We start from the raw sequence: 115,343 nt of genomic DNA, 5'->3' as shown, positions 1-115,343 counted from the left end.
AGATAAGCAATTTTTATGCTAATATGAATCTCCTCGAAAATATCCGCGAAGGCATTCGATCCATTATTTCCAACCGTTTGCGAACGATTCTGACGTCGCTGATCATCGCCATCGGGATCACGTCACTGGTCGGAATTTTAACGGCGATCGACGGATTGCAGAGCTCGGTCGACAACAGTTTTGCCGGTCTGGGGGCGAATACGTTTGATATTCAGGGACCGCAGATGTACCGGCGGTTTGGAGGTCGATCCGAAAAGCGGGTGCCACCCATCGACTACCACCAGGCGATGACTTTCAAACGGCGTTTTCAGCAGGGTGCCAATATTGCGGTTTACGCTTCCGTGACCGGGGCGGCTCAGGTAAAATACGCGTCCAAAAAAACCAACCCCAACGTTCAACTGATTGGCGTGGACGATAATTACCTGGAAATTAAAGCCATAAAATTGCAGTCGGGCCGGAATTTCTCCCAAACCGACCTGGAAAATTCACTGAATGTCACCATTATCGGCAGCGAGATAGCCACTACTTTGTTTGAACGCAACATCAATCCGCTGAACAAGGAAATTAACATTCTGGGCGGAAAATTTAAAGTCATTGGCGTGCTGGAAAAGAAGGGCGGTTTTTCGGGTGGGGGAGACGATCGCCAGGCCCTGGTTCCGCTGGAGAATGCCCGGGCGATGGCCGCCAACCGAACGCTGACGTTTGACATTACCGGTTCGGTTCCCAATATGGGAGATGCCGAAATGGCGGTAGCCGAAGCGCGGGGGTTGATGCGCCAGATCCGCCGTGATCCCCTCGGTCGACCCGACTCGTTTGAAATCAAACGGGCGGATGAGCTCGCCAAAGATTTTGAAAACATTACGGGTTACCTCCGGATCGGCGGTTTTGGCATCGGTTTTATCACCTTGCTGGGCGCATCCATCGCCCTGATGAACATCATGCTGGTGTCGGTCACGGAACGAACCCGGGAAATTGGCATCCGGAAATCCCTGGGTGCTACCCCAAAACGCATTCGCGAGCAGTTCCTGATTGAAGCCATCGTGATCTGCATCATGGGCGGTTTAGGCGGAATTGTGCTGGGAATCGGAATCGGCAATCTGATCTCAACGATTGTCAGTCAGGGCAACGGCCAGTTTGTCGTTCCCTGGTTCTGGATGGCGATCGGCATTCTGGTTTGCGTAACGGTGGGTTTATTTTCCGGCATTTATCCGGCCTTTAAAGCTTCCCGCCTGGATCCAATCGAAGCACTGCGGTACGAATAAGTGATTAGTAATGAGTCGAAAAACCGGTGGATAACGCTTTTAAAGGCGGTAAATCTGTGTAAGACGACAAAAAAATATTCATTATTCATTGTTCATTATTCATTTATAACGCTACTTTTGCACCCACGTTCGCTTGAGCGATACGCGCCGTTTGTATGCCGGGATGGCGGAATCGGTAGACGCGTTGGTCTCAAACACCAATGTCTGCAAGGGCATGCCGGTTCGAGTCCGGCTCCCGGTACAAAACAAAACAGGTCGCCCAATCGGGTGGCCTGTTTTGTTTTAACAGCCTCTCGGATTCCGGTTAGGGTAAAATTCAACTTGCCATGCGCTGACGTTCTCAAAAAATTATAAATAACTCAGCCACCAGTGTTCCTTATGACGCTGCTTATAAAGGTCGAAACGTTTACAGATTGGGTATAATAACAGAATAATCCCGATCCAAATTAAATAGACGATTTCGAGGTTAAACCCGAAATCTTTCAGGTCAATGTCAAAGGAAGTCTGGACCATCAGCTCCCAGCCATAACCGGTCAATTCGGCGGTGAGCAGCGCCAGAACGCGGATCAGGTAGAGATGTAAAATGTAATAAAAGAAAGGAACCCGACCGAACACGCAAAAGAAATCAACCACTCGGCCCCGCCATTTTTCCGAATTTGCCAAAAAGAGAAAGGCGCCGGACAGGGTTACCAATAAATACAAAAAGGAGGGTGGATATTTGGTGACATTAAGGAAAGACATAATCGTCTGACTGGCGGTTTCGTACGGTTTCCAGGGAGCGAGGTCGCCGTATACATTCGTCGAACGGATCAGCACAAACAGCACCAGAGCCGAAATTCCGATTGCGTTGAATAGTTTCTTTCGATTAATTGAGGCATTATAAAAATTGCCAAAATAATACCCCAGCGCCATCACGCCAATCCAGGGAACAATCGGATAAACGATGTTTAAAGTATGCGTTTCGGAGAGTTTGACGGAAGAAAGTTCGTGGACGATACTCCACCAGGCATTGCCTTCAAAATGAACAGTGTCCAGCAAATTGTGACCACAAATCATTAGGCACGAAAGAATCAGAATAAGATTTTTAGGAAGGTAAACGAACGCGGCTAAAAAAATCATGCTGATCCCCAGGCACCAGATGACGGCCAAATCAATGTTTCGAAACTGAACGTCGAAATACCAGGCAAATGCTATAACTGTGACCTCAAGAAAAACCAGCCAGAGTCCGCGTTTGAGCAGGAAGCCGGAAAGCTCCGATTTCGTTTTTCGTCTGCCCGAAAAATAGGCCGAAAGCCCTGCTAAAAAGCTGAACGTCGGCGCGCAGAAATGCGTGATCCACCGGGTTAAATAAACCGGCCAGGTGGCGTGTGCGGGGTCGGTGATATCCAAAACACTGCTGGACTGGTGAAAATAATCCCGCGTGTGATCGAGCGCCATCAAAACCATTACGAGCCCTTTCAACAGGTCGATGGACGCAATCCGGTTTTTCGTCAGCGAAGTCGGCATCGGTTGGCGGTTAATGATCATCGGTAACACTTTTTTTAGTCGGTTGGAGGCTATAATTCGGAAAACCAAAAGTATCGATATTCGCAAAGGGCAGGCAAACCGCAATTGCCAGTGAGCGGAATCCGGTGTATAAAGCGGGCCTATGACGCACTAACCGCCAGTGAAATCAGCGGACGTTTATTCAAGTTGCGACAGGCCCTTGACCTTCCGGTACGGTTTTTTGAAAAATTCCCCGACTTCCTGATTGAACTGATCCTTGTACCGTATCAGCGTCGAATGCCCGGAATTGGGTAAAATCCAGAGATACGATTTCGGCAGCGCTTCCGCAATCTCCAGCGTGTGCCGGGGCAGAATGACGTCGTTGTCGCCCCCGATGACCAGCGTCGGACAGCTTACCTTTTTCAAATCGGCCGTTGAAATATGCGGATTGAACACCATCAGGTTCAGGAGTTTTTTCTGCGCTTTGACATCCGGCGTTTGGGCCACGGTCGCCAGACTGTCATTGTTGGACACGATCCAATGAAAAAGCTTCGGTTCTAGGGCCGTGGTATCGGGCCATAAATTTGCACCTGTGATGGCCAGTTTCTTCACTTTTTCGGGGTGCCGCATTGCGAGCAATAATCCGTTGATACCGCCGTCGCTCCAGCCAATGACGTAACAGGAATCAATCCGCAGCGTATTCAGCAGGGCATTGAAGTCGTCGGCCATCATTTCGTACGTGAGCGAGTCGCCCGGGTCGACTGATTTTCCCTGGGCCCGGCTATCGGCCAGAATCACCCGGTAGTTTTTGGCGAAATACGGAATCTGGTTTTTGAAGTCTTTGATGGAACCGCCATTGCCGTGGATAATGAGCAGCGGTTTTCCTACGCCATACTCTTCGTAATACATCCTGAAACCGCGGATATTGGCGTATTTCCCCACTTTGGCATTGTTGCCGTAAACCGTGCTTCCGGTCGAAGCAACGGGCAATGTCGACTGAGCTGAAACCGATAGCGTCGACACGCCAATGATTAAAGTCAGGAGAACCAGTTTCAATCTGTTCATGGCTGCGGTTTTAATAAGGGTGAGCGCAAGGTGATCGTTAGCGTGAATGGAAATTTAATCGATCAAATATCTGGAATTCAGGATGAAAAGGCTTCTGCTAGTGTGCCAAAAATTTCGTCTGTTGTTGCCAGACGGAATGTTTTTGGAATTCAAATGCCGCCGTGACGGTCCAGGCGATATTGCAAATAAGGAATCTTTTGTAATTTGGAAAGCAGATGAATTGAATACCTGCAAAAGTCCTAAAGACCCTGAACCGCATGTCGCACACGAATTTCTCAAGGCGGGAGTTTCTCCGGCGAAACTCGCTGACCGGCCTGGGGGCGGTTTTGTCGCCCTCCCTGTTGGCTAACGGAAAAAGCCTTTTAACGCCTGAAACAATTCCTCAATCCATTAAAGCCCCCTCAATTTCCATCGCAGAAGCTCCGGCTTTGCTCGGCGGAAAACCCGTTCGGGCGAAAGCCTGGCCGACCTGGCCGTTGTGGAAACCCGAAACGGACGAAAAACAATTGCTGGAAGTCATTCGCAGCGGTATTTGGTCGCGGGCCAATGTGGTGAATGAGTTTGAAGCCAAATGGGCGGCCGCACTCGGCGTTAAACGCGCGCTGACCGTGGTCAATGGCACCAACGCGATCATGGCCGCACTGGCGCAATTCGACATTCGGGGTGGTGATGAGGTGCTGGTACCGCCTTACACTTTTATCGGAACCGTGGCACCCATCCTGATGGTTGGCGCCATGCCGGTTTTTGTGGACGTCGATCCCGAAACGTTCCAGATCGATCCCGCCAAAATCGAAGCAAAGATTACCCCCCGAACCCGGGCAATTATTCCGGTCCATATTCTGGGGTTACCCGCCAACATGACCCAGATTCTGCCCATTGCCAAAAAGCATAATCTGGTGGTAATTGAAGATGCCTGTCAGGCCCATTTTGCCGAAATAAACCACCGGAAAGTCGGTACGCTCGGCAACGCGGGCTGCTTCAGCTTCCAGAACTCCAAAAACCTGGCGATTGGCGAGGGCGGAGCCATTGTCAGTAACGACGATGTGTTTATGGACCGCTGTTTTTCCTACCAGAATTACGGCAATCCGTACGGTTTGGTCTCGGGAGTCATCGGCGCAGGCACGCTGATTCAGGGAACCAAACTGCGGTTAACGGAGTACCAGGCCGCCATCGGTCTGGCGCAGCTCCAGCGACTCGATGCCCAAACCACGCTCCGCAACGAGAATGCGGCTTACCTGAAATCGAAGATCAAAGACATTCCCGGCATTGTGCCGTATAAACTGTACGACGATGTGACCCGGGCGGCTTTCCACCTTTTTCCGTTTCGGTTCAAAAAGGAAAACTTCAAGGGGCTTTCCCGGGATGTGTTTGTGAAAGCCCTGACGGCGGAAGGAATTCCGTGCTCGAAAGGCTACGCAACACTGAACACGATGCCTTACCTGAACGATACGTTCCAGACCAAAAATTACCAGAAAATGTATCCGAAATCGATGCTGGACTTTAACAGTTACATCGAGCGAAACCGCTGTCCGCAGAACGACCGGCTTTGTAACGAAGAAGCCGTCTGGCTTACCCAGAACATGTTGCTCGGCACCCGAACCGATATGGACGAAATTGCCAGCGCCATCGAAAAAGTATACGCCCACGCCGATAAACTGCTTACTCAAAAATGAAAAAGCGGTTTTTAGGCTTCTGGAGCAGTTTTTTAGTGGTTTTATTGACCCAATCCGGTTTTGCCGGTGGCTGGAAAGCGGGCGTGGCCAGCGTCGTGATCACGCCCAAAGAGTCGCAATGGATGGCGGGCTATGCCGCGCGGACGCGTGCCGCCGAAGGAAAACTCCACGATTTGTGGGCCAAGGCCCTGGCGCTGGAAGACGAAAAAGGAAACCGGGTAGTACTGGTCACGTCCGATTTGCTGGGGTTTCCGAAAGTTCTTTCGGATCGCATCCGCGAACGGCTGCAGAAGCAACTTGGCTTGTCGAAAGCGCAGATTATCCTGAATAGTTCGCACACGCATTCCGGCCCGGTTCTGGGCCAGGCGTTGTTGGATATTTATCCGATCGATGCCGCTGAACGGACCAAAATCGAACGGTATTCGCAGCAACTGGAAGACCAGATTGTGACGCTGGTTGGTCAGGCATTCCGGAAACTGGAGCCTGCCGAACTCTTCGCGCAGAATGGCGTAACCCGGTTTCAGGTGAACCGACGCAACAACAAGGAAGGCAGCCTGCGGGAACAGACCGATCTCAACGGGCCGAACGATTACGCGGTGCCGGTCATTAAAGTGCTCAATACCAGTGGAAAACTGATTGCGGTTGCGTTTGGCTACGCCTGCCATCCCACGGTTTTGGATCAGTACCAATGGTCGGGCGACTATGTCGGTTTTGCGCAGTTGGAGCTGGAAAAAGCGCATCCCGGTGCCAGGGCCTTATTTTTTCAGGGCGCAGCCGGTGATCAGAATCCGATGCCCCGCCGAACGGTTCCGCTCGCCCGGCAATTCGGTCGGGAGCTGGCTGCGGCTGTCGACCGGGTGCTCGAAGAACCCATGCGCAACCTGCCTGCTCAGGTACGGACGGCCTATTCGGAAATCGAACTACCGCTGGCGGCCCCGCCAACCGAGGCTGAACTGACGACAACCGCTCAGGAAAACGAGGGTTACATGAAACGCTGGGCCATCCGGATGCTGGCCGAAAAAAAACAGGGGAAACCGTTTGTGACCAGTTATCCGTATCCCCTGCAGATCTGGCAGTTGGGCGGGCAACCGGTTTTCACGTTCGGCGGAGAGCTGGTCGTCGATTACGCGATTGCGTGTAAAAAACGCTTCGGTCCGGATGTTTTCGTGATGGGGTATTCCAACGATGTGATGGCTTATATTCCGTCAGCAACAATTTTGAAGGAAGGCGGTTATGAGGGTGCGACCTCCCAAATGGTCTACGGTTTGCCGACTATCTGGGCACCGGAAGTTCCCGAGCTGATTATTCGGGAAATGAGTCGCCTGGCGGGTCAGCTCGGCATTCCTTCCGCGAAATAAGGAAAGGTCAAGCCTGAAAACCGGCGGTTTTGGAAAGGAGGTAGAAGCTTTTAGTCTAAAAACCGCCAGTTTTCAGGCTTTTTATCGGGCAATTTTTCCGGCGTTTACGGGTTAGCGTAAGAAGCGATTCAATCTAAAACAGAACCCTGTCTGAACGGATTGAGCTGGTCTTATTAATCGTTGTATTGGTCTGATAATGAGTTGATAGAATCTTGTATCTTTGTGGTTAATCACGGTCAGAGCGCCGTATGCATCAGCGTGTGAATCAGAGACTTGCTTAAACATGTTTTCTGCCATGCCAACGAATTTGCCAGGTAATCAATTTCAGACATTCTCACACTTCGCACCGGACACCTTGTTCCACATTGCACGTCTGGAGGAGCATGTGCCGCAGTTGAACCACAGTCACAAACCGCACGCCCATCCATTTTATTCCGTAACCTGGGTTCAGGAAGGCAGCGGAATCCATGTCAACAACGGTAAAGCCTACGAAGTTGCGCCCAACCAGTTGTTTTTTCTGGCCCCGGGCAAGATGCATAGCTGGCAATTGTCGGCCGATACGAAAGGCTACAATTTGTTTTTTGATTCGGATTTTTGCCGGGGAACCTCCGGTCACCTTTTGTACCGATACCCATTTTTTCATGCCAACAAAGAGCACCCATTGCTGCAGGTAACCGACCCGGATGCGCTTTTTGCCGATATTTTTGACTTTATCTTCTCAGAATACCAAAGCAAGCAGGCCAATCGCTTTGAGGTCATTCTGTCGGCGCTTCATATTGTTCTGGAACTGTCTGATCGGTTGTACCATGAGCAGTGGAACGGCAACGGAACGTACCTGTACGACCGAATCCGGCAATATGAGCAGTTGATCGAACATCAGTTTCTGACCGTTCGGATGGTGAGCGACTATGCCGCCCAGATGAACGTAACACCCCATTACCTCAATCAGCTCTGCAAAAAAGTAGTCGGCAAAACCGCCAGTCAATTGTATCACGAGCGAATTGTACTTGAGGCTCGGTTTCTGCTGGCCTACACCAGCGATTCGGTTAAGGAAATCGGATTTCGCCTGGGCTTCCAGGACCCGTCTTATTTTGTCCGTTTCTTCCGGAAGAATACCGGCGAAACGCCTGCGGATTTCCGCCAACGCAAAAATCACCAACGCTGATTTGTACCACAGAAAATACGATTTGTCTTTTTACCAAAATTTCCGATGAATTAGTTTTGTCGTGTCTGATAATTCGTTCTTTTTTCGGAAACTAATTCGTTCCGTTTCCGTCAATTACTTCCTGTAGTATCCGTTCGTGAGTGTGAGGTTGTGGCGTTCTGAAGTTAGTAAGTCAAATACATCTTCCAGTCAAGTGCATTTTCGGCAGTGCTGAGCTGTCGGCATTTTTCGCTTTCTGCACGATCTGATTCGGTATTTAACCGGAAGAGATGGGAGACTGTATTGGCAGACAACTTACTCAACGTTATTTTTTAACTCACCGTAATGAAAAACCGTAACTTTACTGTTATGCGTTTAATCCTGCTTTTTGGATTAAATGCACTCTCGCTTGGGGGAAATTGTGCAACAACTTCTCCGTCTTTTTGTCGGATAATTGCTCCTTCTTCCGAACCGGCTCCGATCAACCGGCAACGCTACATTGGGATTACCATCTTCAATTTTGAAACCGATCCCCGCATCGACGATGAACGCATCGAACACTCGGCCGCAGCGGGTTGTAATGCCGTCGAAATCACGATCAACTGGGACCGCGTTTACCCGACCCGGCAAAGTACCGCCAACTGGAAAGTTGTTGATTCCCACGTTCAAACGGCGATTCGGCTCGGGTTAAAAATTGCCCTCCGCATCCATGTAGGACGAGAAATTGCCAATCTGGGCAGTTTTTGGGGGACGAGTGAAACGATGCAGGCTGCCGACGGGTTGCGAATGAACGGCGGAGGAATCACCCAGTTCAGTTATGCGCACCAGCCGACGGTTGAACTGGCTAAGAATTTCGTGAAAGAGACCACGCAGCGTTATCGGTATTTGCAGCAGCAAAACCGACTGCTGTTTATCTCCGTCGTGGCCTCTCCGGCGTTGGAATCGGAGTTCTCGCCCGTCCACAACAAACCCGATGGTACAAAATATTCGGCGGCTTTCGACTACGGCGGTCCGATGAAACTGGCGTTTCGGCAGTGGTTGCAGGGGCGGTTTTCCCTGGCCGACCTGAATAAACGCTGGAACACTGGTTTTGGCGACTGGAACGCCGTGGTTCCGCCGACCGGAAGCATTAGCGATCCGCAAAAACTGTTCAGCCTGAATCGTCAGGGCCAGGACTGGTACGTGTTCCGTCACCGCCTGCTCGAACGGTTTTTGAATGACATGACCAACACGCTGAAAGGCGTTGATGGCTCGATCCGGGTTGTCAATCAGCACGGCGCCGTCTGGGATCGGTTAAGCGGATTACGGGCGACCTACGCCTTTAAAAGTCTGAATCAGAACGCCGATGGCCTGAAGTTCAACGATGGCCCGACCTACAACCACCGGTTTTCGATGGATGTGGTGCGCAGTAATTTAAAACCGGGTGCCTTCATGATCAACGCGGTAGACGGCATGTTTTTCAACTCCGTTTCGATCGATACCTATTTTAATCAGGTCAAGGAATGCTTCCAGCACGGGGCATCCATGATTACATTGGCCAATTTTGGCGGCACCGACGCCCGCGCTACCCTGAGCCAGCTGATCCAAACGGTTCTGGATGCGGGTTTGCTGAATCAATCCGTCACGGATGTCCAGACCGGCGGGACGATTAGCTACAAACTGTCTGAAATTCTGCGGGATACGTATTCGCCAATCAGCACCCGCTGGACGGATCAATATAATAAGTCTGGGAAAAAACCGATCCAGGTCAATTTGATTGAAGATTTATTTGACGAAACGGACAACGCGGACGAACCCGCGCAGCCGGAAAAACCCGTTGAAGATCCGAAACCGAGCCCCACGGTTAGTGCTAATTACGATGGCTATCTGGATAAAGTGGAGTGCGGAACCATGCGTGGCTGGGTCTGGGACCGCAACGATCCGGATGGGTCGGTAACGGTGGAGTTTTCGGCCGACGGAAAGGTAATCGGCACGACCGAAGCCGACATTTACCGCTCGGATCTGGAGAACGCTGGCAAGGGGAATGGCAAACATGCCTACAGTTTTACGACGCCAGCGAGTTTGAAAGACAACAAAACCCACCAGATTTCGGCCAAAGTTTGCAACAGTTCGTTCACACTGAAATACGCGCCCAAGTCGCTGACCTGTGCGCCTTCGGCCCGGCTATCGGCCGGGTCCGCAGAAAGCAAATTGGAGGTAACGATTTTGGGAAATCCGGTGCAGGAACAGTTGAGTGTCGAAGTTCGGGGTGCGGAAGGAAAACCGCTGAGGTTTCAGATCAGCGACCTCGGCGGGCGCATTGTAAGCGAGCGAATAGTTGAAATCGCCCTTGGGGTGGAAAACCAGCAATTCCGGCTCGGCAGTGAAGTGACCGGGCTGTTGATCCTGCGGGTAATCGGCGGTCAGCAGGCCGTCACGGTAAAATTATTGAAATACTAACAAATCCGGAAAAGCCGCCCGAACGCGCCGTTCGGGCGGCTTTTTATCTTTTGCCAAAAAAGCAGTTCAGATTTGCCAGACATTCTAAAATTTATAATTTCCATTTCTTCGGTTAGCCCCCAACCCCCTAAAGGGGGCTTTAATCAGCATTTCAAAGCCCCCTTTAGGGGGTTGGGGGCTAACCGAAGAAAGGGCAAATCTGAATTTTAGACTGTCTCTTAGCGATTTTGAAGCGGATCATTGCGATTTGCCAGACTTTTCAGCGCTTAAACTTGCTTCCTTTAAACTCAGTTCTGTACTTTTGCAACTCTGAACCGGACTGAAAGCCCGGTTTTCAGCCTTCATCGACTTCTCTTTCTTCTACCGGCCTGCCATGATTGGGGACGGTTTTTTTGTGGATTAAAAGTTCAATAATTGCCATTTCTATTCCATCAGTAATCAGTAAAAAAGTTTGAGGTTTAAAGTTTATAGTCTTTAGATAATCGTCTGACAATAAGGTTTTTGTCGGTTTTTTAGAGTTATAAATGATAAACTCTAAACGAATTAACTACGTAGCATGACTAATTTATCGCAACAGCTGGAAATTTTATTTCCGGCAGAAGATCAGATTCCGGAAGAATTTCGGATCGAAGCCCTGCACCAGCGGGAGTACCTCGTCGATGGCGAAATCCGGGTGTGGGATGGCTCGACGCAGGAAGTTTTGTCACCGGTTTATGTGCAGACCCCAACCGGTCTGGTTCGGAAGGTCATCGGCAGTTACCCGCTCCCGATGGACGATAACGAAGCTCTTGACGCACTCAATGCAGCCGTGCGGGCTTTCGACAATGGCCGGGGCGAATGGCCGACGATGTCGGTGACCGACCGAATCCAGTGCATGGAGCGGTTTGTTGGCAAAATGATGGAGCAGAAAAAAGCCGTCGTAAACCTCCTGATGTGGGAAATTGGCAAAACCCTGGCCGATTCGACCAAGGAGTTCGACCGGACGGTGCAGTATATTTACGACACGATCGATGCGTTCAAGGACATCGACCGCGCCGGTTCCCGGTTTCGGATCGAAGAGGGAATTATTGGTCAAATCCGGCGCTCGCCCCTCGGTGTGGTGTTATGTATGGGGCCGTTCAACTACCCGCTCAACGAAACCTACACGACCCTGATTCCGGCCATTTTAATGGGCAATACGGTTTTGTTCAAACCGCCGAAACACGGAACCCTGCTGCACCACCCGCTGCTGGAAGCGTTCCGGACTTCGTTTCCGAAAGGCGTGGTCAACACGGTGTATGGCCGGGGCGCTACGGTGGTTCCGACCTTGATGAAGTCGGGAAAAATCAACGTTCTGGCGCTGATCGGGTCGAGCCGGGTGGCCGATAGCCTGAAAAAAATGCACCCGAAAAGCAATCGCTTGCGAGCGATTTTGAGTCTGGACGCCAAGAATGCGGCCATCATTTTGCCGGATGCGGACATCGAACTGACGGTGAAGGAGTGTATGCTCGGATCGATGTCGTTCAACGGTCAGCGCTGTACGGCATTGAAAATTCTCTGGGTTCATCGCTCCATTGCCGACAAATTTCTGGCGCGTTTTGGCGAAGAACTGAATAAGCTGAAACCGGGTATGCCGTGGAGCAAAGGCGCGCAGGTGACTCCGCTGCCCGAACCCGGAAAACCGGCGTATCTCGATGAGTGTCTGCGCGATGCGGAAGCGCAGGGTGCCAAAATTCTGAACGATGGAGGTGGGACCACCGTGGAATCGTTCGTGTTTCCGGCGTTGGTGTATCCGGTGAAAGACGGGATGAAACTGTACCGCGAGGAGCAATTCGGGCCGGTTGTTCCGGTGGTTCCGTTCGACGACATCGAAGAACCGATCGAATATGTGATCAACTCCGACCACGGCCAGCAGGTCAGTATTTTCGGCAGCGAAACCGGTCAGATTGCGCAACTGATCGATCCGCTGGTGAATCAGGTTAGCCGGGTGAATATCAACGCGCAGTGTCAGCGCGGGCCGGACACGTTTCCGTTCACGGGTCGGAAGGACTCGGCGGAGGGTACTCTGTCGGTCGAAGATGCGTTGCGGTCGTTCTCGATTCGGACCGTCGTGGCCACCAAAGATACGGAGCAGAATAAGAGCATTTTAAACGATATCGTCGAACAACACAAGTCCGAATTTTTGTCAACGAAATTCATTTTCTGATCAATCGTCAATCACTCTTGGCCGTGCCCTTTCCCCGGAGATTCTGGTTTTTATCAGAGCGCACCGGTGGAAGGGCACAGTTATTTTTTGCCAATACGGTTTTTTGGATAAAATTAATGCAATTTTAATTGGCATCCACCCTGATTTTTGGTCGGTTTGGTGAACTCATTGGTGAAAAACTTGTTAGAACCAGTAAATTTATTGGTTGTACTTTGACTATATCCCCAGTATGGCACTTGAACTATTACCAATCGATCGCGTTAGCAAGGAAGATAAGGCACTTTTTCAGCAATCATACTTCAAAAAACACCAACCGGCTATTATTCAGGATTTTTGTCACGATTGGCCCGCTTATAAAAACTGGTCATTTGAGAAACTGAAAGAACGCGCCGGGCATTTAACCGTAGATTTGTACAATAACAAGCCAGCTGAGCCCGATAAAAGCACCATGTTCGTCGATGAGCGAATGAATTTCGGTGAATATCTGGACAAGATTTCTTCCAATGAGCAGGTCGAATTGCGGATTTTCCTTTTCAATATTTTCAAACACATTCCCTCACTCAAGAAAGACATTCTGAAACCGGACATTGTCGACGGTTTTGCCATGAGTCTGCCGTTCATGTTCTACGGCGGAGCCGGTTCGGTGGTTCACATGCACTACGACATTGACCTGTCGCACGTTTTTCTGACCCAGTTTGTGGGTCGCAAGCGGGTGGTTTTGTTTTCACCCGAGAATACGCCCCTGCTGTACCGGCTGCCGTTTTCGGTCATTTCGTACATGAATGTTAACAATCCTGACTACGAAAAGTACCCCGGTTTGCAGCATGTGAAAGGGTATGAATGTACGCTGGATTACGGCGAAACACTTTACATACCAGCCGGTTACTGGCACTACATCGAATACATCGATGGCGGTTATGCGCTGGCCCTTCGCGTGTTGAACGAGTCCTGGATGAAACGGATCGAAGGCGCGTGGAATTTGTTTGGAGAAATGCGGATTGATAATTTCATGAAGAAATACTTCACCAAACCGTGGTTTGAATACAAAAACCGGAAGGCATTTGAGAATGCCAATGAAGCCATGAAGGACTTCCGCAACCTGGAAAAAATCGCAGCCTGATACCTGATTGAACCGGTTTTTTGCGACCGGATTTCCCTTTAAATCGCTTTTCATTCGCTGATTACCAGTAAAAACCAGCGTTTATTTCGTCGGAATTACCGGGAAATAAACGCTGGTTTTCCTGTTCTTGGATTTCTGAGGCAAATGCTTTAGGTTCGTCGCATGACGAAAATCGGTTTTAGTGGCTTTATTTTAAGCTTCTTTTTTTGCCTGGATGCGGTTTTGGGTTTTGCCCAAAAAGCAAAACCGGGATCTTCACCCAACATCATTATCATTCTGGCTGACGATCTAGGCTGGAGTGAGCTGGGTTGTTACGGCAATCGCTTCAATGAAACCCCGCATCTGGATCGCCTGGCGGCCGGTGGGATGCGGTTTACGCAGGCCTACGCCACTGCCCCGGTTTGTACGCCAACCCGCATTGCGCTGATGACCGGCCAGCACCCGGCCCGCGTGGGCATTACGGATTATCTGGACGCCAGAGACGAAAAATTTCTGTCGCCCAACTACCTCACGATCAACGAACAATTGAAAACGAAGGGCTATCATACCGGTTTGATTGGCAAATGGCACCTGACGGGCGATTATACGAAGAAAAAAGGCGAGCCCGCCAAACACGGCTGGGATGAGGTGATTTGTTCGGAAACCGGTTACATCGCGAACGGCGACTATTTTCACCCGTATTTCTTCATGCCCGACGTTCCGGCCAAAACCGAAAATGAATACCTGACCGACCGCCTGAATCAGGAAGCGGTAGATTTCATCAAACGAAGCTCCGCAAAACCGTTTTTTCTGTACCTGTCGCACTACGCCGTGCATACGAAACTGGCCGGAAAACCGGATATATCGGCCAAATATCAGCAGAAAACCGGCGCAGGCACAAAACTAAATAACCCGCAGTTGGCGGCCATGCTCGAAAGCATCGACGATGGCGTGGGCCGGATAGTTCAAACCCTGGAAGACCTCGGGCTGCGGGAAAATACCCTGATTCTTTTCACATCGGACAACGGGGGTGAACTTAATGTTACCACCAATGCGCCGTTGCGGGGTGGAAAATCGGAGCTGTACGAGGGTGGCATTCGGGAAGCTTTTATCGCCAACTGGCCCGCTCAAATCAAGGCGGGATCGGTTTCCTCACAGGTGATCAATACCCTGGATATTTACCCGACTCTGCTGGAAATTATTGCCATCAAACCGCCCAAAAATCAGGTACTGGACGGCCTTAGTTTTGCCGCAGTTTTGAAAGGAACCGCAATACCGCAGGCCCGAACGCTTTACTGGCATTATCCGTTGCCGAAACCGCATTTTCTGGGTGGCCGCTCCGCTGGAGCTATTCGAAGTGGCGACTTTAAACTGATCGAATATTTCGATACGGGCCAGATTGAGCTTTTTAACCTCTCCGACGATCTGAGTGAAAAAAACGATCTGTCGACATCCGTACCGGAAAAGCGGGCTGAAATGCTGACGCAACTGCGAAACTGGCGAACAAAAACGGTGGCCGATTCCAGCCAATTAAAAGAGCGCTTTAAATAAATGAACTACAGAACCCGGTTTGCCCGATTGACAGACGAAGCCGCCATTTTCGATTTATACCGGGAGGTGGCAAAAATTCCCGGCGGAATCGCGCGGGAAGCCGATGAGATTTCACCGGCCTATGTGGCTGCCAATCTGCAAAAATCCCTCAAAAACGGAGTTTCGCTGGTCGTTGAAGACCCAAACGACAACAGGATTTTGATTGCGGAAGCGCATTGTTATTTGTTGGAACCCCGGGTTTTTAAGCACGTGTTGTCGGAGTTGACGATCGTGGTTCACCCCGGTTTTCAGGGTCAGGGATTGGGGAGGTTGCTTTTTGTCGATCTGTTAAAACACGTTGAAGAGTTCCGAACGGACATTTTACGTATTGAACTGATTGCGCGCGAAAGCAATAAAAAAGCCATTGATTTTTATCTGAAGATCGGTTTTACGATTGAAGGACGGTTTGAAAAGCGGATCGACACCAAAACCGGGGCGTTTGAAGCCGACATTCCGATGGCCTGGTTTAACCCCCGTTTCAACGTCTGAAAATACGATCGAAGGCCCGTCGTCAGAAGGGGCGGACACCGTCGTTACCGGAATACGTACTTCTGGACTAATTTTTCAACCGTTTAAAAATACGATTTCGCGCAGGTTCGTATTTTTTGCGTAGAATTGGGCGGGTAATTCTTCACTACACCGAAACCCGACGGCACAGGCTGTCGAAGACTAAACATGGGACTTTTTGACTTCATCCGAAATGAGTTTATCGAGGTTATCGACTGGGTCGACAACTCGAACGATACGGTTATCTGGAAGTTTCCGGACAACGGCAACAACATCAAGTACGGGGCGCAACTGACCGTTCGCGAGTCGCAGGTGGCGGTTTTTATGAACGAAGGCCGGATTGCCGATGTGTATCAGCCGGGTCGCTACGAACTGACTACCCAGAACATGCCGATTATGACCACATTGCGGTCGTGGAAGATGGGTTTTGAGTCGCCGTTCAAAGTCGATATTTATTTTGTCTCGACCAAGCAGTTCACCAACCTGAAATGGGGAACGCAAAACCCGTTCATTGTGCGCGATCCCGAACTGAAACAGGTGCGTGTTCGGGCGTTCGGGGTGTTTGCCCTGCGGGTAGCCGATGCCGGAAAATTCATTAAGGAATTCGCCGGAACCACGCCCATCGTCCGCATCAGCGACGTCGAAGACCAGTTGCGGTCGGCCATTGTAACTAATTTTACGGATACAATCGCCGAAGCCGGAATCTCGGTTTATGATTTATCCCGGAATTACAAGGAAATCGGCGACAAATTATTGCCCCTGCTCCAGTCCGATTTTACGGGCTACGGGCTGGAATTGACGAAGTTTTACGTCGAAAATACGAGTCTGCCGCCCGAAGTCGAAGCCTTCCTCGACAAAACGACGCAGATGAATATGGTGGGTGATATGGCTCGTTTTCAGCAGTTTCAGGCCGGTGTTGCGCTGGAAGATGCCGCCGAAAACGGGGGAGCTGGTGGCTCGGCCGTGTTGCTGGGCGGTTTGGGCAATTTCATGCAGAACACCAACGCGGCCAATGCTCCGCAGCAGGCACCAAAAGAGGACAAAACCGAGGTCATGAATCTGCTCAAGCAACTGGGCGAACTGAAAGCCGCCGGTATTCTGACCGACGAGGAATTCAATGCCAAAAAAGCCGATTTGTTAGCCCGTTTATAACAGCAGGAGGGAGGCAGAATGAAGCCGGAGGAAAACCGCCCTACTTCTTTCTGCTCCTTTTTCCGTCCACCTCCCTTTTTCTCCCATGCAGTCACCCTCCGAACTTTCCGATGTGGTCCGGGCACCGTGCAAAACCTGTGGTGCGCAGTTAAAATTTTCGGCAGAGAAGCAAAAACTGAGCTGCGATTACTGCGGCAATACCGAAGCTATTGCGTTCACGAAGAATAACTTACACGAAAATCCGCTTTCATTTCGGGTAGAGGATCGTCAGTTGCCCAACGCGCCGACGGAGGAAAAACGACTGTTTACCTGCCAGAATTGCGGGGCCAAAACGACGGTTAATTACGACACCCCCACCATTACCTGCGCATTCTGCAATTCCAAAAACGTCAATCCCGACGCCCAGAAAACCCGCTTGATCGAACCGGCCGGTTTGCTGCCGTTCCGAATTTCGAAAGAGCAGGCATTGCAGCGGTTCAAGAGCTGGGTAGGCGATAGCTGGCTGGCTCCGTCGGATCTGGCCGCAGGTGCCATGCTCGACAACCTGCACGGGATTTACATTCCGTTCTGGACGTTCGATGCGCAGGCTTATTCAGAGTATTCGGGCGAGGCCGGTTTTTATTATTACGTGCCGGTGCAGGTGCGGGATTCGAGCGGGAAGATGGTCACGCAGCAGCAGCAACGGGTCCGGTGGGAATACCGCAGCGGTTCGCATCAGGCTTTTTACGACGATATGCTCGAAATGGCATCCCGAAAATTGTCGCAGCAGGAAAGCCAGGTGCAGGAAGCCAGCCGCTACGATTTGCAGGAAGTGGTGGATTATGACCCACGCATTTTGCTTGGTTGGGAAGCCGAGGTCTACAGCATCGATTTGCAGGAAAGCGCCCGGAAAGCCGAGGAGCAGATCCGAAACCGTGAGGAAAACGCCTGCGCTTCACAAATGGGCGGAGATACGCAGCGCAACCTGAACGTCGATACCACGCTGACCAACCAGACGTTCAAACACATTTTGTTACCACTCTGGATTTGTATGTATCTCTATAACGGCAAGCAATACCGGTTTTTGGTCAATGGGCAAACCGGGCAGATTGCCGGTGAACGGCCCAAATCGGCCTGGAAAATTGCGCTCGTCGTCATTGCCTTTCTTTTGCTCGTCCTGTTCTTTTACTGGCTTGGAAAACGATAAGCTTCATTAAAAAATGGCCGTTTTTTCATGCAAATTTTGTTCGTATTATTATTATCAAAAAGCGACCATTTTATCGGTGGGTTGTTGCTGTAATTAGTTAATTTTACAACATCGGCAAAGATGTTTTCCGGTTATTTATTAGGTAAACGGTTGTTGATTAGTTAGTTACACGCACAGTAAAAGGTCAATTTCAATTGCTTGAGTCTATCCAACTTGTAAAATCTTTTGGGGATGTTACGGCCGTTCGTGGCGTTTCGCTGGCTATAAAACCGGGCGAGGTTGTGGGGTTGGTCGGAGCGAGCGGCTCGGGAAAAAGTACGATGCTGAACCTCCTGGCAGGCCTGACCGACGCCACCGAAGGCATTGTTAAACTTAATAATGAACGAGTTAAGGGACCTTCGGAGCAACTGGTTCCTGGAAATCCACACATCAAACTGGTTCATCAGGAATACCAGTTGATGCCCAATGTATCGGTCCGCGAAAATATTGCCTATTCGCTGCGATTCTACGAAAAACGGTACCAGGATTTCCGCATTGATCAATTGATCAATCTGTGTCGACTCGAGTCGGTGCAGCACCGGTTGCCGCGCCAGGTCTCGGGTGGTGAAAAACAACGGACGGCCATTGCCCGCGCCATCGCTGAAAAACCGGCCGTGTTGTTACTCGATGAACCGTTCAGTCACCTCGATTTGCCGAACCGTGAATTGATTCGCAGCATGCTGCTCGATCTGGTGCGTCACGAAAAAACCGCCTGCCTGTTTGTGACCCACGATTCAACCGACGCGCTTTCGATCCCGAACCGCATTGGTATTTTGCAGGATGGGCAATTGGTTCAGATGGGTGCTCCGATGGATGTTTACCGCCGACCGTATAATGCGTATGTGGCCCAAATGACCGGCCCCGCCAACCTGATTCGGGCCAAACACCTGCCGTTGATGGGCATTATTCACGCGTACCAGCCGAACGCGCTGGCCTGTGTGCGCCCCGAACAGATCCGACTGTCTGATCGCGGGCGCTTCGGCGGCACCGTCCGGAACGTGTTTTTTAAAGGGGCTTTTATTGAAGTAGAAGTCGAAATGAACCGGTTTGTCAATCTGACGTTTCTGGCGCCTTCCAGCGAAAAAATCAAAGTGGGGCAACTGGTTGGGCTGGAAATGGCCCCCGATGCCGTACACTGGATGCGCGGTTCCGCCACTTAGTCGTCCTTTTTCTGGTTGGAAATCACCGTTTGCGGGTTTCCCCGGTGCGAAACGTCGGCACCACCGCGCGTGTTTTTTTCCAGCCGCTTCGTTACGGTTACAGCCGCATCACTCGCTCCCGATGCTCGGATAACCGCTTCGGCCGCCGTGAGGTCGTAGGCCTTCAAATCCGAGGCTCCCGAAATATCCACGTCGAGCAGTTTGGTTCGGCCGCTCAATTTGGTATCCGACGCGCCGGATGCTTTCAGCCGGATGCGGTTGGCGGTAATATCTTTCATCGACAGGTCGGCGGCTCCCGACAGAGCGATATCGAGTTCCTCCGTGTCGAATGAATCATTCACATCGCCGTCCGATGCCCCGGAAAGAGTGATACCCCGCAGGGCGGGCATCGTGACAATCAGCCGGGGTGATTTGCGGTTTTTCCCCGGAATCCAGTTGCCCGACGGTCGGTTGAACCGGGCGACGAGAACACCGTTCTCGCTTTTAACCGAAAGATATTCGGTTTCACCCGGCGACAGGTCGGCAACAATGTCAAAGCTGCCTTTCCGGATTTCGATGTCGATGGCGTTGGCTACGTCGATGCGATCGAACGATTTGATTCTGAATTGCTTCGTAACCGACTGCGCTCCGGATTTTCCGAAAAACATAGTGAAAAGCAGTGCCGTTAATAAAAAGGATTTGCGTTGCATGGTGGATGATGATTGCGATTTCTGGTAACAAGATGCGATCCGAAAGTGGAAAGTTGCACCATTGTTTATTTTCCTTTCTGCCACGGCACGGACCCGCTTTCCTGGATTTGGTTCATCAATAAAAGGGTTAGCTCATTCGCTTTTGCTTTTTCCTGGCCAGCCAGATTGGTTGTTTCTTTCGGGTCATCTTTCAGATTATACAGTTCATAAGGGGAGAACGGATTGGCTTGGAGCAGTTTCCAGTCGCCGAGCCGGACTGCCTGTGTAGTCAGCCCCTTGAAAGCGTCGGTTCCTTCCCTGCGGATGAAAAAGAGAGGTCGTTGTCTGAAAACCGAAGATGGATCGTTGCTTAAATTTGTGTTTAACACCGTTAGGAATGATTTTCCGTCGATAGTTGTAGTGATTTTCTGTCCGGTTATTTCCAGGAAGGTTGGCATCCAGTCGCTCAATTGCAGCGGTTCATTCGAGACGCGGCCCGGCTGAATATGACCCGCCCAGGCAACGCCCGCCGGAATCAGAATCCCGCCTTCGTACATCGTTCCTTTGAACGACCGGTGCGGGCCGTTGTTGGCTTTGCCCGGTCCCCAGCCGCCGTTGTCGCTCGTAAAAACGATCAGGGTATTTTCCAACTGGCGGTTTTTTTTCAATGTTGCCAGCAATCTTCCGATGTTAGCGTCCATGTGTTCGATTAGGGCCACAAGTTTGGCCCGCGTCGGATCGATGGCTGGTTCGCGCTTTTTAACCTGCTCGAGCCATTCGGCGGGTGGTTGCAGCGGATTGTGAGGTGCGTTATAGGCGAGGTATAGAAAGAACGGTTTGGCATTTCCCCGGCGCGAATTCAGGTAGGTAACGGCGCCGTCCGTGAACACATCCGTTGCGTGGCCCGGTGGATCGATGATCTGCCGATTGTGGCGCATGAAATTATGGTTGTTCCGGCGTTTGGTGTAATAATCGTCCATCATGTCGCCCAGAAAACCGTAAAATTCCTGAAAACCGCGTTCGTTTGGCGTGTTTGGTGTTTCCAGTCCGAGGTGCCATTTTCCAACCAGAGCCGTATGATAACCAGCCTGTTGCAAATAGGAGGGAAGCAGTTTGTCGGGAGCCAGATAGCCCCAACTGTCGCTCGCTACGTCGCGAATGACGCCGGGAACACCCACGCGCTCCGGCCATTGCCCCGACAGTAAAGCCGCCCGACTCGGTGAGCAAACCGGGCTGTTGGCGTAGAAATGCGTAAACCGCAATCCGGCCCGCAGCAGGCTGTCGATGTGTGGCGTTTTCAGATCGGTGGCTCCGTAGCTGGATAGGTCTCCCCAACCGAGGTCGTCGGCAATTATGAAGACGATGTTGGGCTTTGATGGTGCGACAGCGGGCGTGGTGCTGATGAATAAAGTACAAATTCCGGCCAATACTAAACCGAAAACCAGGGAGGCAAATAGGCGGTATTTCATAAAGGCTGACGAAAGCCGTGGGAATAAATAAACCATCGCCCGCAAATTCCGTAACTTTGCGCCATGAATCAAGTAATCGAACAACAAACTGAGGTCATTGAACGGCGACTTCCCGTTATGGAATCGTTTTACACGTTGCAGGGCGAAGGGTCGCATACCGGAAAAGCTGCCTATTTTATCCGGCTCGGCGGCTGCGATGTGGGCTGTCACTGGTGTGATGTCAAGGAGTCCTGGGATGTAAATGCGCATCCGAAATATGCAATTGACGATCTCGTTGAAGGAGCACTGCAATTTCCCGGGCGGATGGCCGTGATTACGGGCGGAGAACCGCTGATGCACGATCTGACCGACCTAACGCTGGCACTAAAAAATGCGGGTTTCAAAACGAATATCGAAACTTCCGGCGTTTATCCCGTAAGCGGTAGCTGGGACTGGATCTGTTTTTCACCCAAGAAATTCAAGGAACCGAATCCGGACATTTTTCGGAAGGCGCACGAACTGAAAGTAATTATCTATAACAGGAGCGATTTTGCATTCGCCGAGTCGTTTGTGGAGGCTCTCCGGCCCGACTGCAAACTGTTTTTACAGCCGGAGTGGAGTCGATCCAATGAAATGCTACCTCTTATCGTTGAGTATGTAAAACAGCATCCGCAATGGCAGGTTTCGTTGCAAACACACAAGTTTATGGATATTCCGTGAGGAAAAAAGGGTGGGCGGGCCGAAAAACCGCCTTCCTGTTTTTGCTTCTTTTCATTTTTCCTCCGCTTTTATTTCCCGCTGCTGCCCAGAATAAAAAAGCCGTTGAGCTTTACAAAAAAGCCGTTGAGGCTCTTTCGCAGCGGCAGATGCCACTTTCCCTCGAATTATTTCACCAGGCTGTTGAGCGCGACACCGGCTACACGGAGGCTTATCTGAAACTGGGGCAGGTTTACGAATTCATGCGGCAACCCGATCAGGCGTTTCAGGTCTACCAGCGGGCGATTCGGCAGCAGCCCGACAAACCCGCGACGGGTCTGGCTTACCAGTTTGTGAGCAGCCATTTACTCAAGAAAGGCAATTACCTGGTTGCCATTCCGTACATCGAGCGGTATCAGAAACTCTTCACGCCCCAGTCGTTGCAGTGGAAAAAAATTGACCGAATGCTGCAAACCGCCCGTTTTGGGGAGCAGGCCGTGCAGAATCCGCTGCCGGTAAAACTGCAACCGCTTTCGCCGACGGTACAGGCATTTCCGTCGCAATATTTCCCGGTCTTAACGGCCGACGAGCAGACGCTGGTGTATACGGTTTTGAAACCGGAAGGCGATGAGGATCTGATGGTTTCGACTCTGAAAGGCGAGACCTGGAGCCCGCCCGAATCCATTTCGTCCCGCATCAATTCGGCCAATAACGAAGGAACGCCCTCCCTGTCGGCCGATGGCCGGACGCTGGTGTTTACGGCCTGCCAGGGGCGCACCGGTTACGGCAGTTGTGATCTGTACATTTCCCGCAAAACCGGTGACACCTGGTCGGAGCCGCAGAATATTGGCCCCGTGATCAACACCCGTTCGTGGGAATCGCAACCGGCTTTGTCGGCCGATGGCCGGCGGTTGTATTTTGTGTCGGATCGAAACGGCGGAGTAGGCCGACGTGATATCTGGTGCAGTGAACTGGGCGATGATGGCGAGTGGAAAACGCCGTATAATCTCAAAACGATCAACACGCCCTTCGACGAAGCGTCGCCTTTCATTCATGCCAACGGATTGAGCCTGTTTTTTGCGTCGGAAGGACACATGGGCATGGGCGGTTACGATCTGTTTGTCGCCGACAGTACGGCCACCGGCTGGTCGAACCCGCAGAATCTGGGCTATCCTATCAACACCTCCGACGATCAGGCGGCATTGTTCGTGTCGGCCAACGGAGCCCACGCGTATTATTCGCAGGAGCAGGCTGCGAGCGATGGGAAGCAACGCTCCAGGCTTTACGTGTTTGATTTGCCGGAAGCCTTGCGTCACAAGGTTCGTCCGGTCAGTTATCTGAAAGGGATGGTGGCCGATGCCCGCACGAAAAAACCGCTGAATGCCACCATCGAATTGATCGATCTGGCAACCCATAAACTCGTCACCCGCGTGCAATCCGATCCGCAAACCGGGCAGTACACAGCCATTTTACCTACCGGCGGAGAATACGCGCTTTACGTCCTCGGGCCGGGCTATCTATTCAAAAGTTTGTCGTTCGATTTTACGCAAAAGCGAGAAGGTGAGGGACTTACGATGAGTGTGCCGCTGGAACCGATCAAGCCGACCGACGGCAGCGCTCCGGCCAAAGAAACGCTGAACAACCTGTTTTTTGAAACCAGCCGCTACGATCTGGCCGAAAAATCGCGTACAGAACTTGATCGGCTGGTGAAATTTCTGGAAGTGAATCCGTCGGTCCAGATTGAAGTTTCCGGGCATACCGACAATCAGGGAGGGGCCGCCAACAACCTCGAATTATCGAAGAAACGGGCGCAGTCGGTGGTGAATTACCTCGCCAAAGCCGGTATCGCCCCGACCCGTATCCGCTCCGCCGGATATGGCGAAACCCGTCCGGTGGCACCCAACACAACCGAAGAAAACCGGAAGCTGAACCGGCGGATCGAGTGGAAGATTTTGTGACTTTGGTTGACGATCGACCATTAATGTCTGACCATTGACGATGGATAATCGGCAATAGACTATGGTCAATCGTCGATCGTCAATGGTCAATTTTCTGACTCCGCAGCGCATGTCCGGAACCTTTGCTAGTCATTAACCGCTAACTTGGTTAAGCCGGGAATTTTTTGCACCTTTGCGCTTGTTTTTTCGATACATGGTTGGGTAATTCTACAAAACCCGACCCGATAAAACATTCAATTCTTTGTCAGCTAATGACCACTGAACACGTCAATTGCCTTATCATCGGTTCCGGCCCGGCCGGATATACAGCCGCCATTTACGCATCCCGCGCGGGAATGAAGCCCGTTCTTTACCAGGGTATGCAGCCGGGTGGCCAACTTACGATTACAAACGAAGTCGATAATTTTCCCGGTTATCCGGAAGGGGTCAACGGCCCCCAATTGATGACGGATCTGGAGCAGCAGGCCCGGCGGTTTGGGACCGATATTCGGTACGGTGTTGTTACTGCTGTTGACTTTTCGGGTTCCATTCATAAAGCGACGGTTGACGACCAGCAGGAAATCAGCGCCAACGTTGTTATTATTTCAACCGGCGCTTCGGCCAAATGGCTGGGTTTGCCGTCGGAAATGCGGCTGAACGGTTCAGGGGTTTCGGCCTGTGCGGTTTGTGACGGGTTCTTCTTCCGCGGTAAGGACGTGGCCATTGTCGGGGCGGGTGATACGGCGGCCGAAGAAGCAAGTTACCTCGCCAACCTCTGCCGGAAAGTGTATATGATTGTTCGTCGGGGAGAAATGCGGGCGTCGAAATTTATGCAAAACCGCGTAAAATCGCTGCCCAACATCGAAATCCTGTGGAACAGTGAAACCGAGGAAGTGCTGGGTGAAACCGAAGTGAATGGTGCCCTGATTAAAAATACGGTAACGGGCGAAAAACGCGTTATCGATATTTCCGGATTTTTCGTTGCCATCGGTCACGTGCCGAACACCGCCATTTTCAAACCGTATATTGAAATGGACGAAACCGGTTACATCGTAACCGAAAAAGGCAGTACGCGAACCAATGTTCCGGGGGTTTTTGCCTGTGGTGATGCCCAGGACAACACCTATCGCCAGGCCGTGACAGCCGCCGGTACGGGCTGTATGGCCGCGCTGGATGCCGAACGGTATCTGGCCATGAAAGAAGTTGAAATGCACGCGGAAGCGTAAACGATATACAATGTGTAACCACCACAAAGGGGGGAATGACGATTGACCATCGACTATCGACAATGGTCAGCGGTCAATCGTCAGTCGTCATACCTCACTTTGTCAAACTTTATCCCCGAGGATGAGAAAACTGGCAGTCTGGTGGCTGTTCGCCAGCGTTTGCTTTTTGGCAAGCGTAACGACCGTCGAAGCGCAGGAGAGAGGTAAATTTAAGAAGAACCTGAGCATCAAGCCGAAGAAATCAGAGAAAGAGAATCCGAATTTCCCCACGCAAACTCCGGCGCAGGAACCGGATGAGGAGTTTGAACAGGAGCCTTCCAATCTGCGATTTAACAATCAGTTTGAGCCGAAAAAAGAAGTGAATCCCGTTGTCTCCGAGGATACTTCAACCATTGATGAAGGCGAACCCGCCGTTGTGGAATACATTGACTCCGTTCAGGTGGGTGATGATTGGGTGAAAATCGCGGATTATTTTGCCATCTGGGACCCCCACAATGTCGATCCGTACGGTATCGATCCCCTCCAGTTTGACGAAGTCATCGACCTTAAATTATACGATCCGACGCAAAACCGGTTCTGGTCGGCACCAACGGTTGACGGCAAAGTTACTTCCATGTTCGGGCCACGCTGGGGCCGATGGCACAAAGGCATGGACCTCGATCTGGAAACCGGTGACCCGGTTTATGCGGCTTTCGATGGCATCGTGCGGGTTTCCGGTTGGGATGGTGGCGGGTTTGGACGCTACCTGCTGGTTCGTCATTATAACGGTCTGGAAACCGTATACGGACACTTGTCAAAAGCGCTGGTCGAGTCCGGGCAGTTGATCAAAGCCGGTGACCAGATCGGTCTGGGCGGCAGCACCGGTCGGAGTTCCGGGTCGCACCTGCACTTTGAAACCCGGTATGAAGGCAACCCCTTCAGCCCGACCTTTATGTACGACTTTCCGACTAACTCCCTGATTTCCGACCACTTTATTCTGACGGCTTCCGTCTGGGATTATTTGCGGGGGAAAAACGTCAACCTGTCCGGTTTTAAACCGCGTTTTAAACGAACCGTCCTGCACCGGGTCCGCTCGGGCGAAACCCTGTCGAGCATTGCCCGCCGTTATGGCCTGACGGCATCGACGCTCGCCCGGAAAAACCATCTTTCTACCCGTTCGCGGATTCGGCCAGGCCAGAAACTGAGAGTACATTAAGTTCCGGGTTAAATTTAGTTATGTATTTATGGTTTGATTTCTTTCGAAATGAAGCTTGATCTGCTCGTAATTGCCGTTCATCCCGACGACGCCGAACTGGGTTGCGCCGGAACCATTCTTTCGCTGGTTGCGCAGGGTAAAAAAGTCGGTATTGTGGACCTGACCCGGGGCGAACTAGGCACGCGGGGAACGCCTGAAATCCGGTTGCAGGAAGCAGCCGACGCTGCCCAAATTCTTGGGTTGTCGGCGCGCGAGAACATGGGTTTTCGCGACGGTTTTTTTCGGAATGATGAAGAACACCAGAAAGCCCTGATTTCAGCTATTCGGAAATACCAGCCCGAAATCGTCATCACCAATGCGGTTCATGACCGTCACCCCGACCACGGCCGGGCGTCGGAACTGGTGGTGGACGCCTGTTTCTACTCCGGTTTACGGATGATCAAAACCATCGATAACCTGGGCGACGACGCAACGGGTGACGAACAGGCCGCCTGGCGCCCGAAAATCGTTTATCATTTGATTCAGGATCGGTACATCAAACCCGATTTTATCGTCGATATCACCGATTTTTACGCGAAAAAACAGGAATCACTGCTGGCCTACAAGAGCCAGTTTTACGATCCCGCCAGCACGGAACCCATGAGCTACATTGCCAGTCAGGAATTCATGGAGTTTCTCCGCGCCCGCGCCGAAGAATTCGGCCACGTCATCGGCGTTAAATACGGCGAAGGTTTTACCGTCGACCGCACGATTGGCGTGAAGGATATTTTTGCCTTAACTTAAGGAATGAACAATTAACAATGAACTAATTCATTATTCATTGTTAATTGTTCATTTACAGAATTTTAAGGTGCCAGCCGTTCAATGATCCAGTTTTCCCCGACTTTTTGATACAGCACCCGGTCGTGTAAGCGGCTGGGGCGGCCCTGCCAGAACTCGATGCGATCGGGGGTGAGTAAATAACCGCCCCAATGAGGTGGCCGGGGAATGGGCTGGTTTTCGTACTGCTTTTCCAATTCCCGCTGCCGGTTTTCCAGTACGCTGCGGTTTTCAATGATCTGGCTCTGGTGCGAAACCCAGGCCCCGATCTGGCTTCCGCGCGGACGAATTTGGAAGTAAGCGTCGGACTCGGACGCTGGTACTTTCTGAATGGACCCTTCAATGCGAATCTGCCGTTCCAGTTCAGGGTAAAAAAAAGTCAGCGAAGCAAACGGGTCGGCCGCCAGTTCGGTTCCTTTCCGACTCTGGTAGTTGGTAAAGAATGAAAAACCGGACTCATCAAATCCTTTTAAGAGAACAATACGGCCGGAAGGTCGATTGTAGGAGCCCACCGTAGCCAGGTGCATGGCATTGGGTTCGGGAACCCCGGCATTCTGTGCTTCGGTGAACCAGCGCTGAAATTGAGCGAACGGACTAGCTGAAACATCCTGCGGGTCTAAACCGTTTAGGGTGTACTCTTTTCGGAGGTCGGCCAGGTGAGATAGCATAGGTGGGCGGGTTTCGACAGGTGGAAGCATTTAGCAAAAATTATTAATCCGCTTTTTTTCGTATTTTTGCAAAAGTAACGATTCCCAAAATCGTATGGCGAGCGACGAGCAAGAAATAACTGAACGCAAGGATCTGAATCCGGAAGTATCACAAGAGAAAAATACGGAAGCGGAGCCAACTGATGCGGTAGAATTAAATGAGGAACCGACCGACAAGGTAGAACCGGAGTCAATTGACAAACCGGCTGACGTTGTTGCATCCGCTCCGGAACCAGTGACGGCGGATGAACCGGAACCGGCGGAAGTTGAAGCAGCGGCACCAAACCCGGTTGATGAAACTGAAATCACTGCGGAGCTGTCTGATAAAACGGAACAGGCGCCCGCTGCGGAGTCGGCTGAAACTCTCTTGGCTGAAGCCGAGACCACCGCTTCGGCTGAACCGGAACTGGAAGCCCCGACTGCGGTTGAAGAACCCGTTTTGGAGTCTTCTGCCTCGGCAGAGATGCATTCTGTCCCGACTGAAGTGGCGGACTTGGAACTGGAAGAGGTAACTCCCCCTGCGGATTACAGCCAGCTTTCCAAAACCGATATGGTCGGTTTGCTGGAAAAAAATCTGGCTTCGCTGAAAGCCGATACGGTTTCCGCGTCTGATTATCGCCGGGCCGACGAAGTTCTGAAGGAATTACGTCCGTTGTTTGACCAATCCAAAGCGGCCGATCGGGCGGAAGCGCTGCAACGCTATATTCAGGAAACCGGTTCGGAAGAAGGCTTTGAATTCAAGCAGGATGAGGTAGTAAGCCGGTTCGATAGTCTTTATAAGCAGATTAAAGACCAGAAAAACCAGTACTTCCAGCAGCTCGAAAAGGCGAAGGATAACAACTTTAATGTCAAGACCGATCTGCTCCGCCGGTTGCGCGAGCTGGTGGAAGCCGACGAAAATAATGCCGGTGATCCCAAAGCCAGTTGGAACGGTTTCAAGCAGGTTCAGGACGAATGGAAAGCGGCCGGGAATGTTTCTTCCCCCCACAATGCCACGCTCTGGGCTACGTATCACGCGCTGGTCGACCGCTACTACAGCAACCGCAATATTTATTTTGAGTTAAAAGAACTCGATCGCAAGAAAAACCAGACCCAGAAAGCCGAGCTTTGCGAAAAAGTGGAAGCGCTGGTGCAGGCCAACGAAGGCAATCCGGTAACCAAGGCCGTTATCGACGAAGCCAACGCGCTTTTCGAGGAATATAAACACGTAGGTCCGGCGCCAAAAGCGGAGCAGGAGGTGCTGTGGCAGCGTTTCAAAAAGGCGCTGGATACGCTCTATGACCGCCGTCGGGGCCAGAATGAAGAAATTCGGAAAGAAGGTGCTCAGTTATACGATGAGAAATCGAAATTATACGAAGAACTGATTCCGTTTACCTCATTTACGTCGAATAGCATCAACGACTGGAACGAGAAAACCCGCGAGGTGATGGCGCTTCAGGATCGTTGGAACAACATTCGGGGGCCCATGCCGCGCGACGAAGGCAAGGAGCTGAGTAAAAAGTTCTGGGCGGCACTCAAGCAGTTTTTCCACCACAAAGGTGAGTTTTTCAAGCAACTGGAAGGCAAACGGGAGCAAAACCTGAAGGCTAAAACACAGCTTTGTGAAGAAGTCGAATCCATTCTGGAGTCCGGTGAAGAGTCGGCGGAAACGACCCAAAAGGTGATTGAACTGCAGCGCCAGTGGAAAACCATCGGTCAGGTTCCTGAGAAATTCAAGGATTCGATTTTTGAGCGGTTTAAAGCCGCCTGTGACGGTTTCTTCAACAAAAAACGGTCTCGGAACCAGGAGGTTGAGAAAGAGTTTGAGGAGAACCTGGCGAAGAAAATAGCCCTTTGCGAGCGCATCGAAACCGTAGCCGCCAGCGCAAACGCCGATTTGGCGCAGCTAAATACCTTTAAAAAGGAGTGGTCGCAAATTGGTTACGTGCCGAAGAAAGATATGCAGTCCATCCAGAAGCGCTACATCAATGCAGTCAACGCGTTCGTGGGTGCGAACGGCAAAATTTCACCGAAAGAGAAAGAACTGCTGACGTTGCAGAACGAAGCCGAGATGGTTCGCGAAACCGGTTCGTCGCGGGATCTGTATAAAAAGGAAGGCGATATTCGCCGGAAAATGACGACTTTGGAAAACGATATTGCGGTTTATAACAACAACATCGAATTCTTTGGGCGGTCGAAAGGCGCCGACAAACTGCGGGCCGATATCGACAAGAAAATCCAGGTGGCCCAGAAACAGCTGGAAGATTTGAAGCACCAGCTGAAAGTCATTCGGGAGGCCCAATAAGGGGAAAAACCGCTCTTTATCTGAAAAATAAAGAGCGGTTTGTTTGACCGAAAGGGCAAAATTGCTATTTTTGCACCAGATTTAACGAAAGCAGGTAGCCCATACGGTTTTCAATTTCCTGATCAGGAGATAAAGTCTAAAAGCCTCCATAGCTCAGCTGGTAGAGCAACTGACTTGTAATCAGTAGGTCGTTGGTTCGATCCCGACTGGGGGCTCTTAATAACAAAAAAGCACTTAGCAGAAATGCCGGGTGCTTTTTTTTGTTACTTGTATGTGAAGGTAGATTAGCTCTTACTAGAATGACACCGGAAGAAGAACAGGAATACAATAAAGCTTTCAATCAGATGGTTTCCTGGCTGAACGACCACCTGGAATTGAAGCGGAAAGATATGCTGGAATTGGCCAGATCGAACGGAAAGCAGGGCTATACGGCCATCCAGTACGCCATTATGTCTTTTTCGGGTTCAACGGGTATATTCCTGAAGGAAGTGTACGAAGGAAAACACAAAACCGGTGATTAAAAGGTCGGTAACTCCTGAGTACATTGGCCACAACTCTTCGCTTAATTTGAAAATTTCAAAGTCTTTAAAGCTATTTATTAATGCAAATGATGGGCTTCTTCGTCCGCAGAGGATAGCTGAAGAAAACCCGATGGATGGCGGATGATTTCCGGATTGGCCGAATTCTGATTTTTAATAAGAATGAATAGGTTGGAGGAATACCACATTTGGGCAATGATAAAATAGTGCAGACTAACATCATTACACAGGCACAATATACAGAATGTAATAAATAGAAGGCTTTGCTGAATATGAACGCGTTTATTGGTACAGAAAGGCTTTCATTCTCCGTGGAAAGTCATTATAAGGCGTAATGCATTTGGTTTATGGGAAGAGAATACGGAGACTTATATTGGAGATTGCTATTCCTATGATTCCCCTCGAAAACATGTTTAAAATGGCGTTTATGTTTGGCTCTGCAAACAAATTAATTGTGTAGGATTTGGGAGGTATATGCGTTTATAAATCTACCAAATTGATCAGGATTTCTTTTTAGGAGGCTTACCGTTTTCTTTTTTGAAAATATTATAATCCCCAAGCTGATTTTGTTCAGCATACTTCTGTGCTTCCTCGTAGGATTGAAAATACTTTATCCATCCATTTGGGTTTATTCCCAAGGCAACATCCTTGTTAGTGACATTGGATAATATGATAAAAAGAGCCATGTAACTAGTAAGTAGAGTTAAATAAATTCATAATTAGGCTCATACACGTACTAAAAAGTTAGTTTGTTTTATCAGCACTCGCAAGAAGTACTGTACGTATATACGCAAAAACAAAGCCAAAATATTTATAAGGAATTAAAAACCAGTTAAGTCATTTTTTATAGAACAAAGAATCTGGGTTATTGGACCAAATTTTGATTTTTTGCCCGGAAAATGTTTCAATATACTCGGTACAAATCTTTTAAGAATTGAGGTAGAACCGACAAAATTGTGACTTTCATGGATGCGTAAATGCTGGTATGAACGGTATTGCCAGTGAAATTAAACCTTGATGAAAAGACGAAAATTTGTAAAGTCATCCCTTTTGGGAGGCTCTGTTGCCAGCTTTTTGCCGCCTGTAAGCTCAGTTTCGGTTCAACAAACCGCGACCTCCGAGTTTTATGAATTGCGGATATATACCTTGAAAAACGGACGGCAGCAGAAGCTGGTCGAAAATTATTTCCAAAACGCTGCGATTCCGGCTTTGAATCGGTTGGGTAGCAAAACGGTCGGCGTATTTACCGAATATCTTCCCCAGGGATTCACCAAGCTGGTTGCGGTTATACCGTTTCAATCGCTCGACGATTATTTTAAACTGCCGGACCAATTGGCAAAGGATTCGGCTTATCAGCAGGCGGCAGCGGATTATTTGAATGCGACGGCAACGGAACCGGCTTACGAGCGGATTGAAAGCTCATTGCTGAAGTCATTCGCGCACATGCCGAAACTGGAAGCGCCGGAGAAAAAGCCCCGCATTTTTGAACTGCGCCGGTACGAGAGCCACAACGAAACCGCCGGAAAAAAGAAAATAGAGATGTTTAACGAGGGCGGTGAAATTGCAATTTTCAAGCGGGTTGGCTTGACCCCGGTTTTTTTCGGCGAAACCCTGATTGGTCCACTGCGCCCGAACCTGACATACATGCTCACGTTCGACAATATGGAGGAACATGACCAGAACTGGAAAGCTTTCGGCAGTGACCCGGAGTGGAAAAAAATCAGCGCCATTCCGGAGTACGCCAACGCCCGAATCGTTTCCAACATTGTTCGTACGTTCCTGATTCCTGCCGTATTTTCCCAGATTTAAGCACTTGTTTTCAGGTAGTTGCATAAGCGAGTAAAACGAGGAGAGGTAAGCGGACGAAGCTTCCTGATCAACTGAAAATAAGACAATCGGATACGCTGGTTAAACGCCTGACTGTTTAGCCAGCGTATTTGCATCGAAATTAACCCCTTCGCCTGAACCGCCCCGTAAGTGACGCAATTTCATCCAATATTTGCGGTGTTCGATTTACTGTTTACCCAATACCGTATACTAAATAGGTTAAAAATGATATAAGTAAGCTACTTTTAGTTTCTTAATTTGACATTTATAACATATATTTGCTAGAAGTTATAGTATAACTAAATTATAAAAAAGGACAATGCAACCCATCCAATCTCGTATTTGGGACGGCCAGAAAATGCTCTACATGGCCGGGCTGCCCATGACCCCAGAGCCCTATCTGACCATCTGGCTTCAAGAGGCTATTTCGCTAGTGAGTCAGGTTTCCTCGTTCAATGAAGAGGTGCCACAAGCCGCATTCAACTGGCGCTTGATGCGTACCATCGGCCAAGCAGACCGGCAGGGGATTTTGCTGTACGAAAACGATCTGGTGGAGTGGGACGGTCGGATTTTCGAGATTGGCTGGTCGAGTCATCGCTGCGGCTATGCGTTGTTTCAACCGCTGGGAACCGGCGAGTTTCCGGCTTTTTCGCTTAGCGCCCTGCACGCCCGCCAACTTAGGATCTTGGGAAACCGGTATGAACATCCGCAATTGCTGGAGCAGCGGTTTTTGTCGCAGGCAGCTTAATCAACTCAGAATTCTTTCAGGGCGTTTTTGCTTATCCACACCATTTTTTCTGTCCTATTCCGGCACCCTAGTTATACAAGTAAGATACGATTTATACCACCGAAACGGATTTTGCCTCGGGAGTATAAATCGTATTCGTGTGTAAAACCGCCCTTTTACACATAAATGACCGGCTTACTTCATCAATTGCTGCCGTTTTTCAAGGTTCGAGGAAGCGGAACTGGTGAAGATCAGCTCGGCATTGAGGTCGGGTTTGGAGGAGTCGAGGATGCGGGCCAGCGTCGATTCGACGGTCGATCGGTCATTATCAAAATCGCCATGGTGACGAGAGGTGGACTTACTTTTCGGATCTTTCATCTCGTTGTTGGGCGACTGAACCCAATCTGCATTTTTCGACTTGAAGAGTTTAGCTAACTCGGGGTCTTTCATCACGAATTTGGCCATTCCCAGAATCGGTTCTCCATCGCGGAACAATGGAATACGCGGTTTATTTTCGAATGCATTTGACACCAGATACAACAAAGACTTGTTGTAAATTTTCGCACAATTGTCATCCTGCTCCGCTTCATCGGTGAGTGTGTACAAGGCAAACCGATTGATTTTCTTGCTGTTAATTGCTGGTAAATATGCTTCTTTAAAGAGCTTGACTGTGCAGGCCGGAGCCCAGAGCGCGCAGGATTCAATCTTCAATTTCAGTTCGGTAGTGATGGCCTGAATAAGTGGAGCGTGAAAAATGCTACCAGCGCTGTGGCCGACCACGTGGATTTCCACCTTCGGATCTTTGGCTAGTTCGGCAATGTATTGCAATGCAATTCGCGCACCGCCGTTCGATTTATTGGTCGCCAACAGGCCATTTTCCTTCATTTCGCCCCATTGCATCTTCCCCATCAGCAGCCGGGCAACCGGTTCCAGGGCATCATCGAGCCGGTCCAGCATAAAATCCTTACTGGAGTCCAGAATCCCCTCCGGGCGACGGCGTTTCAGGGCATCCTGCAGAATATTGGTCGTGGTTGTCCAGAAATCGGTGTGCCAGATAAACGAAACCGGATAAACCTGCGCATCCAGGAGGGCTGGTCGGTAATCGGCCAATTGCTGAACGGCGGCATCTTCGCCCACCAATCCACCGTGCGCGTACAACAGGAGCCGTTTCCGGGACCAGTCGGCGGTTTTCTCCCGGAAGTCTTCCATGAAAATGGTTTCTACCTCTTCGGCAGACGTACCAAAGCTGCCGCCACCGTTTAATTTTCCGTCGTTGCCGATGCTGATGATGTGAGGGCGTAACTCAGAAAAGGCATAGGCATTGGACTTGCCGGAAGTAGCCGAGTTGCTGATCGCGATGGATTGGGGTTTCGATAGCATGACCGGCGCGCCCAGCCGCGCTACCCAGACATCTGAACCGTTCATTAGCCAGTCATCGTACGAAATTAACCCAAAACCGTCTTTGCCCCAGGTTTCGCCCCAGGAGTTCTGAATCCAGAAACCATTCTCGTCATATGCAACGATGGCGAATGCGTGTCCACCCAGCTTTTGGTCCTGCCATTCAATGACTCCGTTTGTACCGACGTTCTTCCATCCCGTATGAACACTGGCGGTCGCGTACAGAATGCCCACTTCAGCCATGGCGGTGTGCATCGCCACTAAGTCTTTGTGATTCACCCGGTAATACGCTCCCAAAGGACGTTTTCGTGCATCGCTCGTTCGTTTTTCGGTCAGGCGCTCGTTTTTTGCCGACGATTCGTAAGGCCAGCAGTCATCTCCGCAAATGCCGTGTTTGTGCCAGCCTTTCATTGCTCCCCGCGCACTCGAACCGCTGTAATCTTCCCCCGGCCACTCGTCGTAACGCCGGGCCATTTCATAGAGCATTCGCGGACTTACCCTGTTTGGATCGGGCACCACTTTCCGTCGGCGCAGAAGATAATTGGCAACGGTGGCGAGACCAAAACCGGTGCAGGCACCTTCCCGCCCCTGATCCAAAATAGGAACTTTCCAATATTTGTATTCTTCCAGATCGATCTGCGTTGGGACTTCGTAAAGGTTAGGAACGTAAATTTTATCGCGAAAATCAAGCGTGTCGGGCCGGGCGTTGTACTCGCGCTCAGCATCGGTTTGCAGGGCAGACATGAGACAGGTAAGGGTTAGAGTTAGGAATTTAAAAAGGAGAAATTAATCCTTTGAGTGAGCTGGCCAACGAAGAACTAGGGCAATTTTTTCGCCTGCGCTTCCAGAATCATTTGTAACTGAGCTTTTGATTCAGTAACATGCTCGTAACTGCCTTGCCCTAAGGTCGCTAGCTTTCGCAAGTTTGCCGAATTAATTTCATTTCGACTAAAGGTTAACACTGTAAGATTGATCTCTTTATGGGCCGATTGTCCGACAAGTTCATAAACTGAATCGCTGATCGGGAACTCGCCGTCGGTGGCCAGAATGATCCGGTTATTGCCCGAGGGAATAAAGTGTTTGTCGGCCAGTTTGTAAGCCGTTCGGATGCCGTCGTTCCCGTCGGTTTCGCCCGTGGAGCGGAGCTGATCGATGGCCTGGGTAATTTCGGCGGTTTTGGTGCCGGAAGTGGGTTGTAAAACTATTTTGGCTTTGCCCGAATAAACAACAATTGAAACCTGGTCTTCGGACCGTAGGAGTGGAAGTAGGGACTTTATGGATTTTTTCAATAACGGCATTTTGTAAGGCGAATCCATCGACGCCGATACATCGAGCAGTAAAATCAGGTGATTGGAGGCAAAACCTTCCAGGGTGGGAGCGGCTACCGTCGGCGCCGGATTGGCCGGTTTAGGCGTTACCGGTTCCGGTTTCTCCGCCATCGGAACGACCGGTTTCGGGGCTGAGGCTTCGGTTTTTAAAGTCGAAGATGCACCCGGTTTAGGCGGATTAAGGCGCTGAAAAGCAAAGACATTGGGTTCCTGGATCGTTTTCAGAACCCCGGTTTTGGCCAGTTCGCTGAATTTATTGTACTGATAAACCAGTTCGTTGTTGTAGAAATAATAAAAGGATTCGTACGGATGCGATCCGTAGGCCGGAACCGGTTTGGCATGTTTAACATTTTCGGCAAACCGTCCGGTATTTTCGGCCAGATCTTCGTAGGGCGAATACGGGCAAAGACCGTTGTTGCGGCCGTACCGGGTTAGTCCTTTCAGGTTTTTGTACTGATCCGTAATGAGCGATCGTCGGTCGGCTTCCAGTTTTTCGGTTTCTGGTAATTGCGCCGTTTCGCCTTTGTAAAACGACCGAATCCCGAATAACACCGCCTTGGTATCGTCGATGGCTTTGATCAGTTTCTGCCCGGAAACGATCCAGGAACTGGTCGGATTGGCCGGTTTATAACTTTCGTGAATCCGGCGGACGTCGGTATACAACTGTTCTTTTTTTTCATCAAACGTGTTGAACAGCTGCGCGTAACGATCCAAAATCGCATCGGACCGTTTCAGGCCATTCTGTTCATATTGCTTTTCCTGCGTGTAGGTAATCAGTTCGATACTCAACCCATCCATTTCCTTTAAAATATTCATCAGCACTTCGGTCTGGGCATTGATCGATGTCCGATAAATATCGGGAATTGACTTGCTGCCACCGAGCAGAAGCTGGTAATCTGCAGCCGGAATTTTATAATCGGCATGAGAATACGTCAGTTGGCCGCGCCGACGGTTGGGGTCCGGATTGCGGTGGTGTTCCGCCGACGACTGATAGTTGCGCACCTGAACCTGCAGGTGATTCATTTGCCGCAGCGATTCATTGATGAAGTCGACGTACGCGTTCAGTGCGTGAAAAGTGGCCTCCGAGGCTGGGGCCGTCGACAGTTTGGTTTTAAACGGAATCAGTGGAATGTCTTTAAACGGTTCCGTGCGGGCGATTTTCGGCGAGCTGTTCGCCGTTGATTCCAGCACAAAAACCGGACAGAAACTGGGGAAGTCCAGTAAGCGTTTCGCCGACGAGCTGTACTTGACAAATTCGTGGTAAAACGACAGGAGGTCGATGTTGTAATGATTGATCAGGTTCAGGTAAACCGCATTGCCGTGACACGCCGACTGCCTGGCCGCAAAGGTGTAATCGTTGATCGCATTTTGTTTCAGGTCCAGAATGGCTTGCAGGGCATTTTTAAACGAGCCGACCATACTCGAAGCCGGGTAATCGATGCCGGTAGCCGCCGAATTAAAACCGGCCAGGAGTTCGGCGTCTTTCAGCATGCTTTCCCGAATGCTGTCGACCGGCCAGTCGGACCGGTTTCCTTCATTGAATGCATACGGCCACAGCGCCAGCGTCTGCTTTTCCCGATTCAGAATCTGCACCATAGCGCGCTCCATTTTCAAGTAAGGATCGTTGGCGTCATAAGGTTGGTGCTGGCGATAAATTCGCTGAATCTGGCGGTAAAACGCATCCCGTTTCCGGCTGATCTGACCTACCTGCTTCTGCAGATCGGCCAGCAGCGCATCCGATTTTTTCAATTCGTCGCGCTGGTAGTCTTTCAGCCGGATGTAGGTTTCCAACGCTTTCCCCGACTGGTCGAAGGTTTCGAGCAACTGCCAGAGCGCCAGAGCTTCGTTATTTAATTGCTTGATTTCCTGTGGATTTAGGCCGGAATGAGCGGTTTCGAGGGCTTTTCTATAATAATATTCTTCGAGAGGGCCCGATGAGGGCAGCCGCAGCAAAACCGAGGAGTTGGTGCGGTATTGCTGCGTGGCGGCATAATAGGACTGTAAAATCTGAAACCGGTCAAAAACCACCTCGGCCGACTGGTTCAGAAAGGCAACGTAGTGATTCAGGGATTGTTGCGGAGGTTCCTGTTGCGAATAGGCCGAACTGTAGGCTGCAACAAACAGAAGGACCAGAAAAAACGTGGTGTTCATGGTTGATTTGTTGTACGCGCGGACTTTATGTCCGTATCTAACGGGTTGAGTGGTGGATAACGGGTTCTGTTCAAATGAATTAAGGCTGCAAGTTCTGATCTTTAAGCCAAGTTAACGATACCGTTCACGAAAAACCGCCATCCCGTTTCAATCCATTACCTTTGTAAATGGATTATTTTAAAAATCTGCTCGATTTACTCAAAACGGAACGGGAAGAAGACCGGAACCAATACCGTAAACTCACCGAAACCACTTCCATTGCCGAACGCCGGGCCAACGGACTGACGTGGTACCCGATCGCCATTCGGGGTTCGGAATTGAGTCGGGGCGATTACCTGACCGTAGAAGTGGAGCGTACCACTCACCACGACGTTCCGCACCAGCTTCGCGCCGGATTGCCCGCGCTGTTTTTCAGCAACCACGATCCGCAAAAGGATCGCGTTGAAGGCACAATCACTTACCAGAGCGGAAACCGCCTGAAAATCACCTTGCTGACCGATGAGTTGCCCGAGTGGTCGCGCGATGGCAAGCTGGGCGTGGAAATGCTTTTTGACGATAAGAGTTACGACGAGATGCAGGAGGCCTTGAAAGCGGCCAATTCCCTCGCCGAAAGCTCGCAAAACCGCTTGGTGAACATTTTAACGGGGCAGAAATCGCCAACTTTTCACCCGGATCTGCCCCAAATCAACAATCCACGATTGAATGACAGCCAAAACCGGGCGGTGGAAAAAATCCGGGCGGCCAATGAACTGGCGATCGTTCACGGACCTCCGGGAACCGGCAAAACGACCACGCTGGTGCAGGCCATTAAAACCCTGATCCGGCAGGATCATCAGAAGATATTGGTGGTTGCTCCGAGCAATACCGCCGTCGATCTGCTAAGCGAAAAATTACACGACGAAGGGATTAATGTGCTCCGGATTGGTAATCCGGCCCGCATTTCGGAACGGCTGACGGCACTCACGCTGGATCAGAAGATGGCCGATCACCCCCTGATGAAAGAGGCTAAAAAGCTTAAAAAACAGGCCAATGAGTTCAAAAACATGGCGCATAAATACAAGCGTCAGTTTGGCAAGGCCGAACGCGACCAGCGCAAGGCCCTGTTCGATGAGGCACATCGGATTATGAAAGATGTAGGAAACACCGAACAATACATCATCGACGATCTGGTGGCGAAGGCACAGGTGATTACTGCTACATTGGTCGGATCGAACCAGTACATGATTCGTAATCTGACGTTTCACACGGTGGTGATTGACGAAGCCGGGCAGGCGCTGGAACCGGCCTGCTGGATACCGATTCTGAAAGCGCAGAAGCTGATTTTGGCGGGTGATCACTGTCAATTGCCGCCAACCATTAAATCGGCGGAAGCGGCCCGCAAAGGACTGAGCACGACTTTACTGGAAAAATGCGTGTTGCTGCATCCCGAGTCCGTCAGTTTGCTCGACGAACAATACCGGATGCACGAGCGAATCATGGGTTATTCGTCGAAGGTATTTTACGGCAGCCAGCTCAAAGCCCACGCGTCGGTGGCGACACATGAATTGTTTCCGGGCGACAGTGCCCTGCTTTTTATCGATACGGCGGGCTGCGGTTTTGAGGAAAAACTTGAAGGAACCAGTTCCACCAATCCGGAAGAAGCAGCCCTGTTAATCAAACACTTAACCCAGGTCGTTACTGAGCTTGCACCATTTTATGCGCCGACGGATTTTCCGACAATTGCGGTTATTTCGCCCTATAAGCAGCAGCTAAATGTGTTGAACGAACAGTTGCTCCACGCGCCGGACCTGCAGCCTTATCTGGCTAAAATTTCGGCCAACACCATCGATAGTTTTCAGGGGCAGGAGCGCGACATTGTGTATATTTCAATGACCCGTAGCAATGATCAGCAGGAGATCGGTTTTCTGGCGGACATTCGGCGGATGAACGTGGCCATGACCCGCGCCCGCAAAAAACTGGTGGTGGTTGGCGACAGCGCCACGCTGGCGAGTCTGCCGTTCTACGCCGATTTTATAACCTACGCCGAGACTCATAATACATACCATAGCGCCTGGGAGTGGCTTTGAGATCAGCCGGTTAATTACCAACCAGCAACTTATTTTTGGCAAAAACCGGTATGTAAACACCGGTTTTGTCTTTTACCGGTAATTCAACCGACTTCCTTCGTTTTTGTTTCCGACCAATGATTCAAATTAACAACGCCCTTCAACCGGCTGACTTCAAAAATCGTCTCAACCAGTTCTGGGACCTATCCGCTCAAAAAATCAATCTGATCGACGCCCAATACGATGCCGCAAAAGGCTCACCGGTTTTTACGGCGAAGGGCCAATACACTACCCGCGGCTGGACCGAGTGGACCCAGGGCTTTCAGTATGGCTCGGCCATTCTGCAGTTCGACGCCACCGGCGATTCGGCATTTCTGGCGATGGGCCGGGAAAAAACGCTGAACGCGATGGCGCCCCACATCAGCCACATTGGTGTTCACGACCACGGCTTCAACAACGTCAGTACCTACGGTAACCTGCTGCGGCTAATGAACGAAGGCAAAGTGGAATTTGACGATTGGGAAAAGAATTTCTACGAACTGGCCCTCAAAATTTCCGGCGCGGTTCAGGCCAGCCGCTGGACGGCTGTCAAAACCGGCGGTTTTATTCACTCGTTTAATGGTCCGCATTCGCTTTTTGTCGACACCATCCGGTCATGCCGGGCGGTGGTGCTGAGCTACAGTTTGGGCCACGTTTTTCAGGGCGAAGGTGATCTGAAAATCAACCTGCTGGACCGGGCGCTGCAGCACATGAAAGCCACCGCCGACTATTCCGTTTTCTATGGCGAAGGGCGCGACATCTACGACATCTGGGGTCGCACGGCGCACGAAAGCGTTTTCAATACCAAAGACGGCAATTTCCGCTGCCCTAATTCCCAGCAGGGCTACACCGGCTTTACGACCTGGACGCGCGGTCTGGCCTGGGCGATGTGCGGTTTTGCCGAGCAACTCGAATACCTGACAGTGCTGGACGATGCGGATCTGCAACCGTTTGGCGGTCGCGAAGCTGTGGAAGCGTATATGCTGAAGGCCGGAAAAGCCACCTGTGATTTTTACATCGAACATACACCCATCGACGGCATTCCTTATTGGGACACCGGTGCACCGGGTCTGGCGCTGATGGGCAATTACCTCGACCGGCCCGCCGATCCGTACAACAATTTTGAACCGGTTGACAGCTCTGCGGCTGCCATTGGAGCGCAGGGACTGCTTCGTCTGGGTAAATACCTGAACGAAAAAGGAGACACCGAAACCGGTCAGAAATACTGGCAGGCCGGATTAACGGTGTTAGATTCGTTATTTAAAGAACCGTATCTTAGCACCGATCCCAACCACCAGGGATTGATTCTGCATTCGATCTATCACCGGCCCAACGGCTGGGATTATGTGCCGGAAGGCAGCAAAATTCCCTACGGAGAGTCGAGCATGTGGGGCGATTACCACGCCCGCGAAGTGGCGCTGTATCTCCAGCGGACGCTGAATAACGAAAAATATTACACCTTCTTCGGAGCGCTGTCATGATCGGAAACCCGCAATCCGTAGCCCCGGAGCCGTCATTTCGCGACTTCTCCAAATTGTGCGTTCACACGATTACGACCAAACCCTGGTCGGTGGAAGAAGCCGCCGAACACTTTGCGATGAGCGGGATCGGCGGCATCACGGTCTGGCGCGACGCCCTCGCCAATCGCAATATTTACCAAATCGGACAACTGCTGCGTGACCATAACCTGAGCATCGTGTCCCTGTGTCGGGGCGGTTTTTTCCCGAATCTGGAAGCCGCCGGGCGGCAAGCCGCGATCGACGACAACCGCCGGGCCATCGACGAAGCCGCCGAACTCGGAGCGCCCCACGTCGTACTGGTTTGCGGGGCCGTACCGGGCCAACCGCTGACCGAATCCCGCAAGCAGATCCGGGATGGCATTGCGGCTTTAATGCCCCATGCCGAAGCCAGTGGCGTTCGGCTGGCCATTGAACCTTTACATCCGATGTATGCGGATAACCGCTCGGCTATCAACACGTTAGGTCAGGCCAATGACATGGCGGAGGAGTTGAATTCGCCGTTTGTGGGCGTTGCTGTGGACGTCTATCATTTGTGGTGGGATCCCGATCTGGAAAAGGAAATAGCCCGATGCGGTAAAAATGGCCATTTATACGCTTTTCACATTTGTGACTGGAAAACGCCAACACTCGACCTGCTCAATGACCGGGGGTTAATGGGCGAAGGCTGCATCAACGTCCGTCAGATTCGGAGCTGGGTGGAGGCTGCCGGTTTTAACGGATTTAACGAAGTCGAAATTTTTTCGAATCGGTACTGGGCTGAAGATCAGGCGGAGTTTCTGGAGAAAATCAAACACGGTTATTTATACCATTCATAAAAATAGTTTAAGGTTTGGAGACTGTCTAAAATTCAGATTTCCCCTTTTTTCGGTCTGCCCCAACCCCCTAAAGGGGGCTTTGAAATGCCGATTAATGCCCCCTTTAGGGGGTTGGGGGCAATTTTAGACAGTTTCTTAGAGTTTATGATTTTACACTTGACCTACTGATTACAAGTCAGTTGTGCAGATTTTGAAACCGTAAACAATAAGCAAATAACTGCGTAACCACCAAAGACCGCCCAGCCATTTCAACCATTTTTAACCATTAAGCCATCCAAGGAAAAGTGAAAGAACACAAAATCGGTATTATCATGAACGGCGTAACCGGCCGGATGGGTACCAACCAGCACCTGCTTCGCTCCATTGCCGCCATCATCAAACAGGGGGGCGTTCGGGTAGGAGCAGACGAAGTGATCATGCCGGACCCGATCCTGGTGGGTCGCGATGTCAATAAACTGGAAAAACTCTGTCAGCTTTCGGGCGTTCAGAAAATGACGACCAACGTCGATGAAGCCCTGGCCGATCCCCACAATATCATTTATTTCGACGCCCAGACCACCGGTCGCCGGGCCGAAGGAGTTCGGAAAGCCGTTGCGGCCGGAAAACACGTTTACTGCGAAAAACCGACGGCGGTCAGCACGGAAGTTGCGCTGGAACTGTACGAACTCTGTAAAGCCGCCGGATTGAAAAACGGCGTCGTTCAGGATAAACTCTGGTTGCCCGGTTTGCTGAAACTGAAACGCCTGATTCAGAATGATTTCTTCGGCAAAATCCTCTCCGTTCGGGGCGAATTCGGCTATTGGGTTTTTGAAGGCCACACGATTCCGGCACAGCGCCCGTCGTGGAATTACCGCAAGGAAGACGACGGCGGAATCATCGTCGACATGCTTTGCCACTGGCGGTATGTGCTTGATAATGTGTTCGGTAAAGTAAAATCCGTATCGTGTCTGGGCGCGACGCACATCCCCGAGCGCATCGACGAACAGGGAAAATCGTACGTGGCCACCGCCGACGATGCAGCCTATGCGACCTTTGAATTGGAAGGGGGCGTAGTTGCGCAATTCAACTCGTCCTGGACCACCCGCGTTCGTCGCGACGACCTGTTGACGTTGCACGTTGATGGCACCAAAGGCTCGGCCGTGGCGGGGTTGCGGGAGTGTTACATTCAGCACTACGGAAACACGCCCAAACCGGTCTGGAATCCCGATATCGAGCAGCCGATCAAGTTTTTTGAAGGCTGGGCGAAAGTGCCGGAGCAGGAAGTTTTTGACAACGCGTTCAAAGTCCAGTGGGAATTATTTTTGAAGCACGTCGTGAAAGATGAGCCGTTCCCCTGGGATTTGCGGGAAGGTGCCAAAGGCGTTCAACTCGCCGAATTGGGACTGGATAGCTGGGAAAAACGCTGCTGGGTCGATGTTCCTGAACTATAATAGGATTAATTTATAAACCTGTAAGGTCTCCAAGACCTTACAGGTTTATATGTAAGTTAAAGCTAATATAAAGATCTAATCCAAACCTGTAAGGTCTTGAAGACCATGCAGGTTCTCCTCCATGAAAAAAGTTGCGTTTGTAACCGGTGGGAGCCGGGGAATTGGGTACGGGATTGCGGAACACCTGGCGAAGGCCGGTTTTGATCTGGCAATCAACGGTGTACGACCGGAGGAAGCCGTCGGAGAAGCATTGGCCGGTTTGCGGGAACTGGATGCCGATGTGATTTATTGCCAGGGTGATATTGCCGCTCGCGAAGACCGCGCCCGAATGATGGACCAAATAAAGGTCCATTTTGGCCGGTTGAACGTATTAGTAAATAATGCGGGGGTAGCGCCGAAAGAGCGACGCGATATTCTGGAGGCCACGGAGGAGAGTTTTGAGCACGTTTTGGGTACTAATTTGCAGGGTGCTTACTTTCTGACGCAGGCTGCCGCCAACTGGATGGTGCAGCAGAAGACGGATTCGCCGGATTTTACGGGATCGATCGTCAATGTGTCCTCTATTTCGGCTACGGTCATTTCGGTGAATCGGGGTGAATATTGCGTTGCGAAAGCCGGTTTGAGCATGGCTACGCAGTTGTTTGCCGCCCGCTTGGGTGAATTTGACATACCGGTTTTTGAAGTTCGACCCGGCATCATTCGTACCGACATGACGGCGGGGGTGATCGGGAAATACGATAAACTGATCGAAGAGGGATTGACCGTGCAGAAGCGCTGGGGATTCCCCGACGACGTGGGCCGGGCGGTTGCCGCGCTGGCCCGGGGTGATTTCCCGTATTCGACCGGACAAGTCATCATGGTCGACGGCGGCATGACCTTACCGAGATTATAATAAGTAGTATCGCAGAGTTGAGCGGAGTAAAAAGAGTTACGCAGAGAAATTAGTGAAAAACTTCGCTTAACTCCCTTTTTCTCCGCTCAACTCTGCGATACAACTCTTTAAAATTTCCTAAACTCCTTTAAAATGAAAAATCAATCCGACTCCCGGAGGACCTTCCTCAAAACCGCAGCCACCGGTTCGCTGGCCGTGCTGGGGTTACCCACTATCATTCCTGCGCATGCTTTTGGTGCCAACGACCGCATCCGGGTCGCGGTCATCGGAGTCAACGGACGCGGGAAAAGCCACATTTCCGATTTTTCCGCTCTGCCGAACGTGGAAGTTGTCACGCTTTGCGATGTGGATAACGTCGTTGCAGCTCAACGTGCTGCTGATTTTGAGAAAAAGTATGGGCGCAAGGTGAAAACCGAGCAGGATCTGCGCAAGGTGTACGACGACAAGAACATCGACGCCGTGAGCATTGCAACGCCCAACCACTGGCACGCGCTGGCAGCCATCTGGGCGTGTCAGGCTGGAAAGGACGTGTACGTCGAAAAACCCGGTACGCACAACCTGAAAGAAGGGCGAAAGCTGATCGAAGCGGCCAATAAATACAATCGCATCGTGCAGCATGGCGTACAGTTGCGGAGTTCGACGGCTATTCAGGAAGCCATCAAGCTCCTGCGCGACGGGCTGATCGGGAAAGTTTACATGGCGCGGGGACTGGTTTACAAATGGCGGCCCGACATCGGCAATCAGGGCAACGGGCCTGTTCCCGAAGGCCTGAACTGGGATCTGTGGCAGGGACCAGCGAAAGCCCGGGAGTTCAGTAAAAACTACGTTCACTACAACTGGCACTGGTTCTGGGAATACGGCAACGGCGATATCGGTAACCAGGGAATTCACGAAACCGACCTCGCGATGTGGGGCCTGGACGTGGGTTTACCGGAAGAAATTAGCTCATCGGGCGGAAAATACCTCTGGAAAGACTGCAAGGAAACGCCGGAAGTGCTGTCTTCTACGTACAATTACCCGAAAGAAGGCAAGGTGATTCAGTTTGAAGTGCGGCCCTGGATGACCAACAAGGAAGACGGCGTCGAAGTCGGCAACCTGTTCTACGGCGACAAAGGCTACATGGTCATCAACGGCTATAATGATTACAAGACCTTTCTCGGCAAAGAGCGTACGCCCGGCCCGGCCGGTCACGCGGGTGGGGACCACTTCCTGAACTTCATCGAAGCCGTGCGGGCGCGCGACAAATCGAAGCTGAACGGTCCGGTCGAAACCGCCCACCTGGCCTCTGGTCTGGCGCACCTCGGCAACATCGCCTACCGCCTGGGGCGGCAGTTAAAATTTGATCCGAAAAAAGAAGAATTCATCGGCGACTCCGAAGCCAATGCGCACCTGAGCCGCCAATATCGCGCCCCTTACGCACTGCCGAAGCAAGTATAATTTCGGTTTTCGGTTTTCAGTTTTCGGTGGCTGAAGTGAGGTAATGAACAATTCACAATGAAAAATGAATTGAATGCGTCAGTCCCGGCGGGGAACCGCACCGAAAACTGAAAACCGTAAACCCAAAACCGTATAAAAATGATTGAGCAACCGAAAACCGAGAAAAGCCTGAGTAGCCAGTTACTTCAATTGCCGGTCGTTGTAGCCGCGCTGGGGTATTTGGTGGACATGTACGATTTGTTTTTGTTCAGTGTCGTTCGCGTGCCAAGCCTGAAAGCCCTTGGCGTCGATGGTGACCAGCTATTGCCCGAAGGAATCGCCCTCCTGAACTGGCAAATGGCCGGGATGCTCATCGGCGGTATTTTCTGGGGCGTTCTGGGCGACAAACGGGGGCGACTTTCCGTCCTTTTCGGTTCGATTCTTATCTATTCATTAGCCAACATCGGCAACGGGTTTGTAACCAGTCTGGACCAGTATGCCGCGTTGCGGTTTGTGGCCGGTCTGGGTCTGGCGGGCGAATTGGGGGCCGGGGTAACGCTGGTAACCGAGGTCCTGCCGAAACAAATCCGGGGCTACGGTACGACAATCGTGGCCACGATGGGTGTTTTGGGAGCCATCATGGCGTATTTTGTGGCCGATATTTTTGCCTGGCGCATCTCATATTTTGTTGGGGGCGGTTTGGGCCTGGTGCTGCTGGTGATGCGCGTTAACATTTTCGAATCGAAGATTTTTGAAAAGGTGAAAGAACGGCAGGTGAAGCGGGGTGACCTGAAAATGCTGTTTAGCAACCGGAAGCGGCTGGTCAAATACATTCAATGCATTCTGGTCGGTTTGCCGATCTGGTTCGTCGTGGGCATTCTGATCACGTTTTCACCCGAGTTTGCGCAGGCGATTGGCGTTTCGGAGCCGGTTGTGGCCGGAAAAGCCGTCATGCTAACCTTTGCCGGACAGGTTTTTGGGGACATTGGCAGCGGTTTACTGAGTCAGTATTTCCAGAGTCGGAAAAAAGTAATCGGCGGTTTCATTGTCGTTTCGCTGGGGATCGTCCTGGTTTACCTGCTGGTTCCGATCAAAGATCTGAATGTCTTTTACGTAATCTGTATGTTACTCGGGGCTTTCAATGGATACTGGGCCTTGTTCGTAACGATTGCCGCCGAACTTTTCGGTACTAACCTGCGGGCGACGGTGGCAACTACCGTTCCGAATTTTGTCCGGGGAGCGGTTATTCCGCTGACTTCGCTCTTTGTTTACGGTAAAGGACACATCGGCACCCTGAACAGCGCCCTTGTGGTTGGCGTGCTGACAATCGCCGTTTCCCTGATTTCCCTGTACTTCCTGGAAGAAACGTTCAAAAAAGACCTGAATTACCTGGAAACGGATTAAACGCGGGCGGGAGCCAGCAACGGCAGGGTTACGGTGAAAAAACCGCCCTGGTCGGAAATGATGGGTTCCGGTTCGCCCAGCAAGCGGTATTTAGCGTTAATATTCGTGAGTCCGACCTTGTTTGACAACACCCGTACGTTTTTGGCTTGCAGGTTGTTACGCACCTGCAGCCAGCCGTCGGGCGTCAGGGCGATCTGAATATGGAGTGGTTTATTCGCCTGCACCCGGTTGTGCTTGACGGCATTTTCCACCAGTAATTGCAGCGTCAGGGGTGGTAATTGCCGGTCGTGGTAATGCGCCGAAACGGCGATGTCGAGCGAAACTCCGGCCTGATACCGCATCTTCAGGAGGTGGTAATACGATTTGATAAAATCAACTTCATTTTCCAGAGTCGTCAGGTTGTTTTCGTTGGTCTGCAATAAATACCGGTACACCCGCGCCATCTCGTCCACGTACTTTTCGGCCTGTTGAGGCTCTTCGCTGATAAGCGACGAAAGTGCATTCAGGCTGTTAAAAAGAAAGTGCGGATTGATCTGGTTCTTCAATACATCCAGCTGATTCAGAAGAACTTCGCGTTTGTAAATTTCGGCCTGAACGCTGTTTTCTTTCCACCTCTCCAGCGAGTAAAGTCCTTCATATAACCCGATAAAAAGAATGATTGTGCAGGTGCCTAGCCACAAATTGTTGGCGGCCATACTCGCCGGATGAAAGTCCAGAAACGGAATGAATTGAAAGGTGTAGAAAGGAACCAGCGTGGATGCGCCGATAATCGACAGGAAGACCAGAAATTCCAAACCGATGCGTATCAGGGTTTGCCGGATTTCGGGAAACCGCTTCATGATCCGAAAAATCAGATTTTCCTGAATAATCAGCAGCAGCAGGCAAACCAGGTAAGCAAAGAGGCTGGTCGGTAACCAAATGCGCCAGTCGGAAAAAAAACGGTCGCCAAACCAGTTGTACAACCCCAGGGGGACCGACCAGGAAACCAGTGCCATAAAAATCCAGATGCGTCGCTTGGAGAATTGGAGCAAAGGATGTTGAAAGATCCGGCGAAACCGCATTAGTTGACAAGAGTTGACGGTTTTTACGCTCTCCAACGGGCGATAAATTATGTAAAAACCGGTAAGCGAATATCTGAAAAAAGGATGATTTTATCAACTCAATTTGCAACCGCCGGTATGTTATTCAGCGGATTTTGCTTATACTAACTGAACAAAAACCAGTAAGGCTATTCATCGCATTTAATCGCAGACACAAACTTATTTGAAAAGATATGAACGGGCAAAATACTGAATGGAAAAGAATGGCTCAACATCCAATCCTTTTGTGTTTAATCGCTTTTGTTTTTTGGGCTGGTTACCACCCGGCTTCTGCCCAGCAACCGGGAATGATGGTGCGGCTTTCAGAAATTGAAATTGATCCGGTTTACCTGAAAGACTACAAAGCCATCCTGACCGAAGAATCGGCCGCATCGGTAAAACTGGAAAAAGGAGTGATTGCCATTTTTCCGATGTACCAAAAGGAAAATCCGACTCAGATCCGAATTTTGGAAATGTACGCCAGCCGGGCGGATTACGAGCAGCATTTAAAAACGCCCCATTTCCAGAAGTATAAAACCTCGACGCTTAAAATGGTTAAGTCACTGAAATTAGTGGATATGGATGCGGTCGATCCGTCAACCATGCGCCGAATCTTCAGCAAATTACAGGAGGATAAATGATGAATCTGCTCGATTAAAAGTGGTTTTACCGGCTTTTATTCCCCGCTTTTCAAAATGCGGCTTGGCGATTTCCGATTTGTTTGCAAACCAGCTCGCCCGTTCGTATTCGTCGAAACGGATTTTGCTTAGAAACGCGGCTGACACGGTCGAAGCCGTTTTGCGAAAATCAGCGTTAAAACGCAGCGCCCGTGCTGCCGCTGGTCGGATTGCCTTTTTTATCAACACTGGTCGATTGCGACGAAAACCGCAGGGCAACGGCTTTTAACGTTTGCGGATTTTTCGGGCTCGCTTCAACAATCACCCCGCCGTCCTGCCAGGGCGCATTCCGGTTTGAAGATGTTTCCGGCGAACCCTGATTCTGGTGGACGTAATTTATTTCGTAAAAGTCACGACCCAATTTGAAATACGGATCCGTCGTTTGGGGTTTCCAGCGCGCTCCCCAGACGTAAATCCGGATTGGTAAATAACCTCCGTTGGTAATATAAGTACTGACATCGTCGATGTTCCGGTTCCGATCGACCTTAAATTGCTGGTACAATCCACCGGCCTGGAGGTAGTCCAGCGCCCCGGCATCCGGGGTTTTCGTCAGCGAATAAAAGCCTGGTTTTCGGCCTCTTACCTTCTGATACGAATCCAGTTTCGACAGAATCTGGCCTTCCGCGAAGGCAAAAACCGGTGAGTCGAATGAATTGGGTTTCGCCATCGAAAAACCGGATTTACTTTTTTTGTAGGGCTCCTGCCGGATCGCGGCATTTGGTTCAGACTGCGTAGATTCCTGACCAATAAACACCCGGTACGATTGAGAACCCGCTTCAACCAGGAGATACAGTTTATTGCCAATCGTCTGGTATTGCGTTAGTTCGCCCACCAAAACGCCGTACTCCCCCGGAATGCCGGCCGCCGTTTCCGGAACCGGCGGCTCCGACGTTACGGTTGTGGAAGTCGTGCCTTCCAACACAAATCGAATCCAGGCGGCATCGAGCTGGGCGAGGGAGTCGGTCTGGTTTGCTGACAGATTTAGGCGGGGAAGCGGGAGCGTCAGCACACTTTTGGTGCGGGGAGCTTCAGGGAGATACAGGACGACGCGATTAAAGCGGGCCGAGGTTTGGGCAGTTTCCAGTTCCTGTTTGGTGCGGTTGATGGCCTGCTGCGTCCTGACTCCGACAATGCCGTCCTTATACTGATTCCCATAGCGCATGTGCGCTCCGTAACTGTCCAGCAAATCAAGCTGTTTGAGCAGGGAATCTGGCGCCTGATTTTGGTTCAGCAGTTTAAGAAAAGCGATAACCGATGAATCTTTCGGAAAAAAACCGGGTGCGGAATACCAGGAGGTGGGAGCGACTATTTTCCGGGCAATGGAGTCCAAAATAGATTCTTCATCCGAGCCTTTCTGGACGATGGAGCTGCGTTCGTACCGCAGCGCGTGCAGGTTGTAGAGAGCTTCGAAAGAATTCCGGATGCGCAGGGAGGCCCGCAGAAAAACCAATTTTAAACTGTACAATTCGGATTGATTGACCGGAATGCTGTAACCGGATTGTGTCGGCAGTTGGTTTGGCAGCGGGCGTTGGAACTGATACCCAAGCGATTCACCAATCCGGCGGATGCGCGTCAGGCTGTCCGGGTTTTTCAGACTTTCCAGCGGGAGCGATGCGGCCAGGTTGTTGTAAAACAGCGCACTGTCCGAAACCGTCGAATCGCTTCGGGAATAGAGCAGCTTGCCCAGCGCGGCCAATGGCGTTCCCTCTTTTCCGGCGGGTGTTTGCGTCCCCAGCAGGTATAGCAAAACCGCTACGATGCCCAGCGAGAGCAGGTAAGCAAGGCTCCGCTGACGCCGATGCGTCGACACCGCGCCATCGGTAACCTTGTCCCGAATCAAACCGGCTTTTTGGTAAGCATCCAGGTTGCGCAAACCGGCCTGCCGCTGCTTTTCGTCCGTTAGCATGACCTGGTAGGTGTGCAATTGCCGTTCTTCTTCGGCCAGACTTCCCGGCCTTGTTTTAACCGAATCCAGCAATGCCAGCACCTCGTTCTGAATCCGGCTTTTGAGTTCCGGCGGGAATTCCTGGAAACGCTGGAGCATTTGCTGGCGAAGCTGATCCGGTATTTTACTTTGTTGTAACCACGGCAACGCGGTGATTTTCAAGAGATTCGTTGTCGTCACGAGCGCATCGGTTCGGTAATATTGTTCAATCGCTTTCCCGATCGAAAGCGTCATTTCCCAGGTAGGAGTGGGGTAAACCGCCGTTGCATACGCCCATTGTTTCAGGCGGTTGACCTCCTGTTCGGACAGTTTTTCTGTATCGAACGGGTTTTCCAGAAAGGAATTGATATCGACTTCTTTCAGTTGTTCCGCCGACTTTCCGAAGAAACCACGATCAGGCACGGCGTCGGGATTGACCTGAAACCGCTGCCTTAATTCTTTAAACGTGGGCAATTCGCCGAGTTGAAAATAATCGCGCAGGAGTAACTGACCGTCGGGTGTGGCCGGAAGAACGATGAAAAATTGGGTCAGAATGGCTTCGATGTACGTCCAGTTTTCGGGATAAACCGGCGTCAGGAGGGCGCGGTTTTCCCAGTTGCCGAGCAAATTGCTCACCCAGGCGCTGAGGGTGCCATTGGAATAATCGATCAGCCGGATGCCGTCGGTGATCAGAACCAGGTAGGAGTCGCGGTGAAACCGGTACAAATCGCCGAGGGGCAACCCTTTTGGGTATTTTTCATTCCAGCAGGTGCGCGGATCGGTATTGAAAAAATACGTTTCGAGTTCGACTTCATCGGCCACCAGCACCTTGCTGAGGTAGGTATACAGCCGGGCCTGCTGGTGAAAGGTCGAGCGGCTGTCGATCAACACCAGGTAGCGGGGACGAACCTTGATTTGCTGGTAATAAATGGAGGGATAACCGCCCATCCGCGCTGTAGCCCGAATGGTTCGGGAAATGTCCATAATCTGCCGTTGCCCTTCATCGCGTTGATTCAGTTGCCGCGCCCAGACGTCCATCGAGTCGGTCACTTTGATGTTTTTCTCCTGATCCGGAAACGTCAGGGAATACGGCGGACCACTGCTGGGCTCGATTTTTTGGTCGGAAAAGAAATACCGGTACAGCATCAACCCGACCACACCCGAACCTAGCAGCACGAATGCCAGCAAATACCAGTAGTTTAACAGGTACACAGTCCGCACCACCGGTTTAGCCTTTATAAGCGGAAAAGACGGATAAGTCCGGTGATGACTGGTCGAGAAGTTGGTCAGCCGAACCGTTTGGTTACAACCTTTTTCCCGCAAACCAATGGTTGTAACGCTCGACTCGTTCAAGGGAGAAAAGGTATGAGAAACTACGGAATCAGTCGAGTTTACCAACTCTGTGCTGTCGCCAAAATTCCACCGATATGGATACCCTTGTTTCAGCCCCGGACTCCGGTTAATAAATGTTACGGTATTTCCTGCGATGGATTGCACCGACACATTGAGAACGCAGTTCTGGTCCGTAGGCTGAGTGGTAGTTGAATCGTCCGGCCTGCCTCCTTCGTCCTTTTTAGGATGCTGAGAATTCGCCAGATACAACCCAACAATGAGGGCGACAATGGCCAAACTCGCGCCCAGGTATTGGAACAACCGGCTGGTAAGTTTTGGGGTGATGGGGGAAATCGGCTTGCCTTCGGGCATCTCCGCTGCCGAAATTTGACCGGAGAAAAACCGGTTGAAGATCGTTCCGAATTGGTCCTGTTCATTTTCAGAGCGAGCCACCACCGGACCGAGTAATTCCCGCAACTCCCGGAGTTGCGTCGCGTCAGCTCCTTTATTCAAACCGTTTGGAAAATAGGCATCGGCAATCCGGAAACAACGGTCGTAGACGTCGGGCGTCACGGCAAAACCGTCCAGCCGAAGCTGCTCGAGGAATTCGCCCAGTGGCAACGGTCGTTGGGGAGATGGAGGAATCATTGCCGCCCGAAAAGGTCGTTACAGAGTCTTTAAAAGTTCCAGATCTTCGGCGTGTTTGGCCAGAATGCTGTAGCTGGCCAGGCGTTTTTGCGGTTCCAAAGCCATCGGAGCATCCCCGTTCAAAATGTCTTCGCGCAGGTAATAAATCCAACTGATCAACTCCGCCGTGGCGGGTTTCTTCTTCAGGCTCAGGCTGGTAACACTCACGAAAAAATTAACGTAGTCAGTGATAGTCTGTTTGACGGCCCGTTTCTTCGTCTCATCGTTCTGAAGCTCGGGCATTTTGTTAAAAATCTGATTCAGAACAATTTCCTGCAATTGCTCGGCCTTTGGAAACTCAATGTGGTAGAAAACACACCGGCGCAGGAAGGCATCGGGCAGGCTTTTCTCCGAATTGCTGGTCAGGATGACGAAAATGTTTTTTGTGCCGATGGCGTATTCCTCGTTGCCGTCCTCGCGCACCTGAAACCGAAACCGGTCGAGTTCATTGAGCAAATCATTCGCAAAATCACGCGGAGCCTTGTCGACTTCATCGATCAGCACCACCGAACTCCGGGCGACCGACGTATCAATGTCCTTCATGGGAAGGTACGGACATTTTTCGAGCAGACTCTGGTTACTCAGCACAATTGCCTGACCGAGCGCCTGAAGCCGGATGTGCCGGGCAACCTCGGGAACGGGCGGTTTTTCCGGAAGCGAAACCACCTTGCCCGCCGGAACGTCGGCGGGGTTTTCGGCCGGTTTTACGGCGTCGAAATGAGTGGAATGAAAATGACCCAATGCGTCGTAGAGGTAAAATAAATCGGTGGAAGTCGAGACGGTTTTGGTGTTAAACACCAGTGGTTTACTCAAATATTCGGTCGGGTATTCGGCGTGGAGATCGGCTGCCAGTTTTTCCGCCAGGCGGGTTTTTCCGGTACCGGGTTCGCCGGTCAGCAGCAACGGTTGTTTAAGCAGAATCGCCACCCGGACGGCGTTGTAAAGCGCTGAGTCGAGGATGTAATCCGACGGATTTTTCTCCATCCGGGGCGCGTTCAACTCCGTTTTCTCGTCAAACTCGAATTTTTCGACAATAGACATACGTCAATAAGGTTGGGATTTTGTGTTTATCTCGTCAATCAGATCCCGGAACAGGATTTCCAGCTTGGAGGCATCGGTTTTTTTTCCTTTTGTATCACAAACGCGTTGTTTGGCGTTGCCCACTTCCGACTGCATGCGTTCCAGCGAAATAAAACCGGTCAGGTTGTTTTTCAACCACTTCTGAATATCAACTTCCGCATCCGGCACGAGCAGCGGTTCGTCGTTTTCGTTAAGGATAATGAGCGGACTCTTTTCCAGATCTTCCGGATTGAAAAGGCCGAACTCCCGGAACGGTTTTAGAATTTTCTTCACCGGATTTCCGGCGATAAACGACGAGAACCAGCTTTCCGAGGGCTTGTAAATGATGTTCCAGAAAAACAGCAGATAAGGCGGTTTGGTCGGATTGCCGTTGTCATCCGGCGGGCGAAAATCAACCATGAACTGCCGGATCGAATCGACGACTTTCTTCTCCTTCAAATCATCAGCTTTGATCTGGAGGGCGACGATGGTAAACTGGCTGTGCTGCACTTCCGGAATGGAAATGATGTCCTCGTAGGCGTACCGGTCGCTTTTATTCTGCCCTTTGAGGGCTTTGTAAACTTCGAAATTGATTTTGATGGACTCCTGGTACGAACCATTCAGCTCAACGGTCCGGTTTTCGGTCGGATTAAAGGGATAAGTGTAACTGGTATTCGTGTTGTTCGTGATTTTTTCGTAGACCAGCTTGCGGGCCAGGCCGAGCGGAGACTGGTAATCCTCCCCAACCATCAGGTAATGTTGCACCGTCCGGTTCAGCACATCCAGGCGGAAACTCGAATCGAAAGCCGTGCGGTAATCATCCCGGCCACAGATGTAGGCTTTCTGCAGGTCAATCAGGGTTGTTTTCGCGGGAGCTTTCGGGCGTTTGTTGAGCAAATCCCAGCTTAAAATATCCGCGTTCCGGTAATACAAACCCCAGGCGCAGGGCGTTTCCGGGGATTCGGTGGAAAGCGAACCCCGTAAATACAGCGATTGGTGGCCCGCCAGTTTGGGTAAGGTCGAAACCGCTTCGTCAAACGCCTGTTCGAGGGTGCGGAGCGGTTTCGTAAAGGCGTAGTAAAAGTCTTTGGCGAATTTGCTGGCCTGTCCGTCGGGCACGGCCGTGGAGGTGGCAATAACGGCGCCGACTCCGTTATCCAGCAGCGCTTCGACGTAACCGTACGTCGAACAGCCGTTGAGGAAAATCAGTTTCGGCTTTTTACCACTCAGCAGTTTGATTAACTGATTCTGATTGTAATTGCCGTCGGTCAATACAAAATGGGTCTGGCTGGCGTGGCCGCTGTAGTGGAAAATGGTCAGGTTCTCGCTAATGTCCGTAATGGCCTTAAAAACATCGTCGGCGTCGGCCCCTTCGAGCGGTGTCCGGTAGATGAGATCGCCTTTCAACTCCAGCGGATCGAATAGATTGTTCAGACTTTTGATTTCGTCCTTTAATTCGCTGAGATAGCCCTGATCGGTCAGATTAGACGTATTGGCACTGGCAACCAGGATGATGGGTTTAGTCGTCATACTTTCCTCGATAATCCGGACTTTGGAAAGTAATATAAATAAATAGTCAGAAGCAACGGGGTGGCTACTTATTAAACGGCGTATGAAGCGCGTTTTTTGTCTACTAAGCGCGCTTTTTCAGACTTTACAACCGGCTTCGATCAGTTTGGAATTTTGAGATGCCGCATGATCACCTGCATCAGACTGGCTGGTGTATACGGTTTGACCAGCACTTCGTTCAGACCGGCCAGTTGGGTCTGATCACCCACTTCCTGGGCCAGGCTGGCCGTCAGGGCGATAATGGGCAAGGTTTCGTTTCGCTGGCGAATAATGCGGGTGGCTTCGTATCCGTCCATTACCGGCATTTGTAAGTCCATCAGAATCAGGTGGTGCCGCGACGAATCCAGCTTTTCGACGGCTTCCTGCCCATTGCTGGCTACTTCGACCGTTGCACCCAGCCGGTCGAGGACGTTTTTGGCCAGAATTACATTCATGGCGTTGTCTTCCACCAGCAGTACGAAAATTCCCTTTAGCGGTTTATCGGTCGGGATCGGTTTTGGTTCGGGTTCCGGCGCGGGCTCCCGCTCCAACTCGGGTGGTGGGGTTATTTTGGGGAAGGTCTGCGTGAAATAAAACCGGGATCCTTTGCCTGGCTGGCTCTGCAGGCGCAGGTCAACATGCTGGAGTTCCAGAATCCGTCGGCAGATGGCCAGCCCCAAACCCGTTCCGCCGTAACTGCGGGACAGGGACGAATCGGCCTGCGTAAACCGGTTAAAAACCATCTCCTGTTTGTCGGGCGCAATCCCAATACCGGTATCTTCAACCGCAAGGGTGAGGGTGATATTGTGTTCGGTCTCTTCATTGACGATCAGATTCACCAGGATCTGCCCCTTTTCGGTAAACTTAATGGCATTCTGCACCAGATTGGAAACGACCTGAGCGAGTCGGGAAGGATCGCCGGTTACTCTGGTTTTAAACCGATGATCGATGGTTACCTTAAGGAGCAAGGATTTTTCCGCTGCAGCCGTCTGGTAGCTGTTTACGACGTTTTGCAGGATGGTGGCCGGGTCCATCGGAATCATTTCCAGAACGGTTTTTCCGCCTTCAATCCGGTTGAAATCCAGAATGTCGTTGACGATGTGGAGCAGATTTTTGGCAGAAAACAGCATGACGTCGAGGTGTTGTTTCTGATCCGGGCGCGGGTGATCCTGGAGCAGCAGATGGTTCATCCCGATCACGGCATTCAGCGGGGTTCTGATTTCGTGGCTCATGGTGCTCAGAAATTCATTTTTTACCCGCAACCCTTCTTCCGCCTGTTCTTTTGCCTGTTTCAGTGTATAAGCAAACCGGAACGACAGTACGAGCGATTGCAAAAAGAAGAAGCCTATGTAACCAACAAAAAGAATGACATTTTCGGGAAATGCGATCTGGAAGTATTTAAAAATAATGATGATAAATACTGCCAGTAAAACCGCCGTGCTCATTAGCGAATACCGGGCGCCCGGGCGTTTGCGCTGAGCGGCCCGCCAGTAAACGTAAAAGGCGTAGCCAATGTAAATAAACATCAGTCCCAGAAAAGGATTGATCATTTGGGTAAAAATGCGGGCCGGAAACAGAATGGTCGCTGCTGCAAACGCCAGACAGATTCCCGCCAGAAGTTTTATTACGATTTTATTCACATCGTCCGGGTACAACGATCCGGTATAGACAACAAAAACCGCTATGCTCAGGTAGAGCGACAGGTATTCCAGGTGGAGCGTCAAGGACCAGGCAGTATCCTGAAATAAGGAGTGAAGGGCGTACTGGTCGCTGCCCACGATCCGGTAGCTGTAGAGCAGGCAGAAGAGCGAGAAATACAGGATCGAAATCTCGTGACGACCAAACAAAAACAGGCCAAGAAAAAACAATCCGCCCATGAATAAACATCCCGCCAATGTAAAGCTCAGGGCGCATTCGCGGTTTCTGGCGATCAGCAAATCTTCCGCCTTGCCCAATTCAATAGATTGGTAGGGTCCTCCTTTATAGTGTTGAAAATTAGCTACTTGTAGCAAAAGATGGAGCGTGTCGGAGGTCGGATGAATCGGTTTTACCTGCGTCGACCAGAAGGGCGTGGTCGTTTCCTTCGAAGTGCCGGGTGAGCCGTTGTGAGCTAATTCCTGACCGTTCAGGAATAAGCGGTACGATGTAAACGTGTCTGGTAACCGGAGAGCGAGTGGGGGAGTGGCTGGCGGCAACAACACCGTTAAGGCATACGTGGCATACCCCATACCGGGCAGGGGCTGGTTTTGTCGGGTCTGTTTATTCCAGATTTCCGGGAAAGGAGCGTAGTCTACATTTGTTTCCGAATCGCCGGGTTTCAGCATGGTTTGCCAATACCACTTCCAGGTACCGTTTAAGGGCACCGTTTGCTGATCGAACGGAACGGTCCGCAGATCCAGAACGCCACGCTGGGCCTGGGGTAAATTTCCGGACACCGATTGGGAATAGCCGATGGCACAACCCAGCAACCCATACGCCAGCAGGGCGGTCAGGCCCAGGCAAATGAGTTGGAGTGGATGGACCGAAGCGAGACGGCTTTTCATGTAACTGAACTGATTCCTGCGTTGAGTAAGCGAACGTACTAATTATCGGACAATAATCCGCCGGCTGGGGACGTAAATTTTACTCATTACCTTTTACGCCGGAAAGCGGGCAATACGGAGGCTTTAAACCGAGATCGGATGCGTAATTATACACATCTGCCCAATCCATTTAGTAAACTACTCAATCTGGAATGATGAGACTAGCGAATAGCTGGAAATTAATTCCCGCCGGGAATACGGGCAACGTCGAACCAGAAAGCCCGAACCTGGCTGATTACTTCCGTAAGCTGATGATAGCCAGATGGTTTTGTTAAATAGGAATTCGCTCCGAGTTGATAGCAGCGGGTAATGTGGTCGGGAAGGGAAGAGGTCGTGAAAATAATGACCGGGATGGAGCGATAAGCCGGATTGGAGCGGAGTTCGTTCAGCGTCGTGAAACCGTCCATCCGGGGCATGTTCAAATCCAGAAAGATTAAAACAGGCACGTTCTGAATGCTTTCCAGATGCTCCAGTAATTCGACACCGTCTCCTGCAAAAGTAACGTCGCAATCCAGCCAGGTTTTGTCCAATATTGACTTAAATAAAAGCCGATCGTCATCGTCGTCATCAGCAATGATAATGCGGTGTCTCTGGGCCATTGAAATACGGTTACTGAACGCGGTTTGTTGAGGTTTTTTTCAAATATAGATAATATATGTCAAATACAATTTTTACCCCCAACAAACTTTTTCAAACCGGAAATGGCCTAGCTTTTATTATAAAACATACTTTTTGGTAAGATTTGTTTCATCTGATTAAAAATGGACTATTTAAAGTTGAAACTGATTTTTCCTGATTCAAATTAAGGTTTGTTCATTTAGGGCGCTACACGTTTCGAAATGGGTTGGAAACCGGCAAAAAACGTGGGTTTCCTTCCGGCAGGGAGGAGGGATATTCGGGGCCTTGCTTTAGCCTTTCCCGAAGAGGTGAGAAATTGCACTTCATGCGGCAAATGCTTTTATTTGTGGCGATTTTTTTGCATATTTGTATGATTGGCCTACCTGTGAAAAGGTCATAACCCGTCCGACGGAATCCTGGTAGGGCGGTTCCACTTTTTAATCATCGCTTCGTCCGTATTATCGGACAGAGAATTGACTTCTTATGGCAGAAGAGACAGAAGAAAACAACAACTCCACCAACATTATTCCAATCAACATTGAAGACGAAATGCGCGGGGCTTACATCGATTATTCGATGTCGGTTATTATCTCCCGGGCGTTACCTGATGTCCGTGACGGTTTGAAACCGGTACACCGCCGGGTGCTTTTCGGAATGGCTGAGTTGGGCGTCAATTATAACAAACCGTTTAAGAAATCCGCCCGGATTGTTGGGGAGGTTTTGGGGAAATACCACCCACACGGCGACTCCTCCGTCTACGGAACGATGGTGCGGATGGCTCAGGACTGGTCGCTGCGGTATCCGCTGGTGGACGGTCAGGGGAATTTCGGGTCGATCGATGGTGACTTTCCGGCGGCTATGCGGTACACCGAGGCCCGTCTGAAACGGATTGCGGAGGAATTACTTACCGATATTTATAAGGAAACCGTCGACTTTCAGTCGAATTTCGATGATTCGCTGGAAGAGCCGACCGTTATGCCGGCCAAACTGCCGAACCTGTTGCTGAACGGTTCGTCGGGAATTGCCGTCGGGATGGCCACGAACATGGCGCCCCACAACCTGACCGAAGTCGTTGACGGGATTGTTGCCTACATCGACAACCAGGAAATTACCATCGACGAACTGATGGAGCACATCACGGCTCCGGATTTTCCGACGGGGGCTACTATATATGGTATGGAAGGGGTGCGCAACGCATTCCGGACCGGACAGGGTCGGGTGGTTTTGCGGGCGCATGCCACCATCGAAGAAAACAAAGGCAAGACCCAGATCATTGTTACCGATATTCCCTACATGGTTAATAAAGCCGTGATGCTGGAGAAGACGGCGGACCTGATCAACGATAAGAAGATTGAAGGCATTTCGGCGTTTCGGGATGAGTCGGATCGCGACGGTCTGCGGGTGGTTTACGACCTGAAGCGGGACGCGGTTCCGAACGTCGTGTTGAATAACCTGTATAAGTTTACCCAGCTACAGTCGGCTTTCAACATCAACAACGTCGCGCTGGTGAAAGGCCGCCCGGTTTTGCTGAATCTGAAAGATATGATCCGGTATTACGTGGAACACCGTCAGGAGGTGATCACACGCCGGACGCAGTACGAACTGCGGGAAGCCGAAAAGCGGGCGCATATTTTGGAAGGTTTGCTGATCGCGCTGGATAACCTGGATGCGGTGATTGAACTGATCCGGAGTTCCCGCGATCCGGAAGTGGCCAAGAACGGTTTGATCGAACGGTTCCAGTTGTCGGAAATTCAGGCCAAAGCCATTCTGGAACTGCGTCTGCAACGGTTGACCGGTCTCGAACGCGACAAGATTATTGCCGAATACGAAGAACTGGCCCGACTGATTGCCGATTTGCGGAGCATTCTGGCGAGCGAAGAACGGAAATTGCAGATTGTCCGGGACGAACTGCTGGAACTGAAAGCCCGTTACGGCGATCCTCGCCGGACGGAGATCAACATGCTCGGCGATGGTAACATCAGTGATCTGTCGCTGATTGCCGACGAAGAAATGCTGATTACCATTTCGCACGAAGGCTACATCAAACGGACACCCCTGACCGAATACCGGACCCAAAGTCGGGGAGGAGTCGGCTCGCGCGCGGCCAAAACGAAGGAAGACGATTTTACGGAGCATCTGTTCATGGCGACGATGCACAACACGCTGCTGATTTTCACGCAGAAAGGGCGGTTGTACTGGTTGCCGGTGTATGAATTGCCCGAAGGCGCCCGCGATTCGAAAGGTCGCCCGCTGGCCAACTTCATCAACATTGAATCCGACGACAAGGTGCGGGCGGTAATCAATGTGAAGGACCTGAAAAATGCCGACTACATCAACAACAATTATATAGTGATGTGTACGGAACAGGGAACAATCAAGAAGACTCTGCTCGAAGCGTATTCGCGGCCGCGCCAGAACGGAATCATTGCCATTACGATTAACGAAGAGGAGGGAGACCGCCTGTTGAATGTCTGTATGACCAACGGTCAGAATGACATCGTCATCGCGTCGAGCGAAGGCAAAGCGGTGCGGTTTAACGAAAGCCGGGTGCGTCCGATGGGTCGTACGGCCGCCGGTGTTCGGGGGATCGATCTGGATGCGGGCGTCAAAGCAGTCGGTATGGTTTGTATCGGTCGCGACGATGCGCAACTGCTGGTGGTTTCGGAAAAAGGATTCGGAAAGCGTTCTCCGCTGGATGAATACCGGGTAACGAACCGGGGCGCAAAAGGGGTCGGTACGTTGAAGGTTACGGATAAAGTTGGCAACCTGGTCGGGATTCTGGAAGTTACCGATTCGGATGATATGATGATTATTACGAAATCGGGAACGGCCATTCGGATGCACGTCGACGAGGTTCGGGTCATTGGCCGGAACACGCAGGGAGTGAGGCTGATCAACCTGCGCGATGGCGACGAAATTGCCTCCGTTACCCGGATTGCCCGGGAGGAAGATGTTGAAATTGAGGGAAATGGCACTACACCGGAAACTCCGGTTGATGGCGCAGAAGAACCATCGTCTGATTCAGTGGCTTGATTATCCCATAAATTATTCAGTACTTTCCAGAATTAATTCAGAAATAAATTTTAACCACAAATTTTAGTCATATGAAACGTCTCTCGTTCTTTCTACTGGCGGGATTATTATCAGTAGGAGCATCGTACGCTCAAGGTGCTGATGCTCTGACGGAAAAAGCTTTCCAGAGCGAGAAAGAAAAAAGCGACAAGGCAATCACCGACGAGAAAGCCAATGTCAAGCCAAAAACCTGGATGGATCGCGCTAAAACGTATGAGAATATTGCGACGCAGGCCATAAAACTGGATTCGAATGCTGCGACAGTTGCCTACGATGCTTACAAGAAAGTCGTTGAATTAGATAAGGATAAAAAAACCGGCGGTCCTGGTAAACTGGCGAAAGAAGCCGAAGAGGCCATGAAAGGGCAGACTATGTTCCAGGCTTTCATGAACTCCGGTATTTATAAGTATCAGGCGAAAAATTTCAAGGATGCGGCCCGACTGATGTCGATGGCGGGGGAGATTAATCCGAAAGATACAACGGCAGCGTTGTACGCCGGTATTTTTACGCAAAACACCGACAAGCCGAGCGATGCCAAAGCGCAGTTCGAGCGGTACATTGCCAATGGCGGTAAAGACGTATCGGTTTACACGACGCTGGTAAGTTTGTATTACCAGGACAAGGAAATCGAGAAGGCGCTGGCCACGATCGACAAGGGAATCGCAACCTTACCGAACAGCAAGGACCTGAGTACGCAGAAAACCAGTATTCTGGTAACTTCTGGAAAAGTGGACGAAGCGATCACGGATTTGAAAGCGGCTCTGACAAAAGATCCGAACAACGTGAATAACCTGCTGACCATTGCCAGCCTGTACGACAACCGGAAAGATAAAAATGCGGATGAGCTGGCCAAACTGGGAGGAAGCGCGAAGAAAGGACCGAGCGCAGCCAAGCAACTGGAAGAGGAGAAAGTAGTTCTGAAAGAATCACAGACGGAGTTGGCTCGTCTGACAGCACGGGCGAAAAAAGAGCCCAAAAATGTCGACGTGAAAAGTCAGATTACGCGCGTTAACCAGATGATCGCGGATTCCAAGACAAAAATTGGAACCTTGGAAAAAGATGTTCAGACGCAGGCTGCTGAAGCGCAGGCTGCCGGAAACCAATCCGGAAAAATTGCCGAGCTGACCAAGAGCGTGGCTGACGATCGGGCGGCTGCCAGAGAATATTACACCAAGGCGCTGGCCATTGATGCCAACAACTTCGATGCAAACTTCAACCTGGGTGCGGCTTACTTTAACGAAGCGATCGTGATCCGGAAACAACTCGAAGCCATGGACATGAAAGAATACCAGGCAAAGGGTAAAGAAATCGAAGGTCAGGTTTGCGGGAAATTCAAACAGGCATTGCCGTATTTCGAAAAAGCGAAATCGGTTAAAGATACGGACACCGACCTGAATGAAAACCTGACGAACCTTCAGAACATTCTGAAGCAGTTTGAAGAAAAGAAAGTTCCTTGTATCGAAAGCAAATAAGCTGTTCGAAATCGTAAGTGAGAAGCCCCGGTTGATCAACCGGGGCTTTTTCGTTAAAAGGAGGTTAGGAAGAGCATTGATGTGGAATATTGAAAATGTTAGTTAACATAATATAAATTATACAACAAATAAAGTTAACTAAATGAAAGCTTTATTTTAGCTCATAATATCCTGATACATAGAGTGTTATATAACAAGCTGTAGATGAACGATTTATGGATTCACGTGGAACACTTCTCAACTTAAATCCTGAAAGATAAACGCCGTGTCCCATTCGCCGGTTTTGGCGTACGATCGCCGGACGGTTTCCCCAAGTTGAAATCTAATCGGTTTGATGAAAATTGGGCCGTCGTAGACGAACGAATGAAACTCGCCATTTTCGCCACACGGATCGACAGTTGCAGGCAGATCATTTAAAACCGTATCGTCCAGTTCGCGGCCCGCCCAGCTTTCGGTCAGGTAATTTTCATTGATGCAAACCAGCACGGCTTTGAAACCGGATTGAACAAACTTCGCCAATAACACCACGGTATTTTGATTCCATAACGGAAAAACCGCCTGCAGGCCAAGCGCGTTTACCTGTTGCTCGCGGTATTGGCGTAAATCTTCCAGAAAAATGTCACCGTAAATTACGTGCGTAATTCCCTGATTTTTGAACTCTGTCAGGCGTTGGGAAACCAGCGAATTGTAGACGTCCATGGAAACTTCGCCCGGAAATTCCAGCTTGTATAACGGAAGACCGATTGCGTCGGCCTGTGCCTCGATTAGTTCCGTCCGTACGCCGTGCATACTGACCCGGCCAAATTCTGCGTTGACGTTGGTGAGCAACCCAACAATTTCGAATTGTTTTAATTGCCGGCAAAAAAAGAGAGCAAGGGCCGAATCCTTGCCCCCGCTCCAACTAAGAATTGCTTTGTTCAACGGTTGTATTTATTTAAAATAAAACGCTGACGGTGCGATTTCGGCTTTTACGGAATCGATCAGGGTGCCGCTCGACTGGTAGCGCAATACGTAACCGGCCTGTTTGTAAGATGGAGTCACACCTCCGTAGATGATGCCCGATTTAGGATCGACATCCAAACCGCTGAACAGTCGCTTGATGAATGGAGTCGTTGCCGGGACGCTCGAATCGTTGACCGAGAACCGGTAGAGGTCTCCGAATTCCTTGTAATTGGCGTCGTAATAACTGCTGACAAAATAGAAATACTTCTTGTCGGCGCTTAATCGGAATTTCGATGGCGACTTCGATTTATCCGTTCCGATTTTCAGGCGGTTTTCAACGACTTTACTTTGTGTGTTGACCCGAACCAGTTCGCCCGCCGAATACACCCACAATTTGCCATTCGCATCAACGGCCACCGGATTGGGATTCGAACCAATCTCGATGCCGGTTTTGAGTTGGTCGGTCGTAACGTCGATCACCGACAGTTTGGTGACGCCCCCCGCCGAACCGGCAAACACCTCACTGCCCACCAGCAAGAGAGACTCCACTCCTTTCACCGCCGGAATTTTTTTCGTCACGGTATTAGTCGACAAATCCACGACGGCTACGTAACCCGGATCTTTATAAAACGTGCCGTTGGTGTAATCACCGGACACATCCCAGCAGCTCACGTACACTTTGTTGGCGCTGACCCGAACGGCTGAGCGCGGATTTTCAATATCCGGTGATTTCAGCGTTGCCAGCGATTTGAATGTATTCGCATCCACAATTTCCACCTTGTCCTGCCCAGCCGTGGTATTGTCTACCAGAATCAATCCCTTGCCGTCCGACTCGGTATATCCCTGAACACTTCCGGTTAATGACCGCTGGTTAACCTGGTTAAAAATATCGTAGGAAGCGGTGGTTCCCGTTGGTGGAAAATACGTAATGGTGCCGTTGTTGTCGGTGAAATTTCCGGAGTTGACAACCAGAACGCCGGAACCGTACGGGACGGCCGCCGGATCATCCGGGTTGTTATTACAGGACCAGTTCAGAACGACCAGCAGACCAAGTGCCAGTTTTAGTCGGACCGACGAAGCGGTTTTCGTTTTTTTCATTGTTTTGTGGTATTCAGATTACAGATTAATTGAACGGAAAAAGAGCGCCCCGGCATGGCGTTGCGCTTGACGTTGAAGTAGACGGTATTGAACAGATTAGTGACTTGCCCCTGAATCCGGGTTTCGATGGACCCGAGTTTGATCTGTGTTTCGAGCAACAGATTGGTCAACATAAAACCGCGCAGAAACTGAATGTTGTCGAACGTGATGTACTGCCGGGAATTGATCTGATTCAGGATCGTGAAACGGTTTTTTCCGTGGGCGACATAGGCCGAAAACCGTCTTGAATGTTTGGGAACATAAACGAGTTGTTTCCCGATGATGTCCTGCGCGTAAACATTGTAAACCCGTTCCTGGCTCGAGCGCGTCAGTGCATAACCCAGCGTCAGACCCGATTGCCAGCGTGGCGTCGTGTAATTCAGTACACCGTTCCACTCCAGGCCACGGGCCACCACCAGCTGAAGATTTTCAACCCGGTAGCCGTATTCCGGATTCCAGTACGACCAGTCGTCGATGCGGTTTCGGAATACCGTTGCTTCGGTTGAGATCGAAAACCGCTCATTCGGGAGCCAGCGTTCCGAGAGTCCGGCTTCCAGATTGAAACCGTTTTCCGGACGGATATTTGGATTTCCCAGTACTTTCCAATACCGTTCGTTCAACGTAGGAACCCGATAACTGCGTGCAACAGACCCTTTAGCAGTCAGGTTGCTCGTAGCGGTTTTTAAAATCAGGTATTCCGCACCGACGGTCGGCGTAACTGGCGGATCGAAGCGAGTGACAAAAGCCTGTCGGATGTTGGCCGACAACAGCCAGCGATTCAGATCCAGTCGTGCTAAGGCGAAGAGATCAGCCCGGTCTTCCTGAATAAGCTGATCGCCATAGCCATCCACCTGCGTATTGTAATGCGACCATTCGCCCCCTATCCGGAGCGATACCTGGCTGGTTTTCAATTGGTATTTAAATTCATTTTCAATTCGACTGATTAGTCGATCGGTTTGCGAATGGCTGGGATTGGTAAAGTTTCCGCGTGCGTAATCAATAATATCCCGAATCCAACCCAGCCGCAAGGTCAGAGTGCTGGTTTCATAAGTAGTCAAAAACCGGTATGATTGCGAGCGGGTTCGTTCCCGGACGGTCGTGTCGAATGGTGTGACGGTCAGGTCGTTGTCCGTCAGCCAGAAGTTGACGGACAGTTGCTGATTTTTCTGATTTCTGAAATACAGATCCTGAATGAAACCTTTCTGTTTGGTGATCGAGCGTTCAACAAAATAATTTCCCCGCTCGCGGTATGGGAAATCGTTATTGGAATTGGTGGTGTAAAAGAATGTCTTTCCGGCAATCTGCCAGGTCTTTCCGGCCGGACTAACAAAGCGGACACCACCCTGCGTAGCAAAATTTCGGAAGCTGGCTAACTTTTGCCCGGCCGAAACCAGCAACCCGGGTTGCTGCCATTTCGGATTACTCATCAATAAAATACTTCCCCCCACCGCATCGGAACCCACGCAACTGGCGGAAGAACCATATTGCACCGCCAGTTGGTCGAAACCGGCAACGGGTAGTGTCGAGAAATCGGTTTGTCCCAGGGTGGGTTGGTTGATATTGATGCCGTTCCAGAGAACCGCCGTGTGATTGGACGAAGTTCCGCGGAACGACGAGGTTGCCAGCTGGCCGGAGCCGTAAATCTTAAAAGCAATGGGCGTTGTATACGTTAAAACATCCGTCAAATTTTGGAAACGGAATTGTTCCAGCGTTACTGAATCGATCCGCTGGGTTTTTTGCCCCACCGAAAACCGCTCGGGCGTAGTGCCGCGAACCGTCACTGCAGGTAACGTTTGATCAGTACCGCTGGTTTGTCCGTGAGCTACTGAAAACGAACAGACCAGTAAGGACAGGAAAATCCCGTCTCTAAACCGCATAGTGTTTCAATAATTAAAAACGATTGCCGATGCCGACGCAGAGACGCGATTAATCGCGTCTGTACATTGCAATTCAATTCCTTTTCACCCGAAAGAAACAGCGCAAATTAGAATGTATGAAGGCAGGTCTCCTGGCTCACCCCTGATTTTCGGCCTTCCCATCCGACACAAAACGGACAGTGGCAAGAAGAAGAAATCAGCTTCTACGGGTTTACAGTTGCGGGGACAGCGTTGGTTTTTCACCAACTTCCCTATTAAGCCATCGCTGAAAACATCAGGCGGCACCTCTTGGGGCAAAGGTAACTGGTCGGAGAGGATTATCCAATTCTGACAGAAGGCTTGTCAATCAAAACCGGCATTTGACCGAACAAAGGATGCTGGTTGTCAATCTTTTTTTCGTTCCAGCCAACCAATTCCTTTTTTTACGCTATTGCTAGCTCCGGTAGTTTGGGAAAAATAAATTTCAGAATGAACAAGAATCCCCGCATAACCCGTCGAAATTTTCTGAAAACCGGTACACTGGCCGGTGGAGGATTGTTGATTTCATTTGGCATTCCGACCCGGACAATGGCTGACCAGCTTGGTGTACAGCCACCGGCCGGAGCAATTTTAAATGCCTTACTACGCATTGACGTCGACAATGCGATTCATATTGTGCTGCCGAAGGTTGAAATGGGCCAGGGAATCTGGACCACGATTCCGATGTTGGTAGCCGAAGAACTGGATTGCGATTGGAACTCCATTCAAGTAGAGTCAGGTCATTCCGGAAAAGGAAATGATTTCAGGCAGGATATTCTGGTGCAGTCAACCGGTGGATCGGACACAACCCGCACCGAATTTGACCGATGTCGTCGGGCGGGTGCCACGGCCCGGGTGATGTTGGTAAGCGCTGCTGCCCGCCGATTGGGGGTTTCGGTTGAGGAATGCCGCACGGAAAATGGGTTTGTTATTGCCGGTGGTAAGCGAATCAGTTATGGTGAAGTGGCCTCGGAAGCATCGAAACTTCCCGTTCCGACCGTTCAGCTTCGGAAACCGAAGGACTGGAAATTCATTGGTAAATCACAAAAGCGGTTGGATTGTCGGGAAAAGATAAATGGCCAGGCCCGGTATGGTCTGGATATTCATTTCCCCGGTTTATTGACGACATTGGTTGCGCATCCGCCGGTTTTTGGAGGAAAGGTTAAATCGTTCGATGCCACCAAAGCCAAAGCAATTCAGGGCGTTCGGGCAGTAGTTCAGATTCCGACGGGTTTGGCGGTATTGGGGGATCATTTCTGGGCCGCAAAACGTGGTCGAGATGCGTTGAAAATTGAGTGGGATTTAGGAGGACACGACCAGTTGGACAGTTCGAAACAACTGGAGGAGTACCGTAAGCTGGCAAAAACGCCCGGTATTGTAAGTCAGCAAAAAGGCGATTTACCGACGGCCTTCGGAAAGGCGGTTCACACTTTTGAAGCTGAATTTTCATTTCCATACCTGGCTCATGCACCAATGGAGCCTCTAAATTGCACGGTTAGAATTGTAAATAATCACTGTGAAGTCTGGACCGGAACACAGTCACCGTTATTGCACCAGGCCGAGGTAGCAGCGTACCTGGGAATCAGTCCCGAGCAGGTTACGTTTCATACGCCGTATTTGGGTGGAAGTTTTGGACGGCGCGGTTCATTTAATTCCGACTGGATTATGGAAGCCGTGCAGATTGCTAAAATCAGTAGGCGTCCGATCAAACTGGTCTGGACGCGGGAAGACGACATTCAAGGCGGGTATTACCGACCGGTTTATTTGCATCATGTACGTATTGGTGTTGATTCGGCAGGTTTCCCGTTGGTATGGCAGCACCGAATTGTGGGACAGTCACTTTTTACGAATACACCTTTACAGGAATTAATTGTTCAGAAAGGAATTGACTACAGTACAGTTGGCGGAGTTCATGGTTCGCCTTATCTAATTTCCGTACCAGATCACTCCGTAGAATTACATACTACGGAGGTAAGCGTTCCGGTTTTGCCCTGGCGATCGGTTGGAAATACCCACACGGCTTTCGTTATGGAAACGCTGATTGATGAGCTGGCGACACGGACCTCGGTAGATCCCATTGCCTTCCGCCGAAGTTTATTGAAAAACCATCCGCGACACCTGAGTGCGCTTAACCTGGCGGTTGAAAAATCCAATTGGGAAAAACCGCTGGCAGCCGGAAAATTTCGGGGCATTGCGGTCCATGCAGCCATGGGAAGTTACGTAGCGCAGGTGGTTGAGCTATCCATAGAAAACCGCCGGATTCAAATTCATCGGGTAGTCTGTGTAATTGATTGTGGACTGGCGGTCAATCCTGACGGAGTTCGGGCGCAGATGGAAAGCGGCATTGTTTACGGATTGACAGCCGCCCTGTATGGAGAGATTTCATTAAGGAATGGGCAGGTCCAGCAACGTAATTTTCACGATTACCGGATGCTTCGCATAAATGAAATGCCCATTGTTGAGGTACATTTGATTGAAAATTCGGAAAGTATGGGTGGTGCCGGAGAACCGGGCGTGCCACCCATTGCACCTGCGGTGGCCAATGCGGTTTTTGCTGCTACCGGAAAACGGGTCAGGAGCTTACCGATACGCCTTGATTTGTAAGGGATTAACTGGGATGGGCTGGCGAATATTCCCGAAAAGTGCCATCCGTATAGAAGACGAGAATTCGTTCTATGACTTTTTCGTCTTTATTTTTTGCTACAGACGATTGTACCGGGGGTACATAAGGCGGTTTTTCGTCGGGCGTCTCTGGCTGAACCACCGGTTTTCGTAAACTGGGTTGGGGCTCGGCCGATCGCTGATTTACATTTGTGGAGGGCTGTTGATCTTCTTCCAGTATCCAATCGTAACCCAACTCCGGGAACCGTCGAATTATTTTCTGAATGATGTCGAAACTCGGGCGGTTCCGGCCCGAAAGAATGTGGGAGATACTGGAACGTTGAACACCAATCTCATCAGCGAAGTATGAGGGAGTCAGGTTCTTATCGATTAACACCTGTTTAATTTTGTCATTTACATTCATAACTCAAATCATTTTTACAAATGTAATAAATATTACAAATCACAATTGTGTATAAATGTAAATTATTAATAAAGATGTAAACAAATAACAATTGTAAATAGATAAAAGCAAAAAAGAGCCAGATTACAAATGTAAAATGGCTCAATGCGAATTGTAAATACTTTAACGAGACAAATCGTTTTTATACCGTTACATTATTCTCGCGTAGCGCTTCGTTCAAAGAAGTTTTCAAATCCGTCGATTCCTTCCGCTGCCCGATGATCAACGCGCAGGGGACGTGAAAAACACCTGCTGCAAATTCTTTAGCAATACTACCGGGAATTACCACGGAATTAGCAGGAACGTAACCCCGGTGTTCGACCGGCGTGGAGCCGGTGACATCGATTACTTTAGAGCTTCCGGTAATGGTTACGCCTGCACCCAAAACTGCTCTTCGACCAATGTGAGCACCTTCAACAACGATGCAACGCGAGCCGATAAAAGCACCGTCTTCTACAATAACGGGTGATGCCTGTGGCGGTTCCAGAACGCCCCCGATACCTACCCCCCCACTAAGGTGCACATCTTTTCCAATCTGTGCACAACTTCCAACAGTAGCCCAGGTATCAACCATGGTCCGTTCATCGACGTACGCCCCTACGTTAACATAGGATGGCATTAAAATCGCCCCTGGCGCAATGTAAGAACCGTAGCGGGCAACGGCTGGCGGAACCACCCTCACCCCCCTGTTTTGGTAATCTTTCTTTAACGGAATTTTGTCGTGAAATTCAAAAATGCCGACTTCCTCAGTCTGCATAGTTTGAGAAACAAAATATAATAAGATTGCTTTTTTGACCCAATCATTTACCGTCCACTTCCCTCCTTCACCGCCCGGCTCAGCGACGCGTAACCGCCCGCCGTCGAGCTCCTCAATTACTTCTTTAATCGTTTGAATTGTGGCTGATTCCTTCAATAAGGAACGATCTGACCAGCACTCTTCAATCACCTTTTTGTACTCCATAATTCAATAATTTGTTTAGAGGAAAAGTTTATTTTAATAGTTTTAATAAGCTGATTTTCTTATAGTTACAAGTATTAGTCTGAAAATGTTTTTATTATTATTTTACTATTTATAAACTTATCAAATCTTTGTTATGAATGCCATATCTACCAACGGTATTAAGTTGAATTATAGGACACTATTTTTTGATTTCCAACCACGGGAAGACTGAAAAACCGTATATTAATAAATAAATATAATATAAATCCATTATATAATTTGCAGCGTTTACTTAAGCTATTCAGGCTTATTATTATTCTCAAAATACGGAGGGTTTGCAATTGCAGGTAAGGATATAATTCACCAATGCGCAATAAAATGCAAAGGTTATGCAGTCTGGATTCTAGATGGGTTGGATCAAATTTTAGCCATAAGAACTGGACAAAAAAATAATGGAGATGATGCGGAGTATTTTCTTTTGACACCAAAGAGCCAGACTCAATTAGAAAACTGGATGATAGACCAATTCTGAAAAAATTGGAACTGAGAATAGAGAATTTCTGGATGGAAATCGAAAATAACAAGGCTAAAATTGGTTAAGATCTCACAGTTTGAATCTATTGAAATATCCGTTGAGACTTAAGAAACGAATATAAAAATAAGAAATTTATACTGCTTATAACTACTTTGACCTCATAATTGTGTTGAGATTAAGGAGAAAAATTCATAGGGTAAATGGTAACTTGCGTTAATGAATATATTAATATGAAATAGAATATATTTAGTAAAAACATGAGAGATATACTATTAAATTTAGTAAAATAATATATGTAAGTTAGTAAAATACTAAAATAAATACCAAATTTAGCTAACTTTTATACTTAAGATTGCTAACTCATCCCACACTTACTAAATACAGTAGAGTATTATATCCGTTTGTTATTTTCTTATTAGCTGTTGGTTCTTCTAATCTACAGGTCTACTATCAATCTTTACCCTTTCCGTTTCAAATTGTAATATTATCTTTGCACCGTTCTCGCTAACTATATTTAAACACACAATGGGTAAATTAAAAGTTGCTATCAATGGGTTTGGCCGTATTGGCCGCCTGTCTTTCAGAAGGCTTCTCGAAAAAGAAAATGTTGAAATTGTTGCAATCAATGATTTAACTGACAATGCAACTCTTGCTCATTTACTAAAATACGATTCGATACACGGTAAATTTCAGGGCGAAATTTCATCTGACAGCGAAAGTTTAACGATTAACGGCGTCCGTATTCATGCATATGCCGAGCGTGATCCCAAACAATTGCCCTGGGCTTCTTTAGGCGTTGATGTCGTTCTGGAATCAACCGGACGGTTTGTTGACGAAGCCGGCGCAGGTCAGCATTTAACCGCAGGAGCTAAAAAAGTAGTGATCTCCGCTCCTGCTAAAGGAAACATTCCTACGGTTGTTCTGGGCGTTAACGAAGATACATTGACGGGTCAGGAAACAATTGTTTCCAATGCATCATGCACAACGAACTGCCTGGCCCCGATGGCTAAAGTTCTGGACGATGTGTTCGGCATTGAAAAAGGGTATATGACGACCATTCACGCGTACACGGCCGATCAGAATCTGCAGGATGCCCCTCACTCCGACCTGCGCCGGGCTCGTGCAGCCGCATTGTCGATCGTTCCGACTTCTACCGGTGCTGCTAAAGCCGTTGGTCTGGTATTGCCGCAACTGAAAGGAAAACTGGATGGCTATGCCTTGCGCGTTCCTATTCCGGATGGTTCTGTAACGGATTTGACGGCGATCCTGAAACGCCCCGCTACTGCTGAAGAAATCAACAGCGCCATGAAAGCAGCGGCTGAAGGCCCTTTGAAAGGAATTCTCGAATACTGCGTTGACGAAATCGTTTCAACGGATATCGTTGGCAATTCAAGCTCCTGTATCTTTGATTCGAAGCTGACTTCCGCTAACGGCACACTGGTGAAAATCGTTGGCTGGTACGATAACGAGTTTGGTTACTCCAGCCGGATTGCTGACTTGATTGAGAAATTGTAATATTTGAGGAATTGGTACCGAAAAAGACGGCTTAATACGCCGTCTTTTTGCATTTTAGGTATTTTATTGAAAACCCTTTTCGCGTAAAAATCTCTTCGTATTTGGTCTTGATCCCGAGGTGCAGGTTATTCATTTCGGATGAGTACAGATCGCGGGTGGTCACTAAATCATGAAATCCATTCGCCGATAAAGTCTCGATGCTGAAATCGAAAAAGACATCATGGTCGGTTTTCAGGTGCAGAACCCCCTCGTCCACTAACATTTCGCGGTACAAGCTCAGAAACCGGGGATCGGTCAAGCGGTTTTTCGCCTGGCTAATCCGAAGTTGTGGATCAGGAAATGTGATCCATAACTCATTCACCTCGTCTTTGCCAAAAAAATCCAGAATGCGGTAAGCGTCGGTTCGCACAAATGCCACATTCATTAAACCGTATCCTAGAGCAGCCTGACTCCCCTGCGCAATCCGATCACCTTTCCGGTCGATACCGACAAAATTCAGATGTGGATAATGCCGGGCAAGTCCAACAGTATATTCTCCTCTCCCACACCCAACTTCCACCACAATCGGATAATCATTTTTAAAATACCGTTCCCGCCAGTTTCCCTTTACGGTTTCGTATAATTCCTTACCCGGCTCCAACACATTCTCACTGAGACGATTGTGCTCAAAACGAGCCAGTTTTTTTCTGCTCACGCCTTCAACTGATTTAATTCTGCCACAACATACGTACTCCCCGTCACCAGAATACAATCTTCCGGTTTCGCACAGGCCAGGGCCGATTCCAGCGCCTGGTTCACGTCTTTGAAAATTTCTCCCTCCAAACCGTACGTGTGAAACTCTTCCGCGAGAATTTCAGCATCCAACGCTCGGGGGATGTTAGGTTCGCAAAAATAATACCGGGCGTCTTTCGGAAACAATCGGATAACTTTCGATAGATCCTTGTCTTTCACAAAACCGACTACCAGATGTAACTGCTCGTACGAAACCGATTGTAAAGACTCCATAACATTCCGAATTCCAGGCTCATTGTGTCCCGTATCGCAGATTACTGTCGGATTTTGCTGCAAAACCTGCCAGCGTCCCTGTAAACCGGTTACCGTGACAACATTGGCCAATCCATTTAAAACATCAGTATCGGAAATGTGAAAAGCCTCACTATGGGAAGGATCCGGAAATAAGCCCGGCTGGGCCAGTATTTTTAAAACCGCCAGGACACCAGCTACATTTTTTAATTGGTAACTCCCCAACAAACCGAGAGTAGCCGGGAAATCAACTCCATTCTCGTTATTCAGCACAATTTTTCGACCGTTTTCCTCCACCCCGAGATCAGTAGCCGTATACCAGTCCGAGCCGACAATAATCTCGCTTCCGCTTTCTTCAGCCCGGCTTTTAAAAACCGGATACGTTTCATCGTCGTACTCGCTGATCACCACCGGAACGCCCGTTTTGATGATACCCGCTTTTTCGTAGGCAATTTTCTGGAGCGAGTCCCCCAGCACATCGCTGTGATCCCAGCCAATATTGGTAATCAGCGACACCAAAGGGGTGATAATGTTCGTAGAATCAAGCCGCCCACCTAAACCCACCTCAATAACGGCTATATCGACGTTCTGACGCGCGAAGTAGTCGAAAGCCATACCAACGGTCACTTCAAAGAAAGACGGCTTTAAATCCTCTATAAACGCTTTGTGAAGATCGACGAACTCGGCAACCTCCTCGTCGGGAATGGGAGAACCGTTAATGCGGATTCGTTCCGTAAAGGATTTCAGGTGGGGAGACGTATACAAACCGGTTTTGTAACCGGCCGACTGCAATACAGCTGCCAGCAAATGCGACGAGCTGCCTTTGCCGTTGGTACCGCCAACGTGAATGGTTTTAAACTTCTCCTGCGGATTTCCTAAATACGCGCAGAGTTTGATGACATTGTCTAGACCCGGTTTAATGGCCTTCGCTCCGATGCGATGAAAAACCGGTAACTGCGCATAGAGGTAATCAATGGCTTCCGAATACGTCATTCGGTACTAATTTGAGCGGATGTTGATGGTATAAGTACCTGTCGATAATGCAGGAGCAGCAGAGCCTTTTGGTACCAATTGCAATTTATAAACCTGTTGTTTATAAAATTCGGTAACTGTAGGACTAACACGGGATTCTTTCGTTCGCACAAATATTACATCTCCTTTATCGTCGACCTTGATTTCAAAAACGATTTTGCCGCTTTCTCCGGAATTATCTGTGGCCAACCGGGTGCTTCCCAGGCGCCAGCCCGCGATGTTCAGAGAAACGCCCGAACCGGTTCCGCCCGGCGTGCCGTAGAATTGCTTGGCATTGATGTTTCCGTCCGGATTTCCTTTGTCACCCACACCCGAGGCATCGTCGCCGTTGTTGTTCCCTCCTATTCCGGATGCTTTCCCGACCGTTCCGTTCGACCCGGCCGAGCTTGATTTCTTATATAATGCATTGGCATCCACCTTCTTAGGTTCCGGAACTGGCTCCGCTTTCGGAGGAGCAGGCGTCGGTTTTGGTGTAGTGGCTTCAACCTTTTTCGGTTCGGCTTTTTCCGGAACCGTCACCGGACTTTCTATTTTGCTGGCGATATCCGGTTTTTCGGTAACAACCTTACTTACTTTTGCATTAACTATTTTAGGAACCGGGGAAACCGGTGTTTTTTCAACCCGCGAGGTCGTCGTTACTTTCGGATTCGGTTTATCCTCCTCCTTTTTCACATCCTCCTTGTTTTTCGAATCGTTGGCTTTATTATAGGTCTGAATGGATCCGCTACCAATCAAATCCGTCCCGAAATTAACCTCGACCAGTTGAATCGGCGGTGGATCGGGAACCGACTGCCACAATCGGATGTAAAGCAGCAGAAAGAACAATAGGGCGCAAACGGCGAACGATCCGGCAAACGCCGTTACCCGATATTCATTCTCATTTTCCAGTGTGACGCGACTCATGCTATAGCTGTTTAGCCAATTAACGGAATAACCGGTAGAATGTATTGTTCTCCAACGGCAAAAATATAACGAATTCCTGAATTCTTCGGTTCACAAAACAAAAAGGCAACCCAGGGCCGCCTTTTCATCCTTACTATCATCGTAGCAGTCAAATCACTGTCATCACAATAAGATCACCGTAATCATTGTCCGATTTTATGCACCCACGCCCGGGCGCCAGACAATTTACTCACCGCTTCGATCGATGCCAGAATCTCATTTTTATCGGGTGAGCCAATGGCGGCCACTTTAATCAGCTCTTTTGTTCTAGCCTGAGGCAACACGTAAGCCGTTTCGAAACCGCCTTTCCGCAAGCGACGCATCAACCGGCGGGCGTTGGCTTTGCTGGCAAAACTTCCGGCAATGGCCAGGTAATAGGTTTCCGTTTTCTTCGGTTCAACAACCGGAGCAACCGCTTCAGCAGTTACTGCAGGTTTAGTCGGTTCAACAACGGGTGTTTCGACAGGCTGGGCAACCGGCGCACTGACCGTTTCGGCAACCGGTTCCGCTTTGGGAGTTTCAGTCACAACCTGCGGTTTTTCAGTTACCGTTTCTACTGGAGCTGCCGTCGGTTCCTCTTTATCACTAACGAATAGCTCGAACGGATTCAAACTACTCAATACCTGCGATGGCGTCTTTTTAACGGAAAAAACGATACCCAGGGAACAGATCAACAAAACCGCAGCGGCCCACGCCAGGTATTGTCGGCGGTTTCCGGAAACGGGCAATTCAACTTCTTTCCCCTCAACGGGCACTTCTTCGGCCTCAACCAGGATCGGCGTTTGAACGGGCGCTTTCACCAGCATAACCGGTTTTTTCTCTTCAGCCACCGCCACAGTGTTCACCAAACGAGCGGTTACCGGCTGAAACCCGTAGGATTCGCCCTGAAAATTATGCCGGATTTCCGGATCAAATTGCAGCTTACCCTCCTCATTTTCCGAGAATAAGCCCAATCCTTCTATCGTAAAGATTCGCTCCTGACGTACTTCCACTTTCAGCTCCTCCACAAATTGACGAATCGCCTGAAAAGCTTCGTCACGCGTCAGGCCGTCGTGAAGCATCATGTAGTTAGTCAACAATCCATCGTCCAGCTTCAGGGCTTCGTTGAAGGCGATTTTCTTCCGGGGCGGAAGATATAGACCGGATTCTTCAACAAATGTTGCCGGAACGTAATGCAAAATGAAGCCCCCCAGCTCGGGAATGACGATGCAATCGTATTGAAACAACAGTTTTTTGAGATAATCCGAAACGTGTACCATGGCTTTCAGTTAAGGTGGTGTCAGAAGCTGTATGACAATCCTCCGAGAAAGTTAAGCCCTTGTTGCGGATAATACAAATAGCGCTGATAATTACTACCGGTAATGTTATTTAACGAAACAAACGCTGAAACCTGTTTTCCTAGAAAATAGTCAATTTTCAGGTTCACATCCCAGATCGGTTTCAGCGTGACAATCTGATTGGTAACGAAATTTTTGCCCTTCATTCCCTGATAATGGTACAAATCCGCCGTGATAAATAATTTTTTATTCACGATAAAAGAATTTGACCAGTTCCCCGATATAGTCGGACGGTGCCAGGCTTCTTCCATCCGGCTCAGCGTGTAGTCGTAAAAATCCGCCCGCAACGTTGAGCGGAAAATCTCCTTGTAGGTATAACCGACCTGCCCCGACACCGTCAGGACGTGGGAACGGTTTCCATCGTAGACCACAAAGAACTGCGAAGTGTCTGGCCAGGTGTTATTGAAGCCGTAGAAATTCCGGTAGCGCGCGTACGAGACTTTTCCTTCGTAAGAGATTCCTCCGCCCAGTTCGCCTTTACTTCCGCCGTAGATATCCCAGGTTTTCTCAGTATTCGCCAGCACGACTTTAGGGGCCAGCCAGCGGTTTTCGCTCAGCAAACTCCGCAGCGTGTTGCGGTTGATATCCCCATCGACGCCTGCAAAAAAGTGAATATTCCCAGCCGGAACCACATCAATGTCTAAAACCGGAAAAGCACGCGTCCGGTTGATACTCTGGCGTTTATCCGATTCGTTAACAGCGTTAACCCCAAAAGTAGCGGTCAGGAATGAATTAGAATATTTGAAGGTCGGCTTCACCCGGAACAAATTCCGGTTGTCGACGGGCCCGTCCGTCCGCTGCGTCACATACGCATCGGCCGCAAAGAGTGCGTTGAAATTATCCGTGATCCCAACCGAGCCTTTCAGGTTGGTTCCCCACTCGAATTCGGTAGCTTCGTAATTATCCGTCAGATTGAATATGCCGGTTTTCAGCGAGTAGTCGATGTTCTTATCCGGATCGACGTTTTCAATACCAACGCGGAATTGCGTCGTGGTCAGCTTCTGCCGGATCGTCGCCCGGTCGATTTCCTGCGGACGGCGGTAGCCATAGAAATAAAAGGCTTCCCGATCATAGCCCAGGTTGGCCGACAGTTTGAATGCGTCCGTCTGGTAATTCCCATTCAGCTTCAGGCGGTTTTCGCTCGTTGCCGAATTCTTGCCGTCAACCGGCCCCACCGACGACGATAAATGCTTGTACGAGCCATCGACCGAAACGTTGTCCATCACCTGCCCGCTGCCGAACGCTTCCCCGAAAAAAGAGCCGTAATTGCCCGCTCCGACCTTGACGTAATTGTTGAACAGTTCCTGCTGCTCCGCCTGCGCGGCCGGAATCGGCAAAGCCGACGGATTCAGTTTCGGATCGCCCACCGACAACGAGCGGTCGTTGAATTCGTAGGTCAGTTTACGTTGCTCGTTCGACGGTTTTATCGACGGTATTTTATTGAACAGCCGGTTGGCCGCCGGCATTTCGATCTTTCTGTTTTTTTCAATCGTCACTTCCTGATTGTCCACCTCACCTTCCCGAACCGGGGGCGTGGTGGGACGCTGGGGTTGCTGAGCCCTTACATCAACCGCTTGGAGCAAAAGGCTGCCCGATACAATCGCAATCAGCGCAAGGTGGTCGATGGATGATTTTGGTAAGAACATGCAGATATTCGAGTTGACCGACGTGGTTTCGGATGAATAATTTAAGTTTCTGGATTCGATGCGCTTTCTATTCTCAGTTTTTGCTTTCGATCGAGGCTAGTTTCTGCTTCGCTTCGGCAACAATCTCTTGATTTTCAGCATTTTCGATGATCGAATTCAATACGGCTTTGGCCTGGGCAATTTCGTTCTGGGCTACGTTATTGTCGGCAACCAGAATAAAACCCTTCCCTTTCCAGTAATCGTACTGCGCAAAATCGGAGTTAAACCGCAACAGGGCGTCGATCGATTCCTTGTATTTTTTATTCCGGAACAGAATGTCGGCAATCCAGTAATTAGCTTCCGCTCCCTGCTCGTCTTTCGCCAGCGCAATGGTTTTTTCAAAATCGGTCGTTGCCTGTTTAAAATCGCCTTTGGCGTAAGCTACTTTGCCAAGCATCAGCTGCGCCCGGTTTTGCGCGCCCGGCACCACATTGCCCATCGACAAGGCTTCGCGGGCCGCAACCTGCGTCGAGTCGTAATTCCCGGTGGCGTAATACGTATCCATCAGACCCAAAACCGCCTGCGATTGTTCATTCTTGCTTTTCGATTGCGCCAGGACCGTGCGGTAATTCCGAATCGCGCGCGGATAATTCTTCTGCTGGCGTTCCACATCAGCCGCCCGGGCCGCTGCCCGCGTCACGAAATCCGACTTGTTGTCGCTGATCACCATGTAATAATACCGCAGCGCATTGGGCAAATCATTCGACCGGAAATACGAATCGGCCAGGTAATACCGGGCTTCGTACACCAGCGGACTGCCGGGATTATCGTTAATAAATTCCTGTAACGTCGTTACGGCCTGAGCGTACTTCTCATTGAAATATAAGCCTTTAGCATTTTCATACTCAACCTTTTGTACATCCGTACTTCCGGGATTATTCTTCTTATAACTTGACAACGTGCTACTAAATTCTTCCGACCGTCCGGCGTCGCTCAACGCATTCTGCAAGCCGAGCAAAGCCCCCGACGCAGACGGACTACCGCCGTACTGATCCAGAATCCGCTTGTAATCCTGAATGGCCGGTTCGTAAACCTGGAGGTTGGTATTAGCCGTTGCCCGCTTCAGCAATGCCGCCGGAATCAGGTAACTTTTGGGCTTATCATTGATCAAACGGGTAAAGCCACGAATCGAAGCCTGATAAGCACCTTTTTCAAAATCCACATTCGCGGATTGAAACAAGGCATCATCGGCGTAGCGCGAGTTCGGGAATTGCGTCAGGACTTTATCAAACTGCGCTTTGGCCTCCACATCCCGTTCCATGAAAGCCAGAATTACCCCTTTCTGGAACGAAGCATAATCCCGGTCAATACGGCCCTGAGCAATCGCATTGTCGTAATACCGCATCGCTTCGTTGTAATTCTTGTTTGCGAAGTAACTATCCGCTACCCGGACTGTCGCATCCTCTAGGGCCTGCTTATCCGCGCTGCCCGATTTGGAAATGAAGTCGCGGAAGTAGGTGATGGCCTGCGGATAATTTTTCTTGTTGTAGGAAGCATAACCGAGGGCATACAAACTTTTCCCCTGTAGATCGGGCGAAACATTCCCGGAGCGCATGACCTGCTGATAGAATGGAATCGCGTCGTCATATTTCCGCAGGGCTGAATAGGACTCGGCTTTCCAGAACAGCGCACTGTTCCGTAAGTCGGTATCGACCGGATATTTCAGCGACTTGTCCAGGTTATCGATCGCCTGTTCATAGCGTTCGGCGTTGAAATCATTCACTGCCTGATTATAGGTAATGCGTTGGTACGAAGCATTGATCCGGGGCGTACGCCGTTTCAGTCCTTCGATGTAGGCAATAGCGGCAGTCGTGTTGTTGGACGAAAAATATGCTTCACTCAACAGCTCGTTCGATTCGTTCTCAAACTTGCTGTTCGGGTATTTTTTCTGAAACTCCGTGAACTCCCGCACGGCTTCGCCCCCGTTGTTCAGGTCGAGCTGCAGTTTGGCGTGATTGAAGGCCGATTCTTCCTGAATTGGTTTATTGAAATTCAGACGCGCCGACTGATCGAAGGCATTCAGGGCAAAACTCGGATTCGAGGTTTGGAGGTAACTGATCCCGAGCCGATACGCCGAATATTGCGCGATTGTGTCTTTTCCGGCCGAAACGTTTTTCAGGGCCGCTATCGCACCGGCGTAATCACCGGTTTTGAAGAGCGCATCGCCATACCGGAACTGAATCGCGGGCGGAACACTCCGGCCTTTGATGTTACTGTATTGTTTATAATAAGGTATGGCTTTCGCGTAATCCCCTTTTTTGTAGTACACCTCAGCGGCAAACAGGGCGACTTCGGCCAGTTGAGCAGCATTCCCCCGGTTTCGCTGCAACAGCGGTTGGGCGTAGGCCAGCAATTCGTCGTATCGACCGCCTTTGTACATCGACTGCACAATCCAGTTCGGCACTTCATTCTGATAGGTCGGATTCTGCTCGATGCGTTTGAAATCCGCAATCGCTTCCTTATAATTACCCTGACGGAAATTGATCACTCCGGCATAATACGATGCCGATGCCGCCTGTTCCAGTCCGGGATCCTGCTTGATCTGGTTCAGCAGTGGCAAGGCCTGACGCAAATCCTGTTTCGAATAGTAGGCCATCGCCAGCAGGTATTTACTTTCGGCCTGCCCGTACGCATTCTGATTATTTTTGATGGCTTTCTCCAGAAACGTAATCGCCCGGTCGTAATCGCCTTTATCGAAGTAATATTTCCCCAGATCGCCATACAAAAGCCCGGCTTTGGGGTGTTCGCGGTGGTTTTTCACAAACCGGTCGACCTGCACCTCCGCTTCCGGAATGTCCAGGTAAAGACCCGTGAGCGCAATATAGTATTCAGCCGAAACCGCGTTCTGATCGCTGATGTTCGTGATCGGTTTTTTTCGTTCCAGATACTGCTGGAATTCCTGGCGGGCGGCCGCGTAATTATTTTTTTCGAACCACTCCAACCCGTTCCGGAACAGAACATCGGGTTCGGTGTAACTCAGGGTTCGTTGGGCCGTCGCCGGAAGCGACAATACCGAGCAGGTTAATAAAACCGATAATTGGAATGCTTTTCCAAACTGGGTCGGACGCATACGTTGGGGTTAAAACAGATTTTATTTATCGTAGTTACGTTATTACTTTTGTAAGTCGTAAAAACGGGTTTCTACCTTGTGAAAACGAAAGTACACGCATTTCCGTATGAAAAAAAATCATTGGCTTTTCTTTTTCCTTTCTCTAACGGTAATTGCTACGAGCGGTTTTTCAACCTCTAAATTCGCGGAAACACCAGCGGCTGCACCCGCTCCCGCAATTACCTATTTCCTGTCGATGCCCCAGCCACAGACCCATTATTTTGAGGTGGAAATGCGAATCAGCGGTGCTAAATCGGTTTCCAACGACTTATCGAACGGGTATATCGACGTCAAAATGCCGGTTTGGACACCCGGTTCGTACCTAATCCGGGAGTATGCCCGCCATGTGGAAGGTTTCCGGGCCTTTCAGGGAAATCAAGCCGTTCGATCCGAGAAGATCCGGAAAAACACCTGGCGGGTCAATGCCTCCGCCGGTCCCATCACGATTCGCTATAAAGTATACGCGTACGAACTTAGCGTACGGACCAGTTTTATTGATGCGTCGCACGGTTATCTGAATGGCGCCAGCGTATTTCTGTACGTCGATCAGTTCCGAAATCAGTCGCATCGGCTGGTGATTCAACCGTTTACCGACTGGAAAAAAATATCTACCGGGTTAGCCGCCGTTCCCAATCAAGCCAACACGTATGAAGCCGCCGATTACGATGTGCTGGTGGATAACCCCATTGAAATCGGAAATCATCAGACGTTTACCTTCACGGCTGCGGGTGTTCCGCATACCGTGGCGATGTACGGCGAAAAGCTTTATAATGAAAACCGGTTGTCCGAGGATATGAAGCGGGTTTGCGAGGAAGCCGCCAAAATCATTGGCGAGCATCCCTGTAACGAATACACTTTTATTATTCATCAAACACCTACGGGCGGGGGCGGTTTGGAACACGCCAATTCGGCAACGCTGCAAATCACGCGAAACGCGTTTCTGAATGCCCAGCTCTATCAAAATCTGCTGAGTCTGGTCGCCCATGAATATTTTCACCTCTGGAACGTCAAACGAATCCGGCCCAAAGCGTTCGGTCCATTCGATTACGAAAATGAGAATTACACCCACCTGCTATGGGTGTCGGAAGGCATCACGAGTTTTTACCAGTCGATGATTCTCAAACGGAGCGGTTTTCTGACGTCGGAATCTTACCTGCGTTCGCTCGCCAGCGAAATAACCGGTATTGAGAATGCACCGGGCAGCGAGGTGCAATCGGTGGCCGAATCGAGTTTTGACGCCTGGATCAAATATTACCGCCCGACCGAAAACTCGATCAACAGCACGGTTTCGTATTACAGCAAAGGCAGCGTACTCGGCGGTTTGCTGAATCTGGCGATTGTATCGAACACAGACGGGCAAAAAAATCTCGACGATGTGATGCGCCTGCTATATACTACCTATTATAAGAAACTAAAACGCGGTTTTACCGATGACGAATTTCAACAGGCCGTGGAAACCGTAGCCGGTCGTAAGCTGGATGATTTCTTTCAGAATTACGTGTTCGGAACAGCCAAAATCGATTACGATGCGTTTCTGAATCCGGTCGGGCTCAAACTCGTGGACGCCAGCGCCAGCAAGGGAGATGCGTACCTGGGAGCCATGACCAAATCCGCCGATGGCCGGTCAGTGGTTTCGGCCGTTCGGCGCGACTCGCCAGCCTGGAACGCCGGGCTGAACGTCAACGACGAGGTTCTGTCAATCGACAGTTTGCGCATCGGTACCAATCTGGATAAAGTACTGGAGACTTACAAACCCGATGACACCGTTACGGTTCTGGTCAATCGGGGTGGCCAGATTTTGTCGCTTGCCATCAAACTAACCGGAAATCCGCTGGCGGCCTACCGTATCGAGCCCGTCGACAATCCTTCGACCGAACAACGGGCGTTGTATCGAAAATGGCTTTCCGTAAAAAATAGTTAAGCTAAAATTCGTGACGCTCAATGGTGTCCGTAAAATCTTCGTGCATCTGGCCAAACCGCTCGTTGACCTGCCGCATGAACGGTTCGTCCAGTAATTGAATGACTTCCTCTTCGGAGGTTACATCCATTTCACTGATCTTGTAGGTCTGCTCATACTGGCCTGCTTCAATTTTGATCAGGTATTTGTTATTCCAGTAATACAGACCAACCCGGAAAGCCGGATGCGAAATTTCTTTTAAAAACCGCATTTTGTTACCATTTAACAGTGTTAGGTTACATATAAATTGCCAAATTCATCAATCATGCCTTCAACCACCCGCCATATAATCTTTCGTTATTCATTATTCCTTGTTCATTGTTCATTCTTTCTCTCCTGTTCGAACTCGGACAAAGACGAAGCTGCGCTTTTTTTTCAACGGGCCAACGTGGCTTTCCAAGCGGGCGAATACCGGCAGGCCATCCGGTTTTACAACGAAGCTATTGAAAAAAATCCGGATCTGGCTGATGCGTACAACAATCGCGGATTAGCCAATTTACGAATAGGAAACCCGAAGGCCGCTTTGGCGGATTACAACCAGGCCATTGAAAAAGACGCCGAATTCTGGCAGGCTTACTTCAACCGCGCCGAAGTTCGGGCGGATTTGAATGATCTCCAGGGCAGCTCCGACGATCTGGCAAAAATAAAACCGGTTTACAAAGATTCCTCCTATTATTACGTCCGGCTGGGCAATATCGAGATAAAGCAAAACCGGATGTCGGCGGCTCAGGCCAATTATGAGAAAGCGCTGGCTATTGATCCGAAAAATGCCGAAGCCCTGACTAACCGGGGCGTTTTGTATTTCAATCAGAAACAGTACGATCTGGCCAAAGCCGACTTCCTGCGAGCGACCCAACTCAATCCCAAACAGCATTTTGCCTTCAACAATTTGGGATTACTGCTGGGCCGGGAAGGAAAATACGCCGAAGCGCTGCAACTGACGGACAAGGCCCTGGCGCTGCAACCGGCGCAACCGTACTACCTCAACAACAAAGGGTATTTGCTCTTACAGTCGAACCGACCGGACGATGCCTTTAAATTGATTCAGCAATCGATCAAGCTGGATGACCAGAACGGCTGGGCGCACCGCAATCTGGGCATTTATTACCTGTCGAAAAATCAGTCCGCTCAGGCCATTACATCGTTGAAAACCGCCGAGCAACTCGATCCGTCCGTTGAAAATGTGTACGGTTATTTGGGAAAAGCCTACCAGCAAGCGGGCGATCCCGCACTGGCCTGTCAAAGCTGGAAAAGGGGTGCAACCGCCGGAGACGAACTCGCCAGGCAGGAAGCCGCCCGGTTTTGTCGCTAATCCGCGTTGAATGTCTTCTGAATCAATGCTTTATAAGCCTGAAACTGCGCAGCGTTGGTCATCTTGTCGGTTTCAATTTCCAACAACCCGGCCCATTCTCCCACGAAAAAACCGGGCAGAGCGGCTTCCAATTCCTGATAAGATGTCACTTTCCGATAGGTCAGTCCGGCATCTTTTGCGGTATTTTCGGCCGATAAAGGTTGTTCGGTTTCAAAATACGCATCGAGTTCCGGTTGGCGAGAAGGTCCGTCGATGATCCGGAAGATATTTCCGCTGTGGTTGTTCAGCACAATGATTCGCAGGTTGGCCGGAATCAGGTTATTCCACAACGCATTCCGGTCATAGAAAAAGGCCACGTCACCAATTAAAGCCGTTACCGGTTTTTCGGTGGTCAAGGCTGCGCCCACCGCCGTACTCAGACAGCCATCGATTCCGCTCGTTCCCCGATTGGCGAAAACTTCGATCTGCTGGTTTTCATCCAGGCCACAGAGATTCACATACCGGACAGGCATGCTGTTGGCGACGTGGAGCTGACTATCAACTGGCAAAGCATCCAGGATGCGCTGAATTACCGCCCACTCGTGGAAAACCGCATCGTCTTTCAGAAACTGCCGCACCAGCCGCGTTGCCTGGCGATCCAGTTTCTGCCAGGTTTCCTGAAAGCCGGTGTCAGCTTCGTCCTCGTCGTTGCTCACAAACCGCTGGTAATCAATGTCCGAAAAAAGTTTTTCGAAAAAAACCGTTGGTTCGTACGGAATTAATCGGGTGAGTGACTGGAACGGATCGGCCAGCCGATTGTGCGGCTGAATCTGCCAATGCGATTCCGGCTGATGGGCTCTGAGGAAAAGTTTGAATTGCTTCGAGATAAACGATTGGCCGCAGGTAATCAGCAAATCCGGTTTTAGTTTCTCCTTTATTTTCTCATCCGACAAACTCAGAAAAACATCAGACTGCGTGATAAACTCCTGATTGCGCGGCACATTAGAAATCACATCGCCGACAATCGGAATGCGCCATTCGTCGCTTATTTTTTTCAAAACCGCTAGTAATGCCGGATCGTGCGGACCCTGTCCGATGGCAATCAGTTTCCGATCGGCGGTTTCCCATTCGTTCTGCAACTGGTGCCAGGTTTCCGCCGGTAATGCCGACGCGGATTTCAGTTGTTCGATGATCCGCACCGGGCCGTATCCCAACCGCTCGTCGACGGTTGGGTAAAGTGGTTCGCGTAGCGGAATGTTTATGTGAACCGGTCCGAACGGCTCCGTCCTCGCCAGATCGACGGCTTCGTTCGTCGCCCGTTCGGCAAACCAGCGGGCGTCGGCATGCTCAAAATCAGCGGGCAACTCAAACGAGCGCTTGACGTGCTTCCCAAAAATTTCGGTTTGGTAAATGGTTTGTCCATCCTGCTGATGCGTCCAGTCTTTGGGCCGGTCGGCCGTCAGAATCAACAGTGGTATTTCCTGAAAAAATGCTTCGGCAACCGCCGGAGCCAGATTATAGACTGCACTGCCGGAGGTGCAAACCAGAATAACCGGTTGGCGGAGTTGCTGAGCCATTCCGAGGGCAATAAAACCGGCGGACCGCTCGTCGGCAATTGCGCGGGTGGTCATGTTCGGGTGACGGGCGAGGGCCAGTGTAATCGGTGCGCTCCGGGAACCTGGCGAAATAATCGCTTGCCGAATTCCTTTTCGGGCACACAACTCAACTAAATTCAGGACATGCTGATGAATAGCCACGAAATCTTCTATTTATAAAACCCCGGAACAAAGAAAAGCCGGAAACGCACATTGACAGCGTTCCCGGCTTTCTATTTCTGGTTTACCGTTTTTAGTTTACAGTTAATGGTTTGACGCACCAATAAACTTTACACCATAAACGCTAAACGATTTAACCCAAATAGGTTTTCAACGCTTTCGAACGCGAGGTGTGGCGCAAGCGACGGATGGCTTTTTCCTTAATCTGCCGGACGCGCTCCCGCGTTAGGTTGAATTTTTCGCCAATTTCTTCCAGCGTCATCGCGTGCTCACCGTTCAGACCGAAGTAGAGCGTAATGACATCGGCTTCCCGTTGGGTCAGCGTCGACAGGGCGCGTTGTACTTCTTTCCGCAATGAATCGTTGATCAGGCCCGAATCCGGTTTGTCTTCGCCGTCGTTTTCCAGCACGTCGAGCAAACTGTTTTCTTCACCCTGTACGAATGGCGCATCCATCGAAACGTGCCGACCGGAAATTTTCAGGGTATCGACCACTTCAGCGGCCGAAATCTCCAGCACGGCAGCCAATTCTTCGGGCGATGGTTCGCGCTCGAATTTCTGCTCCAGGTCGGAAAACGTTTTGGAAATCTTGTTCAGCGAACCTACCCGGTTCAGCGGCAGGCGAACAATCCGCGACTGTTCGGCCAGGGCCTGCAGAATCGACTGGCGAATCCACCAAACGGCATACGAAATAAATTTGAACCCCCGGGTTTCGTCAAACCGCTGCGCGGCTTTGATCAGACCCAGGTTTCCTTCGTTAATCAAGTCGCCCAGAGACAAGCCCTGGTTCTGGTACTGTTTTGCTACCGAAACGACGAAACGCAGGTTGGCTTTGGTCAGACGTTCCAGTGACAACTGGTCGCCTTCCCGAATTTTTTGCGCCAACTGTACTTCTTCGTCGGGCGTGAGCAAATCCACTTTACCAATCTCCTGCAAATACTTGTCAAGCGACTGGCTTTCGCGGTTGGTAATCTGTTTTGAAATCTTTAGCTGTCTCATGTACGGAATACTGCCTTCCGGCGGTCCGGTTTATTACTATTTCATCGGCTTATCGCCCAAGCAAGTCCAATTGGTAACGAAATCGTGTACTGAATCTATACACTAAAAAGTAACAAATCAGGCTGGATTTTTGTTCGCGGGCCGCGGCAGCAATACCTTCCGTGAAAGACGGTATTTTCCGGTTTTTTTGTCGACTTCAATCAACTTCACGCGAACCTCTTCACCCACTTCCAGGACCCCATCCATGGTTTCCAGCCGATCCCACTTGATCTCGGAAATATGCAATAATCCGTCTTTCCCCGGCAGGAATTCAACAAACGCACCAAACGGCATAATCGTCTTCACTTTTCCGTCGTAGATTTCGCCCACTTCCGGAACCGTCACGATGCCTTTGATGCGTGAAACCGCCTTGTCCATACCCGTCTGGTTGGTCGAGAAGATATTCACAAAACCGGCATTATCCTTTTCTTCAATAACAATCGTCGTGCCGGATTCTTTCTGAATTTCCTGAACCACTTTACCACCGGGTCCGATAACGGCACCGATAAATTCACGGTCAATTTTGATCGTGATCGCGCGGGGGGCATGCGGTTTCAAATCCGGACGGGGAGCCGCCAGCGACTTGTTCATTTCGCCCAGGATGTGCAGACGACCGGCTTTGGCCTGGTGCAACGCTTCCGTCAGGACGTCGTACGACAGACCATCAACCTTGATATCCATCTGACAGGCCGTAATACCGGCTTCGGTACCCGTCACTTTAAAGTCCATGTCACCCAGGTGGTCTTCATCGCCCAGGATATCGGACAGAACGGCGTATTTACCGGCGCTATCCGTAATCAATCCCATCGCGATACCGGCTACCGGTGCTTTGATTTTCACTCCGGCATCCATCAGCGCCAGCGTTCCGGCGCAAACCGTCGCCATCGACGATGATCCGTTGGATTCCAGGATGTCGGAAACGATCCGGATGGTATACGGATTGTCGGCTTCCGGCGGCAGTACTTTTTTCAGCGCGCGGTGGGCCAGATTTCCGTGACCAATTTCCCGGCGACCCGCTCCGCGGTTTGGTTTTACTTCACCCGTTGAAAAACCGGGGAAATTATAGTGTAACAGGAACTTGGAGAATCCCTGGAACATCGCCTGGTCGACAATCTGCTCGTCCATTTTCGTGCCGAGCGTGACGGTCGTCAATGACTGCGTTTCACCGCGGGTGAAAACCGCCGAACCGTGGGCCGATGGCAGGTAATCCACTTCCGTCGTAATCTGGCGGATTTCGTCCAGCTTCCGGCCGTCCAGGCGGTAGCGCTCATCGAGCACCAACCGGCGCGACGCTTCCCACTGCACATCGTGAAAATAGGTTTTGGCCAGTGACAGTTTCAACGAATCGACTTCACCATCAGGGAAAAGCGTGTTCCTGAATTCTTCAAAAACCGCTTTGAATGATTCGCTGCGTACTTTTTTATTTTTGTTGGCCTGCAAAGCAACAGCATAAACTTTATCGTAACACTGCTGTTTCACCAGTTGACGCAGTTCTTCGTCGTGGGTCTCGTGGCTATAAACGCGTTTTTCCTGTTTGCCCACCGCAGCTTCCAGTTCTTTTTGGACGGCACACTGCAGTTTGATCACTTCATGGGCAGCTTTTAAAGCTTCCACCACTTCTTCCTCCGAGCATTCGTTCATATGGCCTTCCACCATACAAATGTCTTTCGCCGTAGCGGCAACAATCAGGTCGAGCGTAGCCCGTTCCAGATCGGAGGTTTTGGGGTTAATCTGGTATTCACCGTCGATTTTGGCAACCCGTACTTCGGAAATCGGGCCGTTGAACGGAATGTCCGAAACCGCCAGGGCTGCCGAAGCCGCCAGGGCCGCCAGGGCGTCGGGCAGCACTTCCGGATCTGCCGAAATCAGGGTAATCATAACCTGAGTATCAGCATGGTAGTCTTCGGGGAAGATCGGGCGCAGGGCACGGTCTACCAGACGGCTGATTAATATTTCGTGATCGCCCAAACGGCCTTCCCGGCGCTGAAAGCTGCCCGGAATACGACCCGCCGATGCGAATTTTTCCTGATAGTCAACGGAAAGCGGCAGAAAATCGGCGCCTTCTTTTCCTTCCTTGTTCGATACCACCGTTGCCAGCAGCATGGTGTCGCCCAGCCGAACAACTACCGCACCGTCAGCCTGGCGAGCCAGCTTGCCGGTTTCGATCGTGATGGTACGCCCGTCTGGAAGATTAATGGATTGTGTGATGATTTGTGACATGCTTTTTTTGATAATACACCCGACAGCCGCTTTTTAACCGATTGTTGCATCTAAAAGACCGCAACTATAAAAACTTACTCGCAGACCGCTTCGTCGGACCATCCGACTATAAAAAAATTTAAAAATAGATTTACCCAACAGGCAAACATGAAATCAGGGAACCTGTTTTGCGGGTTCCCTGATTGTATTGAAGGAGTTACTTCCGAAGGCCTAATTCTGCAATAATGGCCCGGTAGCGATTAATGTCCTTTTTCGTTAAATAGTCCAGCAACCGACGGCGCTTTCCTACCAGTTTCAGCAGGCCCAGGCGGGTGCCATAATCGTGTTTATGCTTTTTCAGATGCTCTGTCAGGTGGTTAATCCGGAATGTGAACAGTGCAATCTGAGATTCAGCCGACCCAGAGTCTTCCGCAGTTCTGTTGAACCCCTGAGCAGCAAAGATTTCTTGCTTTTTTTCGGTATTTAAATACATCGTCAGACAGCTAAAAAGAATGAATGAATAAAATGAAACGCAAAAGTACCATTTTTTTCCGTAAATGGTGAAAAACCGGGTCAGATTTTTTCAGGCCATTTTGGCTTCTGCGCGACCGGCCCGCCAGTTGGCATATCGTTTTTTTAACCGTTCCCACCAGATTACATAGACGTCTTTGTCGAAGAGACGCGAGTCGTTTCGGGCCTGTTTCATCAAATAAAGGCCCAACGGCAATAAGGTAACATTGGCCATCCAGGCCCCGGCCGGCACCCAGATCAGGTCATCCTTGGCGTATTTATCACCCGTCAGCGTCAGCACGTATAATAGGATAAAAAACAGAATGGACACCAGAACCGGTACGCCAAAACCGCCTTTCTTGATGATGGCCCCCAGGGGTGCGCCGATCAGGAACATAATGAAGCAGGAAACCGCCTGGGTAAATTTATGGTGACTTTCCAGTTCGTAGCGGTTCACAGTTTTGGCTTTTTCCTTCAGGTACGTCTGATTCGATTCGGCGTAGGAAAGCATGTTTTTAGCCTGAGAAAGTGCCATTTCGTTGGTTTCGCCTTTGATACGCGGTTCAACCGGCCGCGCCAGCAGCGAGTCGATCCATTTGCCTTCGCGAACCACCGGCGGCACGGGCGTCGACGGATTCGTAATGATGACCGGCGCGGGCTGTTTGAACTGGTAACTGTAATACTGGCGGGACGTTGCCGCCGTACCGATCAGGCTGTTCTTCAATTCCTTTTTGAGCGAATCCGTCAGGGTCGACAACTCTTTCAGGTTTTTCATGTACTCGTGGTACTCAAACTGCTGTTCGTCGGTTCGTTTTAAACCGTACGAATCCAGGCTAATGCGTAGTTTGTAATGCTGAAAACCGTTCCGCAGAAATTTGGCCAGGGAGTTTGGCGAACCGTTGCTGGCATACGTCACACTGGACGTATTGTCGGTGTATTCGGTATAGTCATTCCCGTTATACAACTCAAAAACTAGGTACTGCTTATCGGGTGTGGTAAACATCCGGCCCGAATCCGCGAGAATGATTTCCCGGTTTCCCGTTTCCATCCCGTTTTCCTGGTGCTTGTAAATTACCATGCCGCGCAGTGTTTCCCCGTCTTTCTTATCGGCTTTGATGCTGTAACCCGGCAAATCGTTATAAAAAATCCCTTCTTTAATGCTCAGCGTAGCTTTCGAGGATTTAATGTCCCACAACAAACTATAGCCTTTCAGATTGGCCCAGGGTGCCACTTTGTTATTGAACCAGAAGGAAAAAATGGCTATTCCGGTGGCAACAATCAGCAGCGGGCGCATGGCGCGGGTCAGCGAAATACCGGCACTTTTCAAGGCGGTCAGCTCAAAAAATTCGCCGAGATTCCCAAAGGTCATCAGCGAGGAAAGCAAAACCGCCAGCGGCAACGCAATCGGAATGGTGATGAGACTGAAATAGAAGATAATCTTGGCAAAAACCCGCAGCTCAATGTCTTTTGACACAAACTGATCGATGTAAAACATCATCAAACGCATCAAAAAAATAAAAACTACGACACAAAGCGTCAATACGAACGGCCCCCAGAACGACTTCAGTACGAGCTTGTCAATTTTTTTCATGCCCACTAACTCCCCACAATTTCTTTTAATTTATCGATTAAACTGTTCCAGAGGGATTTAAGTTCGTCGGGGTCGGTGTTCGATGAGTAGTCGGTGATGCGCAAAAAAGTAGACTGGGTCAATTCACTGACATCAACGCGGAAATCGATGTAGTTATGTTCTTCGGAATCAGCGCCGTTGCCGTTCAGGAATTCGAACCGGACGCTTTTATTCTGACGAATGGAAACCTGACGGGCGAGGTGGCTTTCATTGTCCCAGTAAAAATCAAACTGGTGGTCCGGGCGCATATTCACTTTTTGGGCAAACCATTGGGATAGTCCGGAAGCGGTGCTGATATAGGGGAACAGAACCTTTGGAGAAGCTCGAAGCTCGTATTCCGCAATAAATTTATAGTTTTCCATATCAGTGAATTTAAATAGGTAATGTGGCAAAGTTAGCAGAATTTTAACACGGTAATCATAAAGGTGTATTGGAGTACAAGTTTTTTTTCCTACTTTTGTGGCACGAAATCTGGCGGGGTAGCTCAGTTGGTTAGAGCACAGGATTCATAACCCTGAGGTCACGAGTTCAACTCTCGTCCCCGCTACAAATGAAAAACCGCCCTCACTCCAGGCGGTTTTTGTGTTTAACCCTGTCAGCGGTTGGAAACCCTGACAGCGGCTCAAACCAAAGATAGAATTCACCGCTGACAGGGTTTAGTGCAAAATATCGAAGACCAATTGCTTTAGAATAGCGCCCTCGCTCAGAGAAGGGGAATCAATTCCTTTCGAAAGTGCGTCGGCATACCGGATGGAGCGGATAATTCCGGCTACTTTCCACAACGGATACGCCCGGGCGGTTTGCAGGTAATCCTTGACGAAAAACGTGTGAACGCCCAACAGGGTCGCCAGCGTTTTCTCGGACTGATCGCGCGAGGCCTGAACCATCAGCACTTTCGTAAAGAATTGATACAGAATGATGAGCATGGGGGGCAACGGATTATCTTTCGGGTTCCGGCTGAAATAATCGGCAATGCGGTTGGCTTTCAAAACATCCCGGATCGTAAGCGCTTTCTGCAATTCAAACACGTTGTACTCCTTGCTGATTCCCACCAGCCGCTCCACCGTGTCGGCGCTGACTTCTTCACCCACTTTCAGGTTGATCATGATTTTATCGATTTCGCTGGCCAGCCGTTTCAGGTCATTGCCAATGTAATCGAACAGCATCTGAATCGCTTTCAGGCTGATTTTAACGTTCTGCTGCCGACAATAGTCGCCGATCCAGTCCGGCACTTTGTTGTCGTAGAGTTTTTTGGAGTTGAGCAACACGCCTTTTTGACCAATGGCTTTCGCCAGCGCTTTCCGTTCGTCGAACGGCCCCGTGTGGCAAAGCACCAGAATCGTGGACGACAATGGGGCTTTAGCGTACTCTTCCAGCAGCGACTGACTGGCTTTTTCGTTTAAACCGCCCAGTTGCTGCGCTTCCTTCACCAGAACCAACTGGCGGTCGGCCATGAACGGATACCGCCGGGCCATGTTGATGACCGCTCCTACCTGGGTGTCTTTTCCAAAAACCGTAAATTGATTAAACCCTCTTTCGTGTTCAGGAACGGCTATTTTTTCAATTTCGTCGGCAATCAGTTCGGTAAAAAACGTTTCGTCGCCGTGCAACAAATACAGGGGCGCAAAATTTTTCTTTCGGACATCTTTCAAAATCTGGTCAACGGCGGGAGTCATAACGGATATGTATATACGTCGCTAGATACTTAAATTGAATGAGTTACATCCGGGCAGTTTTCGGTCAGAAAATCCCGGACATGTTGCTGCAAATCAGGAAAAAAGCGGTCGAAATAACCGCCAAAAGTAGTGTAATTCTCTTTCAAATCGTTAACGGCAGTGTCCAGATTCGACGGAAAAGCCGTCCGTCGCGACAACCCTTTCAGACTGCGGTCAATCCCTTCGAGAAACCGGTAATTCATCAGCCAATCGTTCTGCATCATGTAACCAGCCATCCGCCAGGCCGGGTCGGGCAGTTGATCGCGGTGATTTCTCAGAAATTCGTAAAAACCGCCGACAAATTCCGACAGAGGTTGATGGGCAATTTCGTAAAACCGGGTCGCCAGAAAATGATCCAGAAAAACATCAATGGCCGGACCAGCGTATTTATGACAACGCGGACGCACCACAATCCGCATCTCTTCAATCAAGGGGTGATGATCCGTAAACTGATCGATCTGGCGGTGCAGGCTGATTCCGAACTGAACCTCAGCGGATAATCCGTGCCGGGGATGGGCAGGATTTCCCTTGATAAAATCAGCGATAAAATTGCCAATGATCAGGCCCTCGTCTGTTCCGGAAAGATACGCGTGTGCTAATATATTCATCGATCAGACCACCTACAAATGCGGGTCGCCCTGCGAAATTACAGTTTCAAACCCCGGCGTAGGCTGGTATTGGACGGTTTCTATCCCGAATTTACGCAAAAACTCGACACCTTCGTCCGTCGGGATGCCTTTGTACTGCGCGTAGGAATGCAAAAAAACCACCTTTGCAATTTTCATACTAAAGATAATCCGCGCACAGGCGATGCAGGGTGAAAGAGTTACGTAAATCGTCGCGCCCTCGATAACCGCGCCGTTTTTAGCGGCATACAGAATCGCGTTCTGCTCCGCGTGCAGCGCCAGGGAACAACTTCCTTTGGAATCGCGCGGGCAGCCCACTTCTGGAAATTCCTCGTCGCAGTTGTGCGTACCGGAGGGTGGCCCATTGTAACCGATGGAGATAATACGGGTTTCTTTGGTCAAAACCGCACCGACCTGTGCCTTAATGCAATGGGATCGTTTGGACAGATTGACGGCCAGATCCATGAAAATATCGTCAAACCGGGGCTTGGTCATCGAACTTAGTTACTGGTTTCTAGTTTGTCGTTTATGGTTAAAAACTTAAAAAATCATCCTAACCTTAAACTATAAACCATAAACTTAAAACTATTTAACTGTTACTCAAGCTGTCTTTTGCATTTCCAGCCGTAGCTTATTCGAAACCAGCCAATCCGGTTTGTGCGTAATTACCCTGGCTTTCAGCTCATTCAGCATCGAATAAAGTCCGAAATAAGTCCGGTTGATATATAAACCGTGTTGCGAACCCCGGGCGACTTTCGAATTTTTCAGTTCCTCGACATTAGCGAGTTCTTCGGCAAACGCGTAAACCGTATCGAAATAACTATTGTCGCCGAAGTCGAAAGTTTGCGTTTCGAACGGTTTTCCGAGCAAAACAATCATCTTCTTGAAGAGATCGACGAAAAACGCCTGTTCTTTCGGAGAATCTTCGGGGACGATAAATTCCAGGTTCCGGAAAATCCCGAGCGTCGTCTGATCGTCGTCCAGCGTGTCAAAGTTGATGAGCCGGAAATAATTGTCGTAAAAGAAATCAGGGATAACCTTCACACAGCCAAAATCAATGACGCCCATCGTTCCGTCGGTGCGCATCAGAAAATTGCCGGGATGCGGGTCGGCATGAACCTGTTTAAGGTCGTGAATCTGAAAGTTATAGAAATCCCACAATGCCTGACCAATGCGGTTTCGGATCTCCTGCGACGGATTCATTTTCAAAAAATCTTTCAGGTGAAAACCGTCCAGCCAATCCATCGTCAAAATCCGCTTGCTCGACAATTCCGGGTAGTAATTCGGAAAAACCAGGTTCGGAATTGAGGCACACTGCTTCGATATATATATGGACCGGTTCAGTTCCAGTTCGTAATCCGTTTCCTCCAGCAACTTGGATTCCACCTCGCCCATGTAGCGATTGATATCCTTTTCGTTCAGGTTCAGCAGCCGAATGGCGAGCGGTTTGGCAATCCGCAAATCGGAACTGACGCTGTCGGCCACCCCCGGATATTGGACTTTAACCGCCAGTTTCTTCCCATTTTTCCACGCCTGATGCACCTGCCCAATCGAGGCCGCATTAACGGCTTCCATCTCAAACCGGTCGTAAATCTGCTGCGGAGATTTGCCAAAATAAGTCCGGAACATCTTGACAACCAGTGGCCCCGACAAGGGCGGTGCCGAATATTGCGACATCGCGAACTGATCGACGTAGGCCCGTGGCAGAATATTCCGGTCCATACTCAGCATCTGCGCCATCTTCAACGCGCTGCCTTTCAGCTCACTCAAGGCGTTATAGATATCGGTGGCATTGTCCTTGTGCAATTCCTCCTTCGTCCGTTCGGGATCGAGTAACTTTTTGCCGTAATGCTTCAGGTAATTGCCCCCCACTTTTACCCCCGCCTTCACAAACTGGCTGGCCCGGGCAACTTTGGTGGTCGGAATATGGTTTTGCGTTTTCATTTTATGAAAAATGACCAATTAACAAAGAAAAATGAACCGCTCGAATACGTCTTGTTCATTTTTCACTGTTAATTATTCATTATTTATTTTGAAAAATGAATTTAGCCAGATCAAACAGCGAATCCAGCGGGGAACGACCAATCAGATCGAAAGCCGTATTGACCGATTTTTCGATGGCGGTATCGGTTTTCTCAAAATTCTTGCTGACGTCGTTGATCCAGAAGTGGAGAATAAACAGGGTCTGCGTCCACAAACCGTCGGCGTATCGATCGGATAGAAGCGGCCGGGGTTCAACCTCCTTGCTTTCACGCCCCTCGGCCAGCAAATCGCGAACGAAGTCATAGTACGACTCCTTGAATGGTTGAAGAATTCGCGACGATTGGGTTCCCATTCGGGCCTTGGCCATCGGCGACGCCTGCACCTGGCTCTGCCGGATGCGGTTATAACTAAAAACCGCAAAACTGCGCTGGGATTTCAGGACTTCAATCCAGGTATAATAAAAGGCCAGCAGTTTTTCCCGGACCGAATACGTCTGGTAAATCGGGTCCGTTTCAATGTTTTGAAGGGCCTGCTTAAAAAAAGTCAGCCAGATATCGGCTTCAATTGACTCAAAGGAGGTGTACTCCTGGTAGAAATCAGCCTCTGAGATTTTTAGTTTTTTCGCAAATTGAAAAACACTCGGTGGTGGGGTTCCGTTTTCAAGCACGTAATCGGTGTAGGCTTTGCGGATTTTTTCCAGTTTTTCCATACCTGACCAACGATGTGTTCCGAAAAAAAGTTTAGCTTTTCATGTTCACAAACTGCAAAGAAACGTCCAGTTCGGCCCGGCGCAACATACCGATGACGGCCTGCAGATCGTCAATTTTTTTACTCGTCACCCGCACCTGGTCGTCCATCGCCTGAGCGGTTATTTTCGGAAACTGGTCTTTGATCAATTTCAGGATTTTCCGCTGCTGGTCTTTGTCCAGCCCCTGCCGGATTTTCAGCTCCCGGCGCAGGCGGTTTCCCGACTGCTGGGGTTCGGCCGTAAAATCCAGACTGCGCCCATCGACCCCCTGCTTCACCATTCGCGCCAGCAGAATATCCTCCACCGATTTCAGGCTCATATCATTGTCCGTATCGATCTTGACATTGAGGTCTTTTTTATTGAGATCAACCGAAGTCTTGCTGTTCCGCAGGTCATAGCGATTGGCTATCTCCTTGATTGCGACGTTGATTGCATTGTCCAGCGTTTGCAAATCTACTTTGCTGACGATATCGAAAGAAGCCATGAGTAAGTTAATTATCGGATAAAATAGTTGAATCAACCGTTTTTTTCGATACAAAAGTAGAGTCATCCGATTGATCGAACAACCTTTCTGGCCGTATTTAATGGAAGATACAATTATGAATCCCAGCGTATGTTTTACAGATAAAGGATAAAAATTTTGTATGTATATACAATGTATTTACTTTCGATGTAAATTCGCATAATCTGTCTGCCATGAAAAAAATTGTTTACCTGATTGGTTTCGCCCTGTCATTGGGCGCACAAACCAGTTTTGGTCAGTGTGCCCCGGCCTCCCCATCGTGTTCGGGCTGTACCGCATTAACCGCCAGCAATCAAAATCTGTCTTCCGGAAAGTACTGCATTACCACAACGGTCAGCAACCTCAACATCCAGGCCGGAGCCGTCGTTTGCGTCACCGCGCCCGGCTCGCTCGTTAATTCAAACCTGGTTGGCGGAACCTTGATTTATAATTCAGGGACTTTGTCTAATTTCAATGCCAACTCCGGCGACCTCCGTGTGCACGGGACGCTGACCAATCCCGTAAATTCCAACTTCAATGGTGCGCGGGTCATTGTCGAAAACGGCGGCATTCTGAACATGACAGATATGAATATCAACGGTGACCTGGTAGTCGACAACGGCACGGTCAACGTCACCAACCTGTTCAGAATCAACGGGAATGGCAATGTTTGCATGGCAAATATGGGGCAAATCCATACGCAATATTTCCAGAATAACAATAAAAACGGAACCACCGCCCAAAGTACGAAAGGCTGTATTTCGATTTCTAATCCGCAGGGGCAAACCAATCTCAACAATGTCCTGACCGGTTCTTCGAATGTGCTGGTTTGTTTGCCCGGTTCTTTCACACCGGGCAATCTGGGTTCCGCCACCGTCACCAATAACTGCTCGGGTTGCACGTCCGCCCTGCCCGTTACCTATGCTTATTTCCGGGCGCTGGCTCAGCAAACCGGGGTTCGGTTGGAATGGCAAACTTCAAATGAACTTAATCACGGTTATTTTATCGTCGAACGGTCGACCAACGCGATGGATTTTACAGCGATCAGCGGCCCGGTAATCGACCCGATTGGCACCCAAAACGGCAGTAAATCATATCGATACATTGACGATGCCATTACGGAAGGGACGTTTTATTACCGCCTGAAACAAGTCGATACGGATGGACAGTATGTTTACTCGAAACTGGTTGCGGTTATTCTGGGTGATCAAAATCCGGTAGTTCATGTATTTCCAAATCCGGTAGTCAATCAATTGAACGTCAGCCTGGAAACGGACGAAATGGGGATTATCGATACGGAATTATCAGATATCAGCGGTAAACTTCTGTTTTCGGAAAGCCGGAATAAAACGGAAAAGAAACAAGTCCAGGTCATAAATTTTCAACAGATTCCAACCGGAATTTACCTGGTATCGATCCGGTTAGGCAATCAGTTTTTCATTCGGAAAGTGGTGAAGTAATTCTCAAAACCTGGCAAGATAAGCACCCTGCTGACGAACCGAATGGCACGGAATCCCGCGTTCGTGGGCTTCCAAAAGCAGCCGGTCCGTCAGCGGGGTTTTGTTCGAGTCGTCAAATATAATGTTTCGGGCCACGAGCCTACCTTTTAGCTGATCCCAATTCTGTAAGACATCCTGACTGATAATCAGGTAATCAACAATCGCTCGCAAACGCCAATTGGCCTTTTTTGACAACCGATTGACGATCACGATACGTTTTCCCTGCCATTGGACCAGTGAAAGATCTCGATTTTGATGGAAAGCAAGTTGACTTTCAAAGGGGGCAAGCTGGGAATACGTAATTTCACTCACGCCCAGACTATCCCAGGTATTTCGAACATAAAACGTCACTTCGCGGCTTTTGTCGGACATTGGTTTCTTCGTCAGCAGCAAAGCTGTCTTCCCATGAACGAAGCTGATGGCCGATTGATGCGGGACAAAATGAACAATTAATAACCGCTGGTTTTTTCGCTTCACAATAGTTAATCCAGCCGATACAACCAGCAAAACCGCACAGCAGGCCAGTAACCAACTGTAGTATCGTTCCCGGCGAATCAGCAAACAAATTCCGAAAATAATGACCGCATAGATCAAAAGCAGTTCCCAACCCGTCGTCGTCAGCGGTTTTAGAATGGAGTCCGGTAGTTTTTCAGTATATACAATGGTCTGATTCAACAGCCACATTGTCCAGAACAGCACTTTCCCGACGCCAAGGCCAACGTACGGAATCCATCCTACGACCAGCAATCCCATTGCCAGAATTAAAACCAGGGACGAAAGGGGAATGACAAGGGGATTGGCGAGCCAGAAATAAGTTGGGAACTGGTGAAAATAAAAAATTCCCAGCGGAAAGGTCAGCAATTGGGCCACCAGCGAAACCGCCGTAATTTTCCACAGCCAGTCGGCCCAGCGAAATCGAAACGACATACTCTGATACAGACTACGATGCCAGAGAATTAAGCTACCTACGGCCAGATACGACAACTGAAAACCGGCTGTCGTTAGCGCGTAGGGATCAAAAAGCAGGATTAAAAAAGCCGAAGCCGCCAGCGTATTTAACGGGTTATTGGATCGGCCCAACGTCTGGCCAATCAGCAGCAACGAAAACATGAAAGCCGATCGCAGAACCGGGGCCGAAAAACCGGTCATCAGGGCGTAAAACCACAACAGGCCAACCATGAGGGCGGCAAAAAGGTAGTTTCCGCCCTTGCGCTTTTTCAAAAAACCTAGCACAAAACTTACGGCTGCGAATAAAACTCCTACGTGTAGACCGGATACCGACAAAACATGAACCGCTCCGGCGGCCGAGTAGGCTTGCTGCAAGTCCGTGTCGATGCCATCGCGAACACCCAGAATCATCGCCTTTACGATGGCAAATTCCTGCCCGACGCCCAAGTGGCTGGTAAAAACACTGTCAGCCCAATCATTGACGGCGTAAGCACTGGCAATCAGCCGATTGAGCGGATCGGTACCCAAAACCGCCCGGTCCGAAGGACGCAAGTACTGCTGATGATAAATGCCCCGGTTGGCCAGATGGCGCTTGTAGTTAAACTCGCCGGGATTCAAAGGTGGATCGATCGTGCGGGGAGCGCCCCGAACCAGCCAGACATCGCCATAAACCGGTTTTTTGGCTACTGTTTTATCTATGTATATAATTAGTCGCCCGTTTGCCGTTTGCCACGCCGAATCCGTCAGCACCTTGCGAACCTCCACTTCCAGACGAAAAGTTTTGGTGCGGTTTTCGGTCTGGGAAGCTACAACCGCTTCATAGGCCCGGATAGGCCGGTGGACATGAACCAAATTTTGGGAATCATACCGGGAAGTGTGGTTTTCGGTAATTAAATATCCTGTACAAGCAAGTATCGCCAGACTTAAAAGACCTTTTAGAATCGGATTTGGAAAAGATTTGAACCAGAAAGTAGTCAAAAGAAGCAGCGAGCTGGCAATCAGCAGGCCGACGATAACCGGAGCCAGGGAAGGGAAAAATAGATTGGCGACAATACCGCCAATCAGCGCCTTCACATAGCGAACAAACGGAAAAGCGTTCCAGCGTAGCATCAGGCCGGGAAAGAAGATGCGGGTAAAACCATTTTATAATGCTGAATTCCACACTCCTCGAACATCGGTCCTACAGCTTTAAAACCGAATCGGGCATACAGGGGCATCGCCGTGATCTGCGCGTTCAGATAAACCGATTCGATCGGTTCGGGCTGCTGACTAAACACATCCTCCAGGACAGTTCGGACCAATTCCTGCCCAACCCCTTTCCCCCGGAAAGCGGCCAGTACGGCAAAACGCTCCAGTTTTATGCCATACGAAGTTGTCCGCCAACGAGCTGTTCCACAAGGTGTTCCGTCAAAATATGCTAGAAAATGGTGGCTGATTTTCTCAAATTCATCATACTCATCCTCCGAGCGAACGTGTTGCTCCTTCACAAACACTTCCTCACGAATGGCAAACACCTGCTGAAGTTCAGCCGGACGGTTAACCTGAATCACTTCAATCATACGGCGGAGGTTTTCGGTGGACGGTTTCTTGTTTACGGTTTTTGGTATTCAGTTTTCGGTAGCTGACGCAAGCGTTACCATTTTGTGCCCGACAGCCACCGAAAACCGTGTACCAAAAATCGCAAACCGATTTAACGAATCAGCAATCTTTTGGATGCAGTTTCTTTATCGGTATGCACTTTCACAAAATAAATACCGCGACCCAAGGTTTCCAATGGAATACTGATCGAGGTACTGGGGTAATTCGTAAAATTCTGCGAACGTACAATGCGCCCCGCCAAATCCGTGACATCAACCTGGAATGTCTGAAAACCGGTGAACAGCACTTCCAGTGTCGATTCTTTTTGCGCAGGATTCGGAAATACATTCAAGGTCAACGTCTCGGCCTGGGGCAGCGGATCGGCGGATCGAACGACCCGCTGCCGCCGGGGACTGGCTTCGATAACTGCCCGCATCCGCGCTTTCTGATCCTGCGTAAACAGGTTCATGCAAGCATCCGGGGTATAATCCAGGTAATTTTCAATTTGATTACGAGTGCGTGTCCCGCTGCAGTTCGAGAACTTTTCGGGGCATTCGGTGGTCTGGTTGGCACTTTCGGTCGGTGGCGTATCGGCACAATAATCATCTCCACACATCGCATCGCCCCAGGTGTGAATCAGGCCGAGCCAATGTCCTACTTCGTGAGTCGTCGTCCGCCCATACTTATACGTTTTACTCACCACAGCACCTATATCGCTCCCGAAATAGCGGTAATCGATCACAACGCCATCGGTCAGTTCGTTTTCCAGCGGGGATAATCCGCTGATTCCCTGGGCTTCCGGAAACTGAGCGTATCCCAGGTATTCGTTTTTGAGCGTCGTTACCCAAATATTCAGATACTTATCACTGGGCCAATACGAAATGCTGGACAAGAGCAGATCGTCACCACTCGATCCGTCATACACGTTAAAATTTATTTTCTGCGAATAATTCCGGGTGATTCCGCTTGTCTGTTTGCCGTCGGGATCGGTTCGGGCCAGAAAGAACTCGATGCCGGTGTCCGCCCCAATCGGATTGGTATTGAACCCCCGGGTATCGGGCATCCGGCGGTAATCCTCGTTCAGAACCCGAATCTGGGACGCAATCTGTTCATCCGAAATGTTGGAATTATTCGCCCCACCCACAAAACCGGACGAGTTATTATGCACGACATGCACCACCACCGGAATGCGATAAACGACTTCACCAACCCGCGACCGTCCCCGGTTATTTCGCTGTTCCTGAATCAGTTGCTCGATTTGCTCGTTAAGTCTCAGCCGCTTTTCCAACCGCTGCGGATCTCTTTTTTGCAGGGTCTCTTCCCGGTAAATGATTCCACAACGTTGTAGCGTCTCCAGCGTTTGCGCCCGCGACACCGTTATTGCGAAGCTGAGAAAAATACCCAGTGCGGCAAAGAGTGGCTTATTTTTCAGCCCGTTCATATGCGGTGATGATTTCTTTAACCAGGCGGTGCCGAACCACATCGCTGCCATCCAGTTCCACAAAAGCAATGCCTTTAATATCCTTCAAAAGCTCCACAGCTTCGATTAAACCGGATCGCTGGTTTTTGGGCAAATCGATCTGCGAACGGTCACCGGTGATGATGGCTTTTGAACTCGGCCCCATCCGCGTCAGAAACATTTTCATCTGCATGGGCGTCGTGTTCTGGGCTTCGTCCAGTAATATAAAGGCGTTATTGAGCGTACGTCCGCGCATGTAAGCCAGGGGCGCAATTTCAATCGTGCGGCTTTCAATGTACAGTTTTAGCTTTTCGGCCGGAATCATATCGTCCAGCGCATCATAAATCGGACGCAGGTACGGGTCGATCTTCTCTTTTAAATCGCCGGGCAGGAATCCGAGGTTTTCGCCCGCTTCCACTGCCGGACGCGTAATGATGATCTTTTTGACTTCCTTATTTTTCAGCGCCCGAACCGCAATGGCCACGGCGGTATACGTCTTTCCGGTACCAGCGGGGCCAACTGCAAAAACCAGGTCATATTTTTCGGAAACGTCAACCAGGCGTTGCTGATTGGCGGTTTTGGCCCGGACAATCACACCTTTGGTGCCGTAAACAAGCACACTGTCGTCGTTCGGTAAGGCCGCGGCCGGTTCCCGCTCGTTATTCTTCAGGAAACTCCGGACATTTTCGTGGGTGAGTTTTCCGTACTTCTGGTAGTGTTCGATGAGCGAGTCCAGAATGTCGGTAATGCGGGTAATTTCCGGGGTCGTTCCTTTGATGCGGATCTCGTTCCCACGGGAAATAATTTTACTCATCGGAAAAGCGGCCGCTACCTCTTTGATGTTGTTGTTTTCAACTCCCAAAAAGTCGATGAGCGATACATTGTCAAGGGTGATTACTTTTTCTACCAAATCTCCATTCATATTTTCAGGGTGAGCGTACTTTGTTTTCCTTCTAAATTTAGAGGATCGTACGTACTAAACAACAAAATTCGCTAATTATTATCACAAGATCACCTCAATTTTCCGCAATCAGTTCACGATTAATCAGTTGCATTTGGTTTCGGAGCTTACATAAAAGCAGGCCCAAATCATCATACGATACCCGGTAGCGGAGGTTTCCAACCGTAAGCTAAATCGACGTTTTTTTTTTACTTTTTTTTCTGACGGAGTGGGAAGAATATGTACTTTAGAGACAACAAGTTAATGCCTCCATTTCTGTCCTCGTACCCCCAAAACCCTAAACCCGCGGCTTTTCATTCTACTGATGAATGGCTATACTTGCAATGCAATGAAGAACGATCGCCCAACCAATTCAAATTTTCGGAAGACCCCTTACCTAGGCAATCGACGTAGTCAGTCGGATGGCATTAACCACATGCTGACACCCACCGGCCTGGGCAAACTACCTCCGCAGGCCATCGATCTGGAAGAAGCGGTTTTGGGCGCATTGATGATCGAGAAAGACGCTCTTTCGGCCGTAATCGATATTCTGAAGCCGGAGAGTTTTTATAAAGAAGCCAATCAACGGATTTATAATGCCATCGTTACCCTGTTCGGAAATGCCGAACCGGTTGACATGCTGACAGTTACGCAACAACTGCGGAAAAGCGGAGAAATTGAGGTGGTTGGCGGTGGTGGTTACGTAACCGAATTAACCACCCGCGTTACATCGGCGGCCAACATCGAATACCACGCCCGCGTTATTGCTGAAGCGTCCATCAAACGGGCCCTGATTACCGTTGCCAACGAAATTCAGCGCGACGCCTACGAAGACACCACCGACGTCTTCAATCTCCTCGACCGGATCGAACAGTCGATGTTCCGGATTTCGGAATCCAACATTCGGAAGAATTACGCCGACATGGGAACCATCATGCGGCAGGCACTGGACGAACTGGAGCAGAAAAAGAACATGAAAGACGGCCTGACGGGCGTACCGTCGGGTTTCAGCGCGCTGGATCGCCTAACGTCCGGCTGGCAGCGTTCGGAACTGATCATTCTGGCCGCCCGGCCAGGGATGGGAAAAACCGCTTTTGTTGTCAGTGCGCTCCGCAATGCCTCCGTCGATTTTGGTCAAGCCGTGGCTATTTTCTCGCTCGAGATGTCGTCGGTCCAATTGGTAAACCGGCTTATTTCGGCGGAAGCGGAAATTGACAGCGAAAAAATCAAGAAAGGCAATCTGGCTCCGCACGAATGGGCGCAGCTGCACCATAAAATACAGCGACTGACCGAAGCTCCCATTTTTATCGACGATACGCCCGCGCTTTCGATTCTGGAAATGCGTGCCAAATGCCGCCGGTTGAAAGCCCAGCACGATATTCAATTGGTCGTGATTGATTACCTGCAATTGATGTCCGGAGATACGTCGGGCAAAATGGGTGGTAATCGCGAGCAGGAAATTGCCTCGATTTCGCGGGCCATGAAAAACCTCGCCAAAGAACTGAATGTGCCGGTTATTGCGCTTTCGCAGTTAAGCCGGGCGGTTGAAACCCGCGGTGGTGATAAAAAACCGCAACTTTCCGACCTTCGGGAATCCGGCTCGATCGAGCAGGATGCCGACATGGTTATCTTCCTGTATCGCCCTGAATATTATGGCATTACCGCTGATGAACAGGGCAATTCAGTCTCCGGAATCGGGGAAGTAATCATTGCGAAAAACCGCTCGGGTTCGCTCGATACGGTTCAACTCCGGTTTATCGGAAAATACACGAAATTTGGCGATCTGGATGCGTATTTTATGCCCCAGACTCCTCCCCCATTCAGCGGCCCCTCGGCGGGATTCGATCCCAAAACTTCGGGTGCGCAGTCCTTCGAGAATCAGGGCGGTATTGTCAAGAGCAAAGCCAACACGCTGAATACACCCAATACCAACTTCTCCAATTTCGGGCACATCGACCCCAACCAACAGGAAACACCGTTTTAATGAGCGTAGGGCAGAGGGCCAGAAATTACACCCTCTGCCCTACGCCAAAACTCTTTTCTCCAGCCGTACCACATTCTCCACATGGTGGGTGTGCGGGAACATGTCGACGGGTTGAACGTCTTTTACTTCGTACATGGAATCCAGAATAGCCAGGTCGCGGGCCTGGGTAGCGGTATTGCAACTGACGTAAACGATTCGCTGGGGAGCGGCTAAAAGCAGATTTCTCGTAACGGCTTCGTCCATTCCGGCGCGGGGCGGATCTGTAATCACCACATCCGGTTTTCCGTATTTATTGAACAGCGCGGGAGTTAACAAGGTCGCCATATCGCCCGACAGAAACTCCGCATTTTGAATTCCGTTGATCGAAGCATTGACGCGCGCATCGTCAACGGCTGATTCAACATACTCAATGCCAAGCACTTGTTTGGCCTGACGCGCGACGAACAGAGCGATGGTTCCCGTTCCGGTGTACAAATCATACACCCGTTCCGAACCGGTCAACCGCGCCCAGTCGAGGGTAATTTTGTAGAGTTCAAAGGCTTGCCCGGCATTGGTCTGGTAAAAGGATTTGGGACCAACCCGAAACGTCAGTGGCTGACCACTGCCTTCATCCATCTGTTCCTCGATATACGGTTTTCCCCAATACGGAACCACGACCTGATCCTGGTACGAATCGTTCAGCTTTTTGTTCAGAATGTAATTCAGGGATACGATCTGGGGGAAGTTTTCCAGCAGCATATCCATCAACCCCTTCAATTCCTCCGGCCGATCTTCGGCCACCTGAATTATCACCATCACCTGCCCCGTCGACGCGGTCCGGATAATTACCGTGCGCAGGAATCCGACGTGCGTGTTCAGATTATACATCGTAAAACCGTGCCGGAACGCGTAATCGCCAACGGCCAGCCGAATGGCATTCGACGGGTCGGGTTGCAGGTAACAATGCGCAATCGGCAGAATTTTATCAAACCGCTTCGGGATGTGAAAGCCCACCGCCCGCTTGTCGACCGACATCCCGGAACGGATTTCCTCCTCCGTAATCCAGCGACCGTCAGCGCAGGTAAATTCGAGTTTATTGCGGTAATACGTTGTTTCGGCGGACGCTAAAGTCGGGTGAATAGGCGGCAGTTCAACCTTGCCGATTCGGGTCAAATGGTCGAACACCTGCTGGCCTTTGAAACGAAGTTGTTCGTCGTACCGGATGTGCTGCCATTTGCAACCACCACAGGTACCGAAATGCGGACAAAACGGTTCTGCGCGGCTGGGACCAAAGGAGTGGATTTTTTCAACGACGGCTTCCCGGTATTGCTTTTTTCGGTTCACAATTCGGATATCGACCACGTCGCCCGGTGCCGCCACCGGCCCCCCGGAACGCCCCTCGACAAATATGACGCCCTCCTCCGTTCGTATCAAACATTTTCCTTCCGCAGCAACATCGTCAATTCGAACGGCTTGCAACCGTTGCGTCATCTTTTGGGTCTTTCCTGACATAATAAACTGTAATAAATTCTGTAAATTAAGCACCGTATTTTGGTTTCAACAACCCTATTTTAATTTGGATGAAACAGTTTTACCGGATTATTGCCTGGTGTAGTTGGTTGGTATGGTGCTGGATGGGCTTGTCGTTAACGGCAACTGCGACTCATATCGTTGGCGGAGAGTTGGAATTAAAGCGATTGACCAATCAAAGTCCGTATACCCATCAGATTAGCCTCAACCTGTATTTTGATGACCTGAACGGCAATCCGCAGGCCGAAGACCCAACCGTTGGCATTTTTGTTTACCGAAAAGGGGATAATGCGTTTATCGGGTCGATCGAATTGCCGCAGGTGGGTTCCAAAATCGTCGATTATACCAAACCCGAGTGCGCCCTTCCCTCGCTCCGAACCCGTTTATTGCGGTACAGTAGTCTGGTGGTTTTCAACATGACGGCCTTCAACGATCCCCGCGGCTACTACATGGTGTGGGAGCGCTGCTGCCGCAACAATTCCATCAATAATATTCAGAACCCCGGTTTGGCCGGTTCAACTTTTTACCTGGAGTTTCCGGCACAGCGGTTGGCAAATGGACAGGATTACCTCAACTCCTCCCCTACTTTCCGACCCGTTCAGGGCGATTACATCTGCATTAACCAGCCATTTTCGTTCGATTTTGGCGCTACCGATCCCGACAACGACAGTCTGGTGTATCGCCTGGTTACGCCCTACAACGGTTTTAGCACCTCGCAAAATCCCCGGCCTCAGGTCGCTCAGCCCAGTTCGGCCTATCCCGAAATCCGCTGGATCAATGGTCTGAACCAGGACCGGGCCATTCCCGGACCGGCGCCCCTGAAGGTTAATGCCAGAACCGGTCTGCTGACGGTTACGGCGGGACAGATTGGCCTGTTTGTTTTTTGCGTTCAGGTTGAAGAATACCGCAAAAATGCCTCGGGAGTCTGGCAAAAGATCGGGCTCGTCCGGCGCGATTTCCAGTTGAAAGTCATTGACTGCCAGAAGAATAACCCGCCTTCGCTGGCAATGCGTCAGCAGGGTCAGGTGAATTTCTACAAAGAGGGGACGGTGATGAAATTATCCGAAAAAGACGCCGGTTGCGTCGATATTTACCTTACCGATCTTGATCCGAATCAGCGGATCAAACTATCGGTTCTGGACGGCCCCGCGCAGGGCATCTCCTTCGCCCCGGCCGAAGTATTGATTCCAAAACCGGGCGATACGCTTCGCTCCAAAGTCTGTTTCGATAAATGCCTGGGCGACGGCCAGCCGCTGAAGCTGGCTTTGCTGGCAACCGATGAAGGCTGTCCGCAGGGCTTGAAAGATACGCTGTACATCACCATCCAGATGGAAGCGGACCTGAATCGAAAACCGGATGCCGAAACCACTTTGCCGGGAAATCAGACGACCGTTCAGGCCGGTAAATCCCTGCAGTTCAACGTGTTGGGCAAAGATCCCGATCAGGATATGATCACGCTGACGGCGGTGGGCCGGGGCTTTAATCTAGCGCAGGTGGGCATGAGTTTCTCGGCGGTTTCCGGACAGGGCTCCGTCAGCCAGCAATTTAACTGGTCTCCCCAGTGTGATCAGGTCAAAAATACCGAATACATCGTTGATTTTATCGTGACCGACACTCGCTGTAACCGCAATCTGCGCGATACCGTAACCGTTCGGCTGAAAGCCGCACCCGCAACCGGCCACCCTCCTACGGTGCGAACGACGCTCAATAATCCCGTGATTGAACTGACCATTACGCACACTGACTCGGTTCCGGCCGCCGTTCGGTTCGATGTAATCGCCGAAGATCCTGACCCGGAAATTCAGAAGTTAACGGCAGTTGGCAACAAATTCGACTGGACACGACTCGGTATGAAATTTGAAAACAAAACCGGCCCTAGCCCGCTGGTTTCGCCGTTTGTCTGGCAACCGGGCTGTGACGTTTTACAGGGAAAAGAAAAAGCCACCTACGAACTGGATTTTATCTCGCAGGACAACAGTTGCCCCAATCAGTACGACACGACCCGCGTCACGTTCGTCGTGAAGGACATTCCGGTGGATTACAACATCACCATCACCAATGTCATTACGCCCAACGGCGATGGCAAAAACGATATTTTTAGCGTTCCTAACTTACCTCAGGACAACTGTGTGGACCAATTCCGGCGGGTCGATATTCACAATCGGTGGGGGAAAGCGGTTTTTTCATCAACTGACCGGCTTTTCCGCTGGGATGGGGCTGATTATCCAACGGGCCAGTATTATTACCTGATTCAGTATACCAACCGATCGTACAAAGGAACGGTCAGCCTGCTTCGCTAGCAGTTGACATACAGGTTTACAAAAAAAGCTATCCCGAAAAGGATAGCTTTTTTTGTTTGAAAAGTTAGCGGTTATTAAAGCGCTTTCCGTTTCACATCGGCCCGGATTTCTCCAGCAGGCAGGGCTGCCGTATGCAGATTTACATACAACCGTCCTTCCATCAACGCATTTTCCTGATCCTGTTTCAGGGTGCTTTTGCCAGTAATGGGTGATGTCAGAGAGCTAAACGGAATAATAACCCCGCCATTTACGCCCGGGCCACCGGGTGAAAGGTGGAAGTGTCCGGCCGTTGGGGTAAGGCCGGTGTAATTAATCGTATAGCTCAACTCTTTTGTAACCTTATTATAAGTGCCTGTCATTGTGCCCGTTGCCGCAGAAGAATTTGAAGGAACTTCCTGGCTGCCGTTCAATGTGCCCACAAATTCAACCGTATCTTTCTTGTCAGGAGCATCTTTAATGGGTGAGCAGGACGTTACTGTCATGGCAGTTGCCACAAAGGCAGTCATCAGATACGCAAATGTTCTTTTCATAAATGGTCAATGTTGAATGGTCCAGATTGCACCGCAATAATACTAACTTTGCCTTAATTCTCTACAACCTTAGGCGGGCAATACCCATATAACTTTTAAAAATGAGAAGTTTCTTATTAAAAGTAACAAATATTGAGCGGCTGTCCGGTATTGTTCGACAAAGTTTCGTTCCCTTTCATGAAAGATAAAGTAATTGTAATTACAGGTGCCTCGTCGGGAATCGGCAAGGCACTTGCGTTTGCGTTTGGCCGCGAACAGGCCTCCATTGTCATTTGTGGCCGCAATCTGGAATCACTGGAAACTGTAGGGGCCGAATTACGCCAGAATGGGATTAACACGCTTTGCATACAGGCCGACGTGAGTCAGGAAGAGGATGTTAAAAAGCTGATTGACGCAACAATCCGCCAATTCGGCCGTCTGGATATTCTGATCAACAATGCCGGCATTACCATGCGTTCGATGCTGCTGGATGTCGATCCAAACGTCATTCGGCAACTCATGGATATCAACTTTATGGGTACGGTTTACGCAACCCGCTACGCGTTGCCGCACATCCTGAAAACGAAGGGTTCCATTGTCGGCATTTCATCAATTGCCGGTTTTCGCGGTTTGCCGGTTCGGAGCGGTTATTCGGCATCCAAATTCGCCATGAATGGTTTTCTCGAAGCGCTCCGAACGGAGCTTCTGCATTCGGGCGTTCACGTCCTGCTGGCCTGTCCGGGCTTCACAACGACCAACATCCGGTTTTCGGCGCTGAACAAAGACGGCCAGGTTGCGGGAGAAACCGTGCGTGACGAAAGCAAAATGATGAGTGCGGAAGAATGTGCCGATCACATTTTGAACGCCGTCAAACGCCGGAAACGCGACCTTGTTCTGACTACGGAAGGAAAATTCGTCGTCTTCATGAACAAATGGTTTCCCCGGTTCATGGACCGCATGGTCTATAACTCCCTCGCCAAAGAAAAAGACTCTCCGTTGAAACGGGCGTAGGGGTATTGGAAGAGGGCGGTGGGAAAATGCTCGATTTTATCCTTTGCCTTTGCCCTTCCCCCTTTGCTCAGCTTAGATCAGCCACACATTGTCTTTGCGGACATAATACAGGCCGTCGTTCCAGAAGACATGGAGCCAGATGTCCTGGCTGCCCAGAATGTTGACTTTGTGACCCCGGCTAATGACATCGACCACCGGCGCTGCGGACGAAGGATCGCGCCGGAGCAGCACCCGGTCGCGGTTGACAATGCCCGACTGGTAGCGTTCGGGCAAGTTAACCAGCAGTAATAAACCCGTCAGGTAGGCCAAAACAGTCAATTTGTGCCGCTGCCGAGAGGGTTCGCGGTTACGAAATTTAAGCCAGAAAATTCCGAAGGCATACGTTCCCAGCAGCACCAGTGCCAGCGTAATGTACAGGCCATATTGCTTGTAGAACAGGTAAAAATAATTGAGATCGTCGGTTTCATACCCGCGCAAATTATTCTGAATGGCGATGTCGTGCATCTTTTTCAGCACGATTTCGTCGGGCCGACGGTCGAAATAAACCTGCAGGTAATATAACATTTTAGCCACGTCGCCCTGCTTTTCATACATGAATGCCAGCTTCAGCAGCATGGGATCAGTCGGTTTGTAGCCATGCTGAATGTGGTATTCAAAGGCTTCCGTAGCCGCCGGATAACTCCCGGCAGCAAACAGAGAATCAGCCTGATAGATAGACAGGTAAGCCGACTTGGCCTCGACACCGAACGACCTCAAAAAAAGGGTCAACGAAAAAAAATAGAGCAATTTCAAAGGGTGACCTTGCATTTTCACGTCAAAAAAGGTACTTTTGCATCGCAATTTTGGGAAGCGACCTAAAATTACAAAAGGCAAAAGTAGAAAGGTTATGGTATTTATCATTTCTTTTCGTCTTCTCCTTTTCCCGATCTGGTAGCTCAGCTGGTAGAGCAATACACTTTTAATGTATGGGTCCTGGGTTCGAATCCCAGCCGGATCACCAAAAATAAGTCCACGATTTTCAGTGCCAAGTCTTCAGTCGCCACGATTTCAATCAAGCCTGATTCACTGATAATTGCTAATCGATCTGGTAGCTCAGCTGGTAGAGCAATACACTTTTAATGTATGGGTCCTGGGTTCGAATCCCAGCCGGATCACCAAAATTCAGGTCAGTATTTCTAACTGACAACGGTTTTCAAACCCGCATCCTTTCCCAGGGGCGGGATTTTTATTGGTCCCTCACCAAACCGCGCCGTGGCCAACTTTTTACGGGCAGTTCCGTTTACTCTTTTGGTTACCAACTGCCACGCCCATGAAAAGTATCCTTCAATTCATTTTTATATGCTTTCTGATTAGTATCGCGTCATGTAGCTCGGTTCGCGTCGTGAAAACCGAACCCGCCGACAACTTTGCGCTGACCAATTACCGGACGTTTGCCTTCGCTGATATAGAATCGACGGGCGACATTCCCCAAAGCGGTTTTTACCGGTCGCAGGTGGATGCGTTAAAAACCGCCATCGAACAACAGATGAATCGCCGGGGATTGCGCCGGGTCGATGCTCAACCGGACCTCATGCTGAACATTGGGATTGCCGTCGACGAAAAGACGCAAACCCGGCAAACGGACATCCGCAGCGATCCGCCGAACTACATCGGCCAACGGCGCTACACCTGGCGGACGCGGGAAGTGGAAGTGGGCAAATACCGGCAGGGAACGATTGATATACACCTGGTCGATCCGAAGCGGAATGAAATGGTCTGGCGGGGAATTGTGGAGGGCATTATTCCGAAAAAACCGGAGAAACTTCAGAAGCAGATTGACGAAAGTATGGAGAAATTATTTGCCCGGTTGTAGGTGGATTGTCGCGTGTCGAAACCGCCTACAACCGGGATGTAACGATTAAAACGGCAGCCCGTTGTCTTCCTCTTCAAAAGTGGTAAGTGGCCGGTCCGTTGCGCGCGGTTCCGAACGCCGGGGAGCGGGCGCGGCCGCCGGTTGCGGCTCGGCTCCGTCGGCCGATTCAATACGCCAGGCCCGCACATCGGTGTACCAGCGATCGTTGTATTCCCTTGATTCAATGCTAATTGCGCATTTTACCGTATCGCCCGGCACATATTGGGCCAGATCTGCGGCTTTGTCGCCCCAGGCCATCAGGCATACTTGTTTGGGAAACTGGTCGATGGTTTCAATCACAAATTGTTGTTTCGTCCAGGTTCCGTTGCGTCCCTGGCCGGTTTGTTCGGGTAAAACTTTGACCAGTTTACCGGTTATTTCCATTGCCATATGTGTGTGTTAATTTTCAGTTTGATTGCTTCAAATGCGAAAACCTTTCCGTTGAACGAAGGTTAAAACGAAAGGTTGAAGTTACAACTTTTTGGCTTAATTTCCCCGAAAAAACCACCTGATTGATCCTCTGACGTATGAAAATCGGAGTCTTATTACACGGAAACGGCGTCTACGACGGAACCGAAATTCACGAAGCCGTTCTGACGTTGCTGGCCCTGGCGGAAGTGGGTGCCGAGACGATCTGTATTGCCCCGGATGTGAATCAATACCACGCAGTCAACCACCTGAC

Annotated in this window: 87 protein-coding genes, 5 tRNA genes and 1 riboswitch (1 of these 93 cut by a window edge); of the genes, 46 read left to right on the top strand and 46 right to left on the bottom strand. The window is 50.1% G+C overall.

Features of this window, described 5'->3' with window-relative positions; translation table 11 throughout:
- Positions 1 to 23 precede the first annotated feature (23 nt).
- Together GJJ30_RS15730 and GJJ30_RS15725 are read left to right on the top strand one after the other, a co-directional pair.
- Positions 24 to 1,262: an ABC transporter permease gene (locus tag GJJ30_RS15730; RefSeq protein ID WP_154176116.1), complete on the top strand. Its 1,239-nt coding sequence runs from the start codon at positions 24 to 26 to the stop codon at positions 1,260 to 1,262.
- Between the two features lie 157 nt (positions 1,263 to 1,419).
- Positions 1,420 to 1,503: transfer RNA gene (locus GJJ30_RS15725), tRNA-Leu, on the top strand.
- 107 nt (positions 1,504 to 1,610) lie between these two features.
- Here GJJ30_RS15725 and GJJ30_RS15720 read toward each other — a convergent pair.
- Complete coding sequence (locus GJJ30_RS15720) at positions 1,611 to 2,789, bottom strand: acetyltransferase domain-containing protein (RefSeq protein ID WP_229313160.1); 1,179 nt, start codon at positions 2,787 to 2,789, stop codon at positions 1,611 to 1,613.
- 156 nt (positions 2,790 to 2,945) lie between these two features.
- Positions 2,946 to 3,812: an alpha/beta fold hydrolase gene (locus GJJ30_RS15715; protein WP_154176115.1), complete on the bottom strand. Its 867-nt coding sequence runs from the start codon at positions 3,810 to 3,812 to the stop codon at positions 2,946 to 2,948.
- Positions 3,813 to 4,069: 257 nt separating this feature from the next.
- Between GJJ30_RS15715 and GJJ30_RS15710 the strand changes: the two genes are divergently transcribed.
- From GJJ30_RS15710 to GJJ30_RS15660, 11 genes are all read left to right on the top strand, one after another.
- Positions 4,070 to 5,485 carry a DegT/DnrJ/EryC1/StrS family aminotransferase gene (locus tag GJJ30_RS15710; RefSeq protein WP_154176114.1) on the top strand — a complete coding sequence of 472 codons (1,416 nt, stop codon included), beginning with the start codon at positions 4,070 to 4,072 and terminating at the stop codon, positions 5,483 to 5,485.
- The gene (locus GJJ30_RS15705; protein WP_154176113.1) at positions 5,482 to 6,843 is read left to right on the top strand and encodes a neutral/alkaline non-lysosomal ceramidase N-terminal domain-containing protein; all 1,362 of its coding nucleotides are present in this window, start codon (positions 5,482 to 5,484) and stop codon (positions 6,841 to 6,843) included. Before GJJ30_RS15710 ends, GJJ30_RS15705 begins: the two co-directional genes overlap by 4 nt.
- 295 nt (positions 6,844 to 7,138) lie before the next feature.
- A complete protein-coding gene (locus GJJ30_RS15700; protein ID WP_154176112.1) occupies positions 7,139 to 8,008 on the top strand; it encodes an AraC family transcriptional regulator in 870 nt (289 codons plus the stop codon).
- 348 nt (positions 8,009 to 8,356) lie between these two features.
- The gene (locus GJJ30_RS15695) at positions 8,357 to 10,426 is read left to right on the top strand and encodes a beta-galactosidase (RefSeq protein ID WP_170299203.1); all 2,070 of its coding nucleotides are present in this window, start codon (positions 8,357 to 8,359) and stop codon (positions 10,424 to 10,426) included.
- Between the two features lie 556 nt (positions 10,427 to 10,982).
- Positions 10,983 to 12,611 carry an NADP-dependent glyceraldehyde-3-phosphate dehydrogenase gene (locus tag GJJ30_RS15690; protein ID WP_154176110.1) on the top strand — a complete coding sequence of 543 codons (1,629 nt, stop codon included), beginning with the start codon at positions 10,983 to 10,985 and terminating at the stop codon, positions 12,609 to 12,611.
- A 229-nt stretch (positions 12,612 to 12,840) separates the two neighbouring features.
- A complete protein-coding gene (locus GJJ30_RS15685; RefSeq protein WP_154176109.1) occupies positions 12,841 to 13,731 on the top strand; it encodes a cupin-like domain-containing protein in 891 nt (296 codons plus the stop codon).
- Positions 13,732 to 13,893: 162 nt separating this feature from the next.
- Positions 13,894 to 15,261 carry a sulfatase gene (locus GJJ30_RS15680; protein ID WP_154176108.1) on the top strand — a complete coding sequence of 456 codons (1,368 nt, stop codon included), beginning with the start codon at positions 13,894 to 13,896 and terminating at the stop codon, positions 15,259 to 15,261.
- Positions 15,262 to 15,789 carry a GNAT family N-acetyltransferase gene (locus tag GJJ30_RS15675; protein ID WP_154176107.1) on the top strand — a complete coding sequence of 176 codons (528 nt, stop codon included), beginning with the start codon at positions 15,262 to 15,264 and terminating at the stop codon, positions 15,787 to 15,789.
- A gap of 186 nt (positions 15,790 to 15,975) precedes the next feature.
- Entirely contained in the window at positions 15,976 to 16,959 is a 984-nt protein-coding gene (locus tag GJJ30_RS15670) for an SPFH domain-containing protein (protein ID WP_154176106.1), read from the top strand.
- 85 nt (positions 16,960 to 17,044) lie between these two features.
- Positions 17,045 to 18,145, top strand: a complete 1,101-nt coding sequence (locus GJJ30_RS15665) for a TFIIB-type zinc ribbon-containing protein (protein ID WP_154176105.1) — start codon at positions 17,045 to 17,047, stop codon at positions 18,143 to 18,145.
- Positions 18,146 to 18,339: 194 nt separating this feature from the next.
- A complete protein-coding gene (locus GJJ30_RS15660) occupies positions 18,340 to 19,344 on the top strand; it encodes an ABC transporter ATP-binding protein (RefSeq protein WP_154176104.1) in 1,005 nt (334 codons plus the stop codon).
- On the opposite strand, the gene GJJ30_RS15655 is transcribed toward GJJ30_RS15660, so the two are convergent.
- Together GJJ30_RS15655 and GJJ30_RS15650 are read right to left on the bottom strand one after the other, a co-directional pair.
- A complete protein-coding gene (locus GJJ30_RS15655) occupies positions 19,341 to 20,033 on the bottom strand; it encodes a head GIN domain-containing protein (RefSeq protein ID WP_154176103.1) in 693 nt (230 codons plus the stop codon). The genes GJJ30_RS15660 and GJJ30_RS15655 overlap by 4 nt on opposite strands.
- A 65-nt stretch (positions 20,034 to 20,098) precedes the next feature.
- Positions 20,099 to 21,481 carry a sulfatase family protein gene (locus tag GJJ30_RS15650; RefSeq protein ID WP_154176102.1) on the bottom strand — a complete coding sequence of 461 codons (1,383 nt, stop codon included), beginning with the start codon at positions 21,479 to 21,481 and terminating at the stop codon, positions 20,099 to 20,101.
- Positions 21,482 to 21,544: 63 nt separating this feature from the next.
- On the opposite strand from GJJ30_RS15650, the gene GJJ30_RS15645 reads away from it, so the two are divergent.
- The 5 genes from GJJ30_RS15645 (at position 21,545) to bshB1 (ending at position 27,297) form a co-directional block, all read left to right on the top strand.
- Entirely contained in the window at positions 21,545 to 22,180 is a 636-nt protein-coding gene (locus GJJ30_RS15645; RefSeq protein WP_229313157.1) for a 7-carboxy-7-deazaguanine synthase QueE, read from the top strand.
- A gap of 41 nt (positions 22,181 to 22,221) precedes the next feature.
- Positions 22,222 to 24,114: an OmpA family protein gene (locus GJJ30_RS15640; protein ID WP_310588317.1), complete on the top strand. Its 1,893-nt coding sequence runs from the start codon at positions 22,222 to 22,224 to the stop codon at positions 24,112 to 24,114.
- 251 nt (positions 24,115 to 24,365) lie between these two features.
- A complete protein-coding gene (trxB, locus tag GJJ30_RS15635; RefSeq protein ID WP_154176100.1) occupies positions 24,366 to 25,319 on the top strand; it encodes a thioredoxin-disulfide reductase in 954 nt (317 codons plus the stop codon).
- 121 nt (positions 25,320 to 25,440) lie between these two features.
- Positions 25,441 to 26,514 carry a peptidoglycan DD-metalloendopeptidase family protein gene (locus tag GJJ30_RS15630; RefSeq protein ID WP_154176099.1) on the top strand — a complete coding sequence of 358 codons (1,074 nt, stop codon included), beginning with the start codon at positions 25,441 to 25,443 and terminating at the stop codon, positions 26,512 to 26,514.
- A 48-nt stretch (positions 26,515 to 26,562) separates the two neighbouring features.
- A complete protein-coding gene (gene bshB1, locus GJJ30_RS15625; protein WP_154176098.1) occupies positions 26,563 to 27,297 on the top strand; it encodes a bacillithiol biosynthesis deacetylase BshB1 in 735 nt (244 codons plus the stop codon).
- A gap of 62 nt (positions 27,298 to 27,359) precedes the next feature.
- Here bshB1 and pdxH read toward each other — a convergent pair whose 3' ends face one another.
- Positions 27,360 to 28,001, bottom strand: a complete 642-nt coding sequence (pdxH, locus tag GJJ30_RS15620; protein WP_154176097.1) for a pyridoxamine 5'-phosphate oxidase — start codon at positions 27,999 to 28,001, stop codon at positions 27,360 to 27,362.
- 94 nt (positions 28,002 to 28,095) lie between these two features.
- Here pdxH and GJJ30_RS15615 point away from each other — a divergent pair, with 94 nt between their 5' ends.
- The 3 genes from GJJ30_RS15615 to GJJ30_RS15605 all read left to right on the top strand — a co-directional run bounded on the left by GJJ30_RS15615 (position 28,096) and on the right by GJJ30_RS15605 (position 30,845).
- The gene (locus GJJ30_RS15615; RefSeq protein ID WP_154176096.1) at positions 28,096 to 30,324 is read left to right on the top strand and encodes a DUF349 domain-containing protein; all 2,229 of its coding nucleotides are present in this window, start codon (positions 28,096 to 28,098) and stop codon (positions 30,322 to 30,324) included.
- 142 nt (positions 30,325 to 30,466) lie between these two features.
- Positions 30,467 to 30,539 (top strand) — tRNA-Thr (locus GJJ30_RS15610).
- An 84-nt stretch (positions 30,540 to 30,623) separates the two neighbouring features.
- Entirely contained in the window at positions 30,624 to 30,845 is a 222-nt protein-coding gene (locus GJJ30_RS15605) for a hypothetical protein (protein ID WP_154176095.1), read from the top strand.
- Between the two features lie 518 nt (positions 30,846 to 31,363).
- Here the strand turns inward: GJJ30_RS15605 and GJJ30_RS15600 are convergent.
- A complete protein-coding gene (locus GJJ30_RS15600; RefSeq protein WP_154176094.1) occupies positions 31,364 to 31,549 on the bottom strand; it encodes a hypothetical protein in 186 nt (61 codons plus the stop codon).
- Positions 31,550 to 31,880: 331 nt separating this feature from the next.
- On the opposite strand from GJJ30_RS15600, the gene GJJ30_RS15595 reads away from it, so the two are divergent.
- Together GJJ30_RS15595 and GJJ30_RS15590 are read left to right on the top strand one after the other, a co-directional pair.
- Complete coding sequence (locus GJJ30_RS15595; RefSeq protein ID WP_154176093.1) at positions 31,881 to 32,672, top strand: NIPSNAP family protein; 792 nt, start codon at positions 31,881 to 31,883, stop codon at positions 32,670 to 32,672.
- A gap of 337 nt (positions 32,673 to 33,009) precedes the next feature.
- Complete coding sequence (locus tag GJJ30_RS15590; protein WP_154176092.1) at positions 33,010 to 33,438, top strand: YopX family protein; 429 nt, start codon at positions 33,010 to 33,012, stop codon at positions 33,436 to 33,438.
- 174 nt (positions 33,439 to 33,612) lie between these two features.
- Here the strand turns inward: GJJ30_RS15590 and GJJ30_RS15585 are convergent, their stop codons facing one another.
- Both GJJ30_RS15585 and GJJ30_RS15580 read right to left on the bottom strand, forming a co-directional pair.
- Positions 33,613 to 35,559, bottom strand: coding sequence for a C1 family peptidase (locus GJJ30_RS15585; protein WP_154176091.1), 1,947 nt, complete (start codon positions 35,557 to 35,559; stop codon positions 33,613 to 33,615).
- A 74-nt stretch (positions 35,560 to 35,633) separates the two neighbouring features.
- Positions 35,634 to 38,294 carry a vWA domain-containing protein gene (locus GJJ30_RS15580; RefSeq protein WP_154176090.1) on the bottom strand — a complete coding sequence of 887 codons (2,661 nt, stop codon included), beginning with the start codon at positions 38,292 to 38,294 and terminating at the stop codon, positions 35,634 to 35,636.
- Between the two features lie 167 nt (positions 38,295 to 38,461).
- On the opposite strand from GJJ30_RS15580, the gene GJJ30_RS15575 reads away from it, so the two are divergent.
- The 7 genes from GJJ30_RS15575 (at position 38,462) to GJJ30_RS15545 (ending at position 47,855) form a co-directional block, all read left to right on the top strand.
- Complete coding sequence (locus GJJ30_RS15575) at positions 38,462 to 40,360, top strand: AAA domain-containing protein (protein WP_154176089.1); 1,899 nt, start codon at positions 38,462 to 38,464, stop codon at positions 40,358 to 40,360.
- A gap of 116 nt (positions 40,361 to 40,476) precedes the next feature.
- Positions 40,477 to 41,859: a glycoside hydrolase family 88 protein gene (locus GJJ30_RS15570; protein WP_154176088.1), complete on the top strand. Its 1,383-nt coding sequence runs from the start codon at positions 40,477 to 40,479 to the stop codon at positions 41,857 to 41,859.
- The gene (locus GJJ30_RS15565; protein ID WP_154176087.1) at positions 41,856 to 42,713 is read left to right on the top strand and encodes a sugar phosphate isomerase/epimerase family protein; all 858 of its coding nucleotides are present in this window, start codon (positions 41,856 to 41,858) and stop codon (positions 42,711 to 42,713) included. The genes GJJ30_RS15570 and GJJ30_RS15565 overlap by 4 nt, the downstream gene beginning before the upstream one ends.
- A 284-nt stretch (positions 42,714 to 42,997) precedes the next feature.
- Complete coding sequence (locus GJJ30_RS15560) at positions 42,998 to 44,143, top strand: Gfo/Idh/MocA family protein (protein WP_310588316.1); 1,146 nt, start codon at positions 42,998 to 43,000, stop codon at positions 44,141 to 44,143.
- 121 nt (positions 44,144 to 44,264) lie between these two features.
- Positions 44,265 to 45,035 carry a 3-ketoacyl-ACP reductase gene (locus GJJ30_RS15555; RefSeq protein WP_154176085.1) on the top strand — a complete coding sequence of 257 codons (771 nt, stop codon included), beginning with the start codon at positions 44,265 to 44,267 and terminating at the stop codon, positions 45,033 to 45,035.
- Positions 45,036 to 45,167: 132 nt separating this feature from the next.
- A complete protein-coding gene (locus GJJ30_RS15550) occupies positions 45,168 to 46,472 on the top strand; it encodes a Gfo/Idh/MocA family oxidoreductase (protein WP_154176084.1) in 1,305 nt (434 codons plus the stop codon).
- A 138-nt stretch (positions 46,473 to 46,610) separates the two neighbouring features.
- Positions 46,611 to 47,855, top strand: coding sequence for an MFS transporter (locus GJJ30_RS15545; protein WP_154176083.1), 1,245 nt, complete (start codon positions 46,611 to 46,613; stop codon positions 47,853 to 47,855).
- Here GJJ30_RS15545 and GJJ30_RS15540 read toward each other — a convergent pair.
- The gene (locus GJJ30_RS15540) at positions 47,852 to 48,886 is read right to left on the bottom strand and encodes a sensor histidine kinase (protein WP_205880569.1); all 1,035 of its coding nucleotides are present in this window, start codon (positions 48,884 to 48,886) and stop codon (positions 47,852 to 47,854) included. The genes GJJ30_RS15545 and GJJ30_RS15540 overlap by 4 nt on opposite strands.
- 272 nt (positions 48,887 to 49,158) lie before the next feature.
- Here GJJ30_RS15540 and GJJ30_RS15535 point away from each other — a divergent pair, with 272 nt between their 5' ends.
- Complete coding sequence (locus tag GJJ30_RS15535; protein ID WP_229313153.1) at positions 49,159 to 49,575, top strand: putative quinol monooxygenase; 417 nt, start codon at positions 49,159 to 49,161, stop codon at positions 49,573 to 49,575.
- A 172-nt stretch (positions 49,576 to 49,747) separates the two neighbouring features.
- Here GJJ30_RS15535 and GJJ30_RS15530 read toward each other — a convergent pair whose 3' ends face one another.
- From GJJ30_RS15530 to GJJ30_RS15510, 5 genes are all read right to left on the bottom strand, one after another.
- Positions 49,748 to 53,515, bottom strand: a complete 3,768-nt coding sequence (locus tag GJJ30_RS15530; protein WP_154176081.1) for a DUF2278 family protein — start codon at positions 53,513 to 53,515, stop codon at positions 49,748 to 49,750.
- An 18-nt stretch (positions 53,516 to 53,533) separates the two neighbouring features.
- Positions 53,534 to 54,595, bottom strand: a complete 1,062-nt coding sequence (locus GJJ30_RS15525; RefSeq protein WP_154176080.1) for an AAA family ATPase — start codon at positions 54,593 to 54,595, stop codon at positions 53,534 to 53,536.
- A 3-nt stretch (positions 54,596 to 54,598) separates the two neighbouring features.
- A complete protein-coding gene (locus tag GJJ30_RS15520; protein WP_154176079.1) occupies positions 54,599 to 56,143 on the bottom strand; it encodes a CHAT domain-containing protein in 1,545 nt (514 codons plus the stop codon).
- A 140-nt stretch (positions 56,144 to 56,283) separates the two neighbouring features.
- On the bottom strand, positions 56,284 to 58,704 hold the full coding sequence (locus tag GJJ30_RS15515; RefSeq protein ID WP_154176078.1) for an ATP-binding protein: 2,421 nt from the start codon (positions 58,702 to 58,704) through the stop codon (positions 56,284 to 56,286).
- Positions 58,705 to 58,922: 218 nt separating this feature from the next.
- Complete coding sequence (locus tag GJJ30_RS15510; protein WP_154176077.1) at positions 58,923 to 59,342, bottom strand: response regulator; 420 nt, start codon at positions 59,340 to 59,342, stop codon at positions 58,923 to 58,925.
- Positions 59,343 to 59,844: 502 nt separating this feature from the next.
- Here GJJ30_RS15510 and gyrA point away from each other — a divergent pair.
- Both gyrA and GJJ30_RS15500 read left to right on the top strand, forming a co-directional pair.
- The gene (gene gyrA, locus GJJ30_RS15505; protein WP_154176076.1) at positions 59,845 to 62,394 is read left to right on the top strand and encodes a DNA gyrase subunit A; all 2,550 of its coding nucleotides are present in this window, start codon (positions 59,845 to 59,847) and stop codon (positions 62,392 to 62,394) included.
- A 71-nt stretch (positions 62,395 to 62,465) separates the two neighbouring features.
- On the top strand, positions 62,466 to 63,905 hold the full coding sequence (locus GJJ30_RS15500; RefSeq protein WP_154176075.1) for a tetratricopeptide repeat protein: 1,440 nt from the start codon (positions 62,466 to 62,468) through the stop codon (positions 63,903 to 63,905).
- 237 nt (positions 63,906 to 64,142) lie between these two features.
- Here GJJ30_RS15500 and GJJ30_RS15495 read toward each other — a convergent pair whose 3' ends face one another.
- The 3 genes from GJJ30_RS15495 to GJJ30_RS15485 are packed head-to-tail and all read right to left on the bottom strand — an operon-like array spanning position 64,143 to position 67,861.
- Positions 64,143 to 64,826, bottom strand: a complete 684-nt coding sequence (locus GJJ30_RS15495) for a Dph6-related ATP pyrophosphatase (RefSeq protein ID WP_154176074.1) — start codon at positions 64,824 to 64,826, stop codon at positions 64,143 to 64,145.
- Positions 64,827 to 64,835: 9 nt separating this feature from the next.
- On the bottom strand, positions 64,836 to 65,945 hold the full coding sequence (locus GJJ30_RS15490; RefSeq protein WP_154176073.1) for a YncE family protein: 1,110 nt from the start codon (positions 65,943 to 65,945) through the stop codon (positions 64,836 to 64,838).
- Positions 65,942 to 67,861 (bottom strand): TonB-dependent receptor plug domain-containing protein, encoded by a 1,920-nt coding sequence (locus GJJ30_RS15485; protein WP_154176072.1) that lies wholly within the window; start codon positions 67,859 to 67,861, stop codon positions 65,942 to 65,944. The genes GJJ30_RS15490 and GJJ30_RS15485 overlap by 4 nt, the downstream gene beginning before the upstream one ends.
- Before the next feature lie 104 nt (positions 67,862 to 67,965).
- A riboswitch (cobalamin riboswitch) is annotated at positions 67,966 to 68,165 on the bottom strand.
- Positions 68,166 to 68,329: 164 nt separating this feature from the next.
- On the opposite strand from GJJ30_RS15485, the gene GJJ30_RS15480 reads away from it, so the two are divergent.
- Positions 68,330 to 70,483 (top strand): xanthine dehydrogenase family protein molybdopterin-binding subunit, encoded by a 2,154-nt coding sequence (locus GJJ30_RS15480; protein WP_154176071.1) that lies wholly within the window; start codon positions 68,330 to 68,332, stop codon positions 70,481 to 70,483.
- A 4-nt stretch (positions 70,484 to 70,487) separates the two neighbouring features.
- Here the strand turns inward: GJJ30_RS15480 and GJJ30_RS15475 are convergent, their stop codons facing one another.
- Together GJJ30_RS15475 and GJJ30_RS15470 are read right to left on the bottom strand one after the other, a co-directional pair.
- Complete coding sequence (locus GJJ30_RS15475) at positions 70,488 to 70,904, bottom strand: helix-turn-helix transcriptional regulator (protein ID WP_154176070.1); 417 nt, start codon at positions 70,902 to 70,904, stop codon at positions 70,488 to 70,490.
- A gap of 181 nt (positions 70,905 to 71,085) precedes the next feature.
- Positions 71,086 to 71,904: a 2,3,4,5-tetrahydropyridine-2,6-dicarboxylate N-succinyltransferase gene (locus GJJ30_RS15470; protein ID WP_154176069.1), complete on the bottom strand. Its 819-nt coding sequence runs from the start codon at positions 71,902 to 71,904 to the stop codon at positions 71,086 to 71,088.
- A gap of 1,039 nt (positions 71,905 to 72,943) precedes the next feature.
- Between GJJ30_RS15470 and gap the strand changes: the two genes are divergently transcribed.
- A complete protein-coding gene (gap, locus tag GJJ30_RS15465; RefSeq protein WP_154176068.1) occupies positions 72,944 to 73,933 on the top strand; it encodes a type I glyceraldehyde-3-phosphate dehydrogenase in 990 nt (329 codons plus the stop codon).
- Positions 73,934 to 73,964: 31 nt separating this feature from the next.
- Here gap and trmB read toward each other — a convergent pair whose 3' ends face one another.
- From trmB to GJJ30_RS15435, 6 genes are all read right to left on the bottom strand, one after another.
- Positions 73,965 to 74,627 (bottom strand): tRNA (guanosine(46)-N7)-methyltransferase TrmB, encoded by a 663-nt coding sequence (gene trmB / locus GJJ30_RS15460; protein ID WP_310588315.1) that lies wholly within the window; start codon positions 74,625 to 74,627, stop codon positions 73,965 to 73,967.
- The gene (locus GJJ30_RS15455) at positions 74,624 to 75,949 is read right to left on the bottom strand and encodes a bifunctional folylpolyglutamate synthase/dihydrofolate synthase (protein WP_154176066.1); all 1,326 of its coding nucleotides are present in this window, start codon (positions 75,947 to 75,949) and stop codon (positions 74,624 to 74,626) included. Before GJJ30_RS15455 ends, trmB begins: the two co-directional genes overlap by 4 nt.
- A 6-nt stretch (positions 75,950 to 75,955) precedes the next feature.
- Positions 75,956 to 76,891: a hypothetical protein gene (locus tag GJJ30_RS15450; RefSeq protein ID WP_154176065.1), complete on the bottom strand. Its 936-nt coding sequence runs from the start codon at positions 76,889 to 76,891 to the stop codon at positions 75,956 to 75,958.
- A 182-nt stretch (positions 76,892 to 77,073) separates the two neighbouring features.
- Entirely contained in the window at positions 77,074 to 78,189 is a 1,116-nt protein-coding gene (locus GJJ30_RS15445) for an HU domain-containing protein (RefSeq protein ID WP_154176064.1), read from the bottom strand.
- A 20-nt stretch (positions 78,190 to 78,209) separates the two neighbouring features.
- Positions 78,210 to 79,913, bottom strand: a complete 1,704-nt coding sequence (locus GJJ30_RS15440) for a TonB-dependent receptor (protein WP_229313151.1) — start codon at positions 79,911 to 79,913, stop codon at positions 78,210 to 78,212.
- A 73-nt stretch (positions 79,914 to 79,986) separates the two neighbouring features.
- The gene (locus GJJ30_RS15435; protein WP_154176063.1) at positions 79,987 to 83,022 is read right to left on the bottom strand and encodes a tetratricopeptide repeat protein; all 3,036 of its coding nucleotides are present in this window, start codon (positions 83,020 to 83,022) and stop codon (positions 79,987 to 79,989) included.
- 106 nt (positions 83,023 to 83,128) lie between these two features.
- On the opposite strand from GJJ30_RS15435, the gene GJJ30_RS15430 reads away from it, so the two are divergent.
- Entirely contained in the window at positions 83,129 to 84,982 is a 1,854-nt protein-coding gene (locus GJJ30_RS15430; RefSeq protein WP_154176062.1) for a M61 family metallopeptidase, read from the top strand.
- 1 nt (position 84,983) lies between these two features.
- Here the strand turns inward: GJJ30_RS15430 and GJJ30_RS15425 are convergent, their stop codons facing one another.
- On the bottom strand, positions 84,984 to 85,229 hold the full coding sequence (locus GJJ30_RS15425) for a hypothetical protein (protein ID WP_154176061.1): 246 nt from the start codon (positions 85,227 to 85,229) through the stop codon (positions 84,984 to 84,986).
- A 54-nt stretch (positions 85,230 to 85,283) separates the two neighbouring features.
- Between GJJ30_RS15425 and GJJ30_RS15420 the strand changes: the two genes are divergently transcribed.
- Complete coding sequence (locus GJJ30_RS15420) at positions 85,284 to 86,330, top strand: tetratricopeptide repeat protein (protein ID WP_154176060.1); 1,047 nt, start codon at positions 85,284 to 85,286, stop codon at positions 86,328 to 86,330.
- On the opposite strand, the gene menD is transcribed toward GJJ30_RS15420, so the two are convergent.
- The 6 genes from menD to GJJ30_RS15390 all read right to left on the bottom strand — a co-directional run bounded on the left by menD (position 86,327) and on the right by GJJ30_RS15390 (position 93,821).
- A complete protein-coding gene (gene menD / locus GJJ30_RS15415) occupies positions 86,327 to 88,066 on the bottom strand; it encodes a 2-succinyl-5-enolpyruvyl-6-hydroxy-3-cyclohexene-1-carboxylic-acid synthase (protein WP_310588314.1) in 1,740 nt (579 codons plus the stop codon). The two genes, GJJ30_RS15420 and menD, sit on opposite strands and share 4 nt — an antisense overlap.
- Before the next feature lie 151 nt (positions 88,067 to 88,217).
- Positions 88,218 to 89,081 (bottom strand): sigma-70 family RNA polymerase sigma factor, encoded by an 864-nt coding sequence (locus GJJ30_RS15410; RefSeq protein WP_038118528.1) that lies wholly within the window; start codon positions 89,079 to 89,081, stop codon positions 88,218 to 88,220.
- 117 nt (positions 89,082 to 89,198) lie between these two features.
- The gene (gene pnp, locus GJJ30_RS15405) at positions 89,199 to 91,340 is read right to left on the bottom strand and encodes a polyribonucleotide nucleotidyltransferase (RefSeq protein ID WP_154176059.1); all 2,142 of its coding nucleotides are present in this window, start codon (positions 91,338 to 91,340) and stop codon (positions 89,199 to 89,201) included.
- 196 nt (positions 91,341 to 91,536) lie between these two features.
- Complete coding sequence (gene rpsO, locus GJJ30_RS15400; RefSeq protein ID WP_124870920.1) at positions 91,537 to 91,812, bottom strand: 30S ribosomal protein S15; 276 nt, start codon at positions 91,810 to 91,812, stop codon at positions 91,537 to 91,539.
- Between the two features lie 90 nt (positions 91,813 to 91,902).
- Positions 91,903 to 93,420, bottom strand: coding sequence for an LptF/LptG family permease (locus tag GJJ30_RS15395; RefSeq protein ID WP_154176058.1), 1,518 nt, complete (start codon positions 93,418 to 93,420; stop codon positions 91,903 to 91,905).
- A gap of 5 nt (positions 93,421 to 93,425) precedes the next feature.
- Entirely contained in the window at positions 93,426 to 93,821 is a 396-nt protein-coding gene (locus tag GJJ30_RS15390; protein ID WP_154176057.1) for an START-like domain-containing protein, read from the bottom strand.
- Positions 93,822 to 93,932: 111 nt separating this feature from the next.
- On the opposite strand from GJJ30_RS15390, the gene GJJ30_RS15385 reads away from it, so the two are divergent.
- Positions 93,933 to 94,006 (top strand) — tRNA-Met (locus tag GJJ30_RS15385).
- A gap of 109 nt (positions 94,007 to 94,115) precedes the next feature.
- Here GJJ30_RS15385 and holA read toward each other — a convergent pair.
- From holA to GJJ30_RS15355, 6 genes are all read right to left on the bottom strand, one after another.
- Positions 94,116 to 95,135 carry a DNA polymerase III subunit delta gene (gene holA, locus GJJ30_RS15380; RefSeq protein ID WP_154176056.1) on the bottom strand — a complete coding sequence of 340 codons (1,020 nt, stop codon included), beginning with the start codon at positions 95,133 to 95,135 and terminating at the stop codon, positions 94,116 to 94,118.
- 29 nt (positions 95,136 to 95,164) lie between these two features.
- Entirely contained in the window at positions 95,165 to 95,782 is a 618-nt protein-coding gene (locus GJJ30_RS15375; RefSeq protein ID WP_154176055.1) for an acyl carrier protein phosphodiesterase, read from the bottom strand.
- Between the two features lie 12 nt (positions 95,783 to 95,794).
- Positions 95,795 to 96,295 (bottom strand): deoxycytidylate deaminase, encoded by a 501-nt coding sequence (locus GJJ30_RS15370; RefSeq protein WP_154176054.1) that lies wholly within the window; start codon positions 96,293 to 96,295, stop codon positions 95,795 to 95,797.
- 105 nt (positions 96,296 to 96,400) lie between these two features.
- Complete coding sequence (locus GJJ30_RS15365) at positions 96,401 to 97,744, bottom strand: ABC1 kinase family protein (RefSeq protein WP_154176053.1); 1,344 nt, start codon at positions 97,742 to 97,744, stop codon at positions 96,401 to 96,403.
- A 79-nt stretch (positions 97,745 to 97,823) separates the two neighbouring features.
- Entirely contained in the window at positions 97,824 to 98,492 is a 669-nt protein-coding gene (locus GJJ30_RS15360; protein WP_154176052.1) for a TetR family transcriptional regulator C-terminal domain-containing protein, read from the bottom strand.
- A 31-nt stretch (positions 98,493 to 98,523) separates the two neighbouring features.
- A complete protein-coding gene (locus GJJ30_RS15355; RefSeq protein ID WP_154176051.1) occupies positions 98,524 to 99,015 on the bottom strand; it encodes a YajQ family cyclic di-GMP-binding protein in 492 nt (163 codons plus the stop codon).
- A gap of 212 nt (positions 99,016 to 99,227) precedes the next feature.
- On the opposite strand from GJJ30_RS15355, the gene GJJ30_RS15350 reads away from it, so the two are divergent.
- Complete coding sequence (locus GJJ30_RS15350) at positions 99,228 to 100,493, top strand: T9SS type A sorting domain-containing protein (RefSeq protein WP_154176050.1); 1,266 nt, start codon at positions 99,228 to 99,230, stop codon at positions 100,491 to 100,493.
- 3 nt (positions 100,494 to 100,496) lie between these two features.
- Here GJJ30_RS15350 and GJJ30_RS15345 read toward each other — a convergent pair whose 3' ends face one another.
- The 4 genes from GJJ30_RS15345 to GJJ30_RS15330 all read right to left on the bottom strand — a co-directional run bounded on the left by GJJ30_RS15345 (position 100,497) and on the right by GJJ30_RS15330 (position 105,427).
- A complete protein-coding gene (locus GJJ30_RS15345) occupies positions 100,497 to 102,590 on the bottom strand; it encodes a ComEC/Rec2 family competence protein (RefSeq protein ID WP_154176049.1) in 2,094 nt (697 codons plus the stop codon).
- On the bottom strand, positions 102,590 to 103,039 hold the full coding sequence (locus GJJ30_RS15340; protein WP_154176048.1) for a GNAT family N-acetyltransferase: 450 nt from the start codon (positions 103,037 to 103,039) through the stop codon (positions 102,590 to 102,592). The genes GJJ30_RS15345 and GJJ30_RS15340 overlap by 1 nt, the downstream gene beginning before the upstream one ends.
- Positions 103,040 to 103,170: 131 nt before the next feature.
- Positions 103,171 to 104,499, bottom strand: a complete 1,329-nt coding sequence (locus tag GJJ30_RS15335) for a M43 family zinc metalloprotease (protein WP_154176047.1) — start codon at positions 104,497 to 104,499, stop codon at positions 103,171 to 103,173.
- Positions 104,480 to 105,427 carry a PhoH family protein gene (locus GJJ30_RS15330; protein WP_154176451.1) on the bottom strand — a complete coding sequence of 316 codons (948 nt, stop codon included), beginning with the start codon at positions 105,425 to 105,427 and terminating at the stop codon, positions 104,480 to 104,482. The genes GJJ30_RS15335 and GJJ30_RS15330 overlap by 20 nt, the downstream gene beginning before the upstream one ends.
- 466 nt (positions 105,428 to 105,893) lie before the next feature.
- Here GJJ30_RS15330 and dnaB point away from each other — a divergent pair, with 466 nt between their 5' ends.
- Entirely contained in the window at positions 105,894 to 107,441 is a 1,548-nt protein-coding gene (gene dnaB / locus GJJ30_RS15325; protein WP_229313149.1) for a replicative DNA helicase, read from the top strand.
- A 39-nt stretch (positions 107,442 to 107,480) separates the two neighbouring features.
- On the opposite strand, the gene rlmD is transcribed toward dnaB, so the two are convergent.
- The gene (gene rlmD / locus GJJ30_RS15320; RefSeq protein ID WP_229313147.1) at positions 107,481 to 108,911 is read right to left on the bottom strand and encodes a 23S rRNA (uracil(1939)-C(5))-methyltransferase RlmD; all 1,431 of its coding nucleotides are present in this window, start codon (positions 108,909 to 108,911) and stop codon (positions 107,481 to 107,483) included.
- Between the two features lie 89 nt (positions 108,912 to 109,000).
- Here rlmD and GJJ30_RS15315 point away from each other — a divergent pair, with 89 nt between their 5' ends.
- A complete protein-coding gene (locus tag GJJ30_RS15315; RefSeq protein ID WP_154176044.1) occupies positions 109,001 to 111,250 on the top strand; it encodes a T9SS type B sorting domain-containing protein in 2,250 nt (749 codons plus the stop codon).
- Positions 111,251 to 111,324: 74 nt separating this feature from the next.
- Here GJJ30_RS15315 and GJJ30_RS15310 read toward each other — a convergent pair whose 3' ends face one another.
- Positions 111,325 to 111,780, bottom strand: a complete 456-nt coding sequence (locus tag GJJ30_RS15310) for a CHRD domain-containing protein (protein WP_154176043.1) — start codon at positions 111,778 to 111,780, stop codon at positions 111,325 to 111,327.
- Positions 111,781 to 111,957: 177 nt separating this feature from the next.
- Between GJJ30_RS15310 and GJJ30_RS15305 the strand changes: the two genes are divergently transcribed.
- Entirely contained in the window at positions 111,958 to 112,770 is an 813-nt protein-coding gene (locus GJJ30_RS15305; RefSeq protein WP_154176042.1) for an SDR family oxidoreductase, read from the top strand.
- Between the two features lie 72 nt (positions 112,771 to 112,842).
- Here GJJ30_RS15305 and GJJ30_RS15300 read toward each other — a convergent pair whose 3' ends face one another.
- Positions 112,843 to 113,577: an SH3 domain-containing protein gene (locus GJJ30_RS15300; protein WP_170299201.1), complete on the bottom strand. Its 735-nt coding sequence runs from the start codon at positions 113,575 to 113,577 to the stop codon at positions 112,843 to 112,845.
- Between the two features lie 117 nt (positions 113,578 to 113,694).
- On the opposite strand from GJJ30_RS15300, the gene GJJ30_RS15295 reads away from it, so the two are divergent.
- The 3 genes from GJJ30_RS15295 (at position 113,695) to GJJ30_RS15285 (ending at position 114,622) form a co-directional block, all read left to right on the top strand.
- Positions 113,695 to 113,770 (top strand) — tRNA-Lys (locus GJJ30_RS15295).
- Positions 113,771 to 113,851: 81 nt separating this feature from the next.
- Positions 113,852 to 113,927, top strand: a tRNA-Lys gene (locus GJJ30_RS15290).
- A 152-nt stretch (positions 113,928 to 114,079) separates the two neighbouring features.
- Complete coding sequence (locus tag GJJ30_RS15285) at positions 114,080 to 114,622, top strand: DUF4136 domain-containing protein (protein WP_154176040.1); 543 nt, start codon at positions 114,080 to 114,082, stop codon at positions 114,620 to 114,622.
- A gap of 45 nt (positions 114,623 to 114,667) precedes the next feature.
- Here GJJ30_RS15285 and GJJ30_RS15280 read toward each other — a convergent pair whose 3' ends face one another.
- Positions 114,668 to 115,051 carry a DUF3127 domain-containing protein gene (locus tag GJJ30_RS15280; protein WP_154176039.1) on the bottom strand — a complete coding sequence of 128 codons (384 nt, stop codon included), beginning with the start codon at positions 115,049 to 115,051 and terminating at the stop codon, positions 114,668 to 114,670.
- A gap of 137 nt (positions 115,052 to 115,188) precedes the next feature.
- Here GJJ30_RS15280 and elbB point away from each other — a divergent pair, with 137 nt between their 5' ends.
- Positions 115,189 to 115,343, top strand: the 5' end (the start) of a protein-coding gene (gene elbB / locus GJJ30_RS15275; RefSeq protein ID WP_154176038.1) for an isoprenoid biosynthesis glyoxalase ElbB. The gene runs 556 nt beyond the window's last position; 155 of the gene's 711 nt are visible here — the first part of the coding sequence; the start codon lies at positions 115,189 to 115,191; the stop codon falls past the right edge of the window.

This window comes from Larkinella terrae, from assembly GCF_009668025.1.
Taxonomy (GTDB): Bacteria; Bacteroidota; Bacteroidia; order Cytophagales; family Spirosomataceae; genus Larkinella; species Larkinella terrae.
The sequence above is the reverse complement of the archived record's forward strand: the minus strand, read 5'-3'. Positions and strand labels throughout refer to the sequence as shown.

Coding starts and splice junctions, on each gene's coding strand:
- GJJ30_RS15730 (WP_154176116.1), top strand. CDS start 24: ATGAATCTCCTCGAAAATATCCGCGAAGGCATTCGATCCATTATTTCC.
- GJJ30_RS15720 (WP_229313160.1), bottom strand. CDS start 2,789: ATGATCATTAACCGCCAACCGATGCCGACTTCGCTGACGAAAAACCGG.
- GJJ30_RS15715 (WP_154176115.1), bottom strand. CDS start 3,812: ATGAACAGATTGAAACTGGTTCTCCTGACTTTAATCATTGGCGTGTCG.
- GJJ30_RS15710 (WP_154176114.1), top strand. CDS start 4,070: ATGTCGCACACGAATTTCTCAAGGCGGGAGTTTCTCCGGCGAAACTCG.
- GJJ30_RS15705 (WP_154176113.1), top strand. CDS start 5,482: ATGAAAAAGCGGTTTTTAGGCTTCTGGAGCAGTTTTTTAGTGGTTTTA.
- GJJ30_RS15700 (WP_154176112.1), top strand. CDS start 7,139: ATGCCAACGAATTTGCCAGGTAATCAATTTCAGACATTCTCACACTTC.
- GJJ30_RS15695 (WP_170299203.1), top strand. CDS start 8,357: ATGCGTTTAATCCTGCTTTTTGGATTAAATGCACTCTCGCTTGGGGGA.
- GJJ30_RS15690 (WP_154176110.1), top strand. CDS start 10,983: ATGACTAATTTATCGCAACAGCTGGAAATTTTATTTCCGGCAGAAGAT.
- GJJ30_RS15685 (WP_154176109.1), top strand. CDS start 12,841: ATGGCACTTGAACTATTACCAATCGATCGCGTTAGCAAGGAAGATAAG.
- GJJ30_RS15680 (WP_154176108.1), top strand. CDS start 13,894: ATGACGAAAATCGGTTTTAGTGGCTTTATTTTAAGCTTCTTTTTTTGC.
- GJJ30_RS15675 (WP_154176107.1), top strand. CDS start 15,262: ATGAACTACAGAACCCGGTTTGCCCGATTGACAGACGAAGCCGCCATT.
- GJJ30_RS15670 (WP_154176106.1), top strand. CDS start 15,976: ATGGGACTTTTTGACTTCATCCGAAATGAGTTTATCGAGGTTATCGAC.
- GJJ30_RS15665 (WP_154176105.1), top strand. CDS start 17,045: ATGCAGTCACCCTCCGAACTTTCCGATGTGGTCCGGGCACCGTGCAAA.
- GJJ30_RS15655 (WP_154176103.1), bottom strand. CDS start 20,033: ATGCAACGCAAATCCTTTTTATTAACGGCACTGCTTTTCACTATGTTT.
- GJJ30_RS15650 (WP_154176102.1), bottom strand. CDS start 21,481: ATGAAATACCGCCTATTTGCCTCCCTGGTTTTCGGTTTAGTATTGGCC.
- GJJ30_RS15645 (WP_229313157.1), top strand. CDS start 21,545: ATGAATCAAGTAATCGAACAACAAACTGAGGTCATTGAACGGCGACTT.
- trxB (WP_154176100.1), top strand. CDS start 24,366: ATGACCACTGAACACGTCAATTGCCTTATCATCGGTTCCGGCCCGGCC.
- GJJ30_RS15630 (WP_154176099.1), top strand. CDS start 25,441: ATGAGAAAACTGGCAGTCTGGTGGCTGTTCGCCAGCGTTTGCTTTTTG.
- bshB1 (WP_154176098.1), top strand. CDS start 26,563: ATGAAGCTTGATCTGCTCGTAATTGCCGTTCATCCCGACGACGCCGAA.
- pdxH (WP_154176097.1), bottom strand. CDS start 28,001: ATGCTATCTCACCTGGCCGACCTCCGAAAAGAGTACACCCTAAACGGT.
- GJJ30_RS15615 (WP_154176096.1), top strand. CDS start 28,096: ATGGCGAGCGACGAGCAAGAAATAACTGAACGCAAGGATCTGAATCCG.
- GJJ30_RS15605 (WP_154176095.1), top strand. CDS start 30,624: ATGACACCGGAAGAAGAACAGGAATACAATAAAGCTTTCAATCAGATG.
- GJJ30_RS15600 (WP_154176094.1), bottom strand. CDS start 31,549: ATGGCTCTTTTTATCATATTATCCAATGTCACTAACAAGGATGTTGCC.
- GJJ30_RS15595 (WP_154176093.1), top strand. CDS start 31,881: ATGAAAAGACGAAAATTTGTAAAGTCATCCCTTTTGGGAGGCTCTGTT.
- GJJ30_RS15590 (WP_154176092.1), top strand. CDS start 33,010: ATGCAACCCATCCAATCTCGTATTTGGGACGGCCAGAAAATGCTCTAC.
- GJJ30_RS15585 (WP_154176091.1), bottom strand. CDS start 35,559: ATGTCTGCCCTGCAAACCGATGCTGAGCGCGAGTACAACGCCCGGCCC.
- GJJ30_RS15580 (WP_154176090.1), bottom strand. CDS start 38,294: ATGAACACCACGTTTTTTCTGGTCCTTCTGTTTGTTGCAGCCTACAGT.
- GJJ30_RS15575 (WP_154176089.1), top strand. CDS start 38,462: ATGGATTATTTTAAAAATCTGCTCGATTTACTCAAAACGGAACGGGAA.
- GJJ30_RS15570 (WP_154176088.1), top strand. CDS start 40,477: ATGATTCAAATTAACAACGCCCTTCAACCGGCTGACTTCAAAAATCGT.
- GJJ30_RS15565 (WP_154176087.1), top strand. CDS start 41,856: ATGATCGGAAACCCGCAATCCGTAGCCCCGGAGCCGTCATTTCGCGAC.
- GJJ30_RS15555 (WP_154176085.1), top strand. CDS start 44,265: ATGAAAAAAGTTGCGTTTGTAACCGGTGGGAGCCGGGGAATTGGGTAC.
- GJJ30_RS15550 (WP_154176084.1), top strand. CDS start 45,168: ATGAAAAATCAATCCGACTCCCGGAGGACCTTCCTCAAAACCGCAGCC.
- GJJ30_RS15545 (WP_154176083.1), top strand. CDS start 46,611: ATGATTGAGCAACCGAAAACCGAGAAAAGCCTGAGTAGCCAGTTACTT.
- GJJ30_RS15535 (WP_229313153.1), top strand. CDS start 49,159: ATGGCTCAACATCCAATCCTTTTGTGTTTAATCGCTTTTGTTTTTTGG.
- GJJ30_RS15530 (WP_154176081.1), bottom strand. CDS start 53,515: ATGATTCCTCCATCTCCCCAACGACCGTTGCCACTGGGCGAATTCCTC.
- GJJ30_RS15525 (WP_154176080.1), bottom strand. CDS start 54,595: ATGTCTATTGTCGAAAAATTCGAGTTTGACGAGAAAACGGAGTTGAAC.
- GJJ30_RS15520 (WP_154176079.1), bottom strand. CDS start 56,143: ATGACGACTAAACCCATCATCCTGGTTGCCAGTGCCAATACGTCTAAT.
- GJJ30_RS15515 (WP_154176078.1), bottom strand. CDS start 58,704: ATGAAAAGCCGTCTCGCTTCGGTCCATCCACTCCAACTCATTTGCCTG.
- GJJ30_RS15510 (WP_154176077.1), bottom strand. CDS start 59,342: ATGGCCCAGAGACACCGCATTATCATTGCTGATGACGACGATGACGAT.
- gyrA (WP_154176076.1), top strand. CDS start 59,845: ATGGCAGAAGAGACAGAAGAAAACAACAACTCCACCAACATTATTCCA.
- GJJ30_RS15500 (WP_154176075.1), top strand. CDS start 62,466: ATGAAACGTCTCTCGTTCTTTCTACTGGCGGGATTATTATCAGTAGGA.
- GJJ30_RS15490 (WP_154176073.1), bottom strand. CDS start 65,945: ATGAAAAAAACGAAAACCGCTTCGTCGGTCCGACTAAAACTGGCACTT.
- GJJ30_RS15485 (WP_154176072.1), bottom strand. CDS start 67,861: ATGCGGTTTAGAGACGGGATTTTCCTGTCCTTACTGGTCTGTTCGTTT.
- GJJ30_RS15480 (WP_154176071.1), top strand. CDS start 68,330: ATGAACAAGAATCCCCGCATAACCCGTCGAAATTTTCTGAAAACCGGT.
- GJJ30_RS15475 (WP_154176070.1), bottom strand. CDS start 70,904: ATGAATGTAAATGACAAAATTAAACAGGTGTTAATCGATAAGAACCTG.
- GJJ30_RS15470 (WP_154176069.1), bottom strand. CDS start 71,904: ATGGAGTACAAAAAGGTGATTGAAGAGTGCTGGTCAGATCGTTCCTTA.
- gap (WP_154176068.1), top strand. CDS start 72,944: ATGGGTAAATTAAAAGTTGCTATCAATGGGTTTGGCCGTATTGGCCGC.
- GJJ30_RS15455 (WP_154176066.1), bottom strand. CDS start 75,949: ATGACGTATTCGGAAGCCATTGATTACCTCTATGCGCAGTTACCGGTT.
- GJJ30_RS15450 (WP_154176065.1), bottom strand. CDS start 76,891: ATGAGTCGCGTCACACTGGAAAATGAGAATGAATATCGGGTAACGGCG.
- GJJ30_RS15445 (WP_154176064.1), bottom strand. CDS start 78,189: ATGGTACACGTTTCGGATTATCTCAAAAAACTGTTGTTTCAATACGAT.
- GJJ30_RS15440 (WP_229313151.1), bottom strand. CDS start 79,913: ATGTTCTTACCAAAATCATCCATCGACCACCTTGCGCTGATTGCGATT.
- GJJ30_RS15435 (WP_154176063.1), bottom strand. CDS start 83,022: ATGCGTCCGACCCAGTTTGGAAAAGCATTCCAATTATCGGTTTTATTA.
- GJJ30_RS15430 (WP_154176062.1), top strand. CDS start 83,129: ATGAAAAAAAATCATTGGCTTTTCTTTTTCCTTTCTCTAACGGTAATT.
- GJJ30_RS15425 (WP_154176061.1), bottom strand. CDS start 85,229: ATGCGGTTTTTAAAAGAAATTTCGCATCCGGCTTTCCGGGTTGGTCTG.
- GJJ30_RS15420 (WP_154176060.1), top strand. CDS start 85,284: ATGCCTTCAACCACCCGCCATATAATCTTTCGTTATTCATTATTCCTT.
- GJJ30_RS15410 (WP_038118528.1), bottom strand. CDS start 89,081: ATGAGACAGCTAAAGATTTCAAAACAGATTACCAACCGCGAAAGCCAG.
- pnp (WP_154176059.1), bottom strand. CDS start 91,340: ATGTCACAAATCATCACACAATCCATTAATCTTCCAGACGGGCGTACC.
- rpsO (WP_124870920.1), bottom strand. CDS start 91,812: ATGTATTTAAATACCGAAAAAAAGCAAGAAATCTTTGCTGCTCAGGGG.
- GJJ30_RS15395 (WP_154176058.1), bottom strand. CDS start 93,420: ATGAAAAAAATTGACAAGCTCGTACTGAAGTCGTTCTGGGGGCCGTTC.
- GJJ30_RS15390 (WP_154176057.1), bottom strand. CDS start 93,821: ATGGAAAACTATAAATTTATTGCGGAATACGAGCTTCGAGCTTCTCCA.
- holA (WP_154176056.1), bottom strand. CDS start 95,135: ATGACTCCCGCCGTTGACCAGATTTTGAAAGATGTCCGAAAGAAAAAT.
- GJJ30_RS15375 (WP_154176055.1), bottom strand. CDS start 95,782: ATGAATATATTAGCACACGCGTATCTTTCCGGAACAGACGAGGGCCTG.
- GJJ30_RS15370 (WP_154176054.1), bottom strand. CDS start 96,295: ATGACCAAGCCCCGGTTTGACGATATTTTCATGGATCTGGCCGTCAAT.
- GJJ30_RS15365 (WP_154176053.1), bottom strand. CDS start 97,744: ATGAAAACGCAAAACCATATTCCGACCACCAAAGTTGCCCGGGCCAGC.
- GJJ30_RS15360 (WP_154176052.1), bottom strand. CDS start 98,492: ATGGAAAAACTGGAAAAAATCCGCAAAGCCTACACCGATTACGTGCTT.
- GJJ30_RS15355 (WP_154176051.1), bottom strand. CDS start 99,015: ATGGCTTCTTTCGATATCGTCAGCAAAGTAGATTTGCAAACGCTGGAC.
- GJJ30_RS15350 (WP_154176050.1), top strand. CDS start 99,228: ATGAAAAAAATTGTTTACCTGATTGGTTTCGCCCTGTCATTGGGCGCA.
- GJJ30_RS15345 (WP_154176049.1), bottom strand. CDS start 102,590: ATGCTACGCTGGAACGCTTTTCCGTTTGTTCGCTATGTGAAGGCGCTG.
- GJJ30_RS15340 (WP_154176048.1), bottom strand. CDS start 103,039: ATGATTGAAGTGATTCAGGTTAACCGTCCGGCTGAACTTCAGCAGGTG.
- GJJ30_RS15335 (WP_154176047.1), bottom strand. CDS start 104,499: ATGAACGGGCTGAAAAATAAGCCACTCTTTGCCGCACTGGGTATTTTT.
- dnaB (WP_229313149.1), top strand. CDS start 105,894: ATGCTGACACCCACCGGCCTGGGCAAACTACCTCCGCAGGCCATCGAT.
- rlmD (WP_229313147.1), bottom strand. CDS start 108,911: ATGACGCAACGGTTGCAAGCCGTTCGAATTGACGATGTTGCTGCGGAA.
- GJJ30_RS15315 (WP_154176044.1), top strand. CDS start 109,001: ATGAAACAGTTTTACCGGATTATTGCCTGGTGTAGTTGGTTGGTATGG.
- GJJ30_RS15310 (WP_154176043.1), bottom strand. CDS start 111,780: ATGAAAAGAACATTTGCGTATCTGATGACTGCCTTTGTGGCAACTGCC.
- GJJ30_RS15305 (WP_154176042.1), top strand. CDS start 111,958: ATGAAAGATAAAGTAATTGTAATTACAGGTGCCTCGTCGGGAATCGGC.
- GJJ30_RS15300 (WP_170299201.1), bottom strand. CDS start 113,577: ATGCAAGGTCACCCTTTGAAATTGCTCTATTTTTTTTCGTTGACCCTT.
- GJJ30_RS15285 (WP_154176040.1), top strand. CDS start 114,080: ATGAAAAGTATCCTTCAATTCATTTTTATATGCTTTCTGATTAGTATC.
- GJJ30_RS15280 (WP_154176039.1), bottom strand. CDS start 115,051: ATGGCAATGGAAATAACCGGTAAACTGGTCAAAGTTTTACCCGAACAA.